General features: G+C 63.0%; 99 protein-coding genes, 1 tRNA gene and 1 pseudogene (2 of these 101 running past the window's edge). 44 read left to right on the top strand and 57 right to left on the bottom strand.

All coding sequences use genetic code 11. The features are described from left to right. The 3 genes from dusA to DV532_RS08245 all read left to right on the top strand — a co-directional run. Window positions 1-27, top strand: the 3' end of a protein-coding gene (gene dusA, locus DV532_RS08255; RefSeq protein ID WP_056806566.1) for a tRNA dihydrouridine(20/20a) synthase DusA. Its footprint begins 984 nt before the window's first position; 27 of the gene's 1,011 nt are visible here — the last part of the coding sequence; its start codon lies beyond the left edge, outside the window; the stop codon is at window positions 25-27. 157 nt (window positions 28-184) lie between these two features. Further along, the gene (tal, locus tag DV532_RS08250) at window positions 185-1,111 is read left to right on the top strand and encodes a transaldolase (protein ID WP_056806564.1); all 927 of its coding nucleotides are present in this window, start codon (window positions 185-187) and stop codon (window positions 1,109-1,111) included. Between the two features lie 168 nt (window positions 1,112-1,279). After that, window positions 1,280-3,130: an alkaline phosphatase D family protein gene (locus tag DV532_RS08245; RefSeq protein WP_056806562.1), complete on the top strand. Its 1,851-nt coding sequence runs from the start codon at window positions 1,280-1,282 to the stop codon at window positions 3,128-3,130. Window positions 3,131-3,172: 42 nt separating this feature from the next. Here DV532_RS08245 and rssC read toward each other — a convergent pair whose 3' ends face one another. From rssC to DV532_RS08230, 3 genes are all read right to left on the bottom strand, one after another. Continuing rightward, complete coding sequence (gene rssC, locus DV532_RS08240; RefSeq protein WP_016500715.1) at window positions 3,173-3,655, bottom strand: anti-sigma factor antagonist RssC; 483 nt, start codon at window positions 3,653-3,655, stop codon at window positions 3,173-3,175. Beyond that, window positions 3,652-4,836 (bottom strand): two-component system response regulator RssB, encoded by a 1,185-nt coding sequence (gene rssB, locus DV532_RS08235; RefSeq protein ID WP_056806867.1) that lies wholly within the window; start codon window positions 4,834-4,836, stop codon window positions 3,652-3,654. The genes rssC and rssB overlap by 4 nt, the downstream gene beginning before the upstream one ends. A 320-nt stretch (window positions 4,837-5,156) precedes the next feature. Next, window positions 5,157-5,864, bottom strand: a complete 708-nt coding sequence (locus tag DV532_RS08230; RefSeq protein ID WP_056806559.1) for a VacJ family lipoprotein — start codon at window positions 5,862-5,864, stop codon at window positions 5,157-5,159. 200 nt (window positions 5,865-6,064) lie between these two features. On the opposite strand from DV532_RS08230, the gene DV532_RS08225 reads away from it, so the two are divergent. Together DV532_RS08225 and DV532_RS08220 are read left to right on the top strand one after the other, a co-directional pair. Further along, on the top strand, window positions 6,065-6,628 hold the full coding sequence (locus DV532_RS08225) for a phosphonoacetaldehyde phosphohydrolase-related protein (protein WP_056806555.1): 564 nt from the start codon (window positions 6,065-6,067) through the stop codon (window positions 6,626-6,628). A 122-nt stretch (window positions 6,629-6,750) separates the two neighbouring features. Further along, window positions 6,751-7,014: a DUF4404 family protein gene (locus DV532_RS08220; protein WP_015269548.1), complete on the top strand. Its 264-nt coding sequence runs from the start codon at window positions 6,751-6,753 to the stop codon at window positions 7,012-7,014. A gap of 41 nt (window positions 7,015-7,055) precedes the next feature. Here DV532_RS08220 and queF read toward each other — a convergent pair whose 3' ends face one another. Together queF and DV532_RS08210 are read right to left on the bottom strand one after the other, a co-directional pair. Beyond that, the gene (gene queF, locus DV532_RS08215; protein WP_056806552.1) at window positions 7,056-7,886 is read right to left on the bottom strand and encodes an NADPH-dependent 7-cyano-7-deazaguanine reductase QueF; all 831 of its coding nucleotides are present in this window, start codon (window positions 7,884-7,886) and stop codon (window positions 7,056-7,058) included. 68 nt (window positions 7,887-7,954) lie between these two features. Beyond that, on the bottom strand, window positions 7,955-8,473 hold the full coding sequence (locus DV532_RS08210; protein WP_056806549.1) for a plastocyanin/azurin family copper-binding protein: 519 nt from the start codon (window positions 8,471-8,473) through the stop codon (window positions 7,955-7,957). Between the two features lie 208 nt (window positions 8,474-8,681). Between DV532_RS08210 and cinR the strand changes: the two genes are divergently transcribed. Further along, window positions 8,682-9,362, top strand: a complete 681-nt coding sequence (cinR, locus tag DV532_RS08205; RefSeq protein WP_056806546.1) for a two-component system response regulator CinR — start codon at window positions 8,682-8,684, stop codon at window positions 9,360-9,362. Beyond that, on the top strand, window positions 9,359-10,711 hold the full coding sequence (locus tag DV532_RS08200; RefSeq protein WP_056806543.1) for a heavy metal sensor histidine kinase: 1,353 nt from the start codon (window positions 9,359-9,361) through the stop codon (window positions 10,709-10,711). The genes cinR and DV532_RS08200 overlap by 4 nt, the downstream gene beginning before the upstream one ends. A gap of 125 nt (window positions 10,712-10,836) precedes the next feature. Here DV532_RS08200 and DV532_RS08195 read toward each other — a convergent pair whose 3' ends face one another. The 3 genes from DV532_RS08195 to DV532_RS08185 form a co-directional block, all read right to left on the bottom strand. Next, complete coding sequence (locus tag DV532_RS08195; RefSeq protein WP_056806864.1) at window positions 10,837-12,078, bottom strand: lipoprotein-releasing ABC transporter permease subunit; 1,242 nt, start codon at window positions 12,076-12,078, stop codon at window positions 10,837-10,839. A 61-nt stretch (window positions 12,079-12,139) separates the two neighbouring features. After that, complete coding sequence (gene lolD / locus DV532_RS08190) at window positions 12,140-12,823, bottom strand: lipoprotein-releasing ABC transporter ATP-binding protein LolD (protein ID WP_177339555.1); 684 nt, start codon at window positions 12,821-12,823, stop codon at window positions 12,140-12,142. Window positions 12,824-12,830: 7 nt separating this feature from the next. Further along, window positions 12,831-14,081, bottom strand: a complete 1,251-nt coding sequence (locus DV532_RS08185; protein WP_056806537.1) for a lipoprotein-releasing ABC transporter permease subunit — start codon at window positions 14,079-14,081, stop codon at window positions 12,831-12,833. Window positions 14,082-14,174: 93 nt separating this feature from the next. Here DV532_RS08185 and DV532_RS08180 point away from each other — a divergent pair, with 93 nt between their 5' ends. Together DV532_RS08180 and DV532_RS08175 are read left to right on the top strand one after the other, a co-directional pair. Further along, window positions 14,175-14,759, top strand: coding sequence for a PilZ domain-containing protein (locus DV532_RS08180; RefSeq protein WP_056806534.1), 585 nt, complete (start codon window positions 14,175-14,177; stop codon window positions 14,757-14,759). A gap of 31 nt (window positions 14,760-14,790) precedes the next feature. Then, window positions 14,791-15,507, top strand: coding sequence for a glycerophosphodiester phosphodiesterase (locus DV532_RS08175; protein ID WP_056806531.1), 717 nt, complete (start codon window positions 14,791-14,793; stop codon window positions 15,505-15,507). 48 nt (window positions 15,508-15,555) lie between these two features. Here DV532_RS08175 and sthA read toward each other — a convergent pair whose 3' ends face one another. The 3 genes from sthA to DV532_RS08160 form a co-directional block, all read right to left on the bottom strand. Continuing rightward, window positions 15,556-16,950 carry a Si-specific NAD(P)(+) transhydrogenase gene (sthA, locus tag DV532_RS08170; protein ID WP_056806529.1) on the bottom strand — a complete coding sequence of 465 codons (1,395 nt, stop codon included), beginning with the start codon at window positions 16,948-16,950 and terminating at the stop codon, window positions 15,556-15,558. Between the two features lie 201 nt (window positions 16,951-17,151). Beyond that, a complete protein-coding gene (locus DV532_RS08165; RefSeq protein WP_056806526.1) occupies window positions 17,152-18,150 on the bottom strand; it encodes an FAD:protein FMN transferase in 999 nt (332 codons plus the stop codon). Window positions 18,151-18,342: 192 nt separating this feature from the next. Next, the gene (locus DV532_RS08160) at window positions 18,343-19,806 is read right to left on the bottom strand and encodes a glyceraldehyde-3-phosphate dehydrogenase (protein ID WP_056806523.1); all 1,464 of its coding nucleotides are present in this window, start codon (window positions 19,804-19,806) and stop codon (window positions 18,343-18,345) included. A gap of 167 nt (window positions 19,807-19,973) precedes the next feature. On the opposite strand from DV532_RS08160, the gene mfd reads away from it, so the two are divergent. Genes mfd through DV532_RS08145 form a run of 3 tightly spaced genes read left to right on the top strand, consistent with a single transcriptional unit; the run spans window position 19,974 to window position 27,351 of the window. Then, on the top strand, window positions 19,974-23,423 hold the full coding sequence (mfd, locus tag DV532_RS08155) for a transcription-repair coupling factor (protein ID WP_056806520.1): 3,450 nt from the start codon (window positions 19,974-19,976) through the stop codon (window positions 23,421-23,423). 9 nt (window positions 23,424-23,432) lie between these two features. After that, window positions 23,433-24,005, top strand: a complete 573-nt coding sequence (locus tag DV532_RS08150) for a CsiV family protein (RefSeq protein WP_056806519.1) — start codon at window positions 23,433-23,435, stop codon at window positions 24,003-24,005. A 1-nt stretch (window position 24,006) separates the two neighbouring features. Then, window positions 24,007-27,351: a DEAD/DEAH box helicase gene (locus DV532_RS08145; protein ID WP_082477175.1), complete on the top strand. Its 3,345-nt coding sequence runs from the start codon at window positions 24,007-24,009 to the stop codon at window positions 27,349-27,351. Between the two features lie 101 nt (window positions 27,352-27,452). On the opposite strand, the gene nagZ is transcribed toward DV532_RS08145, so the two are convergent. Genes nagZ through DV532_RS08130 form a run of 3 tightly spaced genes read right to left on the bottom strand, consistent with a single transcriptional unit; the run spans window position 27,453 to window position 29,746 of the window. Next, window positions 27,453-28,451, bottom strand: coding sequence for a beta-N-acetylhexosaminidase (gene nagZ / locus DV532_RS08140; protein WP_177339557.1), 999 nt, complete (start codon window positions 28,449-28,451; stop codon window positions 27,453-27,455). Window positions 28,452-28,473: 22 nt separating this feature from the next. Beyond that, window positions 28,474-28,998, bottom strand: a complete 525-nt coding sequence (locus DV532_RS08135) for a L,D-transpeptidase (RefSeq protein WP_056806514.1) — start codon at window positions 28,996-28,998, stop codon at window positions 28,474-28,476. A gap of 40 nt (window positions 28,999-29,038) precedes the next feature. After that, on the bottom strand, window positions 29,039-29,746 hold the full coding sequence (locus DV532_RS08130) for a TetR/AcrR family transcriptional regulator (RefSeq protein WP_056806511.1): 708 nt from the start codon (window positions 29,744-29,746) through the stop codon (window positions 29,039-29,041). A gap of 215 nt (window positions 29,747-29,961) precedes the next feature. Here DV532_RS08130 and lexA point away from each other — a divergent pair, with 215 nt between their 5' ends. Both lexA and sulA read left to right on the top strand, forming a co-directional pair. After that, entirely contained in the window at window positions 29,962-30,570 is a 609-nt protein-coding gene (gene lexA, locus DV532_RS08125; RefSeq protein ID WP_056806509.1) for a transcriptional repressor LexA, read from the top strand. A 13-nt stretch (window positions 30,571-30,583) separates the two neighbouring features. Next, window positions 30,584-31,060 (top strand): SOS-induced cell division inhibitor SulA, encoded by a 477-nt coding sequence (gene sulA, locus DV532_RS08120; RefSeq protein ID WP_056806506.1) that lies wholly within the window; start codon window positions 30,584-30,586, stop codon window positions 31,058-31,060. Window positions 31,061-31,110: 50 nt separating this feature from the next. Here the strand turns inward: sulA and DV532_RS08115 are convergent, their stop codons facing one another. The 7 genes from DV532_RS08115 to DV532_RS08085 form a co-directional block, all read right to left on the bottom strand. Then, entirely contained in the window at window positions 31,111-31,344 is a 234-nt protein-coding gene (locus DV532_RS08115) for a hypothetical protein (protein WP_003248777.1), read from the bottom strand. 50 nt (window positions 31,345-31,394) lie between these two features. After that, window positions 31,395-31,910: a DUF6586 family protein gene (locus DV532_RS08110; RefSeq protein WP_056806503.1), complete on the bottom strand. Its 516-nt coding sequence runs from the start codon at window positions 31,908-31,910 to the stop codon at window positions 31,395-31,397. Window positions 31,911-31,998: 88 nt separating this feature from the next. Continuing rightward, window positions 31,999-34,608, bottom strand: a complete 2,610-nt coding sequence (gene topA / locus DV532_RS08105; protein WP_056806499.1) for a type I DNA topoisomerase — start codon at window positions 34,606-34,608, stop codon at window positions 31,999-32,001. Between the two features lie 100 nt (window positions 34,609-34,708). After that, window positions 34,709-34,960, bottom strand: coding sequence for a DUF1653 domain-containing protein (locus tag DV532_RS08100; protein WP_056806497.1), 252 nt, complete (start codon window positions 34,958-34,960; stop codon window positions 34,709-34,711). Between the two features lie 76 nt (window positions 34,961-35,036). After that, complete coding sequence (gene fadA / locus DV532_RS08095) at window positions 35,037-36,212, bottom strand: acetyl-CoA C-acyltransferase FadA (RefSeq protein WP_056806494.1); 1,176 nt, start codon at window positions 36,210-36,212, stop codon at window positions 35,037-35,039. A 31-nt stretch (window positions 36,213-36,243) separates the two neighbouring features. Further along, entirely contained in the window at window positions 36,244-38,391 is a 2,148-nt protein-coding gene (gene fadB, locus DV532_RS08090; RefSeq protein ID WP_056806491.1) for a fatty acid oxidation complex subunit alpha FadB, read from the bottom strand. 511 nt (window positions 38,392-38,902) lie between these two features. Beyond that, window positions 38,903-39,340: a hypothetical protein gene (locus tag DV532_RS08085; protein WP_056806488.1), complete on the bottom strand. Its 438-nt coding sequence runs from the start codon at window positions 39,338-39,340 to the stop codon at window positions 38,903-38,905. 110 nt (window positions 39,341-39,450) lie between these two features. Between DV532_RS08085 and DV532_RS08080 the strand changes: the two genes are divergently transcribed. Then, window positions 39,451-39,891: a universal stress protein gene (locus DV532_RS08080; protein WP_056806485.1), complete on the top strand. Its 441-nt coding sequence runs from the start codon at window positions 39,451-39,453 to the stop codon at window positions 39,889-39,891. Between the two features lie 106 nt (window positions 39,892-39,997). Here DV532_RS08080 and DV532_RS08075 read toward each other — a convergent pair whose 3' ends face one another. Next, window positions 39,998-41,926, bottom strand: a complete 1,929-nt coding sequence (locus DV532_RS08075; RefSeq protein WP_056806482.1) for an ATP-binding cassette domain-containing protein — start codon at window positions 41,924-41,926, stop codon at window positions 39,998-40,000. Between the two features lie 221 nt (window positions 41,927-42,147). Here DV532_RS08075 and DV532_RS08070 point away from each other — a divergent pair, with 221 nt between their 5' ends. Next, window positions 42,148-44,073 (top strand): transglycosylase SLT domain-containing protein, encoded by a 1,926-nt coding sequence (locus DV532_RS08070; RefSeq protein WP_056806478.1) that lies wholly within the window; start codon window positions 42,148-42,150, stop codon window positions 44,071-44,073. Window positions 44,074-44,184: 111 nt separating this feature from the next. Here DV532_RS08070 and DV532_RS08065 read toward each other — a convergent pair whose 3' ends face one another. Next, window positions 44,185-44,988: an MOSC domain-containing protein gene (locus DV532_RS08065; RefSeq protein WP_056806475.1), complete on the bottom strand. Its 804-nt coding sequence runs from the start codon at window positions 44,986-44,988 to the stop codon at window positions 44,185-44,187. Window positions 44,989-45,044: 56 nt separating this feature from the next. Then, the gene (locus DV532_RS08060; protein WP_056806471.1) at window positions 45,045-45,980 is read right to left on the bottom strand and encodes a chemotaxis protein CheV; all 936 of its coding nucleotides are present in this window, start codon (window positions 45,978-45,980) and stop codon (window positions 45,045-45,047) included. Between the two features lie 351 nt (window positions 45,981-46,331). Here DV532_RS08060 and DV532_RS08055 point away from each other — a divergent pair, with 351 nt between their 5' ends. From DV532_RS08055 to DV532_RS08045, 3 genes are all read left to right on the top strand, one after another. After that, a complete protein-coding gene (locus DV532_RS08055; protein ID WP_056806468.1) occupies window positions 46,332-46,841 on the top strand; it encodes a hypothetical protein in 510 nt (169 codons plus the stop codon). 375 nt (window positions 46,842-47,216) lie between these two features. Further along, window positions 47,217-48,113 carry a sensor histidine kinase gene (locus tag DV532_RS08050; protein ID WP_056806465.1) on the top strand — a complete coding sequence of 299 codons (897 nt, stop codon included), beginning with the start codon at window positions 47,217-47,219 and terminating at the stop codon, window positions 48,111-48,113. Further along, a complete protein-coding gene (locus tag DV532_RS08045) occupies window positions 48,103-48,762 on the top strand; it encodes a response regulator transcription factor (RefSeq protein ID WP_056806463.1) in 660 nt (219 codons plus the stop codon). The genes DV532_RS08050 and DV532_RS08045 overlap by 11 nt, the downstream gene beginning before the upstream one ends. On the opposite strand, the gene yegS is transcribed toward DV532_RS08045, so the two are convergent. Next, entirely contained in the window at window positions 48,746-49,633 is an 888-nt protein-coding gene (gene yegS / locus DV532_RS08040) for a lipid kinase YegS (RefSeq protein ID WP_056806460.1), read from the bottom strand. The two genes, DV532_RS08045 and yegS, sit on opposite strands and share 17 nt — an antisense overlap. Before the next feature lie 278 nt (window positions 49,634-49,911). Here yegS and DV532_RS08035 point away from each other — a divergent pair, with 278 nt between their 5' ends. Next, a complete protein-coding gene (locus tag DV532_RS08035) occupies window positions 49,912-51,159 on the top strand; it encodes a glycosyltransferase family 4 protein (protein WP_056806457.1) in 1,248 nt (415 codons plus the stop codon). Here DV532_RS08035 and glp read toward each other — a convergent pair. Beyond that, complete coding sequence (glp, locus tag DV532_RS08030; RefSeq protein WP_162241148.1) at window positions 51,148-52,335, bottom strand: gephyrin-like molybdotransferase Glp; 1,188 nt, start codon at window positions 52,333-52,335, stop codon at window positions 51,148-51,150. The two genes, DV532_RS08035 and glp, sit on opposite strands and share 12 nt — an antisense overlap. Before the next feature lie 22 nt (window positions 52,336-52,357). After that, entirely contained in the window at window positions 52,358-52,897 is a 540-nt protein-coding gene (gene moaB, locus DV532_RS08025; RefSeq protein WP_056806452.1) for a molybdenum cofactor biosynthesis protein B, read from the bottom strand. A 188-nt stretch (window positions 52,898-53,085) separates the two neighbouring features. Between moaB and DV532_RS08020 the strand changes: the two genes are divergently transcribed. Both DV532_RS08020 and DV532_RS08015 read left to right on the top strand, forming a co-directional pair. After that, window positions 53,086-53,307, top strand: coding sequence for a YgdI/YgdR family lipoprotein (locus DV532_RS08020; protein ID WP_056806449.1), 222 nt, complete (start codon window positions 53,086-53,088; stop codon window positions 53,305-53,307). Between the two features lie 81 nt (window positions 53,308-53,388). Next, window positions 53,389-53,465 (top strand) — tRNA-Pro (locus DV532_RS08015). A gap of 53 nt (window positions 53,466-53,518) precedes the next feature. Here the strand turns inward: DV532_RS08015 and DV532_RS31165 are convergent. The 3 genes and pseudogenes from DV532_RS31165 to DV532_RS08005 all read right to left on the bottom strand — a co-directional run bounded on the left by DV532_RS31165 (window position 53,519) and on the right by DV532_RS08005 (window position 57,082). Next, window positions 53,519-54,223: a methyl-accepting chemotaxis protein gene (locus DV532_RS31165; RefSeq protein WP_372339994.1), complete on the bottom strand. Its 705-nt coding sequence runs from the start codon at window positions 54,221-54,223 to the stop codon at window positions 53,519-53,521. A gap of 228 nt (window positions 54,224-54,451) precedes the next feature. Further along, a pseudogene (locus tag DV532_RS31160) lies at window positions 54,452-54,562 on the bottom strand (hypothetical protein); the annotation flags it as partial. Window positions 54,563-55,324: 762 nt separating this feature from the next. After that, entirely contained in the window at window positions 55,325-57,082 is a 1,758-nt protein-coding gene (locus DV532_RS08005) for an ABC transporter transmembrane domain-containing protein (protein WP_056806442.1), read from the bottom strand. A 212-nt stretch (window positions 57,083-57,294) separates the two neighbouring features. On the opposite strand from DV532_RS08005, the gene DV532_RS08000 reads away from it, so the two are divergent. Next, window positions 57,295-57,474 carry a PA1571 family protein gene (locus tag DV532_RS08000; protein ID WP_056806439.1) on the top strand — a complete coding sequence of 60 codons (180 nt, stop codon included), beginning with the start codon at window positions 57,295-57,297 and terminating at the stop codon, window positions 57,472-57,474. A 57-nt stretch (window positions 57,475-57,531) separates the two neighbouring features. Here DV532_RS08000 and pdxB read toward each other — a convergent pair whose 3' ends face one another. The 3 genes from pdxB to rlmM form a co-directional block, all read right to left on the bottom strand. Next, entirely contained in the window at window positions 57,532-58,674 is a 1,143-nt protein-coding gene (gene pdxB / locus DV532_RS07995) for a 4-phosphoerythronate dehydrogenase PdxB (RefSeq protein WP_056806435.1), read from the bottom strand. 60 nt (window positions 58,675-58,734) lie between these two features. Then, complete coding sequence (tusA, locus tag DV532_RS07990; protein WP_003248727.1) at window positions 58,735-58,977, bottom strand: sulfurtransferase TusA; 243 nt, start codon at window positions 58,975-58,977, stop codon at window positions 58,735-58,737. 402 nt (window positions 58,978-59,379) lie between these two features. Further along, the gene (gene rlmM / locus DV532_RS07985) at window positions 59,380-60,444 is read right to left on the bottom strand and encodes a 23S rRNA (cytidine(2498)-2'-O)-methyltransferase RlmM (RefSeq protein ID WP_056806431.1); all 1,065 of its coding nucleotides are present in this window, start codon (window positions 60,442-60,444) and stop codon (window positions 59,380-59,382) included. 224 nt (window positions 60,445-60,668) lie between these two features. On the opposite strand from rlmM, the gene acnA reads away from it, so the two are divergent. Both acnA and DV532_RS07975 read left to right on the top strand, forming a co-directional pair. Continuing rightward, window positions 60,669-63,410, top strand: coding sequence for an aconitate hydratase AcnA (acnA, locus tag DV532_RS07980; protein ID WP_056806428.1), 2,742 nt, complete (start codon window positions 60,669-60,671; stop codon window positions 63,408-63,410). Between the two features lie 293 nt (window positions 63,411-63,703). Then, window positions 63,704-65,269 carry a PAS domain-containing methyl-accepting chemotaxis protein gene (locus tag DV532_RS07975; protein ID WP_056806426.1) on the top strand — a complete coding sequence of 522 codons (1,566 nt, stop codon included), beginning with the start codon at window positions 63,704-63,706 and terminating at the stop codon, window positions 65,267-65,269. A 105-nt stretch (window positions 65,270-65,374) separates the two neighbouring features. On the opposite strand, the gene DV532_RS07970 is transcribed toward DV532_RS07975, so the two are convergent. The 5 genes from DV532_RS07970 to DV532_RS07950 form a co-directional block, all read right to left on the bottom strand. Continuing rightward, a complete protein-coding gene (locus tag DV532_RS07970; protein WP_056806855.1) occupies window positions 65,375-66,259 on the bottom strand; it encodes a pseudouridine synthase in 885 nt (294 codons plus the stop codon). 51 nt (window positions 66,260-66,310) lie between these two features. Then, a complete protein-coding gene (locus DV532_RS07965) occupies window positions 66,311-66,619 on the bottom strand; it encodes a hypothetical protein (protein ID WP_056806423.1) in 309 nt (102 codons plus the stop codon). 65 nt (window positions 66,620-66,684) lie between these two features. Beyond that, entirely contained in the window at window positions 66,685-67,116 is a 432-nt protein-coding gene (locus DV532_RS07960) for a D-Ala-D-Ala carboxypeptidase family metallohydrolase (protein WP_056806420.1), read from the bottom strand. A gap of 107 nt (window positions 67,117-67,223) precedes the next feature. Further along, window positions 67,224-67,463, bottom strand: coding sequence for a glutaredoxin family protein (locus tag DV532_RS07955; RefSeq protein WP_056806417.1), 240 nt, complete (start codon window positions 67,461-67,463; stop codon window positions 67,224-67,226). Between the two features lie 72 nt (window positions 67,464-67,535). Next, the gene (locus tag DV532_RS07950) at window positions 67,536-68,744 is read right to left on the bottom strand and encodes an ammonium transporter (RefSeq protein ID WP_056806415.1); all 1,209 of its coding nucleotides are present in this window, start codon (window positions 68,742-68,744) and stop codon (window positions 67,536-67,538) included. Between the two features lie 312 nt (window positions 68,745-69,056). On the opposite strand from DV532_RS07950, the gene DV532_RS07945 reads away from it, so the two are divergent. The 8 genes from DV532_RS07945 to dacB all read left to right on the top strand — a co-directional run bounded on the left by DV532_RS07945 (window position 69,057) and on the right by dacB (window position 78,127). Then, window positions 69,057-69,371 carry a YqjD family protein gene (locus tag DV532_RS07945; protein ID WP_056806412.1) on the top strand — a complete coding sequence of 105 codons (315 nt, stop codon included), beginning with the start codon at window positions 69,057-69,059 and terminating at the stop codon, window positions 69,369-69,371. Between the two features lie 9 nt (window positions 69,372-69,380). Further along, window positions 69,381-69,755 (top strand): phage holin family protein, encoded by a 375-nt coding sequence (locus DV532_RS07940; protein WP_056806408.1) that lies wholly within the window; start codon window positions 69,381-69,383, stop codon window positions 69,753-69,755. Further along, complete coding sequence (locus DV532_RS07935) at window positions 69,752-70,081, top strand: hypothetical protein (protein ID WP_056806405.1); 330 nt, start codon at window positions 69,752-69,754, stop codon at window positions 70,079-70,081. Before DV532_RS07940 ends, DV532_RS07935 begins: the two co-directional genes overlap by 4 nt. A 139-nt stretch (window positions 70,082-70,220) precedes the next feature. Further along, window positions 70,221-71,552, top strand: coding sequence for a deoxyguanosinetriphosphate triphosphohydrolase (locus DV532_RS07930; RefSeq protein ID WP_056806402.1), 1,332 nt, complete (start codon window positions 70,221-70,223; stop codon window positions 71,550-71,552). 283 nt (window positions 71,553-71,835) lie between these two features. After that, window positions 71,836-72,453, top strand: a complete 618-nt coding sequence (locus DV532_RS07925; RefSeq protein ID WP_056806399.1) for a response regulator transcription factor — start codon at window positions 71,836-71,838, stop codon at window positions 72,451-72,453. Window positions 72,454-72,461: 8 nt separating this feature from the next. Beyond that, window positions 72,462-76,082: an ATP-binding protein gene (locus DV532_RS07920; protein WP_056806395.1), complete on the top strand. Its 3,621-nt coding sequence runs from the start codon at window positions 72,462-72,464 to the stop codon at window positions 76,080-76,082. Between the two features lie 41 nt (window positions 76,083-76,123). Further along, window positions 76,124-76,468 carry a YggL family protein gene (locus DV532_RS07915; RefSeq protein ID WP_056806393.1) on the top strand — a complete coding sequence of 115 codons (345 nt, stop codon included), beginning with the start codon at window positions 76,124-76,126 and terminating at the stop codon, window positions 76,466-76,468. Between the two features lie 201 nt (window positions 76,469-76,669). Continuing rightward, complete coding sequence (gene dacB, locus DV532_RS07910; RefSeq protein WP_056806390.1) at window positions 76,670-78,127, top strand: D-alanyl-D-alanine carboxypeptidase/D-alanyl-D-alanine-endopeptidase; 1,458 nt, start codon at window positions 76,670-76,672, stop codon at window positions 78,125-78,127. A gap of 116 nt (window positions 78,128-78,243) precedes the next feature. On the opposite strand, the gene DV532_RS07905 is transcribed toward dacB, so the two are convergent. Continuing rightward, on the bottom strand, window positions 78,244-80,634 hold the full coding sequence (locus DV532_RS07905) for a GGDEF domain-containing protein (protein WP_056806388.1): 2,391 nt from the start codon (window positions 80,632-80,634) through the stop codon (window positions 78,244-78,246). A gap of 94 nt (window positions 80,635-80,728) precedes the next feature. After that, complete coding sequence (rlmKL, locus tag DV532_RS07900; protein WP_056806385.1) at window positions 80,729-82,921, bottom strand: bifunctional 23S rRNA (guanine(2069)-N(7))-methyltransferase RlmK/23S rRNA (guanine(2445)-N(2))-methyltransferase RlmL; 2,193 nt, start codon at window positions 82,919-82,921, stop codon at window positions 80,729-80,731. A gap of 562 nt (window positions 82,922-83,483) precedes the next feature. Here rlmKL and rmf point away from each other — a divergent pair. Continuing rightward, window positions 83,484-83,699, top strand: a complete 216-nt coding sequence (gene rmf, locus DV532_RS07895) for a ribosome modulation factor (protein WP_079227119.1) — start codon at window positions 83,484-83,486, stop codon at window positions 83,697-83,699. Between the two features lie 135 nt (window positions 83,700-83,834). Here rmf and DV532_RS07890 read toward each other — a convergent pair whose 3' ends face one another. After that, complete coding sequence (locus tag DV532_RS07890; RefSeq protein WP_056806383.1) at window positions 83,835-84,857, bottom strand: quinone-dependent dihydroorotate dehydrogenase; 1,023 nt, start codon at window positions 84,855-84,857, stop codon at window positions 83,835-83,837. 138 nt (window positions 84,858-84,995) lie between these two features. On the opposite strand from DV532_RS07890, the gene DV532_RS07885 reads away from it, so the two are divergent. The 5 genes from DV532_RS07885 to cobA all read left to right on the top strand — a co-directional run bounded on the left by DV532_RS07885 (window position 84,996) and on the right by cobA (window position 90,648). Continuing rightward, a complete protein-coding gene (locus DV532_RS07885; RefSeq protein ID WP_056806380.1) occupies window positions 84,996-86,210 on the top strand; it encodes a CmpA/NrtA family ABC transporter substrate-binding protein in 1,215 nt (404 codons plus the stop codon). An 11-nt stretch (window positions 86,211-86,221) separates the two neighbouring features. Further along, window positions 86,222-86,797 carry an ANTAR domain-containing response regulator gene (locus tag DV532_RS07880; RefSeq protein WP_056806377.1) on the top strand — a complete coding sequence of 192 codons (576 nt, stop codon included), beginning with the start codon at window positions 86,222-86,224 and terminating at the stop codon, window positions 86,795-86,797. A gap of 191 nt (window positions 86,798-86,988) precedes the next feature. Beyond that, complete coding sequence (locus tag DV532_RS07875; RefSeq protein WP_056806374.1) at window positions 86,989-88,200, top strand: NarK/NasA family nitrate transporter; 1,212 nt, start codon at window positions 86,989-86,991, stop codon at window positions 88,198-88,200. A 9-nt stretch (window positions 88,201-88,209) separates the two neighbouring features. Beyond that, complete coding sequence (locus DV532_RS07870) at window positions 88,210-89,880, top strand: bifunctional protein-serine/threonine kinase/phosphatase (protein ID WP_056806372.1); 1,671 nt, start codon at window positions 88,210-88,212, stop codon at window positions 89,878-89,880. Between the two features lie 27 nt (window positions 89,881-89,907). Then, a complete protein-coding gene (gene cobA, locus DV532_RS07865) occupies window positions 89,908-90,648 on the top strand; it encodes a uroporphyrinogen-III C-methyltransferase (RefSeq protein WP_056806369.1) in 741 nt (246 codons plus the stop codon). Window positions 90,649-90,803: 155 nt separating this feature from the next. On the opposite strand, the gene DV532_RS07860 is transcribed toward cobA, so the two are convergent. From DV532_RS07860 to ppsA, 8 genes are all read right to left on the bottom strand, one after another. Continuing rightward, a complete protein-coding gene (locus tag DV532_RS07860; protein WP_056806364.1) occupies window positions 90,804-91,841 on the bottom strand; it encodes an OmpA family protein in 1,038 nt (345 codons plus the stop codon). A 111-nt stretch (window positions 91,842-91,952) separates the two neighbouring features. Continuing rightward, on the bottom strand, window positions 91,953-92,519 hold the full coding sequence (sigX, locus tag DV532_RS07855) for an RNA polymerase sigma factor SigX (protein WP_003248665.1): 567 nt from the start codon (window positions 92,517-92,519) through the stop codon (window positions 91,953-91,955). A gap of 113 nt (window positions 92,520-92,632) precedes the next feature. After that, window positions 92,633-93,457, bottom strand: a complete 825-nt coding sequence (locus DV532_RS07850; protein WP_056806361.1) for a mechanosensitive ion channel domain-containing protein — start codon at window positions 93,455-93,457, stop codon at window positions 92,633-92,635. Between the two features lie 2 nt (window positions 93,458-93,459). Further along, window positions 93,460-93,732, bottom strand: coding sequence for a hypothetical protein (locus DV532_RS07845; RefSeq protein WP_056806358.1), 273 nt, complete (start codon window positions 93,730-93,732; stop codon window positions 93,460-93,462). 171 nt (window positions 93,733-93,903) lie between these two features. Continuing rightward, window positions 93,904-94,899, bottom strand: coding sequence for a zinc transporter ZntB (locus tag DV532_RS07840; protein ID WP_056806355.1), 996 nt, complete (start codon window positions 94,897-94,899; stop codon window positions 93,904-93,906). Window positions 94,900-94,926: 27 nt separating this feature from the next. After that, window positions 94,927-95,418: a ribonuclease E activity regulator RraA gene (gene rraA, locus DV532_RS07835; protein ID WP_056806352.1), complete on the bottom strand. Its 492-nt coding sequence runs from the start codon at window positions 95,416-95,418 to the stop codon at window positions 94,927-94,929. Between the two features lie 178 nt (window positions 95,419-95,596). Next, on the bottom strand, window positions 95,597-96,625 hold the full coding sequence (locus DV532_RS07830; protein WP_056806349.1) for an alpha/beta fold hydrolase: 1,029 nt from the start codon (window positions 96,623-96,625) through the stop codon (window positions 95,597-95,599). 66 nt (window positions 96,626-96,691) lie between these two features. Further along, window positions 96,692-99,067, bottom strand: a complete 2,376-nt coding sequence (gene ppsA, locus DV532_RS07825; protein ID WP_056806346.1) for a phosphoenolpyruvate synthase — start codon at window positions 99,065-99,067, stop codon at window positions 96,692-96,694. 191 nt (window positions 99,068-99,258) lie between these two features. Between ppsA and DV532_RS07820 the strand changes: the two genes are divergently transcribed. After that, window positions 99,259-100,077 carry a pyruvate, water dikinase regulatory protein gene (locus tag DV532_RS07820; RefSeq protein WP_056806344.1) on the top strand — a complete coding sequence of 273 codons (819 nt, stop codon included), beginning with the start codon at window positions 99,259-99,261 and terminating at the stop codon, window positions 100,075-100,077. 67 nt (window positions 100,078-100,144) lie between these two features. Here the strand turns inward: DV532_RS07820 and DV532_RS07815 are convergent, their stop codons facing one another. After that, window positions 100,145-105,010: an NAD-glutamate dehydrogenase gene (locus tag DV532_RS07815; RefSeq protein ID WP_056806342.1), complete on the bottom strand. Its 4,866-nt coding sequence runs from the start codon at window positions 105,008-105,010 to the stop codon at window positions 100,145-100,147. A 274-nt stretch (window positions 105,011-105,284) separates the two neighbouring features. On the opposite strand from DV532_RS07815, the gene DV532_RS07810 reads away from it, so the two are divergent. Next, entirely contained in the window at window positions 105,285-105,638 is a 354-nt protein-coding gene (locus tag DV532_RS07810) for a hypothetical protein (protein ID WP_056806339.1), read from the top strand. Between the two features lie 67 nt (window positions 105,639-105,705). On the opposite strand, the gene DV532_RS07805 is transcribed toward DV532_RS07810, so the two are convergent. Beyond that, on the bottom strand, window positions 105,706-106,611 hold the full coding sequence (locus tag DV532_RS07805) for a LysR family transcriptional regulator (RefSeq protein WP_056806336.1): 906 nt from the start codon (window positions 106,609-106,611) through the stop codon (window positions 105,706-105,708). A gap of 123 nt (window positions 106,612-106,734) precedes the next feature. Between DV532_RS07805 and lysA the strand changes: the two genes are divergently transcribed. Further along, window positions 106,735-107,967, top strand: coding sequence for a diaminopimelate decarboxylase (gene lysA, locus DV532_RS07800; protein ID WP_056806333.1), 1,233 nt, complete (start codon window positions 106,735-106,737; stop codon window positions 107,965-107,967). A 37-nt stretch (window positions 107,968-108,004) separates the two neighbouring features. On the opposite strand, the gene DV532_RS07795 is transcribed toward lysA, so the two are convergent. Further along, window positions 108,005-108,976 carry a LysR family transcriptional regulator gene (locus DV532_RS07795; protein ID WP_056806330.1) on the bottom strand — a complete coding sequence of 324 codons (972 nt, stop codon included), beginning with the start codon at window positions 108,974-108,976 and terminating at the stop codon, window positions 108,005-108,007. 116 nt (window positions 108,977-109,092) lie between these two features. Between DV532_RS07795 and DV532_RS07790 the strand changes: the two genes are divergently transcribed. Together DV532_RS07790 and soxR are read left to right on the top strand one after the other, a co-directional pair. Then, the gene (locus DV532_RS07790; protein WP_056806328.1) at window positions 109,093-109,830 is read left to right on the top strand and encodes a GntR family transcriptional regulator; all 738 of its coding nucleotides are present in this window, start codon (window positions 109,093-109,095) and stop codon (window positions 109,828-109,830) included. A 116-nt stretch (window positions 109,831-109,946) separates the two neighbouring features. Next, window positions 109,947-110,402: a redox-sensitive transcriptional activator SoxR gene (gene soxR / locus DV532_RS07785; RefSeq protein WP_056806325.1), complete on the top strand. Its 456-nt coding sequence runs from the start codon at window positions 109,947-109,949 to the stop codon at window positions 110,400-110,402. A 38-nt stretch (window positions 110,403-110,440) separates the two neighbouring features. Here the strand turns inward: soxR and DV532_RS07780 are convergent, their stop codons facing one another. The 5 genes from DV532_RS07780 to DV532_RS07760 form a co-directional block, all read right to left on the bottom strand. After that, on the bottom strand, window positions 110,441-110,737 hold the full coding sequence (locus tag DV532_RS07780) for a DUF3144 domain-containing protein (RefSeq protein ID WP_056806322.1): 297 nt from the start codon (window positions 110,735-110,737) through the stop codon (window positions 110,441-110,443). Between the two features lie 90 nt (window positions 110,738-110,827). Continuing rightward, window positions 110,828-112,081 (bottom strand): OprD family porin, encoded by a 1,254-nt coding sequence (locus tag DV532_RS07775; RefSeq protein WP_056806319.1) that lies wholly within the window; start codon window positions 112,079-112,081, stop codon window positions 110,828-110,830. A gap of 66 nt (window positions 112,082-112,147) precedes the next feature. Next, on the bottom strand, window positions 112,148-113,452 hold the full coding sequence (locus DV532_RS07770) for a CitMHS family transporter (protein ID WP_056806316.1): 1,305 nt from the start codon (window positions 113,450-113,452) through the stop codon (window positions 112,148-112,150). 116 nt (window positions 113,453-113,568) lie between these two features. Beyond that, a complete protein-coding gene (locus tag DV532_RS07765) occupies window positions 113,569-114,876 on the bottom strand; it encodes a dicarboxylate/amino acid:cation symporter (RefSeq protein ID WP_056806313.1) in 1,308 nt (435 codons plus the stop codon). 72 nt (window positions 114,877-114,948) lie between these two features. Beyond that, a protein-coding gene (locus tag DV532_RS07760) for a 4-oxalomesaconate tautomerase (protein ID WP_082477173.1) crosses the window boundary here: on the bottom strand, window positions 114,949-115,343 show its end. The gene runs 685 nt beyond the window's last position; 395 of the gene's 1,080 nt are visible here — the last part of the coding sequence; its start codon lies off the right edge, out of view; the stop codon is at window positions 114,949-114,951.

Below are 115,343 nucleotides of genomic sequence, written 5' to 3'. Positions count from 1 at the left end.
GCGGTGGAGTTGTTGCAGGGGCGCTGATGCAGCCTGGGCGGCAGGTGCGGAACCTCGTGACGGCTTGAGACTCGAATTATCACCTTTCACAGCGCCCTTCACAGGCAAGCCCGCGCCTACAGGCCCTTGAGCGGCCGCCGGGGCTCGGGTAATGTCGAGTGATTGCACAGGACAGAGCACGCCCATGACCTCCAAGCTGGAACAACTCAAGCAGTTCACCACCGTGGTCGCCGACACCGGGGACCTGGACGCTATCACCCGGCTTAAACCGGTCGATGCCACCACCAACCCGTCGCTGCTGCTCAAGGCCGCCGCCATCCCAGGCTACGCCGACCTGCTCAAGCAGGTGAAGGCCGATGCCAAGGGTGACGTCGACCTGGCCTGCGACAAGTTCGCAGTGGCCGTGGGCTCGGGCATTCTCAAGGTCATCCCGGGGCGTATCTCCACCGAGGTGGATGCCCGCCTGTCGTTCGACGAAGCCGCCCTACTGGCAAAGGCCCGCAAGTTGAGCGAACTGTACGAGGCAGCCGGTGTTGGCCGCGACCGCGTACTGATCAAGCTGGCCTCCACTTGGGAAGGTATCCGCGCCGCCGAGAAGCTGGAAAAGGAAGGCATCCAAACCAATCTCACCCTGCTGTTCTCCTTCGCCCAAGCACAGGCCTGCGCCGATGCCGGGGTGTTTCTGATTTCGCCCTTCGTGGGCCGTATCTACGACTGGTACAAGAAAAGCACCGGCCAGGAATACGTGGGTGCCGAGGACCCGGGCGTGCAGTCGGTCACGCGCATCTACAACTATTACAAGGCCAATGGCTACGACACCGTGGTCATGGGCGCCAGCTTCCGCAATATCGGCCAGATCGAGCAACTGGCGGGCTGTGACCGCCTTACCATCAGCCCCGAGCTGCTGCAGCAACTGAGCGATGACCAAGGCACCCTGCCGCGAGTGCTGAAGCCGGGCAATGCTGGCGAGGCAAAGCAACAACTGACCGAAAGCCAGTTCCGCTGGGCGATGAACGAAGATGCCATGGGCACCGACAAGCTGGCCGAGGGTATTCGCCAGTTCGCGCGGGACCAGGAGAAGCTGGAGAAGTTGATGGCTGCAAAGGCCTGATACATTTCGGGTTTGCCTGGCGGGCGGGAAGTGTTCAGCATTTTCCGCCCGTTTTGTTAGGCCACGTTTTAGCTGCATATTGATTCCCTGGGCCTCTTCGCGGGCAAGCCCGCACCTGTGGGAGCGGGCTTGCCCGCGAAGTGGCCCGCATAGCCACCCGAGCTGTCGATGACCTCCTCTACCCCTTTACCCTCCGTTCTCGCCGGCCCGGTACTGCGCCGCCTGGAACCCCAGCGCCTGGCCATCTGGCTGGTCGCTAGCCAACCGCTGCACCCCGCGTTCATCTGCCCGGCAAGTGAAGCACAGGTCGAATGCCAGGTAGTCGCGGTGGGCCAGCGAGCCTTCATCCACTTGCTAGACATCCACTTCGCCCACGCGCTACCCAGCAACCAGCTACTCGACTATGACCTACTGATCAACGGCCAGGGCATCGCCGATTGGGCGCCGCACCTGCTCTACCCCGGCGCCCAGCGCCCGAACCTGGTGCTGCGCGATCGGCTCGACCACCTGCTGCACGGTTCCTGCCGCAAGCCGCATCACCCCGCCGCCGATGGCCTACTGTGCGCAGACCGGCTGGTGCAGGCCTGCATAAAACCCGAAGAGCGCCCCGCCGTGCTGCTGATGACCGGCGACCAGGTGTACGCCGACGATGTCGCCGGCCCGATGTTGCGCGCCATCCACACCCTGATAGCGCGCCTAGGCCTGTTCGACGAGCCATTGGAGGGCGCGGTGGTGGCCGACAGCCAGGCGCTGTACCAGCACCCGGCCAGTTACTACCATCGCGCCGACCTGCTACCGGCGCAGGCGCGCAACGACACCCTGCGCGAGCGCTTTTTTGGCGGTAAGCGCAAGCCGATCTTTTCGTCCAGCAACGCCGACAACCATCTGGTGACCTTCGCCGAAGTCATGGCGATGTACCTGCTGGTATGGTCACCGGTGCCTTGGCAGCTGGTGAACCTGGACATGCCCCGCGGGCTCACCGCCCCGCGCCAGGCCCGCTACCAGCAGGAGTTGCCGCTGATCCAGGCGTTTGCCAGCAACCTCGGCCAGGTAGCGCGGGTAATGGCTCACCTGCCTTGCCTGATGATCTTCGACGATCACGACATCACCGACGACTGGAACCTCTCTGCGCAGTGGGAGGAAACCGCCTACGGCCACCCCTTCTCGCGGCGGATCATCGGCAATGCCCTGCTCGGCTACCTGCTATGCCAGGCCTGGGGCAACGACCCACAGGGTTGCGCGCCACTGATCCGGCAATGCCAGGGGCTGAACAGCCAAACCCAGGATGCGCTTATCAGCGAACTGCTGCGTTTTCAGGGCTGGCAGTTCAGCCTGCCCAGCAACCCGCCGTTGCGGGTGTTGGACACCCGCACCCGCCGCTGGCGCAGCGAAAGCAGCCTGGCCAAGCCGTCCGGGCTGCTCGACTGGGAGGCGTTGAGCGAGCTGCAGCAAGCGCTGCTGGACCACCCATCGGCGATCATCGTATCGCCTGCGCCGATTTTTGGCATGAAGCTGATCGAGACCGTGCAAAAACTGTTCAGCTGGCTGGGCTACCCGCTGCTGGTGGATGCCGAGAACTGGATGGCCCACCGTGGTGCGGCGCAGGTCATCCTCAATATTTTCCGCCACTCGCGCACACCGGGGCATTACGTGGTGCTATCGGGGGATGTGCATTACTCGTTCGTCTATGAAGTGCTGATCCGCCACCGCCAGCGCAGCCCGCACTTGTGGCAGATAACCAGCAGCGGGATCAAGAACGAATTCCCGCGGCGCTTGCTGGAGGTGCTCGACCGGCTCAACCGCTGGCTGTATGCGCCGCGCTCGCCGCTGAACTGGTTTACCAAGCGCCGCGAAATGCAGGTAGTACCGCGCACCCCTAGCCACAGCAAGGCCGGGGAGCGCTTGTGGAACGGCGCGGGCTTGGGGCAGGTGTTCTTCGATGAACAGGGGCGGCCGACGCGGGTATATCAGCTGGATGCGGGAGGGGGTGAGGCGACCGAGTTTGTTGGCAAGAAATAGCCCGGTGGGCTGGCCCGCGAAAAGGCCAGCCCCGGCTAGCGCTCAGGTGCGCTCCAGCGCATTGACCAGGTCATGGAAGGCTTCACGGTTGGAGTCGTTCAAGCCCATCAGGATTTTGTGCGCCTCCAATACCTTGGAGCGCACCACCTCTTCGTTCTGGTCCTGTGACGGCAGGTCGGTCAGGCACTCCGGGCACGGAATTGGCCGATCAACAATATTGAACACCTGATCGAAGCCCATCGACTGCAACAACCGGGAAATATCCGGGTTGGTGGTAACCACAGTCGGCAGCAAGCCTACCTTCTGGCGCGACAGAATCGACAGTTTGGCTAGCAGCCCCAAAGTGGTGCTGTCGATGCTCTCGGTTTCGGTCAAGTCGATGACAATCGCCGAGAAGTTCAGCGCAGTGAAAATCTTCTCGATCGTTGCATCCAGCGCCGAACATAGGGTCAGGCGCACTTCACCGACAAATTTCAGTACGAAGGTACCACTCTGCTCGGCGAACTGAATTCTACCGGTACTCATTGAAGGTTCCTGCTCAACACCAATAGGGCGATATCATCCGGCATCTCCCCAAGCGTAGCCAATCCAAATCGTTGACGCAGCCCATCCAGGCTGCCACCTGCTGCCCTGACGATTTCCGGCAAGGCGGTTTCTTTATCTTTGAGCGTACCACCCGGCAAAAGGTCCAGAATGCCATCGGACATCAGGCTGAGACTGAACTGCGGCGGCAGCTCCACTACCAGGTCTTGGTAGGTGGCTTCGTCGAACAGCCCCACCGGCAAGCCGCGGCCTTCGAGGTAGCGAGTGTGCTCGGGGGTGTGCAACACCGGCAACGGCAAATGGCCGCCAACGGCGTAGGTCAGCAGGCCGGTGTCTTCGTCGATCACCCCGCCGACCATGGTCACATGCTTGCCCAGCTTGCAGTTGATCAGCCCGCGGTTGATATGGCTGAGCACCTGCGACGGCTTGAACTCGCGCATCTTGCTACCACGCTTGAATTCAAACAACAGCCGCGTGGTCATGAACTTCAACAGCACGGTCACGAACGCCGACGATGCGCCATGCCCGGAGACATCGGCGAGGTAGAACGCGATGCGCCGGTCGTCCACTCGGAAGTAATCGGCAAAATCACCCGACAGGTACAGTGACGGGATGATCTGGTGCTCGAAGGCGAACTCACCGACCACCCAGGGGCTTTCCGGCAGCATGTTCATCTGTACTTGGCGACCGGCGGTCTGGTCCTCCTGCAACAGGTGCAGGCTGGCCTCCAGTTCGCGGTTGGCGGCTTCGAGCTTGTCGCGGTAGCGCTGGTTTTCCAGCACCAGGCGCGAGCGGTCGAGCGCGCGGCGCACCGAGTGTTCGAGGACGGCCAGGTCTTCCAGCGGCTTGATCAGGTAATCGGCGGCGCCCAGGCGCAACGCTTCTACCGCATCGCTCATGACGCCGGCACCGGACACCACGATCACCGGCAACTGCGGGGCGCGCTCGCTGACCTGGCGGATCAGTTCGAGGCCGCCCATCTGCGGCATGCGCAGATCGCAGATCACGAGGTCGGGCTGGTGTTCTTCGAAGACCTGAAGCCCCTGCTGGCCATTACCGGCCTGGAGGACGCTGAAACCACTGTCTTCAAGATAGGCGGCGAGGCTCGCACGGACCACGTCGTCGTCATCGATGATCAGCAGCGTTGCACTGGTTTTCTGCATGTGGGCGAACGGCGCCGATTTAGGTTGGTGCAGCGGTGTCGGCAAGGCAGACGGCCAGCTACGGGAATTCTTTGTGGTCACACTCTACTTGAGTTGTAGGACAAGAACACCTGCCCGGCAACTGTCAGAGGTACCTTGTAAGGCGCAGACGGTACTCCCATCCGGCAGGCGTTTCAAGCATGCAGCGGTCGACCGCGGCGCACTTTACCGGGCAAATCACTGGGAGTTATAAGAAAGCCGACCGGCGCAAACCGATAGGAAGGATGCGCCGCGAAGGGCTGCGCAGCAGCCCCCCATTTCAGCTACAGCACATGAGCTGATCAGAAGTCGTCTTCAACCTCGCCATCCTTGACCTTGAACTCGCGGTTTTGCAGGTAGGCGTTGCGAATGAAGATGTACTTGTCGCCCTGGATCAGCTTCTCGGCCGACAGCAAGTTGGCGCGCGTGTCGATGATGTCCAGCGCGAAGATCGAGTTGCGCGTCGGCACATGGTCGATATAACGGTAGGGTTCGGTGTAGGTGTCCGGGTACTTGGCCACGCCATCGCGCACAGTGCTTGGGCCCAGCAGTGGGATGACCACGTACGGCCCACTCGGCACGCCCCAGTAGCCCAGGGTCTGGCCGAAGTCTTCGTCGTTGCGTTGCAGGCCCATCTTGGTGCCCACGTCGAAGAAACCGCCCAGGCCGAAGGTGGTGTTGACGATCAGCCGCGCCGTGTCCACGCCCGCCGCATGAGGTTTGAACTGCAACAGGTTGTTGGCCAGGTTGGTCACATCGCCCAGATTGCGGAAGATGTTGTGAATGCCATCTTCGAGGAACTGTGGGGTAACCGCCTGGTAGCCCTTGGCCAAAGGCTTGAGGGCATAGGTGTCGACGGTATCGTTGAAGCGGAAGATCGGGCGGTTGACCGCTTCCCAGGGATCTTCCTCGGTGGCTGCCTGGGTGGCTGCCACGGGCGCCAGCAGCATGCTGGCGCAGACACAGGCCTGGGTGACTCGTTCGATCACACTGGCACCGATCCTACGCATAGGTGTTTCTCCATAGAATTTCTCGGCCGCAAGCGCCACGGGGTGCGCTGCCGTACGGCGGCAGTATAGAGGCTTGCGGGCTGATAAACAGCTTTACACATCAGTGCTCAATATTTTGTGAACAACTGTTGCGCGGTGCCCGCTGTCACAGCCTGGTAACAATCGCAGCCTAGCCTGCGGACTATTTGAGGGAAGTTGCCATGGACGCTGCACCCGCCTTCACCGCTGTGCTGTTTGGTTTGCGCGGCTGCCTGGTACAGGCCACCAACGGCGCCCCCTCGCCCGCCCCAGGCGCACTGGCCACCCTCGCCAGCCTGCGCCAACGCCAAGTGCCGTGCATTTGGCTGGATGACCTCAATAGCAGCCAAAGCAAGCGCCTGGCGCACGTGCTGCCCGACTGGTTACCAGGGCACTCGGTGAACGGCGTGCGCTGGCCGGCACCGAACGCCTGCTGGCAGGCCCTGATGACGCTGGACAGCGAACGCCTGGAGGGCTGCGTGCTGGTCAGCGGCGACCCACGCCTGCTGCAGTCCGGCCTTAACGCAGGGCTGTGGACAGTGGGGCTAGCCGCCTGCAGCCCATTCTGCGACCACAGCTCGCGGCAATGGCAAGCCATGACCCCGCAGGAGCAGGACCTGGCCCGCGGCAAGGCGACGCTGGAGTTGTTCAGCCTGGGGGTGCATTCGGTGATCGACCACTTGGAGGCGCTGGACACCTGCCTGCAGGACATCGCCCTGCGCCGACGCAAGGGCGAAAAACCCTGATACAGCACCTTTGACGCGGATCATGCAAAGCAGCGGCAGGTGGATTACGCTGAAGGCAAGCCAGAACCTTTGCCGCTTCGCTGAGGTCCATGGCTTGCCAAGCCATTGATGGAGAAATGCCAATGCCTGCCCGCGAATTGCAAGAGCGCCTGAACAGCTTGCGCGAGCAACTGGACCGCAACGTGCCACTTTCGGATGAAGAGCTGGCTGCACTGCACGAAGAAGCACGCCAGATCGAGGCGCAACTCAAGCTTGAGGAAGCCACGCCGGACCATAACCTGGTGGATGGGGTGAACCTGGCAATCGAACGCTTCGAGGCCGACCACCCAGACCTCACCGCCACCTTGCGCAGCATTGCCAACTCGCTGCACAGCATGGGGATCTGAACAAGCTGGGGGGGGCTTGGCGCCCCCACCCAATTTGCACGTTATTGCCGAACCAGGCGCTTGTTATCCGGGCTGATGGCCGCGGTGCTACGGTACGGGTTGATATCCAGCCCACCCCGGCGCACATAGCGCGCATACACCGTCAAATGCTCCGGCTGCAGCACGTTTTTCAAGTCCAGGTAGATCCGCTCCACACACTGCTCATGGAAGTCGGCATGCTGGCGAAAGCTGATCAGGTAGGTCAGCAGGCTGGCAGCGTCCAGCGCCCTGCCCTTGTACTCGACCACCACACTGCCCCAGTCCGGCTGGCCGGTGACCGGGCAGTTGGACTTCAGCAAGTGGCTGTGCAAAGTTTCTTCCACCACCCGCTCCGGATCGCAGCGCAGCAGTTCTGGCTGCGGCTGCTCGTAGTTGCTAATGGCAACCTCCAGCGCGTCGATGCATTGCCCCGGCAAGGCCACTACGCCCTGCGCTTCGACCTCGGCCAAGGTGCGCAACTGCACGCCAACGGGCTTGCCGGCGGCAGCGGACAGGTCTTTCTCCAGGCACGCCTGCAGCTCGCCCCACGAGGCGAACACCGTCTGGTTCAGCGAGTTGAGGTAAAGCTTGAACGACTTCGACTCGATGATATTGGGCGAATCGGCCGGGATAGCGAACTGCCCGATCGCCACCACCGGCTTGCCCGACGGCAGCAGCCAGCTCAGCTCAAAGCAGTTCCAGTAATCCACGCCTTGCCAGGGCAAGGTTTGGGCGGTAACACCCAGCTCGGCCCACTTGGCGGTACGCGGGATCGGGAACAGCAGCTCCGGGGAATAGGTGGCGATGTATTCGCTGGACTTGCCCAGCGGGGAGTGTTCGGCAGCGGGATGCATGGAAACTGACCTGAAGGTTCGAAATAACCCCTAGTCTACCGGTTTTGCACCCCACCTTGGAGCGCATGTCACTCGATGGTCAGTACCCCGACCATGCCGGCCTGGTAATGCCCCGGCACGTTGCAGGCAAACTCGATGGGTGCGGATGTGCGGAAGGCCCAGGTCAGCTCGGCGCGCTGGCCAGGCATCACCAGCACGGTGTTGCCAGCACCGTGGCCGTGGCCGTGGCCCATCATCTGGCCATGATCCATGCCTTCGTGGTTCATGCCTTCGTGATTCATGCCCGCAGTGAACATCTTGCCCTGCATGGCGAGCATTTCCTTCTGGTGTTCGGCATGCATGGCCTTGTCGCCCAGGTTGAATTCGTGGGGCAGCTTGCCTTCGTTGACCAGCACGAAGCGCACCGTCTCGCCGGCCTTCACGTGCAGGTTCTTGGGCTCGAAGGCGATGTCTTTGAGCACCACATTGACCGTGCGCGAGGCCTTGGCCGCAGGCGCCGGCTCGCCAAAGGCGAAGGTTTGCGCTGCGCCGGCAAAGCTCGGCAGGCTGGCCAGGGTAAGGGCGGCGGCGATGAACAGGCGTTTCATGATGACTCCGGCATACACAACGGGATGAGACCACCTTATTCAGCGGCGACTGGCAGCTACCTGACAGGCAGATTACAACTTTGTCAGCTTGGCCGAGCCGGCACAGGGTCACGTATCATTTCAGCCAAAGCCCCGTGGCCGACCCGTAGGGACAACTGTGTTGTTCAAAATCCACAGACCGCACTACTCCTGACATCATGGTACACACATGAAACTGCTGATCGTCGAAGACCAGACCCGCACCGGCCAGTACCTGAGCCAGGGCCTGAGCGAGGCCGGCTTTGCCACCGAGCTGGCCACCGATGGCGAGACCGGCCAGTTCCTCGCCCTGACCGGCGACCACGACCTGTTGATCCTCGACGTGATGTTGCCCGGCCGTAACGGTTGGCAGATCCTGCAAGCCGTGCGCCAAGCCGGGCTGGATACGCCGGTGCTGTTCCTCACCGCCCGCGATGCCGTCGAGGACCGGGTGCACGGCCTGGAGCTGGGCGCCGATGATTACCTGGTCAAGCCGTTCGCCTTTTCCGAACTGCTGGCCCGGGTGCGCAGCCTGCTGCGTCGGGGCACCAGCCCCAGCCAGGACACCACCCTGGGCCTGGCCGACCTGCGCTTGGACCTGATGCGCCGCCGCGCCGAACGCGCCGGCCAGCGTATCGACCTGACCGCCAAGGAGTTCGCCCTGCTCGAACTGTTGCTGCGCCGCCAGGGCGAGGTGCTGCCCAAGTCGCTAATCGCCTCGCAAGTGTGGGACATGAATTTTGACAGCGACACCAATGTGATCGAGGTGGCGATCCGCCGCCTGCGCCTGAAAATCGACGACCCGCACCCCAACAAGCTGATCCACACTGTGCGCGGCATGGGCTATGTACTCGAAGAGCGCACAGAATGATGCGCCGGGTATCGCTCGGCAGCCGCCTGGCCCTGCTATTCGCCGCTTGCACCGCCGCTGTCTCCCTCAGCGCCGGCCTGCTGTTCAATCGGGCCAGCGAGCAGCACTTCGTTGAACTGGACCAACAACTGCTGGAATCGCGCCTCTCGCTGCTGCGTGCCCAGCTGGCCGGCATCACCACTCCGGCTGAGCTGCAGGCACACTTGCCCGCCCTGCGCGAAGCATTCAGCCACCAGGCCGACCTGGCCCTGCGCATCAGCGGCAGCGACGGCACCAACTGGTTCGAAAGCCGCACGGGCCTGCCCAAGGCGCCACTGCCCGCCGGGCTGGCGACCCTGCATGCGCAAGGCACCGACTACCGCAGCCTGGCCGTGCAACTGGCGCCAGGCAGCTCGCAGGCACCGCAGCTGGCCCTGTACCTTGATATCACCCACCACCAGCACTTTCTGCAAGGCATGCAGCGCCTGATCTGGCTGACCGTCGGCTTGTCGGCGCTGGCCACCGCACTGCTCGGCGCCTGGGCCGCACGCCGCGGGCTGCGCCCTTTGCGGCAGATGGGCGAGGTGGCAGCCAGCGTGTCGGCGCGCTCGCTGACCACGCGCCTGCCGGTGGCGCAGATGCCAGAAGAGCTGGCCGAACTGGCAACCGCCATGAACGCCATGCTGCAGCGCCTGGACGATGCCTTCCAGCGCCTGTCGGCCTTCTCTGCCGACATCGCCCACGAACTGCGCACGCCGCTGTCCAACCTGCTAACCCACACCCAAGTCACCCTCACACGCCCGCGCAGCCTTGAGGAGTACCGCGAGGCGCTGCATGGCAACCTGGAGGAACTGCAATGGATGGCGCAGATGATCAACGACATGTTGTTCCTGGCCAAGGCCGACCACGGCCTGCTGGTGCCTGGGCAAGCGCCGCTGGCGCTGCATGAGGAGGTGGATGCGCTGCTGGAGTACTACGCGCCGCTGGCCGAAGACAACGCTGTGCAGATGTTGCGCGAGGGTGAGGCGCTGCTGCAGGGCGACCAGCATATGCTGCGCCGGGCGCTGTCCAACCTGCTCGACAACGCCTTGCGCTTTACCCCGGGGGGGGGGCAGATACGGGTGACGCTAGCGCCGGGGCCGAAAATTAGTGTGGCCAATACCGGTGCCCCCATCGACCCGGCCGCATTACCGCGGTTGTTCGACCGCTTCTACCGGGTGGACCCGGCACGGCGAGAAGGCAGTAGCGAGCATGCGGGATTGGGACTGGCGATTACCCGCTCGATCGTGCAGGCCCATGGCGGGCGTATTCGGGCGGAATGTGCGGATGGGTGGACACGGTTCGAGATCGAATTCACCGAAGCACGGTAAGACGGCAAGCTCCCTGTAGGAGCGGGTTTACCCGCGAACATCGGCAAAGCCGGTGCCATGCACCGCGTCGGATTCTTCGCAGGCAACCCGCTCCCACAGGGCCCCTCAATAACCTGAAGCAAGCATCAGACAGCCAAGCCAATCGCCGGCTGCACCTGCGATGCCCGGTAAGCTGGGTAGATGGTCGCCAGGAAGCTCATCACCAGCCCAGCGGTGCAGATGATCGCTACATCACCCCACTGCAACTGCGACGGCAAGCTGCTGACGAAGTACACATCAGAGGTAAAGATGTGCTGCCCGCTCACCTGCTCCAGCCAGCCGACGATCTGGCTGACATTGAATGCCGCAATCACGCCCAGCCCCCCCCCAATCAGCGTGCCGACCACCCCAATCAGGCTGCCCTGGACCATGAACGTGCCCATGATCTGCGCCGGGGTGGCGCCCAAGGTGCGCAGGATGGCGATGTCCGGCCCCTTGTCGTTCACCACCATCACCAAGGTGGCGATGATGTTGAACGCCGCCACCGCGATGATCATCATCAGCAGCAGGCCGATCATGGTCTTTTCCATCTTCATGGCGCTGAACAGGCTGCCCTGGGTGTGCGACCAGTCATCGGCGCGGTAAGCATCGCCCAGCCCGCCGGCGATGGCCTTGGACACCTGCGGCGCGGCATACAGGTCGTGCAGTTTCAGGCGCACGCCCTGCACCTGGCCCGGCGCCCAACGCTGCATCTCAGCGGCATCGGCCACGTGAATGTAAGCCTGCGAACCATCCAGCTCGGCGCCAACCTTGAAGATACCGACCACGGTCAGGCGCTGCATGCGCGGGGTGATGCCGCCCGGCTCCTTGCTGATTTCCGGCACGATCAAGGTCAGCTTGTCGCCAGTATTGAGGCGGAAGCGCCGTGCAGTGAGTTCGCCGATGACCACCCCGAACTCCCCCGCTTGCAGGTCTTGCAAGCGGCCCTGGACGATATGCTGGCCAACGATCGAGACCTTGCCCTCCTCGGCCGGGTCGATACCACCCACCTGGATCGGCTGCATTGCCCCCTTGTACGAGAGCATGCCCTCCATCTCGGTAATCGGCGCCACCGCCATCACTGCCGGGTTGCGCATGGCGGCGTCGGCCACCTTGCGCCAGTCGTCCAGCGGCTGCACGCCCAGAATCGCCGCATGCGGCACCAGGCCGAGGATGCGCGAGCTCATTTCGCGCTGGAAGCCGTTCATCACCGACAGCACCACGATCATCGCCAGCACGCCCAGCGACAGGCCGATCATCGAAGTCATCGAAATGAACGAAATGAAGTGGTTGCGGCGCTTGGCTCGGGTGTAGCGCGCGCCAATGAAGATGGGCAAGGGTCTGAACATGTACGAAAACACCCAATGAAAACAGGAAAACGGGGCGGCACCTGCCACCCCGTGCAGTCGATCAGATCGCCACCAGGTGGCCGTCGTCGAGCTTCAATACACGGTCCATCTGACGCGCCAGGTTGAGGTCGTGGGTGACCACCAGGAACGCCGTGCGCGATGCGCTGGACAATTCCTGCATCAATTCCTGGATACCCTGGGCGGTATGGTGGTCGAGGTTGCCGGTCGGCTCGTCGAGCATCACCAGGCCAGGGCGGTTGACCAAGGCCCGGGCAATCGCCACTCGCTGACGCTCACCGCCAGACAGCTCGGCCGGTTTGTGGTTGAGCCGGTGGCCCAGGCCCACGCGCTTGAGCAGCGCTTCGGCACGTTCACGCGCCTCGGGGATCGGCGTGCGGCCGATCAGCAGGGGCATGCACACGTTCTCGATAGCGGTAAATTCCGGCAGCAAGTGGTGGAACTGATAGACAAAGCCCAGCTCACGGTTGCGCAGCAGGCCGCGGGCGCGTTCACCCAGCGCCGACAGTTCTTCACCCGCCAGCCAAACGCTGCCTTGGCTCGGCCGGTCGAGGCCGCCCAACAGGTTGAGCAACGTGCTCTTGCCCGAGCCCGAACTACCGACAATGGCAATACGCTCACCGGCGTGCAGCTCAAGGTTGAGGCCGGACAGCACCTGCACCGATTCCGGGCCCTCGTCGTAGGACTTGCCCAGGTTGCGGCAACTCAGAACGGCTTTATCACTCATGCGCGACTCACTCATAACGTAGCGCCTCTGCAGGCTGGGTGCGGGCCGCACGCCAAGCTGGGTACAGGGTGGCGAAGAAACTCAGAACCAGTGCCGCACCACAGACCATGTACACGTCCTGGGCCTGGATTTGCGACGGCAGGTAATCGATGAAATACACATCGGCGTTGAGGAACTTGTGCCCGATCAGTTTCTCGATGCCGGCGATCGCCGCACTCACGTTCAGCGCAGCGACCACCCCGACCACGGCGCCGATCAGGGTACCGATCACCCCGATCACCGTGCCTTGGACCATGAAGATGAGCATGACCTGCCCGGGCGTGGCGCCCAGGGTACGCAGGATGGCAATGTCGCCGCGCTTGTCGTTGACCACCATCACCAGGGTGGAAATGATGTTGAACGCCGCCACCGCGACGATCAGCAACAACAGCAGGCCAATCATGGCCTTCTCCATGCGGATTGCCTGGTACAGGTTGCCGTGGGTGCGGGTCCAGTCGCGGCTGTAGAACTCCTGGTCACCCAACTGCTGGGCGATGCTCCAGGCCACCCGTGGCGCCTGGAACAGGTCGTCGAACTTCAGGCGCAGGCCCTGCACCTGGTCGGGCTTCCAGCGGTGCAAGCGGGACAGGTCGCTGATGTTGGTCAGGCCCAGGTAGCCGTCGATCTCGCCCGCGCCGACGTGAAAGGTGCCGACCACGGTAAAGCGCTTCATGCGCGGGAACATACCGGCCGGGGTCACGCTGACCTCGGGGGCGACAAAGGTGAGCTTGTCGCCGATGGCTACGCCCAGTTTGGCGGCGGCCTTGTCACCGATCATGATGCCCCACTCGCCCGGCGCCAGTTGGTCGAGGCGGCCTTGCAGGACGAACTTGTCGATGATCGACACTTCGCGCTCGCGGGCCGGGTCGATGCCATTGAGCAGCACCTTCTGCACCTTGCCATCATGGGTCAGCAGGCCCTGCATCTGGGTGAAGGGCGCAACCGCCACCACCTGCGGATTCTGCTTTACTTGTTGGGCAAGGGCCGGCCAGTTAGCAATGGGCTGACCGCTCTCCAGCGTGGCATGGGGGACCATGCCTAATACGCGGGTGCGCATCTCGTGGTCGAAACCGTTCATGACCGACAGCACCACGATCATCACCACCACGCCCAGGGCGAGGCCGATCATCGAGGTCAGGGAAATGAACGAGACGAAGTGATTGCGACGTTTGGCACGGGTATAACGCGTGCCGATGAATGCGAAAAGAGGTCTGAACATGTCGGGGCTTGTTCGGATGAAAGGGAACGTCCTTGTGGCGAGGCGCCTACGGCGGCTTTACACTCGGACCACCGCCGCTACCTTGGGTTCGCCATGACGACATTAGACGAAGAAGATCGCCGCGAATACTACCGCATCGAAGATCAGATCGCACTTCAAATCAGCCCCCTCAGCGCGGCCGAAGCCCTCGACCCAGATGTGTTGCAAGATGATTCGCCACTGTTCAACCTGCTCAGCGAACTGCACCTGTCCGACTTCGAGTCGCAGCACCTGTTGCGCCAGCTAAGCGAAAAAGACCGCACCCTCGCCGCCTTCCTGCGGGCACAGAACAAACGCCTCGACCTGCTTAGCGCAGTCGTTGCCCAGACCTTGCTCGGCGAAGTGGGCCAGCCCCAGTTGGTGGTCATTTCCGAGGGCGGCATCGAGTTTGTGCAAGCCACCCAGGTTGCCCCTGGCACGCGAGTGAAAGTGAAAATGGTGCTGATGCCGCGCGCCCATGGCCTACTGCTGCGCGGCAAAGTCAGCCATTGCGACCCGCGCCCAGGGGGCGGCTTTGAAGTAGGCACCGAATTCATCGACATGACCGACGCCCAGCGTCAACTGCTGGCCCGCTACATTCTGCAGCGCCAGCAACAACAACGGCGCCAGCAGCTGGAACAGAACGACCCCGCCTCCTGAGCCCATTTCACTCTGATTTGAAGGAACGAACGTGACCCTGATCTACGGCCATCGCGGCGCCAAGGGCGAAGCACCCGAAAACACCCTGAAAAGCTTTCAGCAATGCCTGGCCCATGGCGTAACCTGCTGCGAGCTGGACCTGCACCTGTCGTCCGACAACGAGCTGATGGTGATCCACGACCCCACCCTCAAGCGCACCACCGGCAAACGCGGCAAAGTGGTCGAGCACTCGGCCGCCGAGCTGGTAACGTTCGATGCCCGCAAGGGCGGCCCAGGCCACGTACAACCCTGCCCTATCCCGAAACTGGAAGAGCTGTTCGAAAAGTGCCAGTTCGAGCACTGGCAGCTGGAAGTGAAAAGCGCCTCGCGCACCCGCGCTGCCACCACCGTGCTGGCGATCCGCGAACTGGCCCAGCAGTACGGCCTGCTGGACAAGGTGACCATCACTTCCAGCTCACGTGAAGTACTCGGTGCCGCGCAGGAACTGGTGCCGGACGTGAAACGCGGGCTGGTAGCCGAATACGCCTGGCTCGACCCGTTGAAGGTGGCACAAAACTACGGCTGCGAGCTGCTGGCTTTGAACTGGACGCTGTGCACCCCCGAGCGCCTGCTCAAAGCACAGGCCCAGGGTTTGCACGTGTCGGTGTGGACGGTCAACGAACCGGCACTGATGCGCCGGCTCGCTGACTTTGGCGTGGACAGCCTGATTACAGACTTTCCCGGTTTGGCCAAGACCACCCTCGGGTAGGGTTGAAATCGGTCTCTCCGACCGGCTCAGGCCACCGGTCGGAGCCGCTCAAAAAAGCCGGTTCAGGCCGTCGTAGGCAGCTACCCGATAAGCTTCGGCCATGGTCGGGTAGTTGAACGTGGTGTTGACGAAGTACTTCAGATTGTTCTGCTCACCCGGCTGGTTCATGATCGCCTGGCCGATGTGAACAATCTCCGAAGCCTGGTAACCGAAGCAGTGCACGCCCAGGATTTCCAGGGTTTCGCGGTGGAACAGGATCTTCAGCATGCCCTGCGGCTCGCCAGCGATCTGTGCACGAGCCATACCCTTGAAGAAGGCCTTGCCCACTTCGTACGGCACCTTGGCCTGGGTCAGTTCCTGCTCGTTGCGGCCGATCGAGCTGATCTCCGGAATGGTGTAGATACCGGTCGGCACGTCGTTGACGAAGCGCCAGCTGCCATTGTCAACGATGCTACCAGCGGCCGAACGGCCTTGGTCATGGGCAGCACTGGCCAGGCTTGGCCAGCCGATCACGTCGCCCGCGCCGTAGATGTTCGGCACGCTGGTGCGGTAGGCCTCGTCGACCTCGATCTGACCACGGCTGTTAACCTTGATGCCGATGTTTTCCAGGCCCAGCTTGTCGGTGTTGCCGGTACGGCCGTTGCACCACAGCAAGGCGTCAGCCTTGATTTTCTTGCCCGACTTCAGGTGCAGGATCACCCCGTTGTCCAGGCCTTCGACACGCTCATACTCTTCGTTATGGCGCACGGTGATGTTGTTGTTGCTGAAGTGGTAGCTCAGCGCCTGGGAAATTTCCGAGTCCAGGAAGCTCAGCAGCTGGCCACGGTTGTCGACCAGTTCCACCAGCACGCCCAGGCCGCTGAAGATCGAGGCGTATTCGCAACCAATCACGCCGGCACCGTACACGATCAGCTTGCGCGGGGTGTGGCTGAGGCTGAGGATGGTGTCGCTGTCGTAGACGCGCGGGTGGTGGAAGTCGATGTCGGCTGGGCGGTACGGGCGCGAGCCGGTTGCAATGATGATGTGCTTGGCGTTGAGCTTTTCCACCACACCGTTCGGGCAAACCACTTCGACGGTTTGCTCGTCGGCGAAACTGCCGGTGCCAAAGAACAGGTCGACGCGGTTACGGGCGTAGTAGCCGGTACGCGATGCGACCTGCTTGGCGATGACCTTCTCGGCGCTTTTCAGTACATCGGGGAACGAGAACCAGCGCGGCTCACCGATGGCACGAAACATCGGGTTGGTGTTGAACTGCATGATCTGCCGCACCGAGTGACGCAGTGCCTTGGACGGGATGGTGCCCAGGTGGGTGCAGTTGCCCCCGACCTGACGACGGCTATCGACCATCGCCACCTTGCGCCCTGCTTTGGCGGCGTTCATTGCCGCGCCTTCACCGGCCGGGCCGGAACCCAGCACCACTACGTCGTAGTTGTAGACAGCCATGCGTACTCCTTCAGAACTGGCCCGCAAGCCACGGTCGCTCGCGGGGCGCGATCATGCCGCCGGGGCGTCATGAGAAAATTCGGGTGCAGTCTAATCAAGCCTGAACGCCGCGCACATTAACCCTTGGTCGCGTCGTAGGCCAATTTTGCCCGCACTACATGTAGAACCATTCCCTGGCGGCAATCATCCCTGCTTGTGCTTTCACTCGCCTTTCACTGCCCGTTCGAATGCGGGCGTAGCTCGGGAGACGAAGCCACCTTCGGCCCGAGTCACCAATACCGCGGCCAAACCCTGCGCCACGGCAAAAGCCCAGCCGCGCTCAGGGCCGAGGATCAACAGTAACGTCGAATAGCCATCGGCCTGCAGCGCCGAGGCGTCGAGCACAGTGACGGCGGCCAGGTCGTGTTCGACCGGGCGCCCTTGGCGGGCATCGAAGGTGTGCGAATAGCGCCGGCCATTCTCCTCGAAATAGTGCCGATAGTCACCCGAGGTTGATACTGAAAAGCCATTCACCGGGATGACCTGGCGGGCGATTTGGCGGTCTTCGCGAGGCAGTTCCAGGGCAATGCGCCAGGGGCTGCCATCGGGCTTGCGGCCCACGGCCTTGAGCTCGCCGGTGGCTTCGGCGATAAAACTGGCAATCCCCATGGCGCGCAGGCGCGCAGCGATCAGGTCGACGGCATGGCCGGCGGCGATGCTGTTGAAGTCGAGCTGCACCGGGGCGTCCTTGCACAAGGCCTGGCCCTCGACGCGCAAATGCCGATAACCCACGCGCTGGCGTACCTGGGCCAGGGCCTGCGGGTCGGGCACCTGCTCGTGGCGGGCCTGGGGGCCGAAGCCCCACAGGTCGAGCAACGGCTCCACGGTGAGGTCGAAGGCACCGTCGCTTTGCTCAGCAAGGTGCTGGCCAAGGTTGACCAGCTCAAGCATGTCGGCCGGCAGGGCCAGGCACTGGTTGGCGGGCAATTGGTTGAAGCGGCTGACGGTAGAGTCACCACGGTAGGTCGAGTAGTGCAGGTCGATGTCGTGCAGGATGCTGTCGACCGCCACCTGTACCTGGGCCGGCGCCGGGCCGCCAGGCTCGCGCACGTACTGGATGCTGTAGCTGCTGCCCATGGCCGGGCCACCCAGGCGTTCCAGGGTGGGGCCCTGGTTGCAGGCAGTCAGGAGCATCAGCAAGAAACAAAGGAATGCGCGCACTATCGAGATCTCGATTGTCTGTACCGGCCCTTTCGCGGGCACGCCCGCTCCCACAGGGACGTGCACATACCCTGTGGGAGCGGGCGTGCCCGCGAAAGGGCCAGTACAGACACAGTAAATGCCCGACCCGCTGATCAGGCAAAAAAAACGGGAACCCGAAGGTTCCCGTTTTTTCATAGCCTTACAAGCAAATCAGCGTGGAAACGCTGGCGGGTTCACACCAGCCATGTCTTCCATCACACGAACCACCTGGCAGCTGTAACCGAATTCGTTGTCGTACCAAACGTACAGAACAACGCGGTTGTCGTTGGCGATGGTCGCTTCAGCGTCAACCACACCGGCGTGGCGCGAGCCAACGAAGTCGGTCGAAACCACTTCTTGCGAAGCAACGTAGTCGATCTGCTTGTGCAGTTCCGAGTGCATGGCGGTTTGGCGCAGGTACTCGTTGATTTCTTCGCGGGTGGTGGCCTTTTCCAGGTTCAGGTTCAGGATGGCCATCGAAACGTTCGGCGTAGGTACGCGAATGGCATTGCCGGTCAGCTTGCCCTTCAGCACTGGCAGCGCTTTGGCGGCAGCAGTGGCGGCGCCGGTTTCGGTGATTACCATGTTCAGCGGCGCGGCACGGCCACGGCGGCTGCCCTTGTGGAAGTTGTCGATCAGGTTCTGGTCGTTGGTGAACGAGTGAACGGTTTCGACGTGGCCGTTAACGATGCCGTACTGGTCGTTGATGGCCTTGAGCACCGGCACAATGGCGTTGGTGGTGCAGGATGCGGCCGAGATGATCTTGTCATCGGCTGCGATGTCACCGTGGTTGATACCGTGCACGATGTTCTTCAGCGCGCCCTTGCCAGGTGCGGTGAGGATCACGCGGGCAGCGCCCGGGCAGGCCAGGTGCTGGCCCAGGCCGTCGGCGTCACGCCATACACCGGTGTTGTCGACGATCAGCGCATTGTCGATGCCGTACTGGGTGTAGTCGACTTCGCTCGGGCTCTTGGCGTAGATAACCTGGATCAGGTTGCCGTTGGCAGTAATGGTGTTGTTGGCTTCGTCGATGGTGATGGTGCCATCGAACGGGCCGTGCACCGAGTCACGGCGCAGCAGGCTGGCACGCTTGACCAGGTCGTTCTCGGCGCCTTTGCGCACCACGATGGCGCGCAGGCGCAGGCCATCGCCACCACCGGTTTTCTCGATCAGGATGCGCGCCAGCAGGCGGCCGATGCGGCCGAAGCCGTACAGGACAACGTCGGTGCCTTTGCGCGCCGAAGCGTTCTGCTGGCCAACCACTTCGGCCAGCTCTTCACGGACGAATTGCTCGGCAGTACGGCCATTGCCTTCCTGCTTGAACTTGTTAGCCAGCTTGCCCAGGTCGACCGAAGCGGCGCCCAGTTTCAGCTCGCTCATGGCCTTGAGCAGGGGGAATGTCTCGTGGACGGACAGTTCGGTTTCGTCGGCTTGACGATGACGCGCAAAGCGGTGCGCCTTGAGGATCGAGATAACCGAACGGTTGATCAGGCTACGGCCATAAATCGAGCTCACCACGTTGTTGTTGCGGTAGAGCTGACCGATAAGCGGGATCATCGCTTCAGCCAGGGCTTCACGATCGATCCACTCACCAAGACACTGGTCGGGCTTCTGAGTCACGGGAACCTTCCACATGTAGGGACAGAAAAAAGGGGCTACATTATGACGCCCCAATGCGTAACCGGCAATGAGCGCCTGTCGCGACCATGCAAGCCAGCGTTCATGCCCTTTCGAGCCTGACAGCCGGCACCGTCACCGGTACAATCGGTCTCTTTGCCGCAACGCTTGGAGTGCAATCTCCCGTGTCAGTTCTGCGCCTACCGCAAATGTCGGCCACGGCCGGCAAACACACCTGGGGCAACTTGCCCGGTGCCGCCCTCAGCCTGGCCATCGCCGAAGCCGCCAGCAGCGCGGGCCGGTTCACCCTGCTGCTGACCGCCGACAGCCAGGCTGCCGATCGTCTGGAACAGGAACTTCGCTTCTTTGCCCCGGACCTGCCGGTGCTGCCGTTTCCCGATTGGGAAACCCTGCCCTACGACCTGTTCTCGCCGCACCAGGACATCATTTCCCAGCGCATCGCCAGCCTGTACCGCCTGCCGGAACTGAGCCACGGCATCCTCGTGGTGCCGATTACCACCGCCTTGCACCGCCTGGCGCCAACCCGCTTTCTGCTGGGCAGCAGCCTGGTGCTGGACGTGGGCCAGACCATCGACGTGGAACAAATGCGCCTGCGCCTGGAAGCCAGCGGCTATCGCTGCGTCGATACCGTCTACGAGCATGGCGAATTCGCCGTGCGCGGTGCCTTGATCGACTTGTTCCCGATGGGCAGCAAGCTGCCTTACCGTATCGACCTGTTCGATGACGAGATCGAGACCCTGCGCACCTTCGACCCCGAAACCCAGCGCTCGATCGACAAGGTTGACTCGGTGCGCCTGCTGCCGGCGCGCGAGTTCCCGATGCAGAAAGAGGAAGTGACCCGCTTCAAGGCGCGTTTTCGCGAACGCTTCGACGTCGACTTCCGCCGCAGCGCAATCTTCCAGGACCTGGCCAGCGGTATCATCCCCGCGGGCATCGAGTACTACCTGCCGCTGTTCTTCGAAGAAACCTCGACCCTGTTCGACTACCTGCCCGCTGACACCCAGGTGTTCTCGCTGCCTGGCGTGGAACAGGCCGCCGAGCACTTCTGGAACGACGTGCGCGGGCGTTATGAAGACCGCCGCGGCGACCTGAGCCGGCCGCTGCTGCCACCGGCTGAACTGTTCCTGCCGGTCGAAGACTGCTTCGCCCGGCTCAAGCAATGGCCACGGGTGGTCGTCAGCACCGACGACCTCGACCCGGGTGCTGGCCGCGAACGCTTTCCGGCACGCGCGCTGCCTAACCTGGCGATCGAAGCCAAGGCCAACCAGCCGCTGGCCGAGCTAGCCAACTTCCTCGATCAGTTCCCTGGCCGCGTGCTGTTTACCGCCGAATCGGCGGGCCGCCGTGAAGTGCTGCTGGAACTGCTCGAACGGCTGAAACTGCGCCCGCACACCGTCGACGGCTGGGCCGACTTCATCACCGGCAGCGAACGCCTGGCGATCACCATCGCCCCGCTGGACGACGGCCTGCTGCTGGACGACCCGGCCATTGCCCTGGTTGCCGAAAGCCCGCTGTTCGGCCAGCGCGTCATGCAGCGCCGCCGCCGCGACAAGCGTGGTGAAACCGCCAACGACGCGGTAATCAAGAACCTCACCGAGCTGCGCGAAGGCGCGCCGGTGGTGCACATCGACCACGGCGTGGGCCGCTACCTGGGCCTCGCCACCTTGGAAATCGAAGGCCAGGCCGCCGAGTTCCTCACCCTGGAATACGCCGAAAACGCCAAGCTGTACGTGCCGGTGGCCAACCTGCACCTGATCGCCCGCTACACCGGTAGCGACGATGCCCTGGCACCGCTGCACCGGCTGGGCTCGGAGGCTTGGCAGAAGGCCAAGCGCAAGGCCGCCGAACAGGTGCGCGATGTGGCTGCCGAACTGCTCGACATTTATGCCCGCCGCGCCGCGCGCAAGGGTTATGCATTTGCCGACCCGTCTGCCGACTACGCCACCTTCAGTGCTGGCTTCCCGTTCGAGGAAACCCCCGACCAGCAAGCGGCTATCGAAGCGGTGCGTGCCGACATGCTGGCGCCCAAGCCAATGGACCGCCTGGTGTGCGGCGACGTCGGTTTTGGCAAGACCGAAGTGGCGATGCGCGCAGCGTTCATTGCTGTGCACAGCGGCCGCCAGGTGGCTGTGCTGGTGCCCACCACCTTGCTCGCCCAGCAGCATTACAACAGCTTCCGCGACCGCTTCGCCGACTGGCCGGTGACGGTGGAAGTGATGAGCCGCTTCAAGTCGGCCAAGGAAGTGGCCGCCGCCGCCGCAGACCTGGCTGAAGGCAAGATCGACATCCTTATCGGCACCCACAAGCTGCTGCAGGACGATGTGCGCTTCAAAGACCTGGGCCTGGCCATCATCGACGAAGAACACCGCTTTGGCGTGCGCCAGAAGGAGCAGCTCAAGGCCCTGCGCAGCGAGGTGGACATCCTTACGCTCACCGCCACGCCAATCCCGCGTACGCTGAACATGGCAGTGGCGGGCATGCGCGACCTGTCGATCATTGCCACGCCACCGGCGCGCCGCTTGTCGGTACGCACCTTCGTCATGGAGCAGAACCAGAGCACGGTCAAGGAGGCGCTGCTGCGTGAGCTGCTGCGCGGTGGCCAGGTGTACTACCTGCACAACGACGTGAAAACCATCGAAAAATGCGCCGCCGACCTTGCCGAACTGGTGCCCGAGGCGCGTATCGGCATCGGCCACGGGCAGATGCGCGAGCGCGAACTGGAACAAGTGATGAGCGACTTTTACCACAAGCGCTTCAATGTGCTGGTGGCCTCGACCATCATCGAAACCGGCATCGACGTGCCCAGCGCCAACACCATCGTCATCGAGCGCGCCGACAAGTTTGGCCTGGCCCAACTGCACCAGCTGCGCGGCCGGGTCGGCCGTAGCCACCACCAGGCCTACGCCTACTTGCTGACGCCAACCCGACAGAAGGTTAGCGCCGACGCCGAAAAGCGCCTGGAGGCGATTGCCAACACCCAGGACCTCGGTGCCGGCTTCGTGCTAGCCACCAACGACCTGGAAATCCGTGGTGCCGGCGAGCTGCTGGGCGAAGGCCAGAGCGGGCAGATCCAGGCGGTGGGCTTCACCCTGTACATGGAAATGCTCGAGCGCGCGGTCAAGGCCATCCGCAAGGGCACCCAACCTAATCTTGAACAGCCGCTGGGCGGCGGCCCGGAAATCAACCTGCGCCTGCCGGCCCTGATCCCCGAGGACTACCTGCCCGACGTGCATGCACGGCTGATCCTGTACAAACGCATTGCCTCAGCCGCCGATGAAGAAGGCCTCAAGGACCTGCAGGTCGAGATGATCGACCGCTTCGGCCTGCTGCCCGAGCCGACCAAAAACCTGATGCGCCTGACGTCGCTCAAGCTGCACGCGGAAAAGCTCGGCATCAAGAAAGTCGACGCCGGCCCCAACGGCGGCAAGCTCGAGTTCGAGGCCGAGACCCCAGTCGACCCGCTGACCCTGATCAAGCTGATTCAGGGCCAGCCCAAACGCTACAAGTTCGAAGGCGCCACGCAGTTCCGCTTCCTGGTACCGATGGAACGCCCTGAAGAACGCTTCAATACCCTGGAGGCGCTGTTCGAGCGCCTGACCCCACAGCCTGCTTAAGGAAGCCCCATGCGTGCCATCCGTTGCCTGACCCTGCTGCTGGCGCTGTTCGCCCCAGCCGCCTTCGCCGAAGGCCTCTATCAGGTAGAAATGCTTTTGGTGCGGCAGAACAGCGTGCCCGCCTTCACCAGCCCATTTGCCCCAGAAGACTGGAGCGCCGGCGCCCCACGCCTGGCAAAGGACGCCGAGCGCCGCCTGGCGCTGGAAGATGAAGCCACCCGCTTGCAAGCCACTGCCGACTACACCGTACTGCTGCACAAAGCCTGGCAACAGCAGGTCGGCAGCGAACCCAGCCGCATTGCCCTGGGCGAAGGCACCGAGCAGTTCGGCCACTTTCCCATCGAAGGCAACCTGAGCATCGCCGAAGGCCGCTTTATCGCAGTCGAGGCCAACTTCTGGGTCAACCAGCTGGACGGCAACGGCAGCGTGCTGCAAAGCGAGCAGTTCAAGCAAAGCAACAGTAACGTCAAGGGCGGCCAGCTGACCTTCCTCGACGGCGGCCACCTGGCGGTGCTGCTGAAAGTGACGCCGCCGGGCACACCCAAAATGCCGGTGATGGACCCGGAGATGATGGAGCAGTGATGTGAGCGAAAGCGATGCGCAGTTTCTTGTGCGGGAGCACAACGACTGGACCATAGCGTTTGATCGCAAGACGCTGCAGCGCGGCCAGGGCTATGCCGATGAAGGCAGAAGCGAAATCGTATCGATCCTGGACATGACGATCCGCGCTCAATGCACAGGCTCGGGAGGCCGCACCTATTACCAACGCATTACCCTGGACATGAGTGAAGATGGCCTGCAGTGCGAGGGCACTTGTTCCTGCCCGGTGGGTGAAGACTGCAAGCACTGCGCTGCCGCACTTTATGTGTTGGAGCAAGGCCCGGATTGCGGCAACGGCACTCATGGCAGCTCGCATTCAAATGCGGAAGCCGCCCCGCAATCTTTGGACCTGCCCCCCGAGCTCGCACACTGGGTCGAGGCGCTGGAAGTCACTGAGCAATTGGCAGAACCCGCTAAGCGCAAAGGCCCCTCGCTTTACTATTTGCTCAGCAACGAGCACGGCCGCTGCATGCTCAGCGTGTTCAAGGGCACCCGACAAATTGATGGCAAGTTGAACCTGGGGCGCCCCAGTTCGCTGCCTGAATTGCTCTATTACACACCACGCTATGTAACGGATGAAGACCTGCGCATCCTCAGGCTGCTTGATGCCCTCGGTAAGGATTACAGCCTGCCCATCGCAAGGCTGGAGGGTAAAAAAGGCGCAGAGTTGTACGAGTTCGCACTGGCTAGCGGGCGCCTGCTGTGGGGTCATCAGCAAATGCAGCTGGCCCCAGGGCCCACATTGCACGCCGAGTTTCGCTGGGTGAGGCTCGACAACGGTAGCTACCGCGGCGCCTGGCAGCACGATGAGAAAGTGCACGATATGGCGTTGCCGCTCGACCCGCTCTACTACATCGACACCGAGACAGGGCTTACCGGCAAACTGCAGCATGACCTTGACCCCTTCGTCGCCAGCCAACTTGCAAGCGCACCGACGGTTCCAGAGCACTTGATCATCCCACTGAGCCACCGTCTGAACGCCCTGAACCGAAAGGTCCCCACCCCGACAAATGTGCGCAGTGAAGTGATCGATCACATTCAGCCGCGCCCCCACCTGACCCTCGGCAGCCTCGAGTTCAGCGCCTACACGCCCAAGACGGGACGCATGCAACGGCAGATGCAACATCGCGCCGCATTGGCGTTCGACTATGACGGCCTGCGAGCCATTGGCACCGACGACAAGCCGCTGACCCGCCTGGCGGGCAGCACCAGCCAGCGCATCCGCCGCCAGCCGCAGGCAGAGCAGGCCATACGCAAGGCCCTGCGCGACCTGGGCTTCAAGGTAGCCACCCGGCAGAGCAAGGCCCTGCCAGACAGCGCCGGCGAAATGTACCAACTGCCCGACGACGAAGCCTGGCTGCGCTTTGCCCGCGAAGGCTTGCCACGCCTGCGCGAAGCCGGTTGGAGCATCGACATCCCCCGCGACTTCGCCTTCAGCCTGCAGGAGGTGGACGACTGGTACGCCAGCATCGACGAAGCCCCCGGCCATGAATGGTTCGACCTGGAACTGGGCATCGTGGTCGACGGCCAGCGCCACAGCCTGCTACCGATCGTGCTGCAACTGCTGCGCAGCAACCCGGAACTGCTGCGCAGCAGCGAACTGGCCCGGCGCAGTGACGATGAACACCTGCTGATCGACCTCAATCGCGGCCGCCTAGACGCCCCACCGTTGCGCGTCGCCTTGCCCTATGGTCGCGTCAAGGCGGTAATGGCCACACTCGGTGAGCTTTACCTGCACGAACACGCTGCCGGCCCGTCCCTGCGCTTGGACCGCGCAGATGCCGCACGCCTGAACGCACTCGATGAGCAGCCCCTGCACTGGCAAGGCGGCAGCCATGTTCGTGACCTAGGCAAACGCCTGCGCGATGCGCGCGACCTTCAGGTCGAGCCGCCCACGGGCCTGAACGCCAACCTGCGCCCCTACCAGCAGCAAGGCCTGAACTGGCTACAAGCACTGCGTGAAATGGGCACCGGTGGCATCCTTGGTGACGACATGGGCCTGGGCAAAACCCTGCAAGCCTTGGCGCACCTGCTGCTGGAAAAGCAAGCCGGGCGCCTGACCACGCCTGCCCTGGCCGTGATGCCGACCAGCCTGATCCCGAACTGGCTCGACGAAGCACAACGCTTCGCCCCCGCCTTGCGGGTACTGGCGCTACACGGGCCCGGGCGCAGCAAACATTTTGCCAAGCTGGACGAATACGACCTGGTGTTGACCACCTATGCCCTGGTACCCCGCGACCTCGAGCACCTGCGGGCACAACCTTGGCATGTGCTGGTGCTGGACGAGGCGCAGAACATCAAGAGCAGCACCAGCAAGGCGGCCCTCGCCGTTTGCGAACTGCAAGCCATCCAGCGGGTCTGCCTGACCGGCACGCCGATGGAAAACAACCTGGGCGAGCTGTGGTCGATCTTCCACTTCCTGATGCCTGGCTGGCTGGGCGACCAGAAGCGCTTCAACCAGGACTACCGCACACCGATCGAGCGCCACGGCGATAGTGAACGGCTGGCCCATCTGGTCACGCGCATCCACCCGTTCCTGCTGCGCCGCACCAAGGAGCAGGTGGCCACCGAGTTGCCGGCCAAGACCGAGATGGTGCACTGGGTCGAGCTCAGCGATGCCCAGCGGGACACCTACGAGGCTGTGCGGGTGGCCATGGACAAGAAGGTCCGCGATGAAATCGCCCGCAATGGCGCCGCGCGCAGCCAAATCGTCATCCTCGATGCCCTGCTCAAGCTGCGCCAGGTGTGCTGCGACTTGCGGCTGGTCAAAGGGGTCGAGACCAAGGGTAATCAAGCGGACAAGGGCAAGCTGGGTGCGCTGCTGGAAATGCTCGAAGAATTGCTCAGCGAAGGGCGCCGGGTGCTGTTGTTCTCGCAGTTCACCTCGATGCTGGCGTTGATCGAGCAAGAACTGGAGAAACGCAAGATCCGCTACAGCCTGCTGACCGGCGACACCCGCGACCGGCGCACCCCAGTGCAACAGTTTCAGCAGGGTAACAGTGAAGTGTTCCTGATCAGCCTCAAGGCCGGAGGCGTGGGGTTGAACCTGACGGCGGCGGACACGGTGATCCACTTCGACCCGTGGTGGAACCCCGCCAGCGAAAACCAGGCCACCGACCGCGCCTACCGCATTGGCCAGGACAAACCGGTGTTCGTATTCAAGCTGATAACCCGGGGCACGGTGGAAGAGAAGATCCAGCTGTTGCAGCAGGAGAAAGCAGCACTGGCGGCCAGCCTGTTGGATGGCGGGCAGGCTGGGCAGTGGCGGCTGGGGGACGACGAGATCGAGGCATTGTTTGCGCCGCTGCCGGGCAAGCGCGGGCGTTGAAGCAGAATCTCTGCTACCGGTACCGGCCTCTTCGCGGGCAAGCCCGCGCCTACAGGGACCTCACCCCATAGGCGCTGGCGTGCCGGCGACGAGGCCAACGGTCAATCGACCAGCTGCGCCTCTTTCAATGCCCCCAACGCCTCCAGCCACCGCGGTTGCTGGCGATAATCGGTCCGCGCAAAGCCCTGCCCGCGCATCCGCGCAATCCGCGGCGACGGCTGGACCTTCATCCGCTGCGCCGCACTCAGCGCCAGCTCTGCCGCCGCCCGGTCATTGCACACCAGGCCCATGTCACAGCCAGCACTCAACGCTGCCTCGATCCGGCTGGCCGCATCGCCAACCACATGTGCACCGGCCATCGACAAGTCATCACTGAAAATCACCCCGTCAAAGCCCAGCTCGCCACGCAGGATGTCCTGCAGCCAACGCCGCGAGAAACCGGCCGGCTGGTTATCGACCTGCGGATAGATGACATGTGCCGGCATCACCGCCGCCAGCTGCCCACTCAAACGGCTGAACGGCACCAGGTCGGCCTGGCGCAGCTGCTCGAGGCTGCGCTCATCGGTGGGGATCGCCACATGCGAGTCGGCCTCGGCCCAGCCATGCCCTGGGAAGTGCTTGCCACAGGCCGCCATGCCCGCGGCATTCATGCCACGGATGAATGCCGCGGCCAGTTGCGTGGCACGCAGCGGGTCGCCCTCGAAGGCGCGGCTGCCGACCACGGCGCTGCGCTGATGGTCCAGGTCGAGCACCGGGGCAAAGCTGAGGTCCAGGCCAACCGCCAGTACCTCGGTGGCCATCAGCCAGCCGCACTGCTCGGCCAAGTACTCGGCGTTGTCATTATCGGCCAGCGCACGCATGGCCGGCAGGCGCACAAAACCCTGGCGCAAGCGTTGCACACGGCCGCCTTCCTGGTCCACCGCCAGGATCAGCTCGGGGCGAATGGCGCGAATCGTCGCGCACAGCTCACGCACCTGGCGCGGGCTGTCGATGTTGCGGGCAAAGATGATCAAGCCAGCCACTTCGGGCTGGCGCAGCAGGTGACGGTCTTCGGCGGTCAGCCATTTACCGGCGATATCCACCATCAGGGAGCCTTGCAGGCTGACGGTCATGGGTAATCCTTCATTGAACACTGAGAGAAGCCCACTGGGGGCAAGCGGCCTGTTCGATACGCACCGGGCAATGGGCCGGCACCCGCTCGAACAGGCTTAGCAAGTCGGTATTGCGCAGGCGGATGCAGCCATGGGACAGCGCCACGCCCATGGGTTCCGTATCCGGGGTGCCGTGCAGGTAGATATAACGGCGAAAGGTATCCACCGCACCCAGGCGGTTGACGCCTAACTCGCAACCACTGAGCCAGAGAATGCGGGTAAGGACCCAATCACGGCCGGGGTGTTGCGCGTGCAAGGCCAGCGACCACACTTCACCGGTCCAGCGCCGCCCGGCCAATACCGCATTCAACGGCAGGCCCGCACCGACCTTTGCCCGCACTTGGTGCAAGCCACGCGGGGTGCAGCCAGAGCCATTGCGCTCGCCGGCGCCGTTGCGCGCCGTGGACACCGGCAAGCGCACGCGCAGCTGGCCACGGGCGAAGCCGTACAGGCATTGGTCGGCGAGTGAAATGTGCAAGAAGTCGAGGTCAGGCATGGGCGCTAGCTTAGCCGAAGCGCCCTGCCCCGCACAGCCTTCAGGCCTTGGCGGTGGTGGCGCTGGCCTTGCTGCGCGGGCGCAGCTGCGCGGTGGCCATGGCCTGGTCGGTGACGCCGCTGTCGGCACGCATGCCAGCAGCCAGGAACGGCACCATCAGGCGCATCACCTGCTCGATCGAGGTGTTGATGCCAAAATCGGTCTCGGCGATCGCCCGCAGGGCCTTGATGCCCGACATGCTGAAGGCTGCGGCACCGAGCATGAAGTGCACGCGCCAGAACAGTTCCAGTGGCGGAATGCGCGGCGCGGCCTCGTTGACCAGCAGCATGTAACGGCGGAACACTTTGCCGTACATGTCTTCCAGGTAGCGTCGCAGGTGGCCTTGGCTCTGGCTGAAGGCCAAGCCCAACAGGCGCATGAAAATCGACAGGTCGTTGTTGCTGCGCGGTTGCACGACCAGGGCCTGATCCACCAGCATTTCCAGCAGCTCTTCAAGGCTGGGCTTGTGCTCCGGCTTGGCCTGGCGCCGCTCCAGCTCACGTTCGAGGCTGGCACAGAACGGCCCAAGGAAGCGCGAGAACACCGCTTGAATCAGGGCCTTCTTGGAGCCGAAGTGATAGTTGACCGCCGCCAGGTTGACCCCGGCCTTGCTGGTAATCAGCCGCAACGAGGTTTCTGCGAACCCCCTTTCCGCGAACAGCTGCTCGGCAGCATCGAGAATGCGTTCAACGGTTTCCGATTGGGCCATGACTACTCCGACTACTCCGCCAGACAAACAGGTGTTTGAAACATACGTTTCAGCCCTGCTTCTGTCAAGGCTCGGTGACTGGTCGGTCGCCATTTAAAAGCGCGAAGCGGTCCGCTGCAAGCGCCATCCCTGCTGTTTATTGCGCCTTTTGGCTTGCAGCGCATCCAGTACTGTATATAATTCCAGTCACTGTACAAAAAGACAGAGCGCTCACCATGTTGAAACTGACGCCACGCCAAGCCGAAATTCTCGCGTTCATCAAGCGTTGCCTGGAAGACAACGGCTTCCCGCCGACGCGCGCCGAGATCGCTCAGGAGCTGGGCTTCAAGTCGCCCAACGCCGCCGAAGAACACCTCAAGGCCCTGGCGCGCAAAGGGGCGATCGAAATGACCCCGGGCGCCTCCCGCGGTATTCGCATCCCGGGCCTGGAAGCCAAGGCCGAAGAAAGCGGCCTGCCGATCATCGGCCGGGTTGCCGCGGGTGCGCCGATCCTTGCCGAACAGCACATCGAGCAATCCTGCAATATCAAGCCCGATTTCTTCCATCCCCAGGCCGACTACCTGCTACGGGTACACGGCATGAGCATGAAGGACGTCGGTATTTTCGACGGCGACCTGCTGGCGGTCCACACTTGCCGCGAGGCGCGCAACGGCCAGATCGTCGTAGCCCGTATCGGCGACGAAGTTACCGTCAAACGCTTCAAACGTGAAGGCACCAAGGTCTGGCTGCTTGCCGAAAACCCCGAATTCGCCCCCATCGAAGTCGACCTGGAAGCACAGGAGCTGGTGATCGAGGGCTTGAGCGTCGGCGTCATTCGCCGCTGATCCAGGAGGCGTCATGCAGCAGTTCATTCACGCACCCGAGCAAGCCCAGTTGTCACTGTTCGAAGCATTCCTCGCCCAGCCCGTATTGCCTGGCCTCAAAGCCAGCGAACTGGCACGCAAGAGCAGCCAACCCGACCTGTTCAGCGAGCTGTCGCTGCGCGGGGCTCCCGAGCATTGCCAGAGCCTGCTGGCACCCGTTCTGCGCGAACTGAGCGAAGATGACGGTGCCCGTTGGCTAACCCTGATCGCCCCGCCTTCGAGCCTGACCCAGGCCTGGCTGCGCGATGCCGGGCTAAACCGTGAACGCATCCTGCTGCTGCAACCTCGCGGCAATCAAAGCCCACTGCAACTGGCGTGCGAAGCCTTGCGCCTGGGCCGCAGCCACACTGTGGTCAGCTGGCTGGGTAGCGTCAACGCCACTGCACGCCAGCAATTGTTGCGCGCGGCCAGTGCCGGAAACGCACAAAGCCTGAACATCCGCCTCGGCTGATGTTCAGGCTTTGCCTGTATCTTCAAAAAAGCTGACGCATCGCTGCACGATCAGTGCAGTACGCGCGGCCCTTCATCACGCTCAAGCTCGCCGTCCATCAGGCGACCGGCCATCTGCACGCCCACACTAAGCATGGCCTTGGCCACTTCTACATGCTGGCCCTGCAGGAACACCTTGGCGTCTTCCGAGAAATCCAGGGTCACCAGAGAGCCCTCATCCTCAGCGCGACGCAGTTCGATGCGGCCATCGGGCAACTCGACAATTTCCAGAAAAGACGTAGACATAAAAGGCAGTTCTCCGCGAAAGGCCGTTATTGTACCAGCCGTAGCGGCTATCAGCACTCACTCAACGCGTCACGAAAACGCCTCACCAGGCCCTTCAAGCTACTGCGCCAGCTTTCCAGTTCCGCGCGCGACAACGCCGGGTGCTCGGGCTCATCGAGATTGACGGCCTGGATAAGCGGCTGAGTAACGTCGGTTTTCGCCGGTTTCTTCGCGACCGGTGGTCGGAACAAATCGGCATAAGCGCTGAGCATTTGCGCCAGCCAAGTTTCGCGCTGGCGCGCCAGCTCCAGCAGTTCGGCCACTTCCGGGATAGCAATGCCGTTCAGGGCCTCGTCGGCCAGTGCCTGCTCGACGGTCGCAACTACAGGCAAGCGGTAGAAGCCACCAATTTCGTGGCACAGCCCCAGCAGCGCGCCGTACAGGTGGAACAGCGCCGACTCGCGCTCGGCCTGGACCAACCCTTGGGCGTTCATGGCCTGGCTTTGCTCGGCCTTGGCCATGGACTCCAGGGCGAGGCCGGCAAAGAACAGTTTCTGGTTGGTGCGGGTGTAGAGTTCCTGGGCCATTTCTGTGCCCTCCCATGAGGCTGCAAGGCGAATAACTGCATCATAAATGATTGAGGCCGCTTAGCGGCCCCAATCAAGCACTGCCCGATCAGCGCTTGTCTTCAACCTTCCACGCACCACCGTCGTAAAACGCCTTCCAGCCGGTCGGCTTGCCATCGACTTCGGACTGCACGTACTGCTCCTTGGTCTTGCGGCTATAGCGGATAACCGCAGGGCGGCCGTCCGGGTCTTTTTGCGGCGCTTCGCACAAGAAGTGGTACTTCGGATCGATTTCGTGCTTGTGCGGCACAATTTCCAGCACCAGCGGTGCACGCGTCTCGCGGTTCTTGGGGAACTGGCTGGCGGCCAGGAACAACCCCGAAGCGCCGTCACGCAACACATAGGTGTCGTCGACCTTCTCGCACTTGAGCTCCGGCATGTCCACCTTGTCCATCTTCGGTGGCGCCGCCTCGCCGCTCTTGAGCAGCTTGCGGGTGTTTTTGCACGCCGGGTTGGTACAACCGAAGAACTTACCGAAACGGCCAGTCTTCAACTGCATCTCGCTACCGCACTTGTCGCACTCCAGGCTCGGCCCTTCGTAACCCTTGATGCGGTAGCTGCCTTGCTCGATCTCGTAGCCAACGCAATCCGGGTTGTTACCGCAGATGTGCAGCTTGTGCTTCTCGTCTAGCAGGTAGGCATCCATCGCCGTGGCGCAGATTGGGCAGCGGTGCTTGCCCAGCAGCACGCGAGACTCCGATTCGCCCTCGTCGTCGGCGGCAATTTCGTCGCCTGGCACCAGGTTGACGGTAGCCTTGCAGCGCTCTTTCGGTGGCAGGCTGTAGCCCGAGCAACCGAGGAACACGCCGGTGGAGGCGGTGCGGATCATCATCGGCCGGCCACATTCCTTGCATGGAATGTTGGTCACGGTCGGCTGGTTGGCGCGCATGCCGCCTTCGCTGGACTCGGCAGTCTGCAGCTTCTTGCTAAAGTCGCCGTAGAACTCGTCGAGCACGTTCTTCCAGTCACGCTCACCCTGGGCGACGTCGTCGAGGTTCTCTTCCATGTCGGCGGTAAAGCCGTAGTCCATCAGGTTGGAGAAGCTCTCGGACAGGCGCTCGGTGACGATGTCACCCATCTTCTCGGAGTAGAAGCGGCGGTTGTGCAAGGTCACATAGCCACGGTCCTGGATGGTCGAGATGATCGCGGCATAGGTTGACGGGCGACCGATGCCGCGCTTTTCCATTTCCTTGACCAGGCTGGCTTCGGTGAAGCGCGCCGGTGGCTTGGTGAAGTGCTGGCTCGGGTCGATCTGCATCAGTTTCAGCGCCTCACCCTGGACCATCTCCGGCAGCACGTCGTCCTCGCCAGGCTTGCTTTGCTGCGGCAGCACACGGGTATAACCGTCGAACTTGAGGATGCGCCCCTTGGCACGCAGCTCGAAGTCGCCTGCAGCGACGGTGACGCTGGTGGACAGGTACTGCGCTGGCGGCATCTGGCAGGCCAGGAACTGGCGCCAGATCAGCTCGTACAGGCGCTCGGCGTCACGCTCCATGCCACTGACTTTGCTCGGGTGAGTGTTGACATCGGAAGGACGAATCGCTTCGTGCGCCTCCTGGGCGCCTTCCTTGCTGCCATACACCAACGGCGCATCCGGCAGGTATTGCTTGCCGAATTCGCGCTCGATGTAGCTGCGCGCCATGTCCAGGGCGTCGGCCGACAGGTTGGTCGAGTCGGTACGCATGTAGGTGATGTAGCCAGCTTCGTACAAGCGCTGGGCCATCATCATGGTTTTCTTCACCCCAAAGCCCAGGCGGTTACTGGCCGCCTGCTGCAGGGTGGAGGTGATGAACGGGGCCGAGGGTTTGCTGCTGGTCGGGCGGTCTTCACGCTTGACCACGCTGTAGCTGGACGCCTTGAGCTTCTCCAGCGCAGCCATGGCCTGGGCTTCGTTCAACGGTTTGAACGCTTCGCCTTTCTCGCGCGCCACTTCGAAACGCACCTTGGCGTTCTTGGCCGTGCCGAGGTCAGCGTGGATTTCCCAGTACTCTTCCGGGATGAACGCACGGATTTCGCGCTCGCGCTCCACCACCAGCTTCACTGCCACCGACTGCACACGGCCAGCGGACAGGCCACGGGCGATCTTGGCCCACAGCAGCGGCGAAACCATGTAGCCGACCACACGGTCGAGGAAGCGTCGCGCCTGCTGGGCGTTGACCCGGTCGATGTCCAGCTCACCCGGCTGCGAGAAAGCCTCCTGGATGGCCTTCTTGGTAATTTCGTTGAACACCACGCGCTTGTAGCGGGTGTCGTCGCCGCCGATAGCCTCGCGCAGGTGCCAGGCAATGGCTTCCCCTTCGCGGTCCAAGTCGGTTGCGAGATAGATGGTGTCGGCATCCTTGGCCAGGCGGCGCAGCTCTTCGATCACCTTTTCCTTGCCAGGCAGGATCTCGTACTTGGCCTTCCAGCCGTGGTCGGGGTCGACGCCCATGCGTGCCACCAGCTGGCGGCGGGCCTTTTCTTTCGGCGACACGGCCGGAGCCTCACCCGCAGCCTTACCCCGCTTGGCGGCCGGCTCTTTGCTGGCGCTGGCCGAACCGCTGGTGGGGAGGTCTCGGATATGGCCGATACTCGACTTCACCACGTACTGGCTGCCCAGGTACTTGTTGATGGTCTTGGCCTTGGCCGGGGATTCCACAATGACCAGCGATTTGCCCATGGATCGGAGTATTCCTGAATCTGAAGATGAAAAACGCGGCTGGTGCCAGACGCGGCACCGCTATATATAGTGGCAAAAGAGTGAGGTCAAGCGCGGAAGTTCACTGGTGCGACTTGCCCAGCAGCCCAGGCAACCCCTCTTCGGCCTTGACCAAAGCAAAGCGTGGCACCTGCTCGCCGTCAACCTCGACGGACTCCAGGAACATCGAAAGCGGCCTTACCCAGAAGCTGTAATCACCATACAGGCATTGGTAGAACACCATCCACTCTTCGTTCTCGGAGTGCCGCGCAACACTGAAGACACGGTACTCAGGCCCTTTGTAATGCCGGTATACGCCTGGCTGTATCTGCATGTTGCCCACCCTCTTGAATAAAACCTGAAAAAACAAAACCGGGGCACAAGGCCCCGGTTGCTGTCCCCTGACGCGATCAGACGCGTTCGAAAACAGTGGTGATACCTTGGCCGAGGCCGACGCACATGGTCGCTACCCCCAGGGTACCGCCATTCTGCTTCATGACGTTGAGCAGGGTGCCGGAAATTCGCGCCCCGGAACAACCGAACGGGTGGCCCAAGGCAATGGCGCCGCCGTGCAGGTTAACCTTCTCATTCATCTTGTCGAGCACTTTCAAATCTTTCAGCACCGGCAGGGCCTGTGCGGCGAAGGCTTCGTTTAGCTCGATGAAGTCGATATCAGCCATGGTCAGGCCGGCACGCTTGAGGGCTTTCTGGGTGGATGGCACGGGGCCATAACCCATGATCGCCGGATCGACACCGGCCACCGCCATGGCACGAATGACCGCCAATGGCTGGATACCGAGGTCCATCGCACGCTGGCCGGACATGACGATCATGCACGAAGCACCGTCGGTGATCTGCGACGAGGTACCGGCAGTGACAGTGCCACCCTTCGGGTTAAACGCAGGCTTCAGCGATGCCAGGCCTTCGAGGGTGGTTTCTGGGCGAATGGTTTCGTCGAAGTCGAATACCTTCAGGAAGCCGTTCTCGTCATAGCCCTGCATCGGGATGATCTCGTCCTTGAACTTGCCTTCGACCGTGGCCTTGTGGGCCAGCTGGTGCGAACGCACACCGAACAGATCCTGCTGCTCACGGGTGATGCCGTGCATCTTGCCGAGCATTTCCGCAGTCAGGCCCATCATCCCGGAAGCCTTGGCGGCATGCAAGGACAGGTGCGGGTTGGGGTCGACACCATGCATCATGCTGACGTGGCCCATGTGCTCTACGCCACCGATCACGAACACATCACCGTTACCGGTCATGATCGCCTGGGCGGCGGTGTGCAGCGCGCTCATCGACGAGCCGCACAGGCGGCTGACCGTCTGCGCCGCGGAGGTGTGCGGGATCTGGGTCATCAGCGAGGCCATGCGGGCGATGTTCCAGCCCTGCTCCAGGGTCTGGTTGACGCAGCCCCAGATCACATCCTCGACCTCTTTCGGGTCGACCTTGTCGTTGCGCTCCAGCAGCTTGCTGATCAGGTGCGCCGACATGTCTTCGGCACGGGTATTACGGTGCATGCCACCCTTGGAGCGGCCCATTGGTGTGCGACCGAAGTCGACAATCACCACGTCTCTTGGATTCAGGCTCATATCAAATCTCTCGCTCTAGCTCGTTGACCGCTCAGTTGAAGAAGCGCTGGCCGTTCTTGGCCATTTCACGCAGCTTCGCAGTCGGGTGGTACAGCGGCCCCAGGTCGGCGTACTGATCGGCCAGGGCGACGAATTCGGCCACACCGATCGAGTCGATGTAGCGCAGCGCACCACCGCGGAAGGGAGGGAAACCAATGCCGTAGACCAGGCCCATGTCGGCTTCGGCGGCAGTCTCGACGATGCCGTCTTCCAGGCAGCGCACGGTCTCCAGGCACAGTGGGATCATCATCCAGTTGATGATGTCTTCATCGGTGACTTCACGCTGCTCGAAGACGATCGGCTTGAGCACGTCCAGCACACTGGCGTCGGCAACTTTCTTCGGCTTGCCGCGCTTGTCGGTTTCGTAGGCGTAGAAGCCCTTGCCATTCTTCTGGCCCAGGCGGTTGGCCTCGTACAGGGCGTCAACAGCCGAGCGACGGTCATCCTTCATGCGGTCCGGGAAGCCTTCAGCCATCACGTCACGGCCGTGGTGGCCGGTGTCGATGCCGACCACGTCCATCAAGTACGCCGGGCCCATCGGCCAGCCAAACTTTTCCATGACTTTGTCGATACGCACGAAGTCGACACCGGCGCTGACCAGCTTGGCGAAACCACCGAAGTACGGGAACAGCACGCGGTTGACCAAAAAACCCGGGCAGTCGTTGACCACGATGGGGTTCTTGCCCATTTTCTTGGCGTAGGCCACGGTGGTGGCGACCGCCACTTCACTGGACTTCTCGCCACGGATGACTTCTACCAGCGGCATCATGTGCACCGGGTTGAAGAAGTGCATGCCGACGAAGTTTTCTGGGCGCTTGAGCGCCTTGGCCAGCAGGTTGATGGAGATGGTCGAGGTGTTGGAGGCGAGGATCGCATCGTCCTTCACCTGGCCTTCCACTTCGGCCAGCACGGCCTGCTTGACCTTGGGGTTCTCGACCACGGCTTCGACCACGATGTCGACATTGGCGAAATCGCCATAGGACAAGGTCGGGCGAATGGCGTTGAGTGCCTCGGCCATTTTCGCCGGGGTCAGGCGGCCTTTCTCGACGCGGTTGCCGAGCAGCTTGGAGGCCTCGTTCAGGCCCAGCTGGATAGCGTCCTCGCGGATGTCCTTCATCAGGATCGGGGTGCCCTTGACCGCCGACTGGTAGGCGATGCCGCCACCCATGATGCCGGCGCCGAGCACAGCAGCCTGCTTCACGTCGTGGGCAATCTCGTCATGGGCCTTGGCCTTGCGCTTGAGCTCCTGGTCGTTCAAGAACAAGCCGATCAGGCATTCGGCAACCGAGGTCTTGGCCAGTTTGGCAAAGCCTGCGGCTTCGACCTCCAGGGCCTTGTCACGACCAAAGTTGGCGGCCTTCTGGATGGTCTTGATGGCTTCGACCGGGGCTGGGTAGTTCGGGCCAGCCTGGCCGGCGACAAAGCCCTTGGCGGTTTCGAAGGCCATCATTTGCTCAATGGCGTTGAGCTTGAGCTTTTCCAGCTTGGGCTGGCGCTTGGCCTTGTAATCCAGCTCGCCACTGATGGCGCGCTTGACCAGGTCGATGGCACCAGCCATCAGCAGTTCCGGTGCGACCACAGCGTCGACGGCACCCACTTTCAGGGCGTCTTCGGCACGGTTTTCCTTGCCAGCGGCGATCCACTCGATGGCGTTGTCCGAGCCGATCAGGCGCGGCAGGCGCACCGTACCGCCAAAGCCTGGGTAGATCCCCAGCTTGACTTCCGGCAGGCCGATCTTGGCGCTGCTGGACATGACCCGGTAATCGGCCGCCAGGCACATTTCCAGGCCGCCACCCAGGGCGATACCGTTGATGGCGGCAACGGTCGGCACTTCGAGGTCTTCGAAGGCGTTGAAGATGCGATTGGCTTCCAGGTTGCCGGCGACCAGTTCGGCCTCGGGCAGCTTGAAGTTGTCGACGAACTCGGTGATGTCGGCGCCGACGATGAACACGTCCTTGCCACTGCTGACGATCACGCCCTTGACCGAGGTATCGGCCTGGATGGCATCGACGGCCTGGCGAAGCTCGTTAAGGGTCAGGCGGTTGAACTTGTTGACGGACTCACCCTTGAGGTCGAACTTGAGCTCGACGATGCCACTTTCAAGAGCCTTAACCGTGATGGCTTTACCTTCGTAAATCATCAACTGATCTCCACGATATGGAAGCTGAACTGTACACGCCGAACGCTGCAGCAAAAGCAGGCCTAGCTGCCCTGCCCCAGGCACACCCGTTAGCGCGCTAGTCGGAAGTATGGCTTGGCGTCATGACATACAAACGCTCAATTCATACGCCCGTTTGATTTGGGTGTGCACACATTCTCCGAAAAGATCGGCGTTGTCAAATGCTCACGAGCAAGGTGAAAACGCGACTTTCCGGTCATTTTGTAGGTCTTGATACAAAACATGATGACAGTGATTGCCGGCCATTCATGCCGGCGATTGACCACGAACATTGGAACAACGCAACATCGGCTTGCGCGGCCACCTTGGACGGCTACACTGGCACTTGCTTGAATGAATACCCGGCCTGCCTGGCCTTTTCTGCGCAGCAGAACGCAAAGCGGCGACTTGGCACCCCACCCCTTCAGGGGTATGCCAAGCCGCCGCTTTGTCGTTGTGGGAGCGGTGTCAATCTTGGATGTGTAGTGACCTGTCAGGCCAGTGTTTCGAGGACGTAGGCAACATCCTGCAACACAGCCGTATCGCCCCGCTCGGTCCAGTACAGCGCGATCATCCGCGCATCGGCCTCGACCTTGTAGACGCTCGCCGGCAAGCGCGCCAAGGCCTCCATGAAGCGTGGATCTTCGCAGGGCTCGCGCCACTGGTTCCACCACACCCCGGGAGTGATCTGCCAGAAGCTGAAGCTGTCCTCATGCCCACGGCGGCGCGCCCGGTGGTATTGCGGGCACGGGCTTGGCGGCTCCTTTTCCAGCCAGTGCGGCCACTGCTGCGGCGCCAACTGCATGGCCAGCCCCATGCGCCGCGCCTCTAGGCGCAGCTTCATCTGCTCGCTCTGCTTGCGCGAGCTGCGCAGCCAGGAAAGCGGGCTGAGAATCAGCGCAAGGATTGACACCACCAGCAATACCGTCATATCAGTAGTTCCCATAAAGCGTTGCAAATGAGCTGGTTAGCCATTTTCCACGGAAGACCCGCCCGAAAGCGACCATACTTCTTCTATCGCGATTGTCAGGAGTACCGCTCATGCAATACGAACATTTGTTGGTCGCCGTCGACCTGACCGAAGAATGCGACCCGGTGATCAAACGTGCCATGGCGCTGGCCGCACCGTCGAATGCCAAGGTTTCGCTGGTACATATCGTCGAGCCGATGGCCATGGCCTTTGGCGGTGACGTGCCGATGGACCTGTCGCAACTGCAACAGCAACAGTTCGACCAGGCCAAGGAACGCATGGAGCGCCTGTTCAACAAATACCCGGACATCCACCGCGGTGACTCGCACCTGACCTATGGCCAGCCGCGCCAGGAAATCCACCAGCTGGCCAAGGACCAGAAGTGCGACCTGATCGTAGTCGGCAGCCATGGCCGCCATGGCCTGGCGTTGCTGCTAGGCTCCACGGCCAATGACGTGCTGCATGGCGCACCGTGCGATGTATTGGCGGTGCGGTTGCAGAAGAAGGAATGATTTAACGTACGGCGGCCTCTTCACGGGCAAGCCCGCCCCCACAGGGATGGTATCCCCCTGTAGGAGCGGGCTTGCCCGCGAAGAAGCCGCCGCAGGCTAACGCCGATCAGCCTTCCAGTTCAGCCCAGCGCTCCACCAGCGCATCCAGCTCGCCCTGCAGCTTCTCGATCTTGGCCAGCACTGCCGAGGTTTCGCCGATTGGCCGCTGATAGAAGCCCGCCGCATTCACTTCTTCCTGGGCTTCAGCCATGCGCTGTTCAACTGCGTCGATCTGCCCGGGCAGCATCTCCAGCTCACGCTGCAACTTGTAGCTGAGCTTCTTCTTCGAAGCCTCTTCCACCACCGCTGCAGCCGCTGGCGCAGGCTTGGCCTCGACCTTCTCCACCACGGCGCTGTTGAGCGCGGACTTGCCGCCTTTGCTCTCGGTTACGCCCAGCAGCTTCGGCGAGCCACCCTGGCGAATCCAGTCCTCGTAACCGCCCACGTACTCACGCACTTTGCCCTCGCCTTCGAACACCAGGGTGCTGGTGACGACGTTGTCGAGGAAGGCCCGGTCGTGGCTGACCATCAGCACGGTGCCTTTGTAGTTGGACAGCACTTCCTCGAGCAGCTCGAGGGTTTCTACGTCCAGGTCGTTGGTCGGTTCGTCGAGTACCAGCAGGTTGGCCGGCTTGCTGAACAGCTTGGCCAGCAGCAAGCGAGCACGCTCACCACCCGACAGCGCCTTGACCGGCGTGCGGGCACGCTGGGGGCTGAACAGGAAGTCGCCCAGGTAGCTCAACACGTGGCGGTTCTGGCCGTCGATTTCGATGAAATCACGGCCTTCAGCCAAGTTGTCGATCACGGTCTTTTCCAGGTCCAGCTGGTGACGCATCTGGTCGAAATAGGCCACCTCCAGCTTGGTGCCACGCTCGACCTTGCCGGCAGTGGGCTCAAGGTCGCCCAACATCATCTTCAGCAACGTGGTCTTGCCGGTGCCGTTTGCGCCTAGCAAACCAATACGGTCCTGACGCTGCAGGACCATGGAAAAGTCTTTGACCAGCAGCGGGCCGTCGGCGTGATGGAAGCTGACATTTTCCAGCACCATCACCTGCTTGCCGGATTTGTCCGCTGCTTCGATCTGGATGTTGGCCTTGCCCTGGCGTTCGCGGCGTTCGCCACGCTCCACGCGCAAGGCCTTCAGCGCACGTACGCGGCCTTCGTTGCGAGTACGGCGGGCCTTGATGCCCTGGCGGATCCACACTTCTTCCTGGGCCAGGCGCTTGTCGAACAGCGCGTTGGCGGTTTCTTCGGCGGCCAGTGCGGCCTCCTTGTGTACCAGGAAGCTGGCGTAGTCGCCGTTCCAGTCGATCAGGCCGCCACGGTCCAACTCGAGAATGCGGGTGGCCAGGTTCTGCAGGAAGGAACGGTCGTGGGTGATGAACAGCACCGCGCCGTTGAAACCACGCAGGGCCTCTTCGAGCCAGGCGATAGCGCCGATGTCCAGGTGGTTGGTGGGCTCGTCGAGCAGCAGCAGGTCGGGCTCCGACACCAGCGCCTGGGCCAGCAGCACGCGGCGGCGCCAGCCACCGGACAGCTCGGCCAAGGTTTTGTCGGCCGGCAGTTGCAGGCGGCTCAGGGTGCTCTCCACCACTTGCTGCAAGCGCCAGCCGTCACGGGCTTCCAGCTCGTGCTGGACATGCATGAGCTTGTCCAGGTCGTCATCGCCCTGAATATTCATGCTCAGGTGATGGAACTGCGCCAGCAACTCGCCGACACCGTCCAGGCCCGCGGCCACCACGTCGAACACCGTACGCTCGTCGGCTACCGGCAGTTCCTGCGGCAGCTCGCCAATCTTCAAGCCCGGGGCCCGCCAGATTTCGCCGTCGTCGCCCTTTTGCTCGCCCTTGACCAAGCGCAGCATGCTCGACTTGCCGGTGCCGTTGCGGCCGATGATGCACACCCGCTCGCCACGAGCGATCTGCCAGGACACTTTGTCCAGCAGCGGCATCGCGCCGAATGCGAGGGACACATCGCTGAATTTGAGCAGGGTCATGTTGGTCTCCATAAATCGGGCGCGCATTCTACCTGACTTGGCCCCCGACGGCATCCGCCTGGGCACCCGGCGCGCGCTTTACGACATCTGGTCGAACTTAATATCCCGATACAAGCACAGTGCTTTCACCCGCCGCCGGCAAACGGCTAAGCTAAGGCAATAGCTTCCAACAGTGCTGGCTCCGCCGTCACTTCCCCATGGTTCTACTGCCCGGACGTATCATGCGCAGCCGCCTGTTACATATTGCATCCTGCCTGCTGCTTACCGCTGCCACCTGCGCGGCACAGGCCACCGACCTAACCCTGCAACGCCAGTACTATGACGAGGCCAAGCGTGCGCTGGCCAAGGGCGACAAAGGCCCGTACCTGCGCTATGCCCAGGCCCTCAGCGACTACCCACTAACGCCCTACCTGGCTTACGACGAACTCACCGCCCGCCTGAAAAACGCCAGCAACCAGGAAATCGAAGGCTTCCTCGCCAAGCATGGCGACCTGCCCCAGGCCAACTGGATGAAACTGCGCTGGTTGCGCTGGCTGGCCGAACGCGGCGAGTGGGACACCTTCGTCAAATACTACGACCCCAAGCTCAACTTCACCGAACTGGACTGCCTGAACGGCCAGTACCAGCTCAGCCACGGCCTGCGTGCTGAAGGCAACGCCACTGCAGATAAACTCTGGAACGTGGGCAAGTCACAGCCTGCCGCATGCGACACGCTGTTTGCCATGTGGGCGGCCGAAGGCCAGCTGACCGAGAGCAAACGCTGGGAACGCGCCAAACTGGCGGCCCAGGCACGCAACTACGGCCTGGCCAGCAACCTGGTCAATACCCTGACCACCCTTGGCCCGCAGGGGCGCCTGCTGATCGATGTGGCGCAAAAGCCCGAACTGCTCAACCAACCGTCGCGCTTCACCCCGGTTAACGAAGCCATGTCCGATGTGGTCAGCCTCGGCCTGCGCCGCTTGGCCCGCCAGGACCCGGAGCGGGCCATGGCGCTGCTCGACGACTACGCCCAGCGCATGCACTTTTCCCGTGACGAGAAGGTGGCCATCGCCCGCGAAATCGGCCTGACCCTGGCGCGCCGATACGACCCGCGTGCGCTCGACCTGATGACCCGCTACGACCCCGAGCTGCGGGACAACACCGTCAGTGAGTGGCGCCTGCGCCTGCTGCTGCGCCTTGGCCGCTGGGAAGACGCCTACGAGCTGACCAGGCGCCTGCCACAAGACCTGGCCAGCAGCAGCCGCTGGAAGTACTGGCAGGCCCGCAGCCTGGAGCTGGCGCAGCCGAACAACCCGCAAATCCCGCTGCTGTACAAGACCGTGGCGCGGGAACGTGACTTCTATGGCTTCCTCGCTGCGGACCGGGCACAAACGCCCTACCAGTTGAACAACAAACCGCTGGTGCTGAGCCCGCAGCTGGTCAACAAGGTGCGCAACACCCCGGGCATCCGCCGTGCCCTGGAATTCCACGCCCGCGGCCAAATTGTCGAAGGCCGCCGCGAGTGGTACCACGTCAGCCGCCACTTCAGCCGCGACGAAATGGTCGCCCAGGCACGCCTGGGTTACGACCTGCGCTGGTACTTCCCCGCTATTCGCACGATCAGCCAAGCGCAGTACTGGGACGACCTGGACATTCGCTTCCCAATGGCCCACCGCGACACGCTGGTGCGTGAGGCCAACATTCGCGGCCTGCATTCGAGCTGGGTATTTGCCATCACCCGCCAGGAAAGCGCATTCATGGAGGATGCACGCTCCCCGGTGGGCGCCAGCGGCCTGATGCAGCTGATGCCGGCCACCGCCAAGGAAACCGCGCGCAAGTTCAGCATTCCGCTGGCATCACCGGCGCAGGTGTTGAACCCGGACAAGAATATCCAACTGGGCGCCGCTTACCTGAGCCAGGTGCACAGCCAGTTCAACGGCAACCGGGTGCTCGCTTCGGCCGCCTACAACGCCGGGCCCGGGCGGGTGCGGCAGTGGCTAAAAGGCGCCAAGCACCTGAGCTTCGATGTGTGGGTGGAGTCGATCCCGTTCGACGAAACGCGCCAGTATGTGCAGAACGTGCTGTCGTATTCGGTGATCTACGGGCAGAAACTCAACTCGCCGCAGCCGTTGGTGGACTGGCACGAACGCTATTTCGATGACATGTAATTGTTGCTGAGCCTGTACCGGCCGCTTCGCGGGCAAGCCCGCGCCTACAACGATGAGGTGCCCCTTGTAGGAGCGGGCTTGCCCGCGAAGCGGCCGGTACGGGCAACGCAGTCATTCGAGGATTTCGACCCCCATCCCCACCTCTAACCGCCCACTGCCATCCACTGCCAGGTTCTGCCCGAACAGCACATCCCCCTCTTTTTCGCGGAAAGTCTTGAGCGTAGCCATTGGCTCACGGTCGGCACTGCGCTCACCGGTAGCCGGGTCAATGGTGGTAAAGATGCACCGCACACTGGGCTTGAGCACGCGCAATTGCAGGCTACCAATACGGATTCGCTTCCAACCATCCTCGGCAAACGCTTGCGCCCCCTGTACCACCAGGTTGGGCCGAAAGCGCAGCATCTGCATGGGCCTGCCAATACGCCGGTTAAGCTCGTCCAGCGAGCCCTGGCCGATCAGCAGCAAAGGGAAACCATCCGGGAACGCCGCCCGGTCACTGTTCAAGCCATAGCCATTGGGCAGATAGCGCGAGCGCTGCTCCGGGCAATACACCAGGCGCACGGCCTGGCCCAGCAGTGCGCTCAGCCAGGCCGCCGCCGCATCGCCGGCATCCGGCACGCGCAGGGTGTCACGCCAAATGGTCACGCCGCGCAAGGCCTCATCGGCAGCTGGCACAGGCACCCGCAACGGCGCCTGCCCCGGCGCTTCCAGCAGCAACTGGCCGCTGTCGTCATCGCTGGCCTTGAGCAGGCCAAGCCGCGGCCAGGCGCGCTGGGTAAGGAAGCGTCCGTTTTCTTCCTCCACCACCATCCAGCGGCGATCGCCCTGCAACCCCAACAACCCCACCGGTGACGCCTGCAGGCGTTGCCCCTGCCCTGACTTCACCGGGTACCGATACAGCTCACTGAGAAACATCCCTGCTGCCTCGCGTTACACCAAAACCCCAAGCTTATACCCAGCAGGGCCCCGGATCACGCAGTGGCGGTATCCAGCAACAGGCGTTGCTTGACCACATCGACCAAACGGTCAGGCTGGAACTTGGACAAGAAGTTGTCGCAACCCACCTTCTTCACCATGGATTCGTTGAAACTGCCTGACAGCGAGGTGTGCAGCACCACGTAGAGCTGGCGCAAGCGGGCATCACTACGGATCTCGGTGGTCAACCGATAGCCGTCCATTTCCGGCATCTCGGCGTCGGTGAACACCATCAGCAGCTTCTCGCACACGTTCTCACCGGCATCAGCCCAACCCTTGAGCAGGCGCAACGCCTTCAGGCCGTCACTGGCCACATGCAGCTTTACCCCCAACTGGGACAGCGTGTCGCGCAACTGCGCCAAAGCCACGCTGGAATCGTCTACCAGCAGCACCTCGCGGCCGCGGGCCCGGGCCAGCACCGGCTCGGCAAGTTTGTCGCCAGAAACCCGGGCGTTGTACGGCACGATCTCGGCCAGCACCTTTTCCACATCGATCACTTCCACCAGCTTGTCATCGACCTTGGTGATAGCGGTCAGGTAATGCTGGCGCCCGGCGCTGGCTGGCGGCGGCATGATCGCTTCCCAGTTCATGTTGACGATGCGGTCGACACCACCCACCAGGAAGGCCTGCACCGAGCGGTTGTACTCGGTGACGATGATGGTGCTGTCCGGCCCCGGCTGCAGCGGGCGCATGCCAATCGCCTGGGACAGGTCAATCACTGGCAGGGTCTGGCCACGCAGGTTGACCACCCCGCAGACGAACGCGTGGCGCTGGGGCATCAGGGTCAGCTTGGGCAGCTGCAGCACTTCCTGAACCTTGAACACGTTGATTGCGAATAGCTGGCGGCCGGCCAGGCGAAACATCAGGATTTCCAGGCGGTTCTCACCCACCAGTTGCGTGCGTTGGTCTACCGTGTCGAGAATGCCAGCCATTGGAAAAACCCCCAGGCTTGAGTCGTAAAAAGTGAAAACATCCACCCTGTATCGGCGGCTTCACGCACACCTTGACCCCTGCGGGGAAATGCCGTCAAGGCAATTGATATCACTTTAACATCATGCTTAACTGCGGGCACTGCCAGCAAATCTGCTGGGTCGCAAAAGTTCCCACCCTTAGCCAGAGGTAAGGGAAACCCTTAGCAGCAATCGGGTGCAACCTGATATTCGCGATATCCTTTAGCCATTAATGTGACGCCATTCTCATTGCATGAATGGAGTCAGGCTTTTGCTAGCTATCGTTTCGGCGTGCCCGCCCCCTGCGCCTGCGCCCCGCGCGGGGGCCTCATGATGGACAGTGCCTTATCGTTCGATGACGCCCTGCAGGGCTTCCTGCTGGATGCCCAGGTGTTGCTGACCCAAGCCCAGGAATGCCTGCAGCACCTGGAACTGATCGACAACGACCCGGATGCCTGCCACTGCCTGGACAACGCCCTCGACAACCTTGCCCGGCAGGCCACGCGCCTGGGCCTGCGCGAAGTCGCCCACTACGCCACCGCCCTGCAGCAGTTGCTCGCGCCGGCCTGCCATGGCGGCTGCCTGTCGCGCGAAGCCCTGCCCGCGGTAGGGGCATGCCTGACCCTGCTGGCCTGGCAGTTAGAACTGGTCGACCCACGTACAGGGCAGCTGAACCTGGATATCGGCGAACAGCTGGTGCTATTGGGTGACCTGGCCAAGGTCGTGCCGCAACCCTTTGCGCCAGCCTGCGCGTCGTGCGACGAGCAGGGCAACGCGTGTATTCACTCGCCTACAGAAGCGGCTGCCGGTACACGGCCCGGTCGCTCATTCCTGCCGTATTAACCCTGTGCCAAGAGCAACTAAGCGCGTTGATTCAAGCTGCAGCCGCTCGAACTTGGAAAGTTACCCAAGTTACCCGGGGGCCACGTTGAGGCCAAGTTTTAGCGTTAATGCGCAAGTTACCCGGCAAGTGCGTGAGGCAACACTACCGGGTGGCACTTTGCTACCCGCCACCGCCCGACCGGCAAGCGTTCAAGGCGTTACCCAGCAGCGACCGATGCAGTGCGAAGTGGTAATATGCGCCCCCACAAACGCTTGCAACCTGCCCAACGGTTGAAAGATCACGTGTTCAAAAAAACATCGAAAGTACTGCGCCAAAGCCTTTGACCCGCATTGTTCAAGGCCTTCATCAGCAATACTTCAGTGGCTTCCCTACCTATGTTCCCACGCTTGAAAACTCCTTTGCGTTGCTGCACCCGCGCTGCCCTGCTGCGTTGGGCGACGGCCGGGCTGTGCGTGGCCTCGCTGGTCGCCAACCTCGTGCTGTATTTGGCCAACCAGGCAATCCCGGGCGGCCTGCTGGTGCTGCAGCTAGCCGCCACGCTGGGCGCCGTTGTGTTCCTGGGCCTGGGCGCTCGGTCAATCAGCATGCGCCCGGCAGAACTGGCCGAGCGCATGCTTAAGGTCCAGGAAGACGAGCGCCAGCACCTAAGCCGGGAGCTGCATGACGACATCGGCCAGTTGCTCACTGCCGCCAAGCTGCAGCTGCAGTGGCTGCAACGGCGCATGCCCGATGAACTGCAGACCCACTGCGAAGCCCTGCGCAGCACGCTGGATGACACCTTGGGCAACGTGCGTGATGTGTCCGCCCTGCTCAACCCGCGGCAGCTGGCCAGCCTTGGCCTTGAAGCCAGCCTGCGCGCGCACCTGCTGCGCACGCTGGCCAGCAGCAGCGTACATTGGAGCCTGGCGTGCAACCAGCGCCTTGGAGGTATCGACGAGGCCGTGGCAATGGCGGTGTTCCGCATCACCCAGGAGGCCGTGACCAACATGTTGCGCCACGCCCAAGCACGCAACCTGGTTATCCGCTTGCAGCGCACCCCCGCAGGGCTGGCGCTGTCAATCCACGATGATGGCCGCGGTTTTGTGCCCGCCCAGCACCCCGCCGAGGCCGGCCAGCGTGGCCTGGCCGGCATGCAGGAGCGGGTGTTCGCCTTGCACGGCAGCCTCGACATCACCAGCCAGCTCGGCCAGGGCACGCGCATCGAAGCCGTGTTCCCATGGCCGCCGCGTACCCAGCAACGCGCCAGGAGTAGTGCCGCCCATGACCTGTAGACTGCTGCTGGTCGACGACCACTCGCTGATCCGCGCAGGGGTGCGTGCATTGGTCGGCGACGTCCCCGGCTACGACGTAATCGGCGAAGCCGACGACGGCAGCCAACTGCTCGAGCAGGTGCGCACGCTAGCACCGGACATCATCTTGCTGGACATCTCCATGCGCTCGACCAGCGGCCTGGACGCCCTCACTCAACTGCGCGCCAGCGGTAGCACCTGCAAGGTGCTGATCTTGTCGATGCACACCGACCCGGACCTGATCATGCGAGCCCTGGAGAGCGGCGCCCATGGCTACCTGCTCAAGGACACCAGCGCCACCGAACTGGAGCAGGCCCTGGCCGCGGTGCGCAATGGCGAGCGCTACCTCAGCCCGGCGATCGCCCATACGGTCATCAACCAGGCGCTGCGGCACGCCAGGCAGGCCAAGCAACCTGCTGGTGAGCGGCATAGCCTCACCGTGCGCCAGTTGGAGATCTTGCGCCTGATCGTACGCGGCAAGTCGACGCGGGAAATCGCCAGCGGCCTGGGCCTGTCGATCAAGACCGTGGAAACCCACCGCTCACAGATCATGAAGCGCCTGCAGATCCATGACGTGGCCGGCCTGGTGCTGTTTGCCGTGCGCGAGAAAATCATCAGCCTGGACGACTGAGCAACGGCGACCCGCTCGGCAGGTGCACGCACAGTGCAGCGGGCTTGGCCTGGAAGCGCAGGTTATCGGCTTGCACTGGCTCGCCATCGAGGTTGATGTCCAGCCCTTGCGAGCACTTGATCTCGACCCAGGGCAACCTGGCCCGTACAAACAGGCCGTCACCTGCCAGCAGCTCACGCAGGGCGCCGACCACCTCCTGCGGCGCCGGCAGGATGGCGATGTCGAGCAGGCCGTCATTCACCACGGCCTCTGGGCATAGCGCCTGCCCGCCGCCGGCCTGGCGGCCATTGCCGATTCCCAGCGCCAGCAAGTCCCCCTCCCAGTGAAAACCCGGCCCCTGCAACGTCACCGAGGCTGCCTGCAGTTCACTGAAGCGCGACAACCCGGTGAACAGGTAGGCGGCAGCGCCCAGCACCTTCTTCAGGTCCTCGGAAGTATTGGCGGTGACCTGGCTGCCAAAGCCGCCCGTGGCCATGTTGAGGAACATCTGCTCGCCAGCCTGGCCCAGGTCTATTGGCTGTGCCGGTAGGTTCAGCAGGGCCAGCGCGGTGGCGGGCTCCAGGGGTATGCCTGCCGCCTTGGCAAAATCGTTGGCGGTACCCAGCGGCAACAAGGCCAGGCTGGCCTCGGTAGCCGCCCGCCCCATGGCCTCGGCGACATCGCGCAATGTGCCATCCCCGCCACCGGCGACGATATGGCTGTAGCCGGCAGCCAGCGCCTCGGCAACCAGCCGTTGGGCGTCACCGGCCTCCCAGGTGACCCGCACATCCAGCACCCAGCCGCTGTCGCGCAGGCCATACACGGCGCTGCGCAACTCTTCGTTCATCGCCTGCTTGCCGTGCAGGATCAGCATTGCCTTACGCCCTTGCATGTGCGCGCCTCCGTGATGTTGACCAACCCAGATCTCGACCTTCCATACCACCGGATCGTTGCATGCGCCGCCAAAAAAAACGGGCCAAAGCGGCCAATGTTAGGAGCGCCCGCCGGACATTAATCGACAGCGGTGCCGGTCTTTTCCCCCATGCCTGAAATGCGCGGCTATGCTCAGCAAATATACCTGTTGCCATGGACGCGCCCCGGCAGTGGTTTTACCACTGCTGCTTACGGGCGCGTCTTGCTATCCGTAGCTTTTAGCGAGGATTCCGGGTCATGCGCATTCTCTGGACACTGCCTTACCTGCCCTGGCCGACCACCAGCGGCAGCAAGACCCGGCAATACCACTTGATACGCGCATTGGCACAGCGCGGCCACCGCATTACCCTGCTGGTGCAATCGAAAGTCCCCCTGAGCGATAGCGCCCGCGAAGCCTTGGAGCCCTTGCTCGAACGCCTGATCGTGCTGCCCCGCCGGCCACTGCACAGCCCGCTTAACCTGCTGGCCTCGCCGATCATCGACTACCCCATGCGGGCGATCATCCATGGCCTGGCCCCTTGCCTGCGGCACCGCTTCGAGCAACTGCTCGATGAACCCTGGGACGTGATCCAGATCGAGCACAGCTACAGCTTCCAGCCCTTCGAAAAAGCCCTGCTGGCGCGCGGGTTGCCCTACATGCTCAGTGAGCACACCTTGGAGTCAGTGATGGGCGGCGCCAGCCACGACCCGCTGCCGCTGTGGCTGCGCCCGCTCAACGCCTTCGACCGCTGGCGCTACCGGCGCTGGGAGCACCGCGTGCTCCGCCAGCCCAGCGAACTGGTGGCGGTCAGCGCCCACGATGCCGAGCTGATCGCACAGATCAGCGGGCGCCCTGTGAACGTGGTGGTCAATGGCGTGGATTGTGATTTCTACCAGCACGTGCAACCCGCACTGCACAGCCAGCGCCTGCTGTTCGTCGGCAACTTCGAATATGGCGCCAACCTGGAAGCCATCGAATGGGCGCTGGAAGACATCATGCCGCAGGTGTGGATGAGCAACCCGGCAGTGCGCCTGGCGATTGCCGGGCATGCCATGCCGGCCAGCTGGAAACTGCACTGGAACGACCCACGGATCGAATGGTTCGGCTACCGCCCAGACCTGCGTGAGCTGCAGCGGCGTTCGGCGCTGTTTTTCGCACCGCTGCGCTACGCCGGCGGCTCCAAGGTGAAAATCCTCGAAGCGATGGCCGCCGGCTTGCCGGTCATCACCACCGGCAAAGGCGTTTCCGGCCTGGCCGCGAACAACGGCGAGCACTACCTGGGCAGTGACGACGGCGACCAGCTGGCCTTGCTGATCACCCAGCTGTTGAACCAGCCATGGCGCATGAGCCAGTTGAGCGACGCCGGGCGCCAGTTCGCTCGCCAGCGCCACGACTGGAGCGTTGCCGCGCAGCAACTGGAGAACGTGCACATGCGCCTGGCCCAGGCAGCACCGGCCGAAGCCGCGCCACTGGCCAGTGCCTGGCTGGGCCGCTCAGCCAAGTAGCTCGCTGAAGGGGATGAACGGCACGCTGTCGCCCTGCTTCGGCGTGCTGCCTTCGCGCACTTCCACCAACCCCTCGGCCCAGGCTGCGCTGCGCAACACGCCCGAGCTCTGGTTTTTGTAGATGCGCACCTGGCCCTGCTCGATGCGTGCGCGCAGGTACTCACGGCGCGTGCCGGGCTTAGGCCAATCAAAGCCTGCCGGCATGTCGAAACGCAGCGGCGTGACTTCGGCCACGCCCTGGCGACGCAGCAGGTAAGGCCGCGTCAACAGGCCAAACGTGACCAGGGTCGAGGCTGGGTTACCCGGCAGGCCAATCACCGGTACGCCTTGGAAGTGACCGAAGGTTAGCGGTTTACCCGGCTTGATCGCCAGCTTCCACAACGCCAGTTCACCGGCTTCGCGCAGGGCGGCGCCGAGGTAGTCGGCTTCGCCAACCGAGACACCGCCGGTGGACAGGATCAAGTCGACACCGCCCAGCCCGGCCAGGCAGGCGCGGGTACGCGCCAGGTCATCCGGCAGGATGCCGGCGTCAACCACCTCGCAGCCCAGCCGTTGCAACCAGCTGACCAGCAGCCGGCGGTTGCTGTTGTAGATTTGCCCGGGCCCCAGTGGCAAGCCGGGCTCGACCAGCTCATCGCCGGTGGACAGCACCGCCACCCGCACCTTGCGCACCACATCCAGGCGAGCGTGGCCCAGGGTCGCGGCCAGGCCCAGTTCGATCGGCCCAAGGCGCGTGCCGGCACTCATCACCTGCTCACCCTTGCGGGTTTCCTGGCCTTGGGGGCGAATGTTCTGTGCGGTTCTCAGCGGTTCGAGAAAGCGTACCCGGCCGTCTTCTGCCACTTGGGTATTTTCCTGCATTTCGACGCAGTCGGCACCGGCGGGCACCGGCGCCCCGGTGAAAATACGCGCACAGGTGCCCGGTTGCAGCGGCTGCGGTGCATGGCCGGCGAAGATCCGCTGGCTGACCGGCAGTGGCTCGCCCTGCCAGTCAGCCAGGCGCAGGGCGTAACCGTCCATGGCGCTGTTCGGCCACGGCGGCAGGTCGAGCGAGGCCACCAAGTCGGTAGCCAGCACTCGGCCCTCGGCCTCGGCCAGTGGCAGGTTCTCGGTGTCACGGATCGGTGCCGCTTCGGCCAGCCCCAGCAGCTGCTCCAGTGCCTGCTCCACCGGCATCAGCGGCCGGGCCTGGCGGACCTCAGCCACGGCTGTCACAGGCCGCTGCCTGCTTCAGGTGTGGCACGAAGTTGCACGGGCGATGGCGGGCATCGAGCTGCTCGGCAAGAATGCCGTCCCAGCCGGTACGCACCGCATTGGTCGAACCCGGCAGGCAGCACACCAGGGTACCGTTGGCCAACCCGGCGAGGGCGCGCGACTGCACGGTGGAGGTGCCGATATCGGCCACGGAAATCTGCCGGAACAGCTCACCAAAGCCCTCTACCTGCTTGTCCAGCAGGCAAGCGACAGCCTCGGGCGTGCTGTCGCGGCCGGTAAAGCCGGTGCCTCCGGTGATCAGCACCACTTGTACGCTGTCATCGGCGATCCAAGCGGCGACCTGAGCGCGGATCTTGTACAGGTCGTCCTTCAGCAACACGCGCTCGGCCAAGCGGTGGCCAGCTGCGCCCAGGCGGTCGACGAACAACTGCCCGGAGGTGTCGGTATCGAAGGTACGGGTGTCGCTGACCGTGAGCACAGCAATGTTCAGCGGCACGAAGGGGGTATCTGCCTTGGCTTTCATGGGGGTCTGTCACAAAGGTTGGGATGGCCGCAGTTATATCACAGCCAGTGCCCTGCGCCGCGTGGCCAGCCTAGGCCCTTGCCCTCGGTCAATGCCTGGGCATTAGCGCTATGCTGCACTGTACGAGGAACTTGCGTGAACGCCCTGCGTCTTAATGTCATCTAGCACCCTCGCACTGGAGAAACACGATGATTCAACGGACCCTCCCCGCCTTCCTACTCGTTCTGGGCCTGGGCGCCCTCGCTGGCTGCGCTTCGCCAAGCGTCATTACCCTGAACGACGGTCGCGAAATCCAGGCCACCGACACACCTAAGTACGACGAAGACTCCGGCTTTTATGAATTTGAGCAACTGGACGGTAAGCGCACGCGCCTGAACAAGGACCAGATCCGCACCGTCAAAGAGCTCTGATTGCAGCGTGCTTTTTTGCAAAGGCCCTTTCAACTACAAGGGCTTGCGGGCAAAAAAAGGATGCAGTAGGATTTTGCTCATCGGAGTGTAGCGCAGCCAGGTAGCGCGTCTCGTTCGGGACGAGAAGGCCGCAGGTTCGAATCCTGTCTCTCCGACCAAATCCTGAAAAGCCCGCCTTGTGCGGGCTTTTTGTTGTGCGCCTGAAAGCGTGTCAGGCGGTAAGGCGCGAGGTCACCTCACCCAATTGCCCCGACAACCCATGCAGGCGTTGCCCGGCCTGTTCGGTATGCTGCACCGCCTCCTGGTTGGCCGTGGCGATGCGGGTGATTTCGATCAGGTTGCGCGAGATGTCCTCGGCCACACTGGTCTGCTCTTCGGCCGCCGTGGCAATTTGCCGGTTCATGTCGCGGATCGCCTCCACTGCCAGGGTGATGCGCTGCAACATTTGGCCGGCCTGTTGCACCTGCTCGGCACCCTCCTCGCTGCGCTGCTGGCCACTTTCGATGGCCTTGACCGCTTCCACCGCCCCCGACTGCACCGCCTCGATGATCTGGTGGATCTCGGCAATTGACGCCGCCGTGCGCTGGGCCAGGCTGCGTACTTCATCGGCGACCACCGCAAAGCCCCGCCCGGCCTCGCCGGCGCGCGCTGCTTCGATGGCCGCGTTAAGCGCCAGCAGGTTGGTTTGTTCGGCAATGCCGCGGATCACTTCGAGCACTTTGCCAATGCGCGTGCTGTCGTGCTCCAGGTCGCGAATCACCGCTGCCGTGCCGGCGATTTCGCGGTTGACCGCGCCGATGATGTCGATGGTCTGCTGCATCACCTGCTCGCCTGCCTGGGCACTGTGGTCGGCGTCGTCCGCCGCACGAGCGGCCTCGGCCGCGTGGCGGGCGACTTCCTGGGCAGTGGCAGACATTTCGTGCATGGCCGTGGCTACCTGGTCGGTACGCTGGAACTGGTCGTGGCTACCACGGGCCATGTCACCGGCGATGCTGCGCAACTGGCCGCTGGCACCTTCCAGCTCCTGGGCGTTGTCCTGCAGCCGGCCGACGGTGTCGGCGAGGAAGTCGCGCAAGGTGTTGGCAGCCCGCGCCAGGCGCCCCAGTTCGTCCTCGCGGCGGCTGTCCACCCGGGCGGCAAAGCGGCCCTGGCTGAGCTGCGCCACGTACTCGATCAACTGGCGAATCGGCTCGATCAAGCTGCGGTTGACCAACCACAGGCTAAGCAGCCCTACCAACACCGCCGAGGCCAACATCACCAGCAGGCCCAACCATACCGTGCGTTCGGCGCTGGCGCTAAGGCTGGCAGCGCGCTGGCGAGCATCGGCCCGCAGTTGCTCGACCAGTTCGCTCATCTGTTCGCTGGCGGCACGGTCCACGCCCTTGACCGCCTGGTCGCCAGCTACCGGGTCGCCACCCGCTGCCAGGAATGCCTGGCGGCCCTGTGCATAGGCCTGGCCCAACTGCCGGTGGCTATCACGCAGTTGCTGCAGCGGTACCTTGAGCCTAGCGTCGCTGCTGTCAATCAGTTGCCCAAGCAGTTGCTGCACCTGCTGCTCGCGCGCCTGAAACTGCTGCCAGTATTTGTCCATATCGGCCGGCTGGCGTCCGCGCAACAGCACGTTCTTCCATTCCTGCACCTGAATCTTGAACTGCAGGTTAGCTTCGTCGATCAGTTGCGAGGCCCGCAGCGGCCCGTCGACCAGTGCCGCGTAGCCGCGCACGCTGGACGAGAGAAACTGAAAACACACCAGGGCGATCAGCAACATCGCCACTAGGCTGCCACCGAGCAGCGAGAGAATTTGCACTCTGAGGGATTTACGCAACATCGTGGATCTCAAAACCGAAGGAAAGGAATGGCGCGCATTCGCTACACCAGGTAAGACATTCCATGTCCTTGTTGGCAGGCCAAAAAAAAGCTGCCATCAAGCAATGGCAGCTAGGTCGAGCACTTACGCAACAGTTGAGCTAGATACTCTCAGGCAATTACTACAGAAATGTTACAGAGCCACGACGCGCTAGCCGTTGCTGAACTGCAAAGCCGCCAAGCGCGCATACAGCGGGCTCTCCTCGATCAATTGGCGGTGCGTACCCACCGCCACCAAGCGGCCCTTGTCGATGACCGCGATACGGTCGGCATGCTGCACGGTAGCCAGACGATGGGCGATCACTAGGGTGGTGCGCCCGGCCATCAGGCTGGGCAGCGCCTGCTGAATCAGGTGTTCACTTTGCGCGTCGAGGGCGCTGGTGGCCTCGTCCAGCAACAGGATCGGCGCATCGACCAGCAACGCCCGGGCAATGGCCAGGCGTTGCCGCTGCCCGCCGGACAGGCCGATGCCGCCCTCGCCCAGCGGTGTCTGGTAGCCCTCGGGCAGTTGCCGGATGAACGCATCGGCATGGGCACCACGGGCCGCGGCCTCGACCTCGGCCAAGGTCGCCTCGGGCCGACCATAGCGGATGTTAGCCTCGACCGTGCCGCGGAACAGCGAGGGGTTTTGCGCTACCAGGGCGAACTGCTGGCGCAGTTGCGCAGGGTCGAAATGAGTAATCACCTGGCCATCGAGCAGAATGCGCCCTTGCTGGGGGTCATAAAAGCGCAGCAACAAATCGAACAAGGTCGACTTGCCCGCCCCCGATGGGCCTACCAAGGCCACGGTCTGCCCCGGTTCAATGGTCAGGCTCAGGCCGTCGACAGCCGCCACCGAAGGGCGTGACGGATAGGCGAACACCAGCTGTTGCAGCTCGATGCGCCCGCTGGCCCGCGGCAGCGCCTGCGCCACCGGGGGCGGCAAAATGGCACTGCGCGCCGCCAACAGTTCGGCAATGCGCTCGGCAGCGCCCGCTGCGCGTTGCAGCTCGCCGATCACTTCGCTGAGGGTGCCGAAGGCACTGCCGACGATCAGGCTGTAGAACACGAAAGCGGCCAGCTCGCCCGCAGAAATACGCCCGGCGATCACGTCCATGCCGCCGACCCACAGCATCACCCCCACCGCCCCCAACACCAGCACGATCACCAGGGTGATCAGCCAGGCGCGCTGGGCGATACGCTGCCGGGCCACGGCGAACGCCGCCTCGACCGTACCAGCGAACAGCTCGCGGTCATGCGCCTGGTGGTTGTAGGCTTGCACCGTCTTGATCTGCCCGAGGGTCTCGGCTACGTAGCTGCCCACATCTGCCACCCGGTCCTGGCTCTGCCGCGACAGGCTGCGCACCCGGCGGCCGAACAGCAGGATCGGCGCCAGCACCAGTGGCAGGGCTACCACCACGATGCTGGTGAGCTTGGGGTTGGTGATGAACAGCAGCACCACCCCGCCGATGACCATCAGCGCGTTGCGTAAGAACATCGATAGCGATGAGCCGATTACCGATTGCAGCAACGTGGTGTCGGCGGTCAGCCGCGACTGGATTTCGGAACTGCGGTTGTCTTCAAAAAAACCTGGGTGCAGGCCGATCAGGTGGTCGAACACCGCGCGGCGGATATCGGCCACGCAGCGCTCGCCAATCCACGACACCAGATAGAAACGGCTAAAGGTGCCCACTGCCAGGGCCAGTACCAACAACAGGAACAAGCCAATGGTTTGGTTGAGCTGGTGTGCGGAGCGGGTCATGAAGCCTTGGTCCACCAGCAGGCGAATGCCCTGGCCCATGGACAGGGTAATGGCGGCGGTCACCACCAGCGCAAGCAAGGCCAGCAGCACCTGGCGACGGTACGGACGAACGAACTGCCAACCCAGGCGCAAGGCGCGGCGTTGACGTGGGGAAACCGATTCGGGCATGGCGCTGACCACAATGGCGGGGAAAGCGCAGCCTATCACTCATCCCGGCCCGGGGAACCCTTGCAGCTTGCTATAGCCTATCGTTCTAACCAGGCTATGGAGCTTTACCGACGTTTCTGTTGGACTATCCCTGCCGTGACAGCGCAGCAACGGTCACAGGCCGGTCATGGCGCAGGGGTACCCTGTGTTTTAACCTGATGAGGAGGCACTACATGAGCTTGCAGCATGGCAGCGACCACCAAAAGCCCCGAACCACCCCGCCAGCGCAGGTGTGCGGTTCGCTTATCGATGCCCAGGGGCACGAAGTACCGATCACCGAGCAGATGATCCAGCAGGCCTGCAAGGCCCTGGAAGAAAGCCGGGCCGAGCGCGTACGCAAAGGCAAAGGGTGATCGGCGAATACCTTGCAACCCGGCGCTAGCGCCGGGTTTTTATTTGCCTGAAAGCTGTCAGACCAGTACCCCACCCAAGGCACTCACCAACTGCGCCAACTGCGGCGACTCGCCACGCAAGCGCACTGCCAACCCTTCGATCTCGCGCCGTGGCGGGTACTGCTTGCGCAACTGGTCGAACGCCGCCCGCTGCAAAAGCGGGTCATCACTGAGGCTGCGGCGGAAGTCGGCATCGTCACGACGCGGGTCGTAAACGGCGCGGCACAAGGTGGCCAAGGCCCAGGCCGGGTCGCTGCTGGCATCCAGTTCGATCTGCGCCAGCGGCGGCCGGGGCAGCAGGTCGGCCAACTGCACCTGTTCACCCACACCCAGGAAGCGGCACAACGCTTGGTAGATCTGCGCCGTGCCACGCTGGCGGCCGTCCAGGCTGTAGCCGGCGATGTGCGGCGAAGCCAATGTGCAAAGGTCAGCCAGTTGCAGGTCAACCTGAGGCTCGCCCTCCCATACATCCAGCACTGCATGCACGTCCTCACGCTCCAGCAGCAGTTCGCGCAGGGCGGCGTTGTCCACCACCGGGCCACGGCTGGCGTTGAGCAGCCAGGCGCCTGGGCGCAGTTGGGCCAGTTGTGCCTGGCCCATCAGGTGCCAGGTCGGGTGCGCGCCGCCGCGCTGCAAGGGGGTATGCAGGCTGATCACATCGCACTGTTGCAGGAGGGTATCGAGGCTGACGTAGTCGCCACCCTCGACGGCCTGGCGCAGCGGGTCACACACCAGCACCTTCCAACCCAGCCCGCGCAGCACCCGCACCAGGCGGCCGCCGACCTCACCCGCGCCTACCACGCCATACACGCGCTCGGGCAGTGCCACGCCATCCAGTTCGGCCAGGGTCAGCAGGCTGCCTAGCACGTAATCCACCACGCCGCGGGCATTACAGCCCGGTGCGCTGCTCCAGTGGATACCGGCTTCGGCAAAGTAGCCCAGGTCCAGGTGGTCGGTGCCGATGGTGCAGGTGCCGACAAAGCGCACGCGGCTGCCGTCGAGCAACTGGCGGTCGACCTTGGTTACCGAGCGCACCAGCAGTATGTCGGCGTCCTTGACGCTGGCGGCATCGAGGCTTCGGCCCGGGTAACGGCGGATTTCACCGAAACCTTGGAAGAAGGCATCGAGTAGCGGGATGTTCTCGTCGGCAACTATCAGCATGGCGCTCTCCTGTCTGGGGAACGCAGTGTAGGCGCAACGCCGGGCCTGTTCCAGAGCGCTTCAGTCGGCTTTCTTGCGGATCCAGTACAAGAAAGTGCCGGCGTCTTCCTGCTGTTGCAGCAGTTCGTGGCCGAGGAAATTGCAGAACTTGGGGATGTCGCGGCGGGTCGAGGGGTCGGTGGCGATGACCTTGAGCAGGCCGCCAGCGGCCAGGTTACGCACGTGCTGGTGCAGCATCATCACCGGTTCCGGGCAGTTCAGGCCGGTGGCATCGAGGATGGCGTCGGGGGTGAAATCGGTCATGGGGGGCTCCGCAAATGATCGTCATTGTCGCGCATAGCGCGACGCGGTCCAAGGGGCCTCGGACGCATGCCTTCAGGTTTGTGTGTGCATTGCGATCGTGCGCCGCCCGCGCGGCGCTTCGCGGGGCAAGCCCGCTCCCACATCTGTTTGCGGCCAGTCACTCCTGTGGGGTCACCTCTGTCCGCCTTGTTTGTTCCATTCGATATCGAGGGGGCGCGGCTGCTTTTAATCAATCTTCAGCGATGCACCAAGGCTGCAACCCGTTTGGCACAGGAATAATTGGCCGGAAACAGATGTGGGAGCGGGCTTGCCCCGCGAAGCGCCGCACGGGCGGCGCTCGAACTCAACACCAACCAGAAACTTAAGCCAAGCCCCACAAAATCCAAGCCCTGCGCCTAAAACTCAACGCGGCTTCAAGTCCATCCGCCGCAGGTGGCAAGTCACTTCCTCACGATCGTGGTACAGCTGCTTGCAAGCAATCGACACCTTGATCTTCCGCGCCTTGAACGTCGCCTCCATGCGGTCGAGCAGCCGGCGTACTTCGGCATAACGCTGCTTCATAGGCAGCTTGAGGTTGACCACCGCCTCACGGCACAACCCCTCACCCAGCCAGGTTTCGATCAGCGAGGTAGTACGCGCCGGCTTCTCGACGATATCGCACACCATCCAGTCCACCGGCTGCTTCGGCTGCCAGGTAAAACCATCGGCCATCAGGTGTTGGACCAACCCAGTATCCATCAGGCTTTCGGCCATCGGCCCGTTGTCGATGGCCGTTACCAGCATGCCCCGACGCACCAACTGGTAGGTCCAGCCACCCGGCGATGCCCCCAGGTCAACACCGGTCATGTCATCGCCCAGGCGCTGCTCCCACTGCTCGCGCGGGATGAACTGGTGCCAGGCCTCTTCCAGCTTGAGGGTCGAACGGCTGGGGGCCTCGCGGGGGAATTTCAGCCGCGGGATGCCCATGGGCCACAACGCGCTGTTGTTGCCTGCGGCAACGCCAGCGAAAACCCGCCGGCCACTGATGAAGGTGAGCAGCAAGCGCGGCCGGCTGGCGTCTTCGACCAAGCGACCGGCCTTTTCCAAGGCCTTGCGCAACGGCACCTCGAATTTGCGACAGAACGTGGACAGTTCCTTGCCTTCGTTGCTATCCAGCACTTCCAGCCACAGGCTGCCAAACACCGGGAAGTCGGCCAGGTGCGCCAACAACACGCTGATACGGTCGCTTTCCGGCAGCTCGACATAGTCGCCACGGGCCCATTGCCGCGGGAAAATCAGCTGATTGAAGCGCAGTTCCCCCATCAAGCGCTCGGCACCGCCCTCCTCGCTGCAGACAAACTCGGCGCTGGCACTGTGCGGCTTGCCTTTGGCATAGCCGGCAACGCCCAGGCGGGCGGCATGTTCGCTGATTTCGGCGCACACCTCACCCTCGAAACCGGGCCGGCAATGCATGAACAGGGTATTCATTTCTCACTCCACTACGGCTGGCGCGCCACAGGCGCCGGCAGGGCGGCGATGATAAAGGAAGATGGGAACCTGCGACACGCCCCGCCGGTCCAGAAAAGGGTCAGGTGGCGCAAAGCGGTCTAACCTGACCTTTCAGCCAGGTCCGTGCCGTACGGGCCGATACACAGCGGTGCCACCGGCAACCCTTGAGTCGTTGCCGAGCACCGGCGCAGAAGGAGTTGGCAATGCCCTCGCTCGATAGCCTGAACACCCTCAAGCCGCTCAAGGTCGGCGACCAGACCTACCACTACTTCAGCCTCACCGAAGCCGCCCGCCAGTTGGGCGACCTGCAGCGCCTGCCCATGTCGCTGAAAGTGCTCCTGGAAAACTTGCTGCGCTGGGAGGACGGCAAAACCGTCACTGGCGACGACCTGCGTGCCATCGCCCAGTGGCTGGGCGAACGGCGCTCGGACCGCGAAATCCAGTACCGCCCGGCACGGGTGCTGATGCAGGACTTCACCGGCGTGCCGGCTGTGGTCGACCTGGCCGCCATGCGCGCAGCCATGGCCAAGGCCGGTGGCGACCCGCAGCGGATCAACCCCCTGTCACCGGTGGACCTGGTAATCGACCACTCGGTGATGGTCGACCGCTACGGCACGCCGCAGGCCTTCGGCGAAAACGTCGACATCGAAATGCAGCGCAACGGCGAGCGCTACGCCTTCCTGCGTTGGGGCCAGAGCGCTTTCGACAACTTCCGCGTGGTACCGCCGGGCACCGGCATTTGCCACCAAGTCAACCTGGAATACTTGGGCCGCACAGTCTGGACTCGAGAAGCCGATGGCCGCACCTACGCCTTCCCCGACACCCTGGTCGGTACCGATTCGCACACCACCATGATCAATGGCCTGGGCGTGCTCGGCTGGGGCGTAGGCGGCATCGAAGCAGAGGCGGCCATGCTCGGCCAGCCGGTGTCGATGCTGATCCCGGAAGTCATCGGCTTCAAGCTGACCGGCAAACTGCGCGAAGGTATCACCGCCACCGACCTGGTGTTGACGGTGACGCAGATGCTGCGCAAGAAAGGCGTGGTGGGTAAGTTCGTCGAGTTTTACGGCGACGGCCTGGCTCAGCTGCCCCTGGCCGACCGTGCAACCATCGCCAACATGGCCCCGGAATATGGCGCCACCTGTGGCTTCTTCCCGGTCGACCAAGTCACCCTCGACTACCTGCGCCTGTCCGGCCGCCCCGAGGCGACTGTGCAGCTGGTCGAGCAGTACTGTAAAGCCCAGGGCCTATGGCGGCTGCCGGGTCAAGAGCCACTGTTCAGCGACAGCCTGGCGCTGGACCTGCACGAGGTCGAGGCCAGCCTCGCCGGGCCAAAGCGGCCGCAGGACCGGGTGGCCCTGGGCCAGGTCCGCCAGGCCTTCGACCACTTCCTCGAACTGCAACCCAAACCGCTGGCCAAAGAGGTCGGCCGCCTGGAAAGCGAAGGTGGCGGCGGCGTGGCGGTGGGCAACGCCGACCAGGCCGGGGAGATCGACTACAACCATCAAGGCCAAACCCACACCCTGCGCGATGGCGCCGTCGTCATTGCCGCAATCACGTCGTGTACCAACACCTCCAACCCCAGCGTGATGATGGCCGCCGGGCTAGTGGCGAAAAAAGCAATGGAAAAAGGCCTGCAACGCAAGCCCTGGGTCAAGAGCTCGCTGGCGCCGGGCTCCAAGGTGGTCACCGACTACTTCAAGGCAGCCGGGCTCAGCCCATACCTCGACCAGTTGGGTTTCGACCTGGTCGGTTATGGCTGCACCACCTGTATCGGCAACTCCGGCCCGCTGGATGAAGCGATCGAGAAGGCCATTGGCAGCGCCGACCTCACCGTGGCCTCGGTGTTATCGGGCAACCGCAACTTCGAAGGCCGTGTGCACCCGCTGGTCAAGACCAATTGGCTAGCCTCGCCGCCGCTGGTGGTGGCCTACGCCCTGGCCGGCACGGTGCGCCTGGACCTCACCTGCGACCCGCTAGGCACCGGCAAGGACGGCCAACCGGTGTACCTGCGCGACATTTGGCCCAGCCAGGCGGAAATCGCCGCTGCCGTGGCTAAGGTCGACACGGCGATGTTCCACAAGGAATACGCCGAAGTGTTCGCCGGCGATGCGCAATGGCAGGCCATCGAAGTACCGCAGGCGGCCACCTACGTGTGGCAGCCCGACTCTACCTATATCCAGCACCCACCGTTCTTCGACGACATCGGTGGGCCGCCCCCGCCAATCGCCGACATTCACGGCGCGCGGGTTCTGGCGCTGCTGGGTGACTCGGTGACCACCGACCACATTTCCCCGGCCGGCAACATCAAGGCCGACAGCCCAGCCGGGCGTTACCTGCGTGAACAGGGCGTTGAGCCACGCGACTTCAACTCCTACGGCTCACGGCGTGGCAACCATCAAGTGATGATGCGCGGCACCTTCGCCAACATCCGTATCCGTAACGAAATGCTGGCGGGCGAAGAAGGTGGCAACACCCTGCATGTACCTAGCGGCGAGAAGTTGTCGATCTACGACGCAGCGATGCGCTACCAGCAGTCAGGCACCCCACTGGTGGTGATCGCCGGCCAGGAGTACGGCACCGGCTCGAGCCGCGACTGGGCGGCCAAGGGCACCAACCTGCTGGGGGTCAAGGCGGTACTGGCGGAAAGCTTCGAGCGCATTCACCGCTCCAACTTAGTGGGCATGGGCGTGTTGCCGCTGCAGTTCAAGGCTGGGCACACCCGTAAGCAACTGGGGCTTACCGGCACAGAGCAGATCGATGTGCTGGGCTTGGATGGTGCTCAAATCCGCCCAGGGATGAGCCTGTCACTGCGCATTACCCGCGAGGACGGCAAGCAAGAGCAGATCGAGGTGCTGTGCCGCATCGATACTTTGAATGAAGTGGAGTACTTCAAGGCTGGTGGGATTCTGCATTTTGTGCTGCGCCAGATGATTGCGGGCTGAGGCTGATCGGCCTGGCTGGAGATTGGCGGCGCTGTTGAGACCGAGCGCCGCCCATCGTATTACACCTCCCACACCCAGCGCTGGCCCTTAGCCACCCAATCAGTCATCATCCGACTTATCCGTCATTTAACAGCAGTAAAAACGCAAAAATGACGACAACAGGTTCGAACGTGCCCTCTGGCTAGCCCAAATCAAGTAATGGCTCATTGCCATAGATCAGGCGCATTAAATATTCATTCAACAAAACCAGCGGCTTGCCGATACCTCTCGAAAGCCCTGCGGACTATCAACCCATGCGTAATAACCAGCCGATTACCCAGAGAGAACGGACTTTCCCTGCCCAGCAGCGGTTGATCTCCACCACCAACGCCAAAGGTGTGATCACTTATTGCAACGATGCTTTCATCGAAATCAGTGGGTTCACCCGTGAAGAGCTGACCGGTGCGCCGCACAACCTGGTGCGCCACCCCGACGTGCCGTCTGCGGTGTTCGCCCACATGTGGCAAACCCTCAAGCAGGGCGAACCCTGGATGGGCATCGTCAAGAACCGCTGCAAGTCTGGCGACCACTACTGGGTCAACGCCTATGTCACGCCGATCTTCGACAAAAACCAGGTCGTCGGCTTCGAATCGGTGCGGGTCAAACCCACCGCCGAACAGATCCGCCGCGCCGAGGCGTTGTACCAGCGCATCAACCAGGGCAAACCGCCGGTACCGCGCCGGGACAAGTGGCTGCCAGTGCTGCAGGACTGGCTGCCGTTCATCCTGATCAGCCAAGTGGGCTTCCTGATCGGCAACTGGCTGGGCCACTCCTGGGGCTTCGCCCTGGCCGCTGGGCTTTCCGTACCGCTGGGCCTGCTTGGCCTAGGCTGGCAGCAGCGCGGCTTGAAACGCCTGCTGCGCCTGGCCGAACAGACCACCTCCGACCCGCTGATCGCGCAGATGTTCACCGACAGCCGTGGTGTGCAGGCGCGCCTGGAAATGGCCATGCTCAGCCAGGATGCGCGCATGAAAACCTGCCTGACGCGCTTGCAGGACAGCGCCGAAAACCTCAGCGAGCAGGCGCGCCAGTCCGACGCCTTGGCGCACCAGAGCTCTTCGGGGCTGGAACGCCAGCGGGTAGAGACCGAGCAGGTCGCCGCCGCGGTCAACCAGATGGCCGCCACCACCCAGGAAGTGGCCAACCACGTGCAGCGTACCGCCGATGCCACCCAGGAAGCTAACCGTTTGACCAGCCAGGGCCGGCAGATTGCCGGGGAAACCCGCGAGGCCATCGAGCGCCTTTCGGCGGCTGTGGGTGAGACTGGCCAAACAGTCACGCAGCTGGCCAAGGACAGCGACGAGATTGGTGGCGTGGTCGATGTGATCAAGGGTATCGCCGACCAGACCAACCTGCTGGCGCTGAACGCGGCCATCGAAGCGGCGCGTGCCGGTGAAATGGGCCGCGGCTTTGCCGTGGTGGCCGATGAAGTACGCCAGTTGGCCCAACGCACCGCCGAGTCCACCGGGCAAATCCACAGCCTGATCGCCAAGCTGCAACAAACGGCCAGCAATGCCGTGCTGACCATGGAAACCGGCCACCGCCAGGCGCAAGAAGGCGTCGACCGGGTAATGCAGGCCGACGAAGCTCTGGTGGGGATTAGCGAAGCAGTGGCCAACATCACCGACATGGCCACCCAGATCGCTGCGGCGACCGAAGAGCAAACCGCAGTGGCCGATGAGATCAGCCGCAATATCAGCACCATCGCCGAACTGGCCGACCAAACCGCCGAACAGGCCCAACACTCGGCACTACTCAGCGAAGCGCTGACCAGCACCGCGGGTAGCCAGTACTCGCTGGTGGAGCGGTTCAACCGCTAAGGCCTCACAGCCCCCACAGGGCTGCGCAGCAGCCCCAGCTGAAACCTGGGGCCGCCTTGCGGCCCTTTCGCTGACGCAAGGCCGCTGCCACGCTGATTAGCTGCATTACCAATCCAGACGCAAGCGGCTCTCGAAGTAGCGTTCCTCCCCACTCAATGGGTCCTCGAAACGCAGGCTGTGCGCCAGCAATTTCAGCGGCCGCTGGTAATCGTCCTGTTCGTTGAGCAATTGCGGATAGAACGGATCGTTGCTGATCCCCGCCCCCAATGCCGCCATGTGCACGCGCAACTGATGGGTCTTGCCGGTCACTGGCGACAAGCCATAACGCCACAGCTCGCCATTCTTCTCCAGTACGTCGGCCAAGGTTTCGCTGTTAGCCTCCCCCTCTACTTCGTGCATGCGGAAAAACGGTTCGCCATGCACCAGGCGGCTTTTGTGCACCAGTGGAAAATCATGCTGAGCCATGGCTGCGGCGATGGCCTGGTAGCGCTTGTCGATGCGCCGTTCAGGGAATAGCCGCTGGTAGGCACTGCGGCTCTGGGGGTTGGCGGAAAACAGCACGAGCCCAGCGGTATGCCGGTCGATACGGTGCAACGGCACCAAGTGCGGGTTGCCCAGGCGGCGGATCAGGCGGCGTAGCAACGTCTGCTCGACATATTCACCGGTCGGTGTCACCGGCAGGAAGTGCGGTTTGTCGGCCACCACCAGGTGCTCATCCACATGCAGCACCGCCTCCTGCACCGGAATCGGCCGCTCGTTCGGCACTTCGCGGAAGTAATGCAGACGCATACCGCGCTTATAGGCCAGCTCGGCCGCTACCGCCCGCCCCTCGGCGTCCAGCACCCGGCCACGGGCGAAGCGGTCGAGCCACTGAACCCGGTCGATGGCCGTGAAATGATCACACAGGCAGTCAAGCACCGTCGCCCAGTTACCGGGCGGTAGGCACACCGTGCTGGCTTGCTGGTGGGCGGGGTCGAATGGCGGGGTCATGGCAAGGCTCGAAGCATTCATGGCCGCGCATTATCCCCCAAGCCCGCGGCCTCAACCAGCCCGGGCCATCGCCTCGCTGCGTTCCTTCAGCCAGCGCAGTACCTGCACGGGTTCCCAGCGGCCTGGGTCGTAAAGCGCATACAACAACCCCTGGTAACCCACTACATCCAGCCCGCGGTGGTAGCCAGCACGCTGGAACAAGGCCTCGATCTCGGCGAAGCAGGTATTGAAGTGGACTTTGCCGAACGGCGTGCGATCATCGGTCACCAGGCCTTCGAGGCGCAGTTCCAGAACGGCGTCGGCCACCCGCGCTACGGGCATGCGGTTGACGCTGTACTTGAGTTGCTCGACGTTGAGCATGGCTTCACCCTGATACTGTATTTATATACAGCATACGAATATCCCCTTGCCGCCGTCAATGCGGTTCATTGCAACCCCGGCAGGTAGCCGGTGCCTTTACGGATGGTCAACACCTGCCGCCGCGGCGTGCCACGCGTCACCGACAGATGCACCCAGCTGTCAAACTCCAGGATGAGTTGGTCAAAGGGCACGGTACTTTCGGTGATCCGGCGCATGGTTTCCCGCGGGCTGACTTCCATCACCGTGAAATCTGCCGCCAGGCCATGTAGATGCTGGCTGTTCGGGGCACCACCGATCAGCTGGTTGACCCTCGCGCTGCGATAGCCGCTGCTGACGATGATTGGCTCGCCAAACAGTGCACGCACCTGTTCGAGGGCGCAACACAACAGCTGCAGGTTGGCCCTGGCTTCGGCAAGCGGGGTGTTATCGAGCCCTTCCCTGGCGGCGAGCTGGGAAACGGTCATCTCATTGAGCGTGAAATGTGGGGTGATCAACATGGCGAGGCATTCCAATGATGAAAAGGATGCCGGCACTGGTGCGCCGGCGCCTGATCATCAGCTCGCATCACCCGGTATGGAGCAGGGTTGAAGCTCCTCTACGGCCATCATTGCCCAAGAAACGCCACCACCTGTTCGGCATCGAACGGCCAGTGCAGCTCTGCGCCGTTATCGCGGCGCCGCAGCACCGGAATGATCAGGCCATAACGCTCGAACAAGGGCTCGCTCTCGGCGATATCGACCAACTCCACCAACAGGCCATGATCGACGAAAGGCATCAGCACGGCTTCGGCCACTTCGCACAGGTGGCAGCCGAGGGTGCCGAACAATTGGCATTCAGGCAGCATGGGACAGGTCCTGGTTTGGCATTGAGAATGCCTATTCTAGGTCCGTCCCGCTCGCCATGCACCTGGCCTGGTTCAATCCTGGCTGGTGGCGCCGATACGGTGCAGTGACAGGTCCGCGCCCTGGAATTCCTGCTCATGGCTCAAGCGCAAGCCATGCAGCGCGCGGATCGTACCGTAGACGGCAAAGCCACCCGCCAAGGCCACCAGCACCCCCATCAGGCTGCCCAGCAACTGGCTGACCAGGCTGACACCGCCCATGCCGCCCAGGGCCAACTGGCCGAATACGCCGCAGGCAATGCCTCCCCACACGCCGCACAGGCCATGCAAAGGCCACACGCCCAGCACATCGTCGATCTTCCAGCGGTTCTGCGCAGCGGTGAAGGTCCAGACGAACAACGCACCGGCAATCAGGCCGGTGGCCAGTGCGCCAATAGGGTGCATCAAGTCGGACCCGGCACAAATCGCCACCAGCCCGGCCAGCGGCCCGTTATGCAGGAAGCCCGGGTCGTTACGCCCGGCCAGCAACGCCGCCAAAGTGCCACCCACCATGGCCATCAGCGAGTTAATCGCCACCAGGCCGCTAACACCTTGCAAGGTCTGCGCACTCATGACGTTGAAACCGAACCAGCCAATGATCAGGATCCACGAGCCCAGCGCCAGGAAGGGAATGCTCGACGGCGCAAACGCCACCAACCGACCGTCACGGTAGCGCCCACGGCGTGCGCCCAGCAGCAGCACCGCCGCCAGCGCCAGCCAGCCGCCCATGGCATGAACCACCACGGACCCGGCAAAATCATGGAACGGCGCACCAAAGCGAGCCTGCAACCAGGCCTGCACGCCGAGGTTGCCGTTCCACACCACGCCCTCGAAGAACGGGTAGACAAACGCCACGATCAGCGCCGTGGCACATAGCTGCGGCACGAAGCGCGCCCGCTCGGCGATGCCCCCGGAGATGATCGCCGGGATCGCTGCGGCGAAGGTCAGCAGGAAGAAGCACTTGACCAGGGCATAGCCATGATCGGCCGCCAGCGTCGCCGCCGGTTGGAAAAAGTTGACCCCGTAGGCGATCCAGTAACCTATAAAGAAATACACCAGCGCCGAGATGGCGAAGTCGCTGAGGATTTTCGACAAAGCGTTGACCTGGTTCTTGTGACGCACCGTGCCCACTTCGAGAAACGCGAAACCGGCATGCATGGCCAGCACCAGGATGGCGCCCATGAGAATGAACAGGGTATTGGAACCGTGGACCAAGGAGTCCATCGCGCTGTGCATGTTTTCCATGAAATAGGCAGACCTACTGAAAAAGGCACCAGGACAGTTCAAGAACCTGCATCCCTGCACCGAATCGGTGCCAGCCCCTGCCCGGTAGCGGTGAGCTGGGCGAAGCTTGCGTGGTTTTTTCTTGGGTTTGTCGTGGATTGGGTTAAGGTTTATCGGTATGCGCTGCGCCGGCGCCCTGAATCGGCGCACTACCCGCCTATGGCGCCCCGCAACGTGGCAAAGACTTAGCAAGGCCCATACCAGCGCCGGCACTTGAACCTTCCGCGCGTGCTATTACTCGAACTACCAACACTCATCGACAGGGAGACACCTATGGCCAGCAAATCGGCAAAGACTGCACAAGAGATATTGATGGCTGACTTCCAGGCCTTGGTCCGCGACACCGAAAAGCTGTTGGCCGATACCGCCAACCTGGCCGGCGACCAGGCGGACGAATTGCGCGAACAGATCCACGAGCGCCTGGCCCAGGCCCGCGACACCTTGCAGTTGACCCAAGACTCGGTGCGCGAGCGCGGCCAGGCTGCATTGGGCAGCGCCGAGCAATATGTGCAGGAAAACCCGTGGCAGGCGATAGGTATCGCGGCCGGTGTCGGGCTGTTGATCGGCTTGCTGGCCAACCGGCGCTAAGGGGTTCCCATGGACAATGACGCCAACGGCGCCGGCGCCTCGGGCAAGCGCCTGGGCGCAGCCGCGCTGGGGCTGTTGCACAGCCATATCGAACTGTTCGGTATCGAGTTGCAGGAGCAAAAGGGCCGCACCTTGAGCCTGCTGCTGTTCGCCGGCCTTGCCTTGGTATTCGCCCTGCTGCTGCTGACGGCGCTGTCCGGGCTGCTGCTGGTGCTGTTGTGGGACAGCTACCGCCTGGCTGGCATCATCGGCCTGTGCGTGTTCTACGCCATCGCCGCGCTGTACTGCGGGTTGCGCCTCAAGGCCGCGGTGTTCGACGAGTCGTCACCTTTCGGCGCCACCCTCGAAGAACTCGCCAAGGACCGGGAGCGCCTGTTGCCATGAGCCTGCCAGAACTGCCAAACACCCGTAACCCGCGCGAGCTGCGCAAGGCACTACTGCGCCTGCGCATGGAAATGCACCGCCAGGAAATCCGCCATGAATCGGCGCAGCTGTTGGAGCCGCTGCGCCGCGTGCGCGGCATGGGCAACTCGCTGCAGGACGGGCTGGGCATCAAGCATGCGCCGCTGTGGGGGATTGGCGCCGTGGTGGCACTGGGCTTCCTTACCGGCAAAGGCGTGCGCAGCGGTAACCTGGCGCGGCTGATGCGCCTGGGCACCAGCCTGCTGCCGCTGGTGCGCCTGTACCTGCAAAGCAGCCGCCGCCCCTGACACCCGGTCTTAACCGCTGTGGCATTACCCCCTGTGGGGGCGGGCAAACCCGCTCCCACAGGTTAGGTTTCGACCTGCCCCTTGCGCATATGTGCCCGACACAGGAAGCTATTGCCTTCGATCCACAGGAGACCGCGCCTTGGACTGGCACACCCTGCTTACCCGCGAACGCCTGGGCAAAGCCCTGTACAGCGCCGATGAACTTGGCCGCAGCCCCTTTCACAAAGACCACGACCGCATCATCTTCTCCGGTGCCTTCCGCCGCCTCGGGCGCAAAACCCAGGTGCACCCGGTTTCCAGCAACGACCACATCCACACACGCCTGACCCACTCGCTGGAAGTCAGCTGCGTGGGCCGCTCGCTGGGCATGCGCGTTGGTGAAACCCTGCGCGACAGCCTGCCGGACTGGTGCGCCCCCAGCGACCTGGGGATGATCGTGCAATCGGCCTGCCTGGCCCACGACATCGGCAACCCGCCGTTCGGCCACTCTGGCGAAGATGCCATCCGCCACTGGTTCCAGCAGGCTGCCGGGCGGGGCTGGCTGGATGACATGCGCGACGACGAACGCGCCGACTTCCTTAATTTCGAAGGCAACGCCCAAGGCTTTCGCGTACTCACCCAGCTCGAATACCACCAGTTTGACGGTGGTACCCGACTGACCTATGCCACCCTCGGTACCTACCTGAAGTATCCCTGGAGCGCGCGCCACGCCGACGCCCTGGGCTACAAAAAGCACAAGTTCGGCAGTTACCAGAGCGAACTGCCCCTGCTTGAGCAGATCGCCCGCAAGCTCGGCCTGCCGCAATTGGAGCACCAGCGCTGGGCGCGCCACCCGCTGGTCTACCTCATGGAGGCCGCTGACGACATCTGCTACGCGCTGATCGACCTGGAAGACGGCCTGGAGATGGAGCTACTGCAATACACCGAAGTCGAAGCGCTACTGCTCGACCTGGTCGGCGATGACCTGCCAGAAACCTACCGCCAACTCGGCCCCGACGACTCTCGGCGGCGCAAGCTGGCGATCCTGCGCGGCAAGGCCATCGAGCACCTGACCAACGCCGCCGCCCACGCCTTCGTCGAGCAGCAGCAGGCGTTGCTGTCCGGGCAACTGGTGGGTGACTTGGTCGAGCACATGCACGGCCCCGCCAAGCGCTGCGTGCTGCAGGCCAAGGACATGGCACGCAACAAGATCTTCCAGGACAAACGCAAAACCCTGCACGAGATCGGCGCCTACACCACCCTGGAAATTCTGCTCAATACCTTCTGCGGTGCCGCCCTCGAACAGCACGGTGGGCGCACGCCCTCGTTCAAGAGCCGCCGGGTACTGGACCTGATCGGCAACAATGCCCCGGACCCGCACGGCTCGCTGTACAGCGCTTTCCTGCGCATGCTCGACTTCATCGCCGGGATGACCGACAGCTATGCCAGCGAAATGGCCCGTGAAATGACTGGGCGCTCCAGCCCAACCTGAGGCGCGCCGGTGCAGCCTGGGCATGCCCGCGTGCTGCACCGCTTATTGAAGGAAACTTCCTACATATACAGGCGACAAACTAAACAGCACGATGAAAAATCAATGAAAAGTTACCAAAGACGCTTTGACATCCGCTTGACCGCGCCTATTGCGTAGCCCGTTTTGTTTTATCCTGTAAGCCATTTCCCATATATGGCTAATAGCCGTTCCTCGTACGCCCGATGACTTCCAACTGCGATAAGGTGCCGCCCGTCACCCTCAATCGCCCGTAGGGAAGTTGCACATGCAATCCATATTTATTGTCGACGATCATCCCGTCATCCGCTTGGCCGTGCGTATGTTGCTGGAAAACCAGAACTACAAGGTTATCGGCGAGTCAGACAACGGCGTGGACGCCATGCAAATGATTCGCGAAACCAACCCTGACCTGGTTATCCTCGACATCAGCATCCCCAAGCTAGACGGCTTGGAGGTGCTTTCCCGTTTCCAGGCCATGGCCCTGCCGTTGAAGGTGCTGGTACTGACCGCACAATCACCCGCATTGTTTGCCGTGCGCTGCATGCACTCGGGCGCCGCAGGCTACGTGTGCAAGCAGGAAGACCTGAGCGAATTGCTCAGTGCAATCAAGGCGGTGCTGGCCGGCTACAACTATTTCCCCAGCCAGGCCATAAAGCACAACCAAGTCGTCGATACCGACCTGCAACTTTTCCGCCAGGTCAACGACCGCGAACTGATGGTGCTGCAACTGTTCGCCCAAGGCCGCAGCAACAAGGAAATTGCCAAGGGCATGTTCCTCAGCAGCAAGACCGTCAGCACTTACAAAAAACGCCTCATGCACAAACTTCAGGTCAACACGTTGGTCGACCTGATCGAAATAGCCAAACGCAACGCGCTGGTCTGAGGGCTGTCATGGCGCGCCCTTTCGCTCACCTGCTGCTCGCCCTGCTTCTGCTCAGCGGGGTGGCCCAGGCAACACAACACGAGGCCTCATCCTACGCGTTGCTGGCCCGGTCTTCGGCCTGGCCGGTCCAGCCGGCACTCACCGCCGAACAACGGCAATGGCTCGCCAGCCGTCAGGAACTGGTGCTGGGCACGTCGGCACCAGACTACCCGCCGTTCGACATCACCAGTGGCGGCCGCGACTACCAAGGCCTTACCGCCGAGTACGCGAGCCTGGTCGGCAAAGCCCTGCGGTTGCCGGTGCGGGTGCTACGCTTTTCCAGCCGGCAGGCGGCGGTGGAAGCACTTCGCCATGGTGACATCGACCTGCTTGGCAGCGCCAATGGCTACGAGGCCGCCAGCGATGGCCTGGCGCTGTCACACCCCTATGCCATCGACCAACCGGTACTGGTAACCCGCGAAGACGAAAGCCGAGCACTGGACATGGGCCTGACCGGCATGCGCCTGGGCATGCTCTACCACTACCTGCCCAAGCAGGAGGTACTCAGTGCCTATCCCAAGGCCGAGCTGCTGGCCTTCGGTTCTTCCAGCCAAGCGCTGAATGCTGTGGCGTTCGGCCAGGCCGATGTGTTTATTGGGGATACCATTTCCACCCACTACCAACTCAACCGCGGGCACTTGCCGCGCCTGCGCATGGCCAATTTCGGCAAGCATGAGGCCATTGGCTTCGGCTTTGCCCTGCGCCAGCAGGACAAAATGCTGAAAGAACTGGTGAATGCCGCGCTGGACAGCCAGCCCCCAGCCATACGCGCCAGCATCTTCAAACGTTGGAGCGCTGGCAGCGACCTGCTGCTGACCGACCGCAAACTGCAACTGACCACGACCGAGGAGCATTGGCTGCGAGACCACCCGGTGATGCGCGTGGCAATCGATGACACAGCTGCGCCCGTGTCATATTTCGATGGTGCGGGGCATTTTCGTGGTATCACCGCCGACCTGCTGGAGCTCATCCGCCTGCGTACCGGCTTACGCTTTGAAGTGCAACGCGCCAGTGGCATCGCCGATATGATTACCCGCCTCAAGGATGGTCGGGCAGATGTCATCGCCGCAATGGCCACCGGTGGGGTGGCAGGGGATAACCTGCAAATCAGCCGACCGTACCTGGAAAGCGCCTACGTGCTGGTCAGCCGCAAGCGCGATGAGGCACTGAGCTCGCTGGAGCAGTTACAGGACCATCGCATCGCCATTACCCGCTACAGCGCCATGGATGCCATGCTATCGCGGCACTATCCGCAAATCGGTTGGGTCGAGACAGAAAGCACGTTCTATTCCATGGCATTGCTCAACAGCGGCGCCGTCGATGCCGTGATCACCACGTTAGTGGACGCCAACCATGCCCTGGCCAGCAACCCCGAACTGGTCATCCGCACCACCGTCGGCAGCGAACCCGCCAACTTCGCCATGGCCACCAGCGCGTCATCACAAGCGCTGGCGTCGATTCTCGACAAGGCACTGCAAAGCATCTCGCCGGAGGAACTGGGGGTGATCAATAACCGCTGGCGCGGTTTTGAGGATGGCAATGGCCTAGGCCATCACCGGCTGGCGATACAGGTGGTACTGGGCACGGCTCTTCTCCTGTTGTTGGCCTTGTTGTGGAACGCCCGCCTGCGCCTGCAAATTCGCCAACGCCAACGTGCCGAACGCGCGCTGAACGACCAGCTGGCGTTCATGCGGGCGCTGCTCAATGGCACGCCCCACCCCATGTACGTGCGTGACCGCGAGGGCTGCCTGCAAAGTTGTAACTTCAGTTACCTGGAAGCCGTGCAGGCCTGCTCCGAAGAGGTCATTGGCAAACGCCTGAACGACAGCCTGTTCGCAGATAGCGAGCAAACCCGCCAGATTCAGGCGGACTACCTGAAGGTGATGGCCGCGGGCTCCCCGTTGATCATGGACCGGCCGCTACGGATCAAGGGCCGCGAAATGACCATCTATCACTGGATTCTTCCGTACCGTGACTCGCTGGGCGAGGTGCAGGGCATCATCGGCGGCTGGATCGACATCAGCGACCGCCGCCAATTGGTCATGGAGCTGCGCCAGGCCAAGCAGCAGGCCGACGATGCCAACCGCGCCAAAAGCACGTTCCTGGCAACCATCAGCCACGAAATTCGCACCCCGATGAACGCGGTCATCGGCATGCTCGAACTGGCGGTCAAGCGAGCCGACCAGGGCCGGGTAGACCGCGGCGCGCTGGAACTGGCCCACCATTCGGCCAAGGACCTGCTGGGCCTGATCGGCGATATCCTCGACATCGTGCGCATCGAGTCCGGGCACTTGTCGCTCGCACCCGAGGCGGTCGACCTGGCGGCCTTGGTCGAATCGGTGGGGCGCATTTTCGAGGGCCAGGCGCGGCAGAAAGGCCTGGCGCTGGAGGTGAGGATCGCGCCGGCCGCTCGCTGCCATGCACTGCTCGACCCCTTGCGCTTCAAGCAAGTGCTATCCAACCTGGTGAGCAATGCCATCAAGTTCACCGAGCATGGCCAGGTGCGCATCTGCGTCGACCTGGTGGAGAACGGCGCCACTCCCGCGATGCTGGAGCTGGAAGTACGCGACAGTGGCATCGGCATCCACGCTGGCGACCTGCAACGCCTGTTCCACCCGTTCATCCAGGCCAACCCACACAGCCAGGGTGCCCGCGCCGGTACTGGGCTGGGCCTGGCTATCTGTCGCAGCCTGTGCGAGATGATGGGCGGCAGCCTGAGCATCAAGAGCCTGGAAGATGTCGGCACCCAGGTGCGCCTGAAGATGCCGTTGCAGCGGCTTGAGGCCGCAGTGCAGCCGGCCTCGCTGATCGAAAACCTCGCGGTACCCAACCCTCGGTTGAACGTGCTGGTGATCGACGATCATCCGGCCAACCTGCAACTGATGGAACAACAGCTTGGCTATCTGGGCATTACGCACGCCAGCGCCAGCGACGGCCGCGAAGGGCTGGCCACTTGGCGGGCGGGCAACTTCGATGTGCTGGTGCTCGACTGCAACATGCCGCACATGAACGGCTACCAACTGGCGACCGCCGTACGTAGCGAAGAACGCCACGGCAAGCGGCCGCGCTGCACCATTCTCGGCTACACCGCCAACGCGCAGCCAGAAGTACGCCGCAAGTGCCTCAGCGCCGGCATGGACGACTGCTTGCTCAAGCCCATCAGCCTGGGCACGCTCAGCCAGCGCCTGGCTGGCATTCACCCCCGCTGCGAGCAAAAACACCGGCGAAAACCGTACAACCTAGACGGCCTGGCCGCAGTGGTCGGGCATGCCCCAAACGACCGCCAACGCTTCCTGCAGGCCTTGCAGCAGAGCCTGCAGGCCGACCTGGCCAAATTGATGGCATTGCATCCGGAGCACGACAGCGGCGCCATTGGCGAACACGCGCACAAGGTCCTCAGCGCCGCGCGGATGCTGGAAGCCCCCGGCCTGATGGCGGCCTGCGAAGCCCTGGAGGCCAGCGGCTTGCCCACCGCGCAATTGCGCCTGCGGCGCCAGGCACTGGCACGGCACATGGGCCGGGTAGAACGTGCCCTGGCCAAGGAACTGGCCACAACTAGCTGCACACAGGCAGGCAGCCAAGCGTGTTAGCTGGTAGACTGCGCGGCGTTATTACCTAAGAGGATTGTTTCATGGCCACAAACCGCTCCCGTCGTCTGCGCAAGAAGCTGTGTGTCGACGAGTTCCAGGAATTGGGCTTCGAGCTGAACCTGGAGTTCAAGGAAGATCTGGATGACCAGGCAATCGATGCTTTCCTCGACGCGTTCCTGGCAGAAGCCATGGACGCCAACGGCTTGGACTATGTAGGCGGTGACGATTTCGGCCTGGTGTGCTCGGTCAAGCGTGGCTCGGTCAGCGAAGAACAGCGTGCAGCCGTTGAAGCCTGGCTCAAAGGCCGCAGCGAACTGACCAAGATCGAAGTCAGCCCACTGCTGGACGCCTGGTACCCAGAAAAGCCGGTCAACAAGGCTGAGTGATAGCAGCCCGACGCGATCGCTGAAAAGGCCACCCTATAGGGGTGGCCTTTTTTATGGGTAATGTCCTTCTCTATTAGTGGTGCTTTTCCGTCGAACGTGGCGCATCGTCGCTGCGCTTGGGGCATAATGCGTATCGTCCTGGGGCCATCATCCCATACAGCCCCAATGCCCTTTTCCCTCGCCGTAGGGTATGTACTCACTATGATCAAAACGCTTCGTCCCCTCGTCCTTGCCGGCTTGCTGTTGCCCCTTGCACTGCCTAGCCACGCCGCCGCCGTCAATACCACCCTGCCCGCCAAAGTGCAGCAGGCCCTCAAGGCCAACAAGCTGCAGGACTCGGCGTTGTCGCTGGTGATGCTGCCGCTGGACGGCCCCGGCACACCGACCGTGTTCAATGCCGACGTGTCGGTTAACCCGGCCTCGACCATGAAACTGGTCACCACCTACGCGGCCCTCGAACTGCTCGGCCCGACTTTTCAGTGGAAGACCGAGTTCTACACCGACGGCACCCTGAGCAACGGCGTGCTCAACGGCAACCTGTACCTCAAAGGTGGCGGCGACCCGAAACTGAACATGGAAAAGCTGTGGTTACTGATGCGTGACCTGCGTGCCAATGGCGTGCGCACCATCACCGGCGACCTGGTGCTGGACCGTAGCCACTTCGTCCAGCCCAACCTGCCGCAGTTCAACGATGACGGCGGTGATGACAACAAGCCATTCCTGGTCAAGCCCGACTCGCTGCTGGTCAACCTCAAGGCCTTGCGCTTCGTGGCCCGTAACGATGGCGGCAAGGTCACCATCGCAGTCGAGCCGCCAATCGCCAGCATCCGCATCGACAACCAAGTGAAGGCGGTCGCTTCCAAGCAGTGCTCGGGTGATGTGCGCTACAACCCGGTGCCGCAGGCCGATGGCATCAGCGTAACGGTCAGCGGCCAGCTAGGTGACGGCTGCAACTCGCAGACCTACCTGTCACTGCTCGACCACGCCACCTACGCCGCCGGTGCCGTGCGCGCGATCTGGGCCGAACTGGGTGGCAGCATCCAGGGTGGCGACCGCTTCGAGAACGTGCCCAAGGGTGCACGCCTGCTGGCCCGCGCCTTCTCGCCGGACTTGGTGGAAGTGATCCGCGACATCAACAAGTACAGCAACAACACCATGGCCCAGCAGCTGTTCCTGAGCCTTGGTGCGCAGTTCCGCACCGATGCCGACGGCGACGACGCCCGCGCCGCCCAGCGCGTGGTGCGCCAGTGGCTGGCGAAAAAGGGCATTACCGCGCCGCACCTGGTGATGGAAAACGGCTCCGGCCTGTCGCGTGCCGAGCGGGTCAGTACCCGCGAAATGGCCGCGATGCTGCAGGCCGCCTGGAAGAGCCCCTACGCTGCCGAGTTCATGAGCTCGATGCCGCTGGTGGGCATGGATGGCACCATGCGCAAGCGCCTGAAGCGCACGGCGATGTCGGGTGAGGGGCACATCAAGACTGGCACGCTGAACACCGTGCGGGCGATTGCCGGCTTCAGCCGTGACAGTAACGGCCATACCTGGGCAGTGGCGGCGATCCTCAACGACCCGAAACCATGGGGCGCCTCGCAGGTGCTCGACCAAGTGCTGCTGGACCTGTACCGCCAGCCGCAGTTGGCCGGCGGCACTGCGGCCAACTGATTGGTTAGCCTGTACCGGCCCTTTCGCGGCTAAAGCCGCTCCTACAGGGTCTTCACAGCCCTTGTGTAGGAGCGGCTTTAGCCGCGAAAGGGCCGGTACAGGCAACCCGTGAACGCTCAGGCGGACTCCCCCTCCACCCGGTCCCGCCCGGCCTGCTTGGCCGCATACACCCCGGCATCCGCGCGCAACAGCAAGGCATCGGCGCCTTCCCCCAGCCGCCACCCGGCCACGCCAAAACTCGCGGTCACCCTGCCCACGCCTTCCACCGGCACATTGCGCACCCCGTGCCACAACTCCAGCGCCAGTAGCCGCGCCTGCTCGCCATCGCTGCCCGGGCACAGCACCATGAATTCCTCGCCGCCCAAGCGGCAGAACACATCGGTACGCCGCAGACGCTGCGCAATGCGCTGGCACAGGCTGCGCAGCACAAGGTCACCCACAGCATGGCCAAAGCGGTCGTTGATGCGTTTGAAGTGATCGATGTCGATCATGATCACCGCCAGCGCCAGGCCATCACGCTGGGCCCGTTCCAGTTCGATCTTGAGCCGTTCCTGGAAGTAGCGGCGGTTATGGATGCCCGTCAGCGAGTCGGTAACCGACAGCGCACGCAACTCTTCCTCCACGCCCTTGAGGTCGGAAATATCCGTCAGGTAGCCATGCCACAGGGTGCAACCCTGCTCGCCCACTTCCGGTGTCGCCTCGCCACGCACCCAGCGCAACCCGGCACGCGGCAGGCAAACCCGGTACTCTTCGCGCCAGGGCGACAGGTGTTCGGCCGAGTAACGTACCGAGCGGCGCACGCGCTCCAGGTCATCGGGGTGGATACGCTCGAACACCGCCGTGGCGTCCTCGCGCAATTGCTGCAGGTCGACTTCGTAGATGTCGTACAGGCCCATGCTGGCATACGGAAAACACGAATGGCCGTTGCCGTCCAAACGGTACTGGTAGATGCCACCCGGCACCTCGGCACTGAGCTTTTCCAGCAACCGATCACGCGCCGCCAGCGCCTCATGCACCCGGCGCCGTTCGGTGACATCGATGCAGATCGCCAGGTAACCCACCCACAAGCCCTGTTCATCGAGCATGGCGGTGACCAGCATGTTGGCCACCAATTGGCGGCCATCCGCACGCAATAAGGTCCATTCCCCCGGCTCGGCACCATGCTCCTGCACGGTTTCGGCGAACATGGCCTGGCCGCCGGCAATCGGCCGGCCGTAACGCAGGCTCAAGGCATGGGCACGCAGGCTCAGCTCCTCGGGCAGCACCAGGTCCTCCAGGCGCAATAGGCCGATCGCCTCGCTGGCCGGGTAACCGAGCATGCGCTCGGCACCGGCATTGAACATGCTGACCACGCCCTTGAGGTTGGTGGCGATGATTGCCACCTGGGTCGCGGCATCCAACACGCTGCGCAGTTGGTTGTGGGTACCACGCAGGGACTGCTCGCTGATCTGCAGCTCGGCGGTGCGCTGCTCGACCAGGGCCAAGGCACGCTGGCGCTGGCTGAACAGGCAATAGATCAAGACGCTGAGCAGCAGGCTCAACAAGCCGCCCAACAGGCCCACCGCCAGCACCGCCGAGGAGCGGTTGGCCTGCACGAAGGCCAGGCTCGGCCGAATACTCAGCTGTAGGTGGTGGTCAGCCAAGTGCAACAGCTGGTTGCTCTCCAGCGGCAAGGGCGCCACCGGGTTCTGCGAATCGAACATCAGTTCAGGGCCGTGCAGCCCGGTAGAGTCGACGATGCGCACCACCAGGTTGTCGTCTGCCGCAACCGGGTGCCCGTCACTGACCAGCTCGCGCATGCTCAGCAGGGCCATCACGTAACCTACTGCCGCGCCGTGCGGGTTGGCATCGGAAAACACCGGCGCCACCATCAGCAGGCCGCGCGCGTCCGACAGGGTATCGAACATGGTCAGTGGCTCGGACACCGCCATGCTGCCTGGCCCAAGCGCCCGCGCCAGTGCCGCCCGGGGCGCGTCTTGACCGGCGAGGTCTAACCCATAGGGCAGCCCCGGCAGTTCGCCCGACTGGGTATAGAGTACCGGGAAGTAATGGTCGCGCTGGGGTGCGGGGTGCCATTGGCCACGCTCATCCTGATCGCGGATCGCATAGCCCGGGCCGGAGTGCCCAGTGGCCTGGCGCTCGAACTCGGCGCGTTGCGCGGCTTCGACGCGCGGCGCCCAGGCGTAGGCCAGGGTCCGCTTCAGCAATGGCCGGGCGTAGCCAGCAAACTCGTGTGGTGTGACTTCGTTGGAAAAACTGAAAAACCGCCGCAGCCCATCCAGGCGCTGCTGCTGTTCGTCAAACCGCTCGGCAATTCGGCTGAAGCGCTCGCTGGCCAGCAGCTCGAAACGCTGGCGTAACTGCTGCTTGTAGAAACTTTGCGCGGCAAGCGCCAAGACGGCCGTCAGCAGGCCACCCGCCACCAGGACGACCAACGCCACCACCCAGGCGGACGCTGCCTCTGAGCACAGGCCAAGTAACCGCGCACGCACGCCACCCTTTGACATACACCCATCTCGTCACGTCAGCGTCCTGCGGATTATTTTGCCCTGCCCTCAGTTATAGCTATTGGCCATTAGCCGCGCAATGTACCTCGTCGCCTCAGCGCAATTGCAAACGCCAAGCCCGATGAATCCGGCTGTTGCGGGCAAAGTCAGGGTCCAGGGTTTGGGCGGTGATTTCTTCAACCGCATAACGCGCCGTCAGGTGCTCGTCCAGCTGGAACTTGCGGAAGTTGTTGGAGAAGTACAACACGCCGCCCGGTGCCAGGCGGGCCATGGCCAGGTCCAGCAGTTGCACATGGTCACGTTGCACGTCGAACACACCTTCCATGCGTTTGGAGTTAGAGAAGGTCGGCGGGTCGATGAAGATCAGGTCATAGCTGTCGCGGTTGCCTTCCAGCCAGGCCATCACATCGCCCTGCTCCAGGCGATTGCGCTCGGAGAAACCGTTGAGCGCCAAGTTGCGCCGCGCCCAGTCCAGGTAGGTTTTCGACAAGTCGACGCTGGTAGTGCTGCGCGCACCGCCCTTGGCCGCGTGCACGCTGGCCGTGGCGGTGTAGCAGAACAGGTTGAGGAAGCGCTTGCCGGCCGCCTCGCGCTGGATGCGCATACGCATTGGGCGGTGGTCGAGGAACAGGCCGGTGTCGAGGTAGTCGGTAAGGTTGACCAGCAGCTTGACGCCCCCTTCGCTGACTTCCTGGAAGCGCCCTTCGGTGGCCTGGCGCTCGTACTGGCGCGTGCCGCTCTGGCGCTCGCGACGCTTGAGCACCACACGCTGCGGCGAAATGCCCAGTGCCTGCGGGATGGCTGCCAGGGCATCGAGCAAGCGCGCCTGGGCCTTTTCCGGGTCGACCGAACGGGGCGCGGCGTACTCCTGCACGTGCACCCAGTCATGGTACAGGTCGACTGCCAAGGCATACTCGGGCATGTCGGCATCGTACAGGCGGTAGCAATCGACCTGCTCGCGACGAGCCCACTTGCCCAGTTGCTTGAGGTTTTTTTGCAGGCGGTTGGCAAACATCTGCGCGCCTTCCGACAGGCGCGCCGGCTCGCTGGCCACCACGGCCTGCGTGCGCTCTTGCGCGCCTTCAGGCTGCGCCTCGCGGCGCTCGCCGGTTACGAATTGGTCAGGCTGCACCTTGAATAGCAGCAATTTGCACGGCAACGCGCCGTTCCAGAAGGCGTACTGTTTGTGGCTGCGAATGCCCATGCGCTTGCCCAATTGCGGCGCGCCGGTGAACACTGCCGCTTCCCAGCCCATGCAGGCCTGGCGCAGGCGTTCGCCAAGGTTCTGGTAGAGGTACAGCAGGCTGGCTTCGTCACCCAGGCGCTCGCCATAGGGCGGGTTGCTGATGACCAAGCCTTTCTGGTTCTGGTCCGGGCGCGGCTCGAAGGTGCTGACCTCGCCCTGGTAGATTTTTACCCAGTCGCCCAGGCCAGCACGCTCGACGTTGTTGCGGCCCGGCTGGATCAGCCGCGGGTCGGCCTCGTAGCCACGGATCCACAGCGGTGGCTTGGCCAAGCCGGCCTGTGCCCGTGCCTGCGCCTCGTCATGCACCTTGCGCCACAACGCTGGCACGTGACCGAGCCAGGCACTGAAGCCCCAGCGTTCACGCTTGAGGTTGGGCGCGATATCGGCGGCGATCATTGCCGCTTCGACCAGGAAGGTACCCACACCGCACATCGGGTCGGCCAGCGCGCCACCTTCGGCGGCAATGCGCGGCCAGCCAGCGCGGATCAGCACCGCCGCCGCCAGGTTTTCCTTCAGCGGCGCGGCACCTTGCTGCAGACGGTAGCCACGCTGGTGCAGGCTGTGCCCGGAGAGGTCGAGCGAAAGAATTGCCTCACCACGGTCCAAGCGCAGGTGCACGCGTACATCAGGGTCGATCTTTTCCACCGACGGGCGCAGGCCTTCGCGGTTGCGCAGCTTGTCGACGATCGCATCCTTGACCTTCAGCGCACCGAAGTGAGTGTTGTCGATGCCCGAGCCATGGCCGCTGAACTCCACTGCCAGCGTGCCATCGGCTGCGAGGTGGTCAGACCAGTCGACCGCATTGACGCCGTCGTACAGGTCATCGGCATTCTTCATGCTGAAGCGCTTGAGAACCAGCAACACACGGTTGGCCAGGCGTGACCAGACGCATAGGCGGTAGGCGGTTTCCATGTCGGCTTCGCCGCGAATGGCCGAGGTGTGCTCGCGCACATCATCGAGGCCAAGGCCTTTGGCCTCTTCGGCAAGCAGGCCTTCAAGGCCTTTGGGGCAAGTGAGATAGAGTTCGAAACGGTCCGACATGAGTATTCCAGAGCCTTGGGCTATTTGACTGACGAAGCGACGCATCGCCCCGCGATGTTTGCCCGAACACCCTTCCAGCAGGCGTTCGAGTGGCCGTTGCGTGTGGGTAATGACACCGCGCAGCGACCGGGCCACCTGATCGATCCGTGTCCCGCCCGGTGGCAAAGACAGCTTAGATCATCAGGCAGTACAAAAAATTCTGGCGATTCTGGGGCCGATGTGACCCTTCGTCGCATTACAAATTATTTCTTTCGTCGGCGCGTACCGCTGGCGAAATGACGTCAATGATCGGCAAACCCCGATCATAGCGGGCTCAACGCTAAACAAGGTTGAGTCGCATTTATTTACTTATCCCTTCACCCTCGGAAACGTTACGTGCTTATGACAAATTGATCATTCACACCGTGACGCGCATTCGTTAGAACTGGTCTCAGGCCGCTTCGCAACGAGGTGGCACTTTCAGCTCGCCACGCCGGCAGCGAGCGCAAACCGGCAGAAAGACTCTGCCCGGCCTCAGAGAGGCCGACGGGACATTACAGTCAACAAGTGAGGGCAACACCCTATGAGAAGACTTAAGCGTGATCCGTTGGAAAGAGCATATTCACGTGGCTACCAATACGGGGTCACCGGCAAATCCCGCGAACTTTGCCCTTTTACTCTTCCTTCTGTTCGCCAAGCCTGGATCAACGGCTGGCGCGAAGGTCGCGGTGATAACTGGGACGGAATGACTGGCACCGCTGGCATCCATAGACTCAACGAAAATCACGCCGTTGGCTGAACGAGGACACTGAATTCGTTTTACCATGCACGCCCTATCCGGGCGGCGGGCGAAGGCCCAGGGGCCCCTTGATGGGGCCCTTTTTTATGGGTTCGAATCTACATCCGCGCTGGTTTCTTCGCAGGCTCTATCAGGTCACCGCGGCATCGCAGCGATAGCATCCACCGCTTCGCGAATCAGCGCCGGCCCCTTATAGATGAAGCCCGAATAAATCTGCACCAGGCTCGCCCCGGCAGCGATCTTCTCGGCCGCATGACGGCCTTCGGTAATACCACCGGCAGCAATGATCGGCAGTTTGCCGCCCAACTCCGCTGCCAACACCTTGACGATGTGGGTGCTCTTCTCCAGCACCGGTGCGCCCGACAAGCCGCCCGCTTCGCCACCATACGGCAGCCCTTCGACACCTTCACGCCCCAATGTCGTGTTGGTAGCGATTACGCCATCCATACCCGATTCAATCAGGGCAGCGGCCACCAGTGCGGTTTCTTCGTCGCTCATGTCCGGGGCAATCTTGATTGCCAGCGGCACGCGCTTGCCATGCGTGCCAGCCAGTTGCTCGCGGCGTTCGGCCAGGGCATCGAGCAGTTGCTTGAGCGAATCGCCGAATTGCAGGCTGCGCAGGCCCGGGGTGTTGGGCGAACTGACGTTGACCGTGATGTAGCTGGCGTCGGTGTACACCTTGTCGAGGCAAATCAGGTAGTCATCGACGGCACGCTCGACCGGGGTGTCGAAGTTTTTGCCGATGTTGATGCCCAGCACGCCTTTATAACGTGCTGCCCGCACTCGGCCGAGCAGGTGATCGACGCCCAGGTTGTTGAAGCCCATGCGATTGATGATGGCCGTGGCCTCCGGCAGGCGGAACAGCCGGGGCTTGGGGTTACCCGGCTGCGGGCGCGGGGTGACGGTGCCGATCTCGACGAAGCCGAAGCCCAGCTGGGCAAAGCCGTCGATAGCCGCGCCGTTTTTGTCCAGGCCGGCCGCCAGGCCCACCGGGTTGGCGAAGTTCAAGCCCATGACCGTGACCGGCAATGCCGCCGGCTGCTTGCACAGCATGCCATTGAGGCCAAGGCGGCCACCTGCGCCGATCAGGTCCAGGGACAGGTCGTGGGAGGTTTCCGGGGAAAGCTTGAACAGCAGCTGGCGGGCCAGGGTATACATGGGCGGGCAAGGCTCGGGGTGAATGAGGGGGCGATTATAGCCAGCGCGGGGCTGACAGGACAGTAAATCGTGGGTGCCCTTGGCACATCGGTTGCACCAGCAAAGCCCACAGCTTTATCCGTACAGGCGAGGAACCTTGTGAACACTGTACCCCGAGCAACGCCCCTGGCCTGGGTCAATGGCAGCGACGCACCGGAAAAACCCAGCCTGAACATCGGCTACATGGCCCTGACCGACTGTGCCTCGGTGGTGGTCGCCGCCACCCAGGGCTTCGCCCAGCAACATGGCCTTACCCTCAACCTCAAGCGCCAGGGCTCCTGGGCCGGCCTGCGCGACAAGCTGGTCAGCGGCGAGCTGGATGCTGCGCACTGCCTGTATGGCCTGGTCTACGCCGTGCACCTGGGCATCGGCGGTGTCGCCGCCAACGCCATGGCCGTGCTCATGGGGCTGAACCAGAATGCCCAGGCCATCAACCTGTCCCCGGCTCTGCAGCGCAAGGGCGTGACCAACCCTGAAGCATTGGCGCGCCTGGTGCACCAGCATGGCGCACGCCTCACCTTCGCCCAGACCTTCCCCACCGGCACCCACGCCATGTGGCTGTATTACTGGCTGGCCAGCCAGGGTATTCACCCGTTGCGCGACGTCGACAGCGTGGTGCTGCCGCCAGCGCAAATGGCTGCGCATATCCAGGCCGGGCGCATCGACGGCTTCTGCGTGGGCGAACCCTGGGCCGCCGATGCAGTGGCCAAGGGCCAAGGCTTCACCCTGGCCACCAGCCAGTCGATCTGGCCGGACCACCCAGAAAAGGTCCTGGCCTGCGCCCGCGCCTTCACCGAGCAATACCCAAACAGTGCCCGCGCACTGATCAAGGCGATTCTCGCCGCCAGCCGGTTCATCGAACAAAGCCCAGAAAACCGCCACAGCACCGCACAATTACTCAGCGGCAGCGCCTACCTGGACACCCCGCTGGAGCGCATCGAGCCGCGCCTGCTCGGCCACTACCAGGATGGCCTGGGCAACCAATGGCAAGACCCGCACGCCCTGCGCCTGCACGATCATGGCCGGGCCAACCTGCCATACCTGTCCGACGGCATGTGGTTCATGACCCAGTTCCGCCGCTGGGGCCTACTGCGCGACGACCCCGATTACCTTGGTGTGGCCGGTGAGGTCCAGCAGCTGGCACTGTACTGCGAGGCGGCACAAAGCCTGGGCGTCGCTTGTGCCGAGCAGCCAATGCGCAGCAGCCTGCTGATCGACGGCACCCGCTGGGACGGCAGCGACCCCTACGGCTACGCCCGCAGTTTCCACCTCCATGCTTTGGGCGACTTGCCCGATGCCCGTGTCGGCGCGTGAGGGGGACCACCATGTTGCGCATCCTGCTGATCGACGACACCCAGAGCAAACTCGGCCGCCTCAAGGCGGCCTTGAGCGAGGCCGGCTTCGAGGTCATCGAAGCCCCAGGCCTGACCATCGACCTGCCCGCCTGCGTCGAAACGGTGCGCCCGGACGTGGTGTTGATCGATACCGATTCACCGGACCGCGATGTCATGGAACAGGTGGTGCTGGTCAGCCGTGACCAACCTCGGCCGATCGTGCTGTTCACCGACGAGCACGACCCCGGAGTTATGCGTCGAGCCATCCAGGCGGGGGTCAGCGCCTACATCGTCGAAGGCATCCATGCTGCACGGCTACAGCCGATCCTGGATGTGGCCATGGCCCGCTTTGAAAGCGACCAGGCACTGAAGGCGCAGTTGCTGGCGCGCGACCAGCAGCTGGCCGAGCGCAAGCGCATCGAGCAGGCCAAGGGTTTGCTGATGAAAATGAAGGACTGCAACGAAGAACAGGCCTACACCCTGATGCGCCGCCAAGCCATGAGCCGCCAGCAGAAGCTGATCCAGGTGGCCGAGCAGATCATTGCCATGCACGAGATGCTCGGCTAACCGCGGGCGACGCGCCTACAAAGGGCCGCGTTGCCAGCGAAAGTTGGCCCAGCTCTTGCTGAGGTTTGTGCACCGGTAGCCAACGGCGGTTGCCCACTTGATCCCGACAAAGACGTCGCTCTCCCCTCCACAGCCGTGGAGCGGGTAGCGGCGTCTTTTTCGTTCCGTTGCATTGCCGAGTGAGGTGTTCAATGAGTACCAGCTTCTGGAAATCCGGGCATGTGCCCACGCTGTTCGCCGCGTTCCTGTACTTCGACCTCAGCTTCATGGTCTGGTACCTGCTGGGCCCACTGGCGGTGCAAATTGCCGCCGACCTGCAATTGAGTGCACAACAACGGGGCCTGATGGTGGCTACGCCGATCCTGGCCGGGGCACTGCTGCGTTTTGCCATGGGCGTGCTGGTTGACCGCCTGTCGCCCAAGACCGCCGGGCTGATCGGCCAGGTGGTGGTCATCGTCGCCCTAGCGGGCGCCTGGTACCTGGGCGTACACAGCTATGAGCAAGCGCTGCTGCTGGGGGTGTTTCTCGGCTTTGCCGGTGCCTCGTTCGCCGTGTCGCTGCCACTGGCCTCGCAGTGGTACCCGCCGCAGCACCAGGGCAAGGCCATGGGCATTGCCGGTGCTGGCAACTCCGGCACCGTGTTCGCCGCCCTGCTGGCCCCGGCGCTGGCCGCCGGCTTTGGCTGGAACAATGTGTTCGGCTTCGCGCTGATTCCGCTGTCGCTGGCGTTGGTGGTGTTCGCCCTGTTGGCACGCAATGCCCCACAACGGCCCAAGCCGAAAGCCATGGCCGACTACCTCAAGGCCCTGGGCGACCGTGACAGCTGGTGGTTCATGTTCTTCTACAGTGTGACTTTCGGCGGCTTCATCGGCCTGGCCAGCGCCCTGCCCGGCTATTTCAGCGACCAGTATGGCCTGAGCCCAGTCACCGCCGGTTACTACACCGCCGCCTGCGTGTTTGCTGGCAGCCTGATGCGCCCACTCGGCGGCGCCCTGGCCGACCGCTTCGGCGGCATCCGCACCCTGCTGGGCATGTACAGCGTGGCAGCCATTTGCATCGCCGCTGTCGGCTTCAACCTACCCAGCGCAGCCGCCGCACTGGCGCTGTTCGTCAGTGCCATGCTCGGCCTGGGCGCTGGCAATGGCGCGGTGTTCCAGCTGGTGCCGCAGCGCTTCCGCCAGGAGATCGGCGTAATGACCGGGTTGATCGGCATGGCTGGCGGTATCGGTGGCTTCCTGCTGGCGGCCGGGCTTGGCACCATCAAGCAGCACACCGGTGACTACCAGTTGGGGCTGTGGTTGTTCGCCAGCCTGGGCCTGCTGGCCTGGTTCGGCCTGCATGGCGTGAAACAGCGCTGGCGCACCACCTGGGGCTCGGCAGCCGTTACCGCGGCGCGGGTCTGAGGCACGTCAATGAGCCTGCAACTGAGCTTTGCCCAGGCCAGCGCCACCGGGCCGCGCGAGGAAAACCAGGACGCCCTGCGCCTGGTCACCCCGGCGCCGGAGCTGGCCGCCAGCAAGGGCTACCTGTTCGCCCTCGCCGACGGCGTCAGCCAATGCGCCGACGGCGGCCTGGCAGCGCGCGCCAGCCTGCAGGCGCTGGCCCTGGACTATTACGCCACCCCCGCTACCTGGAGCGTGGCACAAGCGCTGGACCGCCTGCTGCTGGCACAGAACCGCTGGCTGCGCGCCCAAGGCAGCGGCCAGCCGTTGCTGACCACCCTCAGCGCGCTGGTGCTGCGTGGCCGGCGCTTTACCCTGGCCCACGTCGGCGATTGCCGCGTGTACCGCTGGCACGAAGGGCGCCTGCACTGCCTGAGCGAAGACCATGTGTGGGACCAGCCCGGCATGCAGCATGTGCTCAAACGCGCACTGGGCCTGGACCAGCACCTGCTGGTGGACTACCTGGAAGGCGAATTGCAGCCAGGCGAGTGCTTTTTACTGCTCAGCGACGGCGTCTGGGCCAGCCTGGGCGACCAGCACATCCAGGCGGTGCTGCGCGAGCAACCCGACCTGCAACTGGCCGCCGACACCCTGGTTGCCAGCGCGCACCTCAATGGCAGCCAGGACAACGCCAGCGCCCTGTTGGTGCAGGTCGACCAACTGGGCACGGCCAACCTCGGCGATACCTTGGCGCAACTGCAGCAATGGCCGGTACCCGGCCCGCTGCGCGAAGGCCAGGTAATCGATGGCTGGCAGGCCGAAACGCTGCTGTCGCACAGCCGTCAGTCACTGCTGTACCGGGTGCGCGATGGTCAAGGGCAACCGTGGCTATTGAAGACCTTGCCCGCTGTCCGCGAGCAGGAGCCCGGCGCAGCGCAAGCGCTGTTGCTAGAAGAATGGTTCCTGCGCCGAGTCACTGGCCGACACTTCCCCGAGTTGCACCCTGCTAGCCAGCGCCAGCACCTGTACTACGTGATGCGCGAATACCCTGGCCAGAGCCTGGCGGCGTTGCTGGCCGAGCACGGCCCGTTGCCCCTGCCGCAATGGCTGGAGCTGGCTCGGCAACTGCTACAGGCGGTGGGCGTACTGCACCGGCGCAACCTGCTGCACCGCGACATCAAGCCAGAGAACCTGCACCTGGGCCGCGATGGCCAGCTGCGCCTGTTGGACTTCGGCCTGGCCTATTGCCCGGGCCTCTCCGAAGACCCGCAGCACGAGTTGCCGGGCACACCGTCATACATCGCCCCGGAAGCGTTCGACGGCCACCCACCCGGTCCGCGCCAGGACCTGTATGCCGTGGGGGTGACGCTGTATCACCTGCTGACCGGGCATTATCCCTACGGCGAGGTGGAGGCCTTCCAGCGCCCGCGTTTTGGCCTGCCAGTCAACGCTGCACGCTATCGCCCCGACCTACCGGAATGGCTGCAGCACAACCTGCAGCAGGCGCTGGCAGCCGACCCGGCGCAACGCTTCGAAACTGCCGAACACTGGTTGCTGCAGCTCGAACGCGGCGACCGCCAGGAGCTGCCTAGCCGGCCACGGCCGTTGCTGGAACGCGAGCCGTTGAAAGTCTGGCGCAGCCTGGCCCTGCTGTCATTGCTATTGAACCTGATACTGCTGCTCACCCTGCTCAAGGGCTGAACGCACCTTGCCGATGAGGAAACCCTGATGAATGCAAAAGTCTGGCTGGTCGGTGCCGGCCCCGGTGATCCCGAACTGCTCACCCTCAAGGCGGTACGCGCGCTGCAGCAAGCCGCTGTGGTGATGATCGACGACCTGGTCAACCCGGCGGTACTGGAGCACTGCCCACAGGCCCGGGTGATTGCCGTGGGCAAGCGCGGCGGCTGCCGCTCTACGCCGCAGGCGTTCATCCAGCGCCTGATGCTGCGCCATGCCCGGCAAGGGCGCTGTGTGGTGCGGCTCAAGGGCGGCGACCCGTGCATTTTTGGCCGCGGCGGTGAAGAAGCGCTGTGGCTGCAGGGGCATGGCATTGAGGTGGAAATGGTCAACGGCATCACCGCCGGCCTCGCCGGTGCCACGCAATGCGGTATTTCCCTCACCTCACGCGGTGTGAGCCGGGGTGTGACGCTGGTGACCGCGCATACCCAGGACGACAGCGAACTGAACTGGGCGGCCTTGGCCCAAGGCGGGACAACGCTGGTGGTGTACATGGGGGTGGCGCGGCTGGAGCAGATACGCCGAGGGTTGCTGGAAGGTGGCATGGCCCCGGGGATGCCAGTCGCGATGATCGAGAACGCCTCGTTGCCGCAGCAGCGTGAGTGCAGGAGCGATGTGCGACGGATGGTGGAGGATGCGCGGGGGTTTGCGCTGCGTAGCCCGGCGATTCTGGTGATTGGGGAGGTGGTTGCGGAGCAGGTGGTTCAGCCGTTGGTGGCAAGTGCTGGATGATGGGTTGCCAGGGCGGCCTCTTCGCGGGCAAGCCCGCTCCTACAACGGTTTGCAGAGATTCTGGGATGAGGTGAGCGGGTTTACCCGCGCAGACACAAATTCCAGGCAAAGAAAAACCCGGCCGAGGCCGGGTTTTTCATGAAACATCAGGCCAATTACTTGGACTGAGCTTCAACCTGCGCTTCAACGCGACGGTTAACAGCGCGACCTTCTTCGGTGGCGTTGTCAGCAACCGGACGGGTTTCGCCGTAACCAACCGAGTCAACACGGCTGGATTCTACGCCGTACTGCTGGGTCAGCACCTGCTTGACAGCGTTGGCACGACGCTCGGACAGCTTCTGGTTGTAAGCGTCTGGGCCGACGGAGTCAGTGTGACCTTCCACGGTAGTGGTGGTCGACGGGTACTGCTTCATGAAGTCAGCCAGGTTCTTGATGTCGCCGTAGCTGTTTGGCTTGACGACCGACTTGTCGAAGTCGAACTTGACGTCCAGCTCAACGCGTACGACTTCGGCAACAGCCGGGCAGCCGTCGGCGTCAACGGTAACGTTGGCCGGGGTGTCTGGGCACTTGTCGACGTTGTCGCAAACGCCGTCGTTGTCGGAGTCGGAGCACACTTCAGCAACTGGAGCCGGAGCGACTTCAGCTTGCTTCGGGCTACCGCCGAAGTTCAGACCAACACCAACGGTTGGGCCCCACTCGGTGTTGCCGTTGTCGATGTTGTACATGGCTTCAACGCCGGCACGGGCGAAGAACATGTCGGTGATGTACCACTTGGCGCCAGCGCCAACGTTGGCGAAGGTGGAGTGGTCACGGCCGCTACGAGTGGCCTGGCCCAGGCTCTCGTGAGCGAAACCGGCGGAAACGTACGGACGCAGCGCGTCGCCCACGGTACCGAAGTGGTAGGTAGCGTCGAGCTTGGCCTTGGAGCCTTTGATGTCTTTGTTGAAGACTTCACCACGAGCGTTGTGAGTCTCGTTGTAGCCCAGGTCCAGGGAAACGTCGTCAGTCAGGAAGTAGCCCAGGCGAACACCAGGATTGGTGCCGTCGTTCTTGAAGTTACGTTCGCTGTCGTAGTACTGCTTGGTAACGTTGCCTTCGATTTCCACCGCGCCTTGGCCTTGAGCCAGAGCGCCGAACGAAGTAGCTGCGACGAGCGAGCCAATGGCCAAGCCCAAGGTGTTTTTCAATTTCATCCGTTAAATCCCCATCTGGTGATAGTTAAGCAGTCCCACCACAAACAAGGGGGACAACTCGACGGCAAGTCTAGCAGAACTCGCCGGTTCGTTAGAGATATTTGCACGCCACTAAGTTTCATCAAGGCCAGCAAATTTCTCTCGAAGCTTGTCTAGCGCGCGCTTGTAACGCATTTTCGTCGCGCTCAGGCCCATGTGCATGATGTCGGCAATTTCCTGAAATTCAAGCTCTGCGACAAAACGCAGCACCAGAATTTCCCGGTCAATCGGGTTTACATGCACCAGCCATTTATCCAGCCCGCCTTTTTCTTCCGGTTTCGGAGCCTTGTCTTCGGACGCCTCTTCGACAGGGTCCAGACTCAAGGCATCCATCAACCGACGTTTACGGCGCTCCTTGCGGTACTGGGTAATGCATTCGTTGTAGGTGATGCTGTAGAGCCAGGTCTTGAACTTGGATTTGCCCTCGAAGTTCTTCAACCCGTACAGCACTTTCAGCATCACTTCCTGACAGACATCGTCCGCGTCACGGTCGTTCCCCAGATAACGCGCACAGACGTTGAACAGGGTCCGTTGGTAGCGCCGCATGAGCTCCTCATAGGCGCGGGTAACGTGGTACAGCTCCTCATGCGAACGCGCCACCAACTCTTCGTCGGTGAGCTCGCGGGGGTCATAACGCATGGGCGGCGAATGAACTTTATTCAAAACGGATCTGGCCGACAGTCAGGTCAATGTCGCCGCGTGACCCCGTGGGTCAATTTTCGCGGCGGCATACATTAACAGCTTTTGTACGGTTAGCGGCTATTGACGCGTTGCTCGAGCAGCTCACGATTGGACAGCGACACCAGTTCGCCATCATCGGTCAGCAGCGTCGTCTTGACCGTACCGATTTCCTCGATATGCCCTTCGACCTCTCCAATCCGCACGTGCTGGCCTACCTGATACAGCTCGCGCACGTAGATGCCGGCCAGGATCTGCCCGGCAATTTCGCGGCTACCAAGGCCCATCGCCAACGCAACGGCCAGACCAACGGTTATCAGCCCAATCACGATGACATGGTTCAGCAGGTCGGTTTTCACCTCTAGCTGGCTGATGGCCACCGAGATGCTGATGATGATCACCAGACCCTGGGTAATACGCCCGAGGCCGGCCGAATATTCCAAGCCGATGCCTTCGGCAGCGCCGCGCACCAGGCCGTTGGCCACCTGGGCCAGCAGCACGCCGGCCAGCAGCACCAGGCCCGCACCGAACACCTTCGGCAGGTACAGGGCGAGCATGTCGAGGGTGGCAGAAACCCGCTCAAGGCCAAGCGATTCGGCGGCCGAGACGAGGAAGATGAGCAGCACGAACCAGTACACGATCTTGCCGATCAGGGTCGAGATCGGCACCTGGATACCGCCCCGGCCGAGCATCTTGGTCAGGCCGGTGCCGGCCATCAGGCGGTCCAGGCCGAGTTTGGCCAGTAGCTTGGACAGCAGCGTGTCGAGCAGCTTGGCCACCACGAAACCGAGCAGCACCACGACCAGCGCGCCGAACAGGTTGGGGATGAAGTTCGCCACCTTGGTCCAAAGGGCGGTCATCGCGGTGACCAGGCTCTGGGTCCAGAGATCGAGTTCCATATTCAATCGGCCTTATCTGCTTTGCTGCCAGCGGCAGCGTTGCGGGAAGAGTGTCGACGCACCGGCGCAACATGCGCCGAGCCATTGTTCACGGCGATCAGCAGCGCCTGGCTCCAACGGCCAAGCAGGCTGAACAGATCACCCGCGCCAACCTGGCGGTTAGCGGTTTTCAGCACACGACCCAGGCAAGCGGCGTCGTCCCGATCATCCCGGTCATTGCCGGAGGGTGACGCTTTGAGCAGGTCGCGCAGGGATTCTTCAAACGGATCGTGCATAGGCACCTCGCGCAGTGTCAGTCAGAGACGAGATGGCCGGGCGATGGGTCACACATCGAAGTGGGACGCGTGTTTCAAATTGAATGCACGGTGGATTCTTCGCGGGCAGGCCGGTGCTGGGCTGGTGGGAGCGGGCGTGCCCGCGAAGAGGCCGGTGCAGGCACAACATGTCTATACCCACCGCAACCGCCGGAACAGCCACCACTGCCCCACCGCCAGCCCCAGCACGACGACGCAGGCGAACAGGAAGCCATAGGGGTTTTCCGCCCCCGGGATACCGCCGACATTGATGCCTAGCAGCCCAGTGATGAAGCTCATGGGCAGGAAGATGCAGGTGATGATGCCGAAGCGATACATGGTGCGGTTCATGCGCTCGCTGCGCCGGCGATCTTCGCTTTCCAGCACCAGCGCGGCCCGCTCGCGGGTCAGTTCCAGCTCTTCAAGGTAGCGAATCAGGCTGTTGTTCAGCTCGTTCCAGTAATCGGCGTCGGCATCGGCGAACCAGCTCCACTTGCTACGCGACAACTGGGCGTAGATCTCCCGCTGCGGCGCCAGAAAACGCCGAAGCCCGGCGGCACGCCTGCGGATCTGCTGCAGGCAACCGTTCTCCGGCGTATACCGTTCGTCGGATTCGACCTTTTCTTCCTCCAGGTCGACCAGCTCGGACAGGTCGCTGACCAGGCCCTGGACCTTTTCGGTCAGCAGTTCGCCCATCAGCAGCAACAGCTCGGAGGCCGATTTCGGCCCCCTGCCCTCTTCCAACTGCTGGAGAATCTCGTCACTGGCGCGCAACGGCCGCAGGCGCAGCGAAATTACCCGCTGCGCCTGGGCGAAGATGCGCACCGAGACCATGTCTTCAGGCTCTGCACCCGGGTTGAGGTTGACCCCACGCAAGAACAGCAACAACTGTTCGTCGACCATGGGCAGCAGGCGTGGCCGGGTGTTTTCTTCCAGCAGCAGTTCGCAAGCGAACTCGCTCAGGCCGCTGTCACGCAGCAGCCAGGTGCGGGTTTGCGGGTGGCTGCGATCCCAGTGCAGCCACAGGCTCTGCTCAGGCTGCAGCTGCAGGTGGTCCAGTTCGGTACGCTCGATCGAGCGCGCGCCGCCTTTGCCATCGAGCACCAGGGCATGTACCAGCCCCCACTGCGCGTTGTCTTCCTCGAACATCAAAGCTCCATCAGCGCGTGCGGCGCATCACTCCGGCATTTTCAGCGGGCTTGGCGAGACGAGCACGCCATTGTTGTCGGCATACACGTACTCGCCTGGGCGGAAGGTCACCCCAGCGAAGGTCACCGGCACATTGAGGTCGCCGATACCACGCTTGTCGGTTTTCATCGGGTGGCTGGCCAAGGCCTGCACGCCGAGGTCGGTTTGCACCAACACATCGACGTCACGCACACAACCGTAGATCACCAACCCTTCCCAGCCGTTCTTGGCGGCTTTTTCAGCGATCATGTCGCCGAGCAGCGCGCGGCGCAGCGAACCACCGCCATCGACCACCAGGACCTTGCCCTTGCCATCAAGCTCGGCTTGCTCCTTGACCAGCGAGTTGTCCTCGAAGCACTTGATGGTGACGATCTGGCCGCCGAACGAATCGCGGCCGCCGAAATTGCTGAACATCGGTTCCAGCACCTGTACCAGGTCTGGGTAAGCGTCACACAGGTCGGGCGTTACGTAATGCTGCATGGGAAGCTCCTGTCAGTCACAACGAAAGCGGGTATCGGCCAAGGCTACACCTTGGAGCCCATTGCAGTCATCCGGGACCGGTTGGTCATCTGTATTTTGCTCTTCCCTACAAGGCCTGAACGTTGTGGGGCTCCCTGTGGGAGCGGGCATGCCCGCGAAAGAGCCAGTACGGACACAATCAGTGGGTGGGCACAGGCTCCGCGGCCACGGTGGATTGATGCACCGCCACCAGCGGGTTACGCAGCCAGCGCTCTACCAGTGGCCACACCTGCACCTGTGCGGCCTTGCTCACCAACATGTCGACATGCCCGAAGGCGTCGAAGCCTTCCTCGCGGCCCAGGCGCAAAAACTGCTTGCGCTCGCCGCCGACCTGCTCGAACAGCTTGCGACAGGCCCACACTGGGTCTTGGAAGTCCCCCGCACCGGCTACCGCCAGCAGCGGCACATCCACCTCGGCAAGCCCCGCCCACCAGTCGTTGTGCTTGTCGCCAAAGCGGCCGAACAGGCCATGCCAGCGCATGCTCTCCAACGCCAGGCCGATCGGTTCATCCTCCGGCCCACGGTTGAACCGTGGCCCGGAGATATGCCCCCAGCGCTTGAGCATCAACTTCGCCCCCCAGGCCAACGGCGGCACCTTCAACGGCCAGTACACCCGGCTGACCTGCGTGCCGAACAACGCCACGCCGGCCACCTGCTCGCCCCCCAAAAAACCGCCGCCCAGCGCGGCCGCCAAGGTCGTGCCGCCCAGGGAGTGGCCGATCCAGCACGGCGCCTGGCCCGACTGCTCGCGCACGAACGCGGCAATCAGCGGCAGGTCGTCTCGGGCATAGGCAGCGACGCTGTTGTGCGCCCACTGGCGGTTGCGCGGCGACAGGCCGTGGCCACGCATTTCCGGGATCCACACATCGAAGCCCGCGCGTGCGAGAAACGCCCCCAGGCCAACGCCTTTGGGCGAGTACCAGAAGCGCCGGTTGGAAAAACTGCCATGCAGAAGGATAACCGGCGCGCCCTGGGGCTGGCCGTGGTCAGCCAACCCCAGGCGGGTCACGGCCAGCTCGACGCTGGGGTCCGGGCTGTTGCCAGCCTTGATCCGGTAGACGTCCTCGCTGAGGTCGCCGCGGCGCTCGGCGCTGAGCAGGGCCACGGGAAATAGAGTGCTGCTGCTTTGCATAAGGTTGCTTGGTGCACAAAAAAGGGCGGGGTCCATTGCTGGAGCTCGCCCTGGAAAAAACCAGGCGGGGGTACGCCAGACGCACCCCCGCGTTCTACTGCGTCAGACCGCGCTTTGGCCTTCGGCCAGGTAGAACCAGGTCTCGAGTACCGAGTCCGGGTTCAGCGACACGCTGTCGATACCCTGCTCCATCAGCCACTTGGCCAGGTCCGGGTGGTCCGATGGGCCCTGGCCGCAAATGCCGATGTACTTGCCAGCTTTGTTGCAGGCGGCAATAGCGTTGGCCAGCAGCTTCTTCACCGCTGGATTTCGCTCATCGAACAGGTGGGCGATGATACCCGAGTCGCGGTCCAGGCCCAGGGTCAGCTGGGTCAGGTCGTTGGAGCCAATCGAGAAGCCGTCGAAGTATTCCAGGAATTCTTCGGCGAGGATGGCGTTGGACGGCAGCTCGCACATCATGATCACGCGCAGGCCGTTGTCACCGCGGGCCAAGCCGTTTTCGGCAAGGAGGTCGACGACCTGGCTGGCTTCGCCCAGGGTGCGCACGAACGGCACCATGATTTCGACGTTGGTCAGGCCCATCTCGTTGCGCACGCGCTTCAGGGCACGGCACTCGAGCTCGAAACAGTCACGGAACGATTCGCTGATGTAACGCGAAGCGCCGCGGAAGCCGAGCATCGGGTTTTCTTCTTCCGGCTCGTACAGCTTGCCGCCGATCAGGTTGGCGTATTCGTTGGACTTGAAGTCCGACAGGCGCACGATGACCTTTTTCGGGTAGAAGGCCGCCGCCAGGGTGCTGATACCCTCGACCAGCTTCTCGACATAGAAGCCGACCGGGTCGTTGTAGCCGGCGATGCGCTTGTCGACGCTGTCTTTCAGCTCGGCTGGCAGGCCGGCATAGTTCAGCAGCGCCTTGGGGTGCACGCCGATCATGCGGTTGATGATGAATTCCAGGCGCGCCAGGCCGACACCGGCGTTGGGCAACTGGGCGAAGTCGAAGGCGCGGTCCGGGTTGCCGACGTTCATCATGATCTTGAACGGCAGGTCGGGCATGGCGTCGACCGAGTTCTGCTTGATGTCAAAGCCCAGCTCACCTTCGAAGATGAAGCCGGTGTCGCCTTCGGCGCAAGACACGGTCACACCCTGGCCATCTTTCAGCACTTGGGTGGCGTTGCCGCAACCGACCACGGCCGGAATACCCAGCTCACGGGCGATGATCGCCGCGTGGCAAGTACGCCCGCCACGGTTGGTGACGATGGCGCTGGCGCGCTTCATCACCGGTTCCCAGTCTGGGTCGGTCATGTCGGAGACCAGCACGTCGCCTGGTTGAACCTTGTCCATTTCCGACACGTCGTTGATCACGCGGACCTTACCGGCGCCGATGCGCTGGCCAATGGCACGGCCTTCGACCAGCACGGTGCCCTTCTCTTTCAGCAGGTAGCGCTCCATGACATTGGCGCTGGAGCGGCTCTTCACCGTCTCAGGGCGCGCCTGGACGATGTACAGCTTGCCGTCATCACCGTCTTTGGCCCACTCGATGTCCATCGGGCGCTGGTAGTGCTGCTCGATGATCATGGCCTGCTTGGCCAGCTCGCTGACCTCGGCATCGCTGAGGCAGAAGCGCGCGCGCTCGGCACGGTCGACTTCGACGGTCTTGACCGAACGACCGGCCTTGGCCTCGTCGCCGTAGATCATCTTGATCGCCTTGCTGCCCAGGTTGCGGCGCAGGATGGCCGGGCGGCCGGCCTGCAAGGTGTTCTTGTGCACGTAGAATTCGTCAGGGTTGACCGCACCCTGCACCACGGTTTCGCCCAGGCCATAGGCGCCGGTGATGAACACCACGTCGCGGAAGCCCGACTCGGTGTCGAGGGTGAACATGACGCCGGCAGTGCCGGTTTCCGAGCGGACCATGCGCTGCACACCGGCAGACAGGGCGACCAGCTTGTGGTCGAAGCCCTGGTGCACGCGGTAGGCGATGGCGCGGTCGTTGAACAGCGAGGCGAACACTTCCTTGGCCGCGCGGATCACGTTGTCCACGCCGCGAATGTTAAGGAAGGTTTCCTGCTGGCCGGCAAACGAGGCGTCCGGCAGGTCTTCGGCGGTGGCCGAGGAACGCACGGCCACGGCCATGTTGTCGTTGCCAGCGGCCATTGCGGCGAACGCCGTACGGATTTCCGAATCCAGGCGGGCCGGGAACTCGGCCTCCATGACCCACTGGCGAATCTGCGCGCCGGTCTTGGTCAGGGCGTTGATGTCATCCACGTCCAGCGCGTCGAGCGCGGCGTGAATCTTGTCGTTCAGGCCACTCTGTTCGAGAAAATCACGGTACGCCTGCGCGGTGGTGGCAAAGCCGCCCGGCACGGACACCCCGGCACCTGCGAGGTTGCTGATCATCTCGCCCAGGGATGCGTTCTTGCCCCCCACATGCTCCACATCATGGACGCCGAGCTTATCGAGGGAAACTACGTACTCTACCAAGGTGATCTCTCCACTAACTGTGTTGGAAAAGCTCAAAAGGCGCCCGCCTGTCATCTATGACTTGGCCGGGCGTTTGTGGCCTGTACCTGGAAAATAGCCGCTGCAAATGTGGCAGAATGTCGACAGCCGCATTCGGCAAACCGAACTTATCATATCCAAGAATCTTCATCAGCTTAAGGCCCAGATCGCAAATGAAACGAACCGCGTTCTTCATCTCCGACGGCACCGGTATCACTGCCGAAACCCTGGGCCAGAGTTTGCTCGCACAATTCGAGAGCATTCCCTTCAATAAATTCACCCGTCCCTACATCGATTCGCCCGACAAAGCACGGGCCATGGTCCAGCAAATCAACGCTGCGGCCGAGCGCGATGGGGTACGCCCGATCATCTTCGATACCATCGTCAATCAGGACATCCGTGAGATCCTGGCCACCTCCAATGGCTTCATGATCGACATTTTTTCTTCGTTTTTATCCCCGCTCGAACAGGAATTGACCGCCCATTCGTCGTATTCCGTCGGTAAATCGCACTCGATCGGCGGCAATTCCAACTACATGGAACGCATCGAGGCGGTGAATTTCGCCTTGGACAACGACGATGGGGCACGTACGCACTACTACGACAAGGCCGACCTGATTCTGGTGGGCGTGTCGCGCTGCGGCAAGACCCCCACTTGCCTCTACATGGCCATGCAGTTCGGCATCCGCGCCGCCAACTACCCGTTGACCGAGGATGACATGGAGCGCCTGCAGCTGCCGGCGGTGTTGAAAAAACACCAAAACAAGTTGTTTGGCCTGACCATCGACGCCGACCGCCTTACCGCCATCCGCCACGAGCGCAAGCCCAATAGCCGCTACTCCAGCTTTGCCCAGTGCGAGTTTGAGGTGCGTGAGGTGGAGAGCCTGTTCCGTCGGGAGAACATTCCCAACATCAATTCCACGCATTTTTCGGTGGAAGAGATTTCGGCGAAGATTCTGGTCGAGAAAGGCGTGGAGCGGCGGTTCAAGTAAGCCTGTACCGGCATACAAAAAAGCCCCGGCATCGCTGCCGGGGCTTTGTTTTACCTCACCTCAAGGCTCAGGACGGCACCACCGCCGCCTGCCCGCTCATGGCCAGGTCGACCAGCTCGCGGTTGGCCACCGCGTACATCGCATAGTCGGTGCCCGTAGCATTGCGCAGGTCGTCCAGCATGGCGCGCCAGCGCTCCACCATTACCCGGTGCTGCTCGGCCCACAGCGCCACCCGGGCGTCCATGTCTTGCGGCGCATCGGCCATCTGCAATACCGAGATGGTAATCGCCCGCTGCTGCAGGTCGATGTCGTCGCGGAACGCTTCGCGGGCCAGCGCCTGCCAGTTGTTCTCCACCGGCAGGTTGCTGATTTCCTGCAGGTACCAGGTCAGGTCCAGCGCGCTGCCCACAGCGAAGAACGCCTTGGCCACCTGCGCCGGGTCATGGCCGGTCACATCCGAAGCCTCGATGATCGGCAACAGGGTGTACAGGTGGGTGGTGCCGGCGACCATGCGCGCCAGCAGCTCCGGCACACCCGCATCGACGAAGCCTTGGTAGCGCACCATCCAGCGCTCACGGGTCGGGCCTTCGAGCAGCTCGTCGAGTTTGAGCCCCAGCTGCGCGATTTTCGGCCCGAAGTGCGCGCTGTCGCGCCCAGCGTCCTGTTCGTTACGGCGGCTACGCAGGAACCAGCGGGTAGCACGGCGGCCCAGACGCATCAGCTCGTCCATCAGGGTCAGCTGGATTTCCGCTGGCACCTGATAGTCCAACGCCTCGATCTGGCGGAACCAGTGCGGCAGGTGGAAGATGTCGCGCACGATCACATAGGCCCCAGCGACGTTGGCCGGGCTCATGCCGGTCGATTCCTTCAGGCGCTGGACGAAGGTGATACCCATGTTGTTGACCAGGTCGTTGGCGATCTGGGTGCTGACGATTTCACGCTTCAGGCGGTGGCGGCGCATCGACTCGGCGAACTTGCTGACCAGCGACGGCGGGAAGGCGGTTTCCATGTCGCGGGTCAGGTAGTCGTCGTCCGGTACCAGCGACTTGAGCAGCTGCTCCTTGAGGTCGATCTTGCTGTACGAGATCAGCACCGACAGCTCGGCACGGGTCAGGCCCTGGCCGGCGGCCAGGCGTTCAGCCAGCTGCTCTTCGGACGGCAGGAACTCGATGGCGCGGTCCAGCTTGCCACGGGCTTCCAGGTCGGCCATCAGGCGCTTGTACTCGGCAATCCGCTCGCGGGCGCGGCGGGCTGCCAGCGACAGCGCCTGGGTCTGCTTGTAGTTGTTGCCCAGCACCAGGCCGGCCACTTCGTCGGTCATGCTACCCAGCAGCTGGTTGCGCTGCTTCTCGGTCATGTCGCCACCCTGCACCACTTCGTTGAGCAGGATCTTGATGTTGACCTCGTGGTCGGAGCAGTCGACGCCGCCGGCGTTGTCGATGAAGTCAGTGTTGGTGGCGCCACCCTTGAGGCCGAACTCGACGCGACCAAGTTGGGTCATGCCCAGGTTGCCGCCCTCGCCTACCACCTTGCAGCGCAGTTCATTGCCGTTGACCCGCAGCGCGTCGTTGGCCTTGTCGCCGACATCGGCGTGGCTTTCAGTGCTGGCCTTCACATAGGTACCGATGCCGCCGTTCCACAGCAGGTCGACCGGTGCCTTGAGCAGCGCGTTGAGCAGCTCGGTCGGGGTCAGGCGGTCGGCTTCGATGGCGAAGCGCTGTTGCATCTGCGGGCTGATGGCAATGCTCTTGGCACTGCGCGGGAAGATCCCGCCGCCTTCGGACATGATGCTGGTGTCGTAGTCACTCCAGGCCGAACGCGGCAGGTCGAACAGGCGTTTGCGCTCGGCAAAGCTGGCGGCGGGCTCTGGGTTGGGGTCGATGAAGATGTGCAGGTGGTTGAATGCGGCCACCAACTGCAGCTTGTCGGACATCAGCAGGCCGTTACCGAACACGTCGCCGGCCATGTCGCCCACGCCAATCACGGTGATCGGGTCTTCCTGCACGTTGATGCCACGCTCGCGGAAGTGGCGCTGCACGCCCACCCACGCACCGCGTGCGGTAATGCCCATCTTCTTGTGGTCGTAGCCGGCCGAACCGCCCGAGGCGAAGGCGTCGCCCAGCCAGAAGCCATAGTCGATGGCAATGCCATTGGCGATGTCGGAGAAGGTTGCGGTGCCTTTGTCGGCCGCCACGACCAGGTACGGGTCGTCATCGTCATGGCGCACCACGTTGGCCGGCGGCACCACGCCACCATCCTTGAGGTTGTCGGTAATGTCCAACAACCCAGAAATGAAGATGCGGTAGCACGCCACGCCTTCGGCGGCGATCTCATCACGGCTGCCGCCCAGCGGCAGGCGACGCGGCAGGAAGCCGCCCTTGGCACCGACCGGCACGATCACCGAGTTCTTCACCTGCTGGGCTTTTACCAGGCCCAGCACTTCGGTGCGGAAGTCTTCCTCGCGGTCGGACCAGCGCAGGCCGCCGCGGGCGACATTGCCAAAGCGCAAGTGCACACCCTCGACCCGTGGCGAGTAAACGAATATCTCGAACTTGGGCACCGGCTTAGGCAGCTCGGGGATCAGCTTGGGGTTGAACTTGAAGCTGAAGTACGACTTGTTGTGGCCGTTGGCATCCGGCTGGTAGAAGTTGGTGCGCAGGGTGGCTTTGATCAGGTCCAGGTAGCGGCGCAGGATGCGGTCTTCGTTCAGCACCTGCACGTCGTCCAGCGCGCTCAGGATGGCCTGTTCCAGGCGTAGCTGCTTGTCATCCAGGTCGTCTTGGGTGAGCTTGCGTGCCAGGTAGAAGCGGGTTTTGAACAGCCGGGTCAGCTCGCGGGCAATACCGGTGTGGTTGTTCAAGGTGCTGGCGATGTAGCCCAGGTCAAAGCCTAGGCGGATCTGCTTGAGGTAACGGGCGTAGGCACGCAGCAGCGCCACGTCGCGCCATGGCAGGCCGGCGGTCAGCACCAGGCGGTTGAAGGCGTCGTTCTCGGCATCGCCTCGGACGATGTGGATAAAAGCGTCCTGCAGGGTATCGTTGAGCTGCTGGATATCCAGGCTCAGGCCTTCGCTGTAGGTGAAGGCGAAGTCGTGAATCCAGTACTCGCGGCCACTGGCATGGCGCAGGCGGTAGGGGAACTCACCGAGTACGCGCAGGCCGAGGTTTTCCAGGATGGGCAGTACGTCGGACAGCGCCAGCGGCGTGTCGGCGTGGTACAGCTTGCAGTGCAGGATGCGCTCGCCAACCTGGGTCAGCGGCTGGTAGAAGCTCATCGCCAGTGGTTTGCTTTCCGACAGGTTCAGCACGTGCTGCAAGTCGACCACTGCCGAGTGCGCAGCAAAACGCTCGCGGTAGCCGGCCGGGAAGCCTTTGGGGAAGTCGGCAAGAATATTGGTGCCCTGGGCTTCACCGAAGTTCTCGATCACCAGCGTCGAGTAGTCGTCATGCCACGAGCGGCAGGCCTGGATCACTTCGCGTTCCAGCTGCTGCGGGTCGATGTCGATGCGGTTCTTCGGGTCTACCCGCAAAATCAGCTGCACACGGGCCAGCACCGATTCGGAGAAGAAGGTCCAGAACTCGCAGTCGCTGGCCTTCAGGCGCTCCATCAGCACCTGCTGGATCTTCTGCCGCACTTCGGTGGAGTAGATTTCCCGCGGTACGTAGGCCAGGCAGTAGCAGAAGCGGCCGTAAGGGTCTTTGCGCAGGAACACGCGGATCTTGTTGCGTTCCTGGATCTGCACGATCGACATGACGGTGCTGAACAGCTCGTCGATCGGTGTCTGGAACAGGTCGTCGCGCGGCAGCACCTCCAGCACCTGGGCCAGTTCCTTGCCCAGGTGGGCCTTGGGATCGAAGCCCGAGCGGCGCTCGACTTCAGCGACCTTCACGCGGATATAAGGGATGGCATGCACGCTTTCGCCATACACCGTCGAGGTGTACAGGCCCATGAAGCGGTGTTCCTTGATGACTTTGCCGTCGGCATCCAACTGGCGGATCGACACGTAGTCCGGGTAGGCCGGGCGGTGCACGCGGCTGGGCAGTGCGGCCTTGGCGAACGACAGCAGCAGCGGCTCGTTGAGGTAGGCCACGGCGTAGTCTTCAATGCGCAGCTCGTCGGCCGTCAGGCCCACGCGCAGGCGCCGCGGCAGGCCGAGGAACGACTGTTCGTCATAGACCATCTGGCCGCCATCGGCGTCGCCCTGGACGGTGAACTCTTCGTAGCCCAGGAAGGTAAAGTGGTTGTCCAGCAGCCACTCCAGAAAAGCCTTGACCTCGCCCTTTTCGTGTTGCACCGGGGCAAAGGCGCTTTGTTCCACCTCGGCCACCACTTCCCGCAGCTTGGCTTTCATCGGCTCGAAGTCGGCGACCACCACCCGCACCTCGGCCAGCACCTGCTCGATCTCACGGGCCAGCACCGTCAGCTCGGCGGCGTTGGCGCAACGGTCGATCTCCAGGTACATCAACGACTCATGGCGTACGCCCTCGCCCTGGGTCCCCTTGGGCAGCAGCTCCAGCAGTTCGCCCTTGGGCCCGCGGCGCACGCTGAGCACGGTGGTTTGCAGGGTATGGATGCTGTAGCCGCGGCGGTTGAGCTCGGTGCGTACCGAGTCGACCAGGAATGGCAGGTCGTGGTGCAGCACCTCGACCACGGTGTGGGTCGACTGCCAGCCATTGCGCTCGTAATCGGGGTTGTACACCCGCACTTGCGGGTATTCGGGGTCGAAACGTTCGATGATGCGCCAGGCTGACAGGGTGCAGCCGGCCAGGTCGGAAAGCCTGCGCTGGGTGAGTTCGTCCAAAGAGATGATGCCGAAGAACTGCTCGGCGAACAGCGCAACTTGTGGCAGGGACTGTTCGCTGATGTGCTGCGCCAGGGCCGCTTGCAGTTGATGCTGGAAGTCGGCTTTGCTGGCTGCGGTGAAAAACGCCATCTGTGGTACTCCGCTTGGGCTTTGTAATAGTTGGAGCGTCGCTGCGTGCGCCGTGTACGGATCAACGATAGCCAACCCGTGGCAAGGCGGACGATAAAACCAGGCGGTGAACGTGCGCAGGCACGCCCAGGGCTCGGCGAAGCTTAACGACTGATCGGTCATCTAGGCTTGCAGCGCTGCGACAATTTCGGTCAAGGGGCGGTAACTTTACGTTTATGCCTGCGGGCAAGACTGTCAGAATTCCCCTCCGTTCCCGTTGATCCGAGCCTTGTCCATGCAAATCAATACTGCCCTGCTGTTCGCCACCCCTTGCGATGATGAGGAAGACAACATGGCGACCCTGTGCTGCCACAGCGACAAGGGTCAGATGTTCCTGCTAACCCGCTACCCGGACGAAGACACCGTCGACCTGACCCTGGATGACGAGCCGTCGACGCTGGATGGGCTGAAAGTGACGCTGAGTGCCACGCGCCTGCTGATCGAAGTGGCCGCCGGCGACCGCGATGCGCTGAAGGGCGATGAGGTGTTGGAAATCAACCTGACCAGCGCGCTGAGTGACATGGATGAAGTGAAGGAAACGCTGCAGAACATCCTGGCCGGGACCGGCACTTTTGTCTGCGAGCTGTGAGCCGCGGATTGCGCAGGCAGCACAAGGCTGCGAACTTTGAGCACAATCCCTTGGCGCGCGCCTGGCCCTAATTCAAGGCTGCCTGCATGTCTTGCGCCTGCACCCGCAACGCCTGGCAAAAAGGCTCTACCGCCGCCGACGCTGGCCGGTGGTCTGGCCGGATCAGCATCACCTGGTACGGTACCGATACCCGCAACCGCCGGATCGGCAACCCGCCCTGCGCGGCCTCCAGCCCGCTTAGCGGGTTGATGATCGCCACCCCCAAGCCCTGCCTGACCATGGCGCACACCGAAGCGGCACTGGTGGTCTCGATGACCGTGCGGCGGTTCACCCCCGCCGCCCGAAAGTGCTGGTCCAGGCGCTGCCGGTAGGTGTCCAGGCTGGCCAGGTTGATGAAGTCGACCTCATGGAAATCGCTCAACTCCAACTCGGCCTTGGCCTGCAACGGGTGCCCGTCAGGCAGTACGCACACCATGTTGGCGCTGAACAGCAATTCGCCGTAGGCGCCGCGCGGTATCTGCTCGACCTCGGTCAAACCTAGGTCATGCTGCTGGGCGACCAGGGATTCCTCCAGCAACGGCGACTCCTGCGCCAAAATGCTCACGCTCACACCCCGGTGTTGCTGGTGAAAGCGCTGGCAAGCCTTGGGCAGCAAGGTCTGGGAGAACAGTGGCAGGCAGGTGATGGCCAGCCGGCCCTGCTCGAAATTGCGGATGGCCTGGGCAAAGCGCTCGATCCGTTCCAGGCCGACGTAGGCGCGCTCGACCTCCTCGATCAACAGCAACGCCTGGGCCGTCGCTACCAGGCGCCCACCCTCGCGCTCGAACAGGTTCAGGCCGGTTAGCTGCTCTAACCGCGCCAGCTCGCGGCTAACGGTAGGTTGTGAAGTAAACAGCAAGCGGGCGGCGCCGGTGACACTGCCAGCAGCCATGATGGCGCGGAACACTTCGATATGGCGAACGGACAGCTTCACGGCAACACCCGCTAAGTCAGTAGTGGGTATATCAGATATGAATGGCTGGCAGAAAAATAGCTATTTTTCTGAATTCGCGCTTTGCCGCATGCTCGTGGCCTACCTTTTACGAGTGACGCCACCATGACTGCACCCTTCACCACCCTGGCCGAAGCTGTCCGCCAGCACGGCTCGCCGCTGTGGGCCTACGACGCCGACACCATTGCCGAACGGGTCCAGCAGTTGAAGGTGTTCGACACTGTGCGCTTCGCCCAAAAAGCCAACCCCAACCTGCATGTGCTGCGCCTGATGCGCGCCCATGGCCTGGTGCTGGACGCCGTGTCGCTGGGCGAAATGGAGCGGGCCTTTGCGGCTGGCGCCAGCGTTGATGGCGACCCTGCCGGCGTGGTGCTGACCTGCGACGCCCTCGACCAGGCTACCCTGGAGCGGGTGGTGGCCTCGAAAATCGAGGTCAACGCCGGCTCCATCGACATGCTGCGCCAGCTGGGTGAACGCTCCCCCGGCCACCGGGTGTGGCTGCGCATCAACCCCGGTTTCGGCCATGGCCACAGCCGCAAGACCAACACCGGCGGCGAGAACAGCAAGCACGGCATCTGGCACGAGCAGCTGGGCGAGGCACTGGGCTGCGTGAAAAGCCATGGCCTGCACCTGGTCGGCGTGCACATGCACATCGGCTCCGGGGTGGATTACCAGCACCTGGAGCAAGTGGCCCGCTCGATGATCGAGCTGGTTGGCCGCCTGGGCGTGGACATTGAGGCTTTCTCTATCGGTGGCGGGCTTTCCACCCCCTACCGCAGCACCGACAAGCCGGTCGACCTGCAGCGCTACGCCCAAACCTGGGCGGTGGCGCGCCAGGAAATCGAAGCGATGCTGGGCCACCCGGTGCGCATGGAAATCGAACCAGGCCGCTTCCTGGTGGCCGAGTCGGGCTACCTGGTCGCCGAGGTGCGGGCCGTGAAGCAGGCCGGGCGCAACACCTTCGTGATGATCGACGCCGGCTTCAACGACCTGATGCGCCCGGCGATGTATGGCGCTTACCACCGCATGACCCTGCTTGACGCCAACGGCCAGCCGGTGGACCGCCCACGGCAGCCAACCGTGGTGGCCGGGCCGCTGTGCGAGTCAGGCGATGTGTTTACCCAGGATGACCAGGAACTGACCCCGCATGACTTGCCCCAGGCGCAGGTGGGTGACTTGTTGGTGATCCACGATGCCGGGGCCTATGGCGCATCGATGTCGTCGAACTACAACAGCCGCCCGCTGCTGCCCGAGTTTTTGCTGGAGAACGGGGCGCTGCGGATGATTCGCCGGAGGCAGACCGTGCAAGACCTGCTGAGCCTGGAGTCGGGCCTCTAGTACGTTCATCAGGGCGCAAGCGGTTCACCTGAGGCTGCTAAGGGGCCAAGACCGCGTCATGCGCAGCGCCCATGTGTTGCTCAAGGCGGCTACGTAGCCAGCGCTCGGCCGGGTCGCTGTCGGTGGTGCTCAACCAGACCATGGCCAGTTCCAACGCGCTGGTCTCGAACGGCAGGGGCTCGGCCTGCAGGTTGCCCCAACGCTCCATACCTTGTGCGGCATAGTCCGGGCAGCAGGCCAGCAGGTCGGTACCGGCCAAAATCGCCGGCAACGAACTGAACTGGGGCACCGACAACACCACCTGGCGCTCACGGCCAATTTCTTTCAGCCAGTCATCGACCACCCCCTGCGTGTTGGCGGTGGGCGACACCTGCACGTGCGGGCGCGCGCAGAACTCATCCAGGGTCAGCGGCGTAGCCGATTTGTCGGCCCGCACCACCCTGCCCTGCATCGTGCGCAGCACCTTGCGCTTGGCATTGGCCGGCAACCCCCGAGTCTGGCTGATGCCGACCGTTACATCGCCCGCCGCCAGCAAGTCCGGGATGCGCCAGTAGTCCACATGCTGCACCACCACTACGACGTTCGGCGCCTCTACCCGCAGCGCCCGCAGCAGTGGCGGCAATAGCCCCGACTCGACGTCATCGGACAAACCGATGCGGAAGGTCATCTTGCTGGTCAGCGGGTCGAAATCGTGGGTCAGGCTAAGGGCCACGGACATCGCATCCAGTGCCGGGGTGAGGTGCTTGATGACCTCCTCGGCCCTGGCCGAGGGCTCCATGCGGTTGCCCACGCGGATCAGTAACGGGTCGTTGAACATCGCGCGCAGCCTGGCCAGCGCGGCGCTGACCGTGGGTTGGGCGACGAACAGCTTTTCTGCAGCACGGGTGAGGTTGCGCTCCTGCATCAGGGCTTCGAACACCACCATCAGGTTGATATCGGCTTTGCGCAGTTCGTTTCGGTTCATTGGCGCTCCCGGGCGGTTCTTGTTGTGCGGGTTCAATTCCAGCATCGATGTGGATGGCAGTCGAGCCAAAAAAGCCGCAAGCGGCCAGACCAGCAGGCGTAAACCGCACTGCCAGCGAGCTGTTAAACTGCCAATCATCTTTTGCCCGACAGAGCCAAGGCATGAACCCAACACGCTATGCCACCGTGGCAAAGGACCTGCTGGAAGGCATCACCAGCGGCCGCTACCCGGTAGGCAGCCTGCTACCGACCGAGTTCGAGCTGTGCGAGCTGTACGGTGTGAGCCGGCATACGGTGCGCGCGGCGATCGACCAGTTGCTCGCTCAAGGGCTGGTGTCGCGGCGCAAGCGCATAGGCACCCGAGTCGAAGCCAACAGCCCGCCCAGCGGTTACTCACAGTCACTGGCCAGCGTGGCGGAGCTTGCCCACCTGGCCGACACCCAGCAACGGCAACTGCAGGGCGTGCGCCACTTCGTCGCCGACCTGAGCGAGGCGGCGCGGTTGGGGTTGGTACCGGGGGAGCATTACTTTTGCCTGTCGAGCACCCGCGTCGACCGCCTGCACAATGCGCCACCGCTGGGCTGGACCGACGTGTACGCCCAGCAAGACTACGCCGCGGTCATAGACCTGGCCCGCGAACACCCCGGCCAACTGATTGCAGGGTTGATCGAGCAACACTATGGCCGGGCGATCGCGGTGGTCGACCAGCAGGTGCGGGCGGTGTTGCTGAGCGCGGAAATGGCCCAGCGGCTGAAGGCCGAGGCCGGTGCGCCGGGGCTGAAGATCATCCGCCATTATCGCGAGGAAAACGGCGATCTGATGGCGGTGTCCGAAACCGTGCACCCGGATGACCGCTTTACCCTGGTTACCCAGATGCGCCGGGATCGTTCGCCTGGTTGATGACGTCATCGCGGTGCTGGCGCTGTAGCAGCAACTGTATTGTTCATTACCGCAAACGAGCGCAATCTCGCAGCTCTATTAACATAAGCGCCCAACTTAACTTCAGGTCAACAGGCATGGCAGCGGACAACACACGGATGTTAACCGTAGGTGAAGTGGCCAGACGCAGCGGCGTGGCGGTGTCTGCGCTGCACTTCTACGAGGCCAAGGGGCTGATTGCCAGCATTCGTACGGCAGGCAACCAGCGCCGCTATCCCGCGTTGGTGTTGCGTACGCTGGCAATCATCAAAGTGGCGCAGCGCACCGGTATTGCGCTGGAGGACATCAAGCAGGCGTTCAGCCGTTACCCACCCAACAGCAAGCTGACGGCGGCGCAATGGGGCGAAATGTCGACTGCCTGGCGCGAAGACCTGAACGCCCGCATTCGCACGCTGGAGGCGTTGCGCGACAGCCTGGACAATTGCATTGGTTGCGGTTGCCTGTCGCTGGAAGACTGCCCGCTGCGCAACCCCGAGGATGTGCTGGCCAAGGAAGGGGCCGGGGCGCGGATCCTGGAGGACAAGGCCCGATAAGCCTGTGCGCACCGGCAGGCCCGCGGGGCGCGCTGGGTTCAGTCGTGCTTGCCCAGCACATAGCGGTCAAACTGCTCGATATGCTCGTCCAGGTTGTCTTCGAGCATCATCCGGTACTGGTCGCAGAAATACTTCACCAGCTCCTCCCGGGCCGCAGCCAGTTCCGCGCTGGTCTTGAAGCTGCGGGCGCTCATCCAGGCGTTGAAACGCGAGGCACCGAAGGTCAGGGAAGCACTGACCTTGCCCAGGTCCTCGATTTTTTCGAGCTGCTGGTTTGCCAGTTCGATATGCGCATCGGCGCGGTCATAAAAAGCCTGATCGGTAGCTTGGGTCATTGCGCTTTACCTTGTTGCTGCATTGAAATTAAGCCCAAGGCTGTTTTACAGGTAAAGCGCACGGCGTGAAACTGGCGACGGCCAGGCCCCTCACCAAAGGGCGATGTCGTAGGTCAGGTAAAGGCGGTTGCTGTCCCGCCCCCGGGCGAAATCCGAGCGGTAAACGTAATTGCGCAGTTTTACACCCAGGCCTTTCAGCGGCCCGGCCTGCACCACGTAGGCAAGCTCGGCATCACGCTCCCACTCCTTGACCCCCTCGGCGCCAGCGCGGCCATTGTCGCCACTCAGGTAACGCGCCATGAAGCTCAACCCGGGCACCCCTGCCGCAGCAAAATTGTAGGCGTAGCTGGCCATCCAGGTTTTCTCCTGCTCCTCGATGAACTTGCCGATACCGACGTTGCTGAACGAGTACACCGTTGCACCGCTGATGTACGGCAGCCCCGCTTCACCCTCGAGCTGTTGGTAGCCAGCACCGACGGTATGGCCGGAATGGGCATAGGCCAGCTGGCCGCTGAACATGTCGTTGTCGATGGCGCCACCATAAGCCGCGCCACTGTCGCGGCTCTTGAAGTAGCGCAGGTCCGTGGTCAGCACCCCACCGGCCAATGGCAGGTCGTGTGCCAGCCCGGCGAAATCCTGGCGGTAGAAGTGCTCGAGCTGGCCATGGAAGTAGCTCAGGCGCAGTTGTTTGCTCACGGCATAATCGGCACCGGCGAAACTGAAGTCACCTGACTTGCCACCCCCATAACCATCCAGATAGAGGCCGGTGCTGTCGGATGAATCACGCTGCTTGAAGCGGTCCAGGTGGCCTGCGGTCAGGGTCAAGCCATCGATATCGGTGCTGGTTAGCTGGGTGCCCTGGTACGTCTGCGGTAACAGCCGTGCATCGTTGTAGACCAGCACCGGTGTTTTCGGCAGCAAAGTGCCGTGCTTGACCACTGCCTTGCCCAGGCGTGCCTTGGCGGTTACCCCGGCGCTGGCAAACTCGTCCGCGGCGCGGCCGTCGTCGTGCACCGGCAGAAGCCCCGTGCCACTGCGCCCACGCCCGGAATCCAGCCGCACACCCAGCAGGCCAAGTGCATCCAGCCCCACACCCAGCGTGCCTGGGGTAAAGCCCGATTGGTAGTCGAGCAGAAAGCCCTGAGCCCACTCTACCCGCTCGCTTTTGGCGCTGGCGGCGGCGCGGGCGCTCATACCCTGCTCGTCACGGAAGTTCTCGTTGAAATAGACGTTGCGCAATTGCAGCTTGAGCTTGCTGTCATCGACAAAACCGGCGGCGCCGGCAACGGGCAGCCAGCCGCAAAGCAGGCCACAGGTGGCCCCACGGAACACAGCTCGGGACATGGTCGGTACTCTATTGTTGTTTTCAGTGCGAGTAGGCGTTGGGCACCTGGCAGTGCCCGGCCAGGTTCAGACGAAGAAGGACAGCGCCCCAGTGAGCAACGCCAGCGCGGTGATCACCAGCGATGTGAGCACGGCCCATTTCACGGTGGCTTTCTGGAAGTCGCCGATATCGCGGTCGACCATGCCCACCAACAGCAAGGTCGAGGCCACCAGCGGGCTCATCAGGTGCACCGGCTGGCCCAGCACCGAGGCGCGGGCGATCTCCACCGGGTCGATGCCATAAGCGGCCGCAGCATTGGCCAGGATGGGCACCACACCGAAGTAATAAGCGTCGTTGGACAGCACGAAGGTCAGCGGCATGCTGGTAATCGCCACCACCAGCGGGAACCAGTGGCTCCAGGCTGCGGGAATCCAGTCGACCAGGGTTTGCGCCAGGGCATCGACCATCTTGGTGCCCGAGAAAATGCCGGCGAAGATACCGGCGGCGAACACCAGCAGCACCACCGTCATCGCATTGCCGGAATGGGCGAGGATGCGCTCTTTCTGCAGGTCCAGCTGCGGGTAGTTGATCATCAACGCGGCGACAAAACCGATCATGAACAAGATGGCAGCGTGCATCAGCCCCAGCACCAGGGCGGTCATCACGGCGATCACCAGCACCAGGTTGACATAGGCAAGGCGCGGGCGTTTGTGCGGGTTGTCACCGAGGATTTCCTTGATGTAGCAGTTGCCGCCGCCAGACTGCAGCGCGGTGTTGCCGATACGCCGGCGTTCGGCGCGGCCAAGCAAGTAGGCGGTAAACACTACCCACACAGCGCCACCGATGACGGTAGGCAGCATTGGAATGAAGTATTCGGTCGCATCCAGCCCAAGCGCGGCAATGGCGCGCGTGGCGGGGCCGCCCCACGGGCTCATGCCGCTCATGATGCTCAGCGACAACATCGACACCGTGGCCAGAATCATCGGGTTCATGCCAATGCGCTTGTACAGCGGCAGCATGGCGGCACAGGTGATCATGTAGGTGGTGGTGCCATCACCGTCCAGTGCCACCAGCAGCGACAGCAGTGCGGTGCCAATGGCGATCTTGATCGGGTCGCCGTTGACCCGCTTGAGAATCTTGCGAATCAGCGGGTCGAACAGCCCTGCATCGATCATCAAGCCGAAGAACAGGATGGCGAACAGCAGCAGCGCAGCAGACGGTGCAACCATTTTCAGCCCATCGAGCATCATCTTGCCCAGCTCGGGCGCGAAGCCGCCAAGCACGGCGAAGACAATCGGCACGACAGTCAGTGCAACGATGGGGGACAGGCGTTTACTCATGATCAGGTAGGTGAAGGTCACCACCATGATCAGGCCCAGAAGTGCGAGCATGGTTTGTTCTCTTGTTTTTATTCTCTCTGCGGCCGCCTGCTGCGCAGACGGCCCCCTACCCCACCCGGCGGCACCGGAGGGGGACTTGTCGACAAAAAGGATCAGGGCATCGCTGTTCAGCCGTGACGGCGCGCCTCGACGGCCCATTCGGGCGATTCAGCAACCGGGCTTGCCAGCGGTTCGCCGTTCAGGCGGCGGTGAAGGGTTTGCCGGTCACAGGCGTTTTCCGACAGCGAAACCACCACCGTTGCCACTGCGTTACTGGCAAGGCTGGTCAGGGCGCGGGCTTCCGACATGAAGCGGTCGATGCCAATCAGCAGCGCCAGGCCAGCCAGGGGGATGTCGTGGATCACCGACAGGGTCGAGGCCAGGGCGACAAAACCACTGCCGGTGACACCTGCCGCGCCCTTGGACGACAACAGCATGATCGCCAGCATGGTCAACACTTGGCCCAGGCTCAGGTCGATGTTACAGGCCTGGGCGATGAACACTGCCGCCAGCGACAGGTAGATGGCCGTCCCGTCCAGGTTGAACGAGTAGCCGGTGGGCAACACCAGGCCAACCACACCTTTCTTGCAGCCAAGCTGCTCAAGCTTTTCCAGCATGCGCGGCAGCACCGGCTCGGTCGAGGAAGTGCCCAGCACCACCAGGAACTCTTCGCGGAAGTAGCGCAGCAGCTTCCACAGGCTGAAGCCATGGGCACGGCAGATGCCACCCAGCACCACCAGCACGAAGAAAGCGCAGGCGATGTACAGCGTCCCCACCAGTTTAGCCAGCGAACCGAGCGAGGTGATGCCGTACTGGCCCACGGTGAACGCCAGTGCGCCGAAAGCACCGACCGGGGCAAAGCGCATCAGGTAGCCGAAGATACGGAACACCATGGTCGACGCCGATTCCAGCACATCCAGTACCGGCTTGCCCTTCTCGCCCATCGACGAAAGGGCAAAACCACTCAGCACGGCAATGAACAGTACCGGCAATACCTCACCTTTGTTGAACGCACCGACGAAGGTGTCCGGAATGATGTGCATGAAGAAGTCCACCACGCTCAGCTTGGCGGCCGAGGCGGTGTACTGGCTGAGGCCTGCGGTGCTGAGGGTAGCGGGGTCGATGTTCATGCCAACCCCGGGCTTGAACAGGTAGACCGCCGCCAGGCCAATCACCAGGCTGACCACCGTCAAGCCCAGGAACAACAGCAGGGTCTTGCTCATCAAGCGCCCGAGGGAGCGCTTGTCGGTCATGCCGGCGATGCCGGTGACGATGGTGCAGAACACCACCGGCGCGATCATCATCTTGATCAGCTTGATGAACGCATCTCCCAGCGGCTTGAGGGCCACCGCCTGTTGCGCCCAGAAGTGCCCGACCACCACGCCCAACAGCACGGCGCAGAGGATTTGGAAGTACAGCGATTTGGCGAGTCTCATGAGGCATCACCCATTGTTGAAATTGTGCGGATGCGCTTGGTGCGAATTTACAGCGTTGGAATACCGCCTGGGCTATCCCGCCAACCTGCGGAATGTAGGGGCGTAAACAAAGCCTGAGAAGAGCCGTCGAGCGGTTCGCACCACCGAGGCCTGGATGGTCTTGCCATCGGCGCCACTGCGCGACAGCGCCACATCGATGCCACCGCTTGGGTGTTCCAGGCGCACCTCGGTCAATTGCTCGGCACCCTCGCCCAGCAGGTCGCCGATCACCGTGCCTGGGCTGACGCAGGCTGTCGCCAGCCCTACCGCGCCCGTGATGGCCAGCGCGCGGTGGCAGTTGTGCGGCATGAAGTAGCGAACCTGCAACGTGCCGTCAAAGCGAGGCTTGGACACTAGCACCGGCTTGGGAATGACCATGCCGCTGACATCGCCCAGCCCCATGGCCTTGCCGGCTTGCAGGCGCAAGG

It is taken from the genome of Pseudomonas sp. Leaf58, from assembly GCF_003627215.1.
In the GTDB taxonomy this organism is placed as follows: Bacteria; Pseudomonadota; Gammaproteobacteria; order Pseudomonadales; family Pseudomonadaceae; genus Aquipseudomonas.
The sequence above is the reverse complement of the archived record's forward strand: the minus strand, read 5'-3'. Positions and strand labels throughout refer to the sequence as shown.

Coding starts and splice junctions, on each gene's coding strand:
- DV532_RS08225 (WP_056806555.1), top strand. CDS start 6,065: ATGGACGCTGCACCCGCCTTCACCGCTGTGCTGTTTGGTTTGCGCGGC.
- sigX (WP_003248665.1), bottom strand. CDS start 92,519: ATGCGTTATGACCCCCGCGAGCTCACCGACGAAGAGTTGGTGGCGCGT.
- DV532_RS07945 (WP_056806412.1), top strand. CDS start 69,057: ATGGCCAGCAAATCGGCAAAGACTGCACAAGAGATATTGATGGCTGAC.
- DV532_RS07925 (WP_056806399.1), top strand. CDS start 71,836: ATGCAATCCATATTTATTGTCGACGATCATCCCGTCATCCGCTTGGCC.
- cinR (WP_056806546.1), top strand. CDS start 8,682: ATGAAACTGCTGATCGTCGAAGACCAGACCCGCACCGGCCAGTACCTG.
- DV532_RS07935 (WP_056806405.1), top strand. CDS start 69,752: ATGAGCCTGCCAGAACTGCCAAACACCCGTAACCCGCGCGAGCTGCGC.
- sulA (WP_056806506.1), top strand. CDS start 30,584: ATGCAGCAGTTCATTCACGCACCCGAGCAAGCCCAGTTGTCACTGTTC.
- DV532_RS07965 (WP_056806423.1), bottom strand. CDS start 66,619: ATGCTCAACGTCGAGCAACTCAAGTACAGCGTCAACCGCATGCCCGTA.
- DV532_RS08230 (WP_056806559.1), bottom strand. CDS start 5,864: ATGCGTAGGATCGGTGCCAGTGTGATCGAACGAGTCACCCAGGCCTGT.
- DV532_RS08245 (WP_056806562.1), top strand. CDS start 1,280: ATGACCTCCTCTACCCCTTTACCCTCCGTTCTCGCCGGCCCGGTACTG.
- DV532_RS07890 (WP_056806383.1), bottom strand. CDS start 84,857: ATGTATACCCTGGCCCGCCAGCTGCTGTTCAAGCTTTCCCCGGAAACC.
- sthA (WP_056806529.1), bottom strand. CDS start 16,950: ATGGCTGTCTACAACTACGACGTAGTGGTGCTGGGTTCCGGCCCGGCC.
- tusA (WP_003248727.1), bottom strand. CDS start 58,977: ATGACCGATTTCACCCCCGACGCCATCCTCGATGCCACCGGCCTGAAC.
- DV532_RS08185 (WP_056806537.1), bottom strand. CDS start 14,081: ATGTTCAGACCTCTTTTCGCATTCATCGGCACGCGTTATACCCGTGCC.
- DV532_RS07765 (WP_056806313.1), bottom strand. CDS start 114,876: ATGAGACTCGCCAAATCGCTGTACTTCCAAATCCTCTGCGCCGTGCTG.
- queF (WP_056806552.1), bottom strand. CDS start 7,886: ATGCATCCCGCTGCCGAACACTCCCCGCTGGGCAAGTCCAGCGAATAC.
- soxR (WP_056806325.1), top strand. CDS start 109,947: ATGGCAGCGGACAACACACGGATGTTAACCGTAGGTGAAGTGGCCAGA.
- DV532_RS08045 (WP_056806463.1), top strand. CDS start 48,103: ATGACCTGTAGACTGCTGCTGGTCGACGACCACTCGCTGATCCGCGCA.
- DV532_RS07875 (WP_056806374.1), top strand. CDS start 86,989: ATGAGTACCAGCTTCTGGAAATCCGGGCATGTGCCCACGCTGTTCGCC.
- DV532_RS08110 (WP_056806503.1), bottom strand. CDS start 31,910: ATGGCCCAGGAACTCTACACCCGCACCAACCAGAAACTGTTCTTTGCC.
- DV532_RS08080 (WP_056806485.1), top strand. CDS start 39,451: ATGCAATACGAACATTTGTTGGTCGCCGTCGACCTGACCGAAGAATGC.
- DV532_RS07775 (WP_056806319.1), bottom strand. CDS start 112,081: ATGTCCCGAGCTGTGTTCCGTGGGGCCACCTGTGGCCTGCTTTGCGGC.
- rraA (WP_056806352.1), bottom strand. CDS start 95,418: ATGCAGCATTACGTAACGCCCGACCTGTGTGACGCTTACCCAGACCTG.
- rlmKL (WP_056806385.1), bottom strand. CDS start 82,921: ATGTCGGACCGTTTCGAACTCTATCTCACTTGCCCCAAAGGCCTTGAA.
- DV532_RS08135 (WP_056806514.1), bottom strand. CDS start 28,998: ATGCCTGACCTCGACTTCTTGCACATTTCACTCGCCGACCAATGCCTG.
- lysA (WP_056806333.1), top strand. CDS start 106,735: ATGACTGCACCCTTCACCACCCTGGCCGAAGCTGTCCGCCAGCACGGC.
- rlmM (WP_056806431.1), bottom strand. CDS start 60,444: ATGAATACCCTGTTCATGCATTGCCGGCCCGGTTTCGAGGGTGAGGTG.
- DV532_RS07975 (WP_056806426.1), top strand. CDS start 63,704: ATGCGTAATAACCAGCCGATTACCCAGAGAGAACGGACTTTCCCTGCC.
- DV532_RS08115 (WP_003248777.1), bottom strand. CDS start 31,344: ATGTCTACGTCTTTTCTGGAAATTGTCGAGTTGCCCGATGGCCGCATC.
- DV532_RS08070 (WP_056806478.1), top strand. CDS start 42,148: ATGCGCAGCCGCCTGTTACATATTGCATCCTGCCTGCTGCTTACCGCT.
- pdxB (WP_056806435.1), bottom strand. CDS start 58,674: ATGCTGATAGTTGCCGACGAGAACATCCCGCTACTCGATGCCTTCTTC.
- lexA (WP_056806509.1), top strand. CDS start 29,962: ATGTTGAAACTGACGCCACGCCAAGCCGAAATTCTCGCGTTCATCAAG.
- DV532_RS08200 (WP_056806543.1), top strand. CDS start 9,359: ATGATGCGCCGGGTATCGCTCGGCAGCCGCCTGGCCCTGCTATTCGCC.
- DV532_RS07950 (WP_056806415.1), bottom strand. CDS start 68,744: ATGGAAAACATGCACAGCGCGATGGACTCCTTGGTCCACGGTTCCAAT.
- DV532_RS08050 (WP_056806465.1), top strand. CDS start 47,217: ATGTTCCCACGCTTGAAAACTCCTTTGCGTTGCTGCACCCGCGCTGCC.
- DV532_RS07960 (WP_056806420.1), bottom strand. CDS start 67,116: ATGTTGATCACCCCACATTTCACGCTCAATGAGATGACCGTTTCCCAG.
- rssC (WP_016500715.1), bottom strand. CDS start 3,655: ATGAGTACCGGTAGAATTCAGTTCGCCGAGCAGAGTGGTACCTTCGTA.
- DV532_RS31165 (WP_372339994.1), bottom strand. CDS start 54,223: ATGTCTGCCACTGCCCAGGAAGTCGCCCGCCACGCGGCCGAGGCCGCT.
- fadA (WP_056806494.1), bottom strand. CDS start 36,212: ATGAGCCTGAATCCAAGAGACGTGGTGATTGTCGACTTCGGTCGCACA.
- DV532_RS08020 (WP_056806449.1), top strand. CDS start 53,086: ATGATTCAACGGACCCTCCCCGCCTTCCTACTCGTTCTGGGCCTGGGC.
- DV532_RS07840 (WP_056806355.1), bottom strand. CDS start 94,899: ATGTTCGAGGAAGACAACGCGCAGTGGGGGCTGGTACATGCCCTGGTG.
- DV532_RS07940 (WP_056806408.1), top strand. CDS start 69,381: ATGGACAATGACGCCAACGGCGCCGGCGCCTCGGGCAAGCGCCTGGGC.
- DV532_RS08100 (WP_056806497.1), bottom strand. CDS start 34,960: ATGCAGATACAGCCAGGCGTATACCGGCATTACAAAGGGCCTGAGTAC.
- glp (WP_162241148.1), bottom strand. CDS start 52,335: ATGCCGGTGGAGCAGGCACTGGAGCAGCTGCTGGGGCTGGCCGAAGCG.
- DV532_RS08065 (WP_056806475.1), bottom strand. CDS start 44,988: ATGTTTCTCAGTGAGCTGTATCGGTACCCGGTGAAGTCAGGGCAGGGG.
- rmf (WP_079227119.1), top strand. CDS start 83,484: ATGAGAAGACTTAAGCGTGATCCGTTGGAAAGAGCATATTCACGTGGC.
- DV532_RS07815 (WP_056806342.1), bottom strand. CDS start 105,010: ATGGCGTTTTTCACCGCAGCCAGCAAAGCCGACTTCCAGCATCAACTG.
- DV532_RS07810 (WP_056806339.1), top strand. CDS start 105,285: ATGCAAATCAATACTGCCCTGCTGTTCGCCACCCCTTGCGATGATGAG.
- DV532_RS07970 (WP_056806855.1), bottom strand. CDS start 66,259: ATGACCCCGCCATTCGACCCCGCCCACCAGCAAGCCAGCACGGTGTGC.
- DV532_RS08000 (WP_056806439.1), top strand. CDS start 57,295: ATGAGCTTGCAGCATGGCAGCGACCACCAAAAGCCCCGAACCACCCCG.
- DV532_RS07955 (WP_056806417.1), bottom strand. CDS start 67,463: ATGCTGCCTGAATGCCAATTGTTCGGCACCCTCGGCTGCCACCTGTGC.
- DV532_RS07820 (WP_056806344.1), top strand. CDS start 99,259: ATGAAACGAACCGCGTTCTTCATCTCCGACGGCACCGGTATCACTGCC.
- DV532_RS08085 (WP_056806488.1), bottom strand. CDS start 39,340: ATGACGGTATTGCTGGTGGTGTCAATCCTTGCGCTGATTCTCAGCCCG.
- DV532_RS08210 (WP_056806549.1), bottom strand. CDS start 8,473: ATGAAACGCCTGTTCATCGCCGCCGCCCTTACCCTGGCCAGCCTGCCG.
- topA (WP_056806499.1), bottom strand. CDS start 34,608: ATGGGCAAATCGCTGGTCATTGTGGAATCCCCGGCCAAGGCCAAGACC.
- DV532_RS08005 (WP_056806442.1), bottom strand. CDS start 57,082: ATGCCCGAATCGGTTTCCCCACGTCAACGCCGCGCCTTGCGCCTGGGT.
- DV532_RS08075 (WP_056806482.1), bottom strand. CDS start 41,926: ATGACCCTGCTCAAATTCAGCGATGTGTCCCTCGCATTCGGCGCGATG.
- DV532_RS07860 (WP_056806364.1), bottom strand. CDS start 91,841: ATGAAATTGAAAAACACCTTGGGCTTGGCCATTGGCTCGCTCGTCGCA.
- DV532_RS08160 (WP_056806523.1), bottom strand. CDS start 19,806: ATGTGGAAGGTTCCCGTGACTCAGAAGCCCGACCAGTGTCTTGGTGAG.
- DV532_RS08195 (WP_056806864.1), bottom strand. CDS start 12,078: ATGTTCAGACCCTTGCCCATCTTCATTGGCGCGCGCTACACCCGAGCC.
- DV532_RS07780 (WP_056806322.1), bottom strand. CDS start 110,737: ATGACCCAAGCTACCGATCAGGCTTTTTATGACCGCGCCGATGCGCAT.
- DV532_RS07770 (WP_056806316.1), bottom strand. CDS start 113,452: ATGCTCGCACTTCTGGGCCTGATCATGGTGGTGACCTTCACCTACCTG.
- DV532_RS07920 (WP_056806395.1), top strand. CDS start 72,462: ATGGCGCGCCCTTTCGCTCACCTGCTGCTCGCCCTGCTTCTGCTCAGC.
- DV532_RS07795 (WP_056806330.1), bottom strand. CDS start 108,976: ATGCTGGAATTGAACCCGCACAACAAGAACCGCCCGGGAGCGCCAATG.
- rssB (WP_056806867.1), bottom strand. CDS start 4,836: ATGCAGAAAACCAGTGCAACGCTGCTGATCATCGATGACGACGACGTG.
- DV532_RS07870 (WP_056806372.1), top strand. CDS start 88,210: ATGAGCCTGCAACTGAGCTTTGCCCAGGCCAGCGCCACCGGGCCGCGC.
- DV532_RS07830 (WP_056806349.1), bottom strand. CDS start 96,625: ATGGACCCCGCCCTTTTTTGTGCACCAAGCAACCTTATGCAAAGCAGC.
- fadB (WP_056806491.1), bottom strand. CDS start 38,391: ATGATTTACGAAGGTAAAGCCATCACGGTTAAGGCTCTTGAAAGTGGC.
- yegS (WP_056806460.1), bottom strand. CDS start 49,633: ATGCAAGGGCGTAAGGCAATGCTGATCCTGCACGGCAAGCAGGCGATG.
- DV532_RS08130 (WP_056806511.1), bottom strand. CDS start 29,746: ATGGCCCAATCGGAAACCGTTGAACGCATTCTCGATGCTGCCGAGCAG.
- dacB (WP_056806390.1), top strand. CDS start 76,670: ATGATCAAAACGCTTCGTCCCCTCGTCCTTGCCGGCTTGCTGTTGCCC.
- DV532_RS08035 (WP_056806457.1), top strand. CDS start 49,912: ATGCGCATTCTCTGGACACTGCCTTACCTGCCCTGGCCGACCACCAGC.
- DV532_RS08220 (WP_015269548.1), top strand. CDS start 6,751: ATGCCTGCCCGCGAATTGCAAGAGCGCCTGAACAGCTTGCGCGAGCAA.
- DV532_RS07915 (WP_056806393.1), top strand. CDS start 76,124: ATGGCCACAAACCGCTCCCGTCGTCTGCGCAAGAAGCTGTGTGTCGAC.
- DV532_RS07845 (WP_056806358.1), bottom strand. CDS start 93,732: ATGCACGATCCGTTTGAAGAATCCCTGCGCGACCTGCTCAAAGCGTCA.
- cobA (WP_056806369.1), top strand. CDS start 89,908: ATGAATGCAAAAGTCTGGCTGGTCGGTGCCGGCCCCGGTGATCCCGAA.
- acnA (WP_056806428.1), top strand. CDS start 60,669: ATGCCCTCGCTCGATAGCCTGAACACCCTCAAGCCGCTCAAGGTCGGC.
- DV532_RS07790 (WP_056806328.1), top strand. CDS start 109,093: ATGAACCCAACACGCTATGCCACCGTGGCAAAGGACCTGCTGGAAGGC.
- lolD (WP_177339555.1), bottom strand. CDS start 12,823: ATGAGTGATAAAGCCGTTCTGAGTTGCCGCAACCTGGGCAAGTCCTAC.
- moaB (WP_056806452.1), bottom strand. CDS start 52,897: ATGAAAGCCAAGGCAGATACCCCCTTCGTGCCGCTGAACATTGCTGTG.
- DV532_RS08180 (WP_056806534.1), top strand. CDS start 14,175: ATGACGACATTAGACGAAGAAGATCGCCGCGAATACTACCGCATCGAA.
- DV532_RS07880 (WP_056806377.1), top strand. CDS start 86,222: ATGTTGCGCATCCTGCTGATCGACGACACCCAGAGCAAACTCGGCCGC.
- tal (WP_056806564.1), top strand. CDS start 185: ATGACCTCCAAGCTGGAACAACTCAAGCAGTTCACCACCGTGGTCGCC.
- DV532_RS08150 (WP_056806519.1), top strand. CDS start 23,433: ATGCGTGCCATCCGTTGCCTGACCCTGCTGCTGGCGCTGTTCGCCCCA.
- DV532_RS07850 (WP_056806361.1), bottom strand. CDS start 93,457: ATGGAACTCGATCTCTGGACCCAGAGCCTGGTCACCGCGATGACCGCC.
- DV532_RS07905 (WP_056806388.1), bottom strand. CDS start 80,634: ATGTCAAAGGGTGGCGTGCGTGCGCGGTTACTTGGCCTGTGCTCAGAG.
- DV532_RS08060 (WP_056806471.1), bottom strand. CDS start 45,980: ATGGCTGGCATTCTCGACACGGTAGACCAACGCACGCAACTGGTGGGT.
- DV532_RS08055 (WP_056806468.1), top strand. CDS start 46,332: ATGGACAGTGCCTTATCGTTCGATGACGCCCTGCAGGGCTTCCTGCTG.